The sequence below is a fragment of the Sphingosinicellaceae bacterium genome (assembly GCA_019285715.1).
GTDB lineage: Bacteria > Pseudomonadota > Alphaproteobacteria > Sphingomonadales > Sphingomonadaceae > Glacieibacterium.
Genome location: CP079108.1, coordinates 3,009,679 through 3,125,021 on the forward strand (window position 1 = coordinate 3,009,679; position 115,343 = coordinate 3,125,021).

The following is a 115,343-nucleotide window of genomic DNA, read 5'->3' on the forward strand; positions in this document are numbered from 1 at the left end:
CCCCTGGCACGACCTTCCAGAAGGTGTTCGACGGTTTCCACAAGGACTTCATTCCCGGTGCCGACGCCAACGACCTGATCCTCCAGATGCGAACATGGGAGGTGCACGATGTCGGCACGACCCCGGGCTTCGGCGGTGATGTCAAGCGTGCGCTCGCGTCGATCAAGGTGCCGCTACTGTATATGCCGTCGGAGACCGACCTATATTTCCCGGTCGGCGATGCGCGCTACGAAGCACAGTTCATCCCGCATGTGACCCTGACGCCGATCCCGTCATTGTGGGGTCATACCGCCGGTGCCGCCAGCAACCCAGCCGACGCCAAGTTTCTCAACGACACCATCGGTGCCTTCCTCAACGGGCCCCGATGAACCGGTCAACCGTGGAGACAGTCTTGCAGCCGACCCTTCCCCTCGTCGCCGCCATCGCGCTGATCGCCGCCGGCCCGGCGCCGAAGTACGATATCGTCGAGAAGTCCATTCCCGAACTCCAGGCCGATCTCGCCGCTGGCAGGACGACATCGGCGGCGCTGGTGAGGTTGTACGGGGCGCGGATCGCGGCGCTTAATCCGAAGTTACATGCGGTTATCGTCCTGAACCCGGCAGCCCCTGCCGCAGCCGCAGCCGCCGATGCGGCGCGGCGGGCTGGACGGCCCGGGGGACCGCTCGCCGGTATTCCAATCCTGCTCAAGGACAACATCGAGAGCCTCGATCCCATAGCAACCACCGCTGGCTCCCTGGCACTGGCGAAGAATATCGGCGGCCGCGACGCACCGCTGGTGGCACGCCTGCGCGCGGCAGGTGCGATCATTCTTGGCAAGACCAACCTGTCGGAATGGGCAAACATCCGTTCGTCGCACTCGATCAGTGGATGGAGCGCGGTCGGCGGCCAGGCGCGCAATCCCTACGCGTTCGACCGCAATACGTGCGGATCGAGCGCTGGATCAGGCGCAGCCGCTGCCGCCAGTTTCGCGGCGGCGACGATCGGCACCGAAACCGACGGCTCGGTCACCTGTCCGGCGGCGATCAACGGGCTGGTAGGGCTGAAGCCAACCGTCGGCCTGGTCTCGCGCACCTTCATCGTACCGATCAGCCATAGCCAGGATACTGCCGGTCCGATGACGCGGAGCGTGCGCGATGCGGCGCTGGTGCTCGATGCGATGGCGGGCAGCGATCCGGCCGACCCGGCAACGAAGGCCGCCAATTCGATGGGACATGATTTCGCTGCGGCCCTCAAGCCGGGGGCGCTCAAGGGTGTCCGCGTCGGCGTGCTGCGCTTCGCCGCCGATTTCCACCCCGAAACCGAGGTGGTATTCAAGAAGTCGCTGGCCGTCCTCCAGGCAGCGGGCGCGACGCTGGTCGACATCGCCAAGTTTCCGGGAGACGCCAAGCTCGGAGAGCTTGAGCAGGCCGTGCTGATGACCGAGCTCAAGGCCGACCTGAATGGCTATCTCGCCTCGACCAATCCCGAGCGCGTCCGGACCCGCTCGCTGGCTGACCTGATCGCCTTCGACAAGGCGCATGCGGCTCAGGAGATGCCGTTGTTCGGACAGGAGCTGTTCGAAACCGCAGAGAAAACCAAAGGTCTGGCCGACCCGGCCTATCTCAAGGCCGTGGCCGACGCCCATCGGCTTGCCGGACCTGAGGGCATCGACAAACTCCTCGCCGATAACAAAGTCAGCGTGCTGGTCGCACCGACACTCGGACCATCGTGGCTGATCGATCCGGTCCTCAAGGACAATTTTGCCGGTGGTGGTGCCGGGCAGGCACCAGCGGTGGCAGGCTATCCGCACCTGACCGTGCCGATGGGGCTGGTCGACGGCCTGCCAGTCGGGCTGTCGTTCATCGGTGCTGCGTGGAGCGACCGCACTTTGCTCGCCTACGGTTACGCCTTCGAGCAGGCAGCGCAGGCACGTCGCCCACCTCGCTATCTACCGACGGTCGAGATCAAGTCGCTGGCGGCGGCGAACGCGGGCATTCGCTGAAGTGAGCGAGCTGCACAATTGGGGACTGTCATGATCAAGATGGCTCGACACCTGCTGGCAGCGATGCTGCTGGCGACGGCTGGCGTCTCGCACGCCGAGGACATCGTCATCCATGCCGGGCACCTAATCGACGCGGTCCAGGGTGTCGATCGTCATTCATGATAACCGCATCGTCGGGGTCCAGCCGGGCTTCGTCGCCCCGCCCGGCGCGCGGGTCATCGACCTGTCGAACGCCACGGTGCTGCCCGGCCTGATCGACTGCCACGTCCATATAACCACGCAATTCGATGGCGGCGATCCGATCCGCGAGGCGGTGACGCGCTCGGCCCTCGACGCGGCGTTTCTCTCGACCCGCTACGTAAAGGCGACGCTTGACGCCGGTTTTACGACGGTGCGCGATGTCGGCTCCGACACCGACCTCGTCGTTGCCCTGAAGCGCGCGATTGCCACCGGCACGATCCCCGGCCCGAGGATGTTTGTCGCCGGCGCTGCCCTCGGGCCCACCGGTGGCCACGGCGACCCCGCCAACGGGCTCGACCCGGCGCTGTCACACCCCGGCTGGAGCGACGTGACGATCGACGGCGCCGACGCCGCACGGCGCACGGTCCGCAACTTCAAGCGGCGCGGCGTCGACCTGATCAAGATCATGCCGTCCGGCGGCGTGCTGTCGATCGGTGACGATCCCAACCTGCAACTGATGTCGGACGACGAGATCAAGGCCGTCGTCGACACTGCCCACGCGCTACACATGAAGGTCGCGGCGCACGTCCACGGCACGCAGGCGATCAATCACGCCATCATGATGGGTGTCGACTCGATCGAGCATGGCTCGTTTGCCGATGCCGAGTCGCACAAGCTGTTCAAGGCGCACGGCACTTATCTCGTGCCAACGCTACTGATCGGCGAGCGCGTCCTCGAGATCGCGCGTAGCCACCCCGAGCAACTGCCGCCGAGCGCGGCTGCCAAGGCCATCGCAGTCGTGCCGGTCATGCAGGCCAACTTCGGCAAGGCCTATCGGGCCGGGGTCAAGATCGCGTTCGGTACTGACGAGAGCCTGGTGCCGCACGGGCAAAACGCGCGAGAGTTCGAACTTATGGTCAAGGGTGGCATGACGCCGATCGACGCGATCTGGGCCGCTACGGCGAACGCTGCCGACTTGATCGGCGATGCCGAGGATATCGGCTCGGTTCAAGCCGGCCGCTACGCCGACCTCGTCGCGGTCAGCGGCGACCCGTTGAAGGACATCACGGAGCTTCAGAGGGTGATGTTCGTGATGAAGAATGGTGTGACAATTCGTTGACCGAGCCACCGCACACGCGGCGGAAGCGGCAACAGGATCGTTATCGGGCGGTACATTCTGCGATTATGGCAGCGCCTAAGTTACGGGAAACTCTCGATGAAAAAAGCGGCGGTGATATTGGCGGGCGTACTCTCGGTGGGGGCTTCGGCGCAGTTGCCGCCAGACCCCTATATCTGGCTTGAGGACGTATCCTCGCCGCGTTCTCTGGCGTGGGTAGATGCCGAAAACGCGCAGACCGTGGCCCTGTTCGAGAAGGATCGGCGCTATCCGGCACTGTTCGCCGACGCGCTCAAGATCGCAGAAGCCACCGACCGCATCCCGATGCCCGAACTGATCGGCGGCAACGTCACCAACTTCTGGCAGGACAAGACCCACGTCCGCGGCATCTGGCGAACGACGACGCTCGCCGACTACCGGAGCGCCGCGCCACACTGGAGGACCTTGCTTGACCTCGACGCGCTGTCGGCCGCCGACAAGGCCAATTACGTCTGGAAGGGCGCAAACTGCGAGCCGGTTGCCGAGCGACGCTGCATGATCGCCCTGTCGGATGGCGGCGAGGATGCGACCGTGCTGCGCGAGTTCGATCTAGGCACTGGTCACCTGGTCGACGGCGGTTTCAACCTGCCAACCAGCAAGCAGAATGTTGTGTGGGAGGATCCCGATACATTGCTGGTCGCGCGCGACTGGGGGCCGGGCACAATGACGGCGGCGGGCTATGCCTTCGTGGTCAAGCGCCTCCATCGTGGCCAACCGCTGAGCGCCGCGCATGAGGTCTACCGCGGCACTCCCCAGGACGGCGGATACGGAGTCTACCCGTTCGCGCTGATCGACGGCCAGGGTCACCGCGCCACCGGTATCGTCCGAACCGTGACCACTTTCGAAAGTGAAATCCACCTGTTCGGCACGTCGGGAATGATCAAGGTCGACGCGCCTCCGAAGCTCGAACTGTCCGGGCTGGTCGACGGCAAGCTGATCTTCAACCTCGCGAGTCCCTGGCCGGTGGCGGGGAAGCCGGCAATCCCGGCAGGTGCGGTCGTCGCGGTCGATGCTGCGGCTGCCGCGACCGGCAAGCCGCTGTCGCCCGAGACCGTGTTCATGCCGAATGCGCGCCAATCCGTCGACGGCGTCGAGGTCACTAGGTCCGCCGTGATCGCCACGATCTACGACAACGTTCGTGGCCGCGCTTATAGCTTCAAACCGGTATCGGGCGGGTGGCAAGCGACGCGACTCGCGCTGCCAGACAATGCCTCTGTCGACCTTGTCGCCAGCGACCCGCACAGCGACGACGCGTTCTTCAGCGTCGCCAGCTTTCTGACCCCGACAACGCTGTGGCAGGGCGAGATCGGGACCTCGAAAATTGCGCAGATCAAGGCTGTGCCGGCGCGCTTCGACGCGTCGAACTTTGTCACCGAGCAGTTCGAGGCGACATCGAAGGACGGTACGAAAATCCCTTATTTCGTCACGCACCGAAAAGGCGTGAAGCTCGACGGCACGACGCCGACCATCCTGACGGCCTATGGAGGCTTCCAGGTGTCGGAGACGCCTTCCTACCGCGCCGTCACCGGCAAATTGTGGATGGAACGCGGCGGGGCCTACGCAGTCGCCAATATCCGCGGCGGCGGCGAGTTCGGACCGGCGTGGCACGAGGCGGCGTTGAAAACCAAACGTCAGAACGCCTACGATGACTTTGCTGCGGTCGGCGAGGACCTGATCGCGCGCAAGCTCACCAGCCCGCGCCGGCTCGGCATCAGCGGTGGCTCCAACGGCGGACTGCTGATGGGTGTCGAGATGACCCAGCGACCGGATCTGTGGCACGCGGTCGAGATCGACGTACCGCTGCTCGACATGCTGCGCATCGAGAAGATCGCCGCGGGCGCATCGTGGGTCGGCGAATATGGCAGCGTCGCCAACCCCGACGAGCTGGCGTTCTGGCAGAAGGTGTCGCCCTACCAGCAGCTTAGGAAAGGTGTCGCATACCCGACGCCGTACATCTTCACGACTACCAAGGATGACCGCGTCGGTCCGGTACACGCCCGGAAATTCGCGGCGCGGATGAAGGAGCTGGCGCTGCCCTATTACTACTACGAGAACACTGAAGGCGGACACGGCGCTGGTGCGAATTTAAAGCAAGTGGCGCGCACGACCACCTTGGGCATGATCTATTTCACGCGGATGCTGATGGATTAGGAACCGCTCCCAAGCAGGCGCCGCGCGCCCGTAACCCGTTTGCAACACATCATCATCCGAAGACGAGCTGCGTCAAGTTGTCGTGATCACAGCCAAGGCTCAAGTGTTAGCGTCGGCTTTCCAGACCACAAACGCGGGTGAGCAGCGTGCAAACAAGCAATTCCAAGAAACTATTTTTGCGCAGTGCGGCTACTGCGCTTGGTTTGGTTGCGGTTGCGGCACAATCCCAGACGACTTCAGCAAGCTCGGCAGGAATTGCTGCCACAAGCTCGTCGTCCGATGCGGGTGTTGATGAAATTATCGTTACGGGATCACGATTGAAGCGCGTCATCACAGATACGGTCGAGCCAACTTTCATCGTGGACGCCAAACAGATCGAGACGCGCGGCTATACGAATGTCGCTGACGCCTTGCGTGAGCTGCCTGAGTTTGGGCCAGGGTTAAACGGTGTTGGCAACGGGCAGTCGGGCTTTGGCCCGGGGCAGTCGTTCGCCGACTTTTTTAACCTCGGTTCACAGCGGACGCTGGTGCTTATCGACGGGGTGCGAGTCGTCCCCAATATTACCGCCTCAAACTTCGGACCAGGAGCCGGATCCGGGGGCAGCCAGGTCGACCTTAATACGATACCGATCGGTCTGCTCGAGCGGGTCGAGACCGTGGCGGTCGGCGGTGCGCCGATCTACGGATCCGATGCAATCGCCGGCACGGTCAATTTTATCCTTAAAAAGAATTACCAGGGCATTGAATTCACCGGCGAGTCCGGCATTTCCAACGAGGCCGATGCGGCAAGCTATCGGCTTGGCGTAATTGCCGGCAAGAACTTCGCGGACGGACGCGGCAACATCACCGGGTCGTTCGAGTATGATCGAAGCGAAGGTCTGGTCTACAATGATCGTGCCAGCACGGCGTCCGGCTTGTTTTTCACGACCGCACCCGCGGGTTCGCAATACCAGCAGGTACTTTATCCCAGCCAGCGTTTGCCCAGCCTGTCTGAGCAGGGCATCCCTTACACCACTGACGATTTCCAGCCAAATGTGCTGAACGGTGCGGGCCAGCCGGTCCGCTTCTCGCCGGGTGGCAACCTGATCCCGATCGATTTCGGCACGCCGACCGGAAACTTCCTAAATTACAGTGGCGGCAATGGTCTCAATCTGGCCGACGTCAGCAACCTTCAAACGCCGTCCGATCGCTACCTCGGCACCATACTCGCGAACTTCGAGTTCAGCGACCACATCAAGGCGTTCGCCCAGGGATGGTTCAGCCAGTCCAAGACGAAGAACCTTGTCGCCCAAGGCTATTACAACACCGCCTTGTTTGCCGGTGCCGGGGAAATCAACGGCAATTTCATCATCCCGATCACAAATCCGTTCCTGACGCCGCAGGCGCGCTCGATCATCCAGAGCAACCTGCCTGCCGGACAAGACTTCTTTTATCTCGGTCGCGCCAATGAGGATATCGAACCAAGCAGCGCTACTGGCGATCAGCGGACGTATCGGTTCGTTGCCGGCCTCAGCGGTGACTTCGGCGTGCTCGGACACAACCTCAACTGGAGCGTAACCGGAACATATGGAAAAAATCGTTCGATCAACCTGTCGCCGCAGGTGGTCACCCAGAACTTCAACAATGCGGTAAATGCGGTCGCAAACCCCGACGGCACGATCGCCTGCGCGCCCGGCTATACCAATGCGGCCATCGCCACCATCAGTTCGACCTGCTCGCCGTTAAATCTGTTCGGTAACGGCAGCCCAAGCCAGTCCGCGCTCGACTATATCACCGCAATCGCCCGCTCGGTTAGCACGAACGAGCTCGTCGATGTCGTCGCCAGCGTGAGCGATGACTCGCTGATCAAGCTGCCAGGCGGTGATGCAGGATTCGTCGTCGGCTACGAACACCGCGATGAACGCGCGCGCTTCGACCCTGGCACGTTCTATCTTGGCCAGCCGAACGGTGACGGGACCTTCACGCAATACGGAAATTCGATCCCGATCAACCCCGTCGCTGGCGGTTTCCATACAAATGAAGGCTTTGCCGAGATCAACCTGCCTTTCATTGCACCAAAGAACAACTTGAAGTTTCTAGATCTTCTCGAGGTCAAGGCGGCGGCGCGATATGTTTCTCATTCGTCGGCAGGAGGCGACTTCACGTGGACCGGCGGCGGCCGGCTGGCGATCATTCCGGATATCGTCTTCACCGGCAACTTCACAAGGTCCATCCGGTCGCCGTCGATCACCGAACTCTTCGCACCAGTCGGCCAGGCGTTTTTCCTGGCGAACGATCCATGCGACTCGCGCTACATCACCTCAGGCCCGAACCCTGCCAATCGCGCGAAAAACTGTGCAGCGGCAGGCATCGCTCAACCATTTTCTTCCAATATTGTCGATTTCACCGCGCGGGGAACCTCAGGTGGTAACCCGAATTTGAAGAACGAGATTGCCAACAGCTGGACTGCGGGCGTACAGGTTCGGCCGCGCTTTGCGCCGCGATTAGCGCTCAACGTCAACTGGGTGAATATCAGCCTGAAGCAAGCGATCGTATCGTTGTCAGCGACTGACGTACTCAATGGTTGCTACGACGCAACAAGCTATCCGGGCCCGACGTGCAGCAACTTCACACGCACGGACGGCCAGGTCACTTTCATCCAGACTGGAAACTTGAACGCTGCATCGTACGAATTTGGCGGATTGTCCGCGTCGGTTTCATATACGTTGCCAGCACCTTATATAGGCGCAACGGGAAACCTGTCGCTAAATGGAAATTACCTCTACACCGACCGTCTGCAATATCGTGTCGGCAGCGGCGACCTAACCAAGGAAACGAACAGCATCGCGACGGCTAATGTCACCGAGCCCGGCAGCCGCCACCAGGCGACGGTGAACCTTAACTACGACAGCGACACTATCGGTTTTCAGTTGCAAGCCCGATATTTTGGCTCAGCGGTTTTTAACGCCGACGACACGGCAAACACCCGCAACATTAAAGGTGTCCCTCAGGTCGTCTTCCTGAATAGCACGCTGTCATTCAATGTCGACAAGACATATACGTTGCGACTGACGGTTGATAATATCCTTAATCAGGGATCTCCGTACCCCGCGATAGCACAAGACACATCGATATATTATGCAGCAATACTGGGACGCTATTATCGCGTTTCAGTTCGTGCAAGATTCTAGCATGCGAAGATACAGTTCGTTGCGATTGATCGCGTGCAAAGAGTCGGTTTTAAGACGCCAGTAAGGTGTTAGGTATGCTGGATGACTGGATGCCAGATTTTAGTATTGCTGCCTGAGCCTGAGAGCAGAATTAGTCCGGTGCGTATTTTATATACCGGATTTGTCGAACGAATGACGGGAATGCGTGCGCTGCTTATTCAGCGGCCTTTCCGGTTTCCACTGATACTGACGGTCGTCCCTCAGCCGACTCATCATGCGCAAACTGCGGCCTTGTGGTCGTGCAGAAGTTCTTCGGGCGGATCACTTCGTGGCGCCGAGCGCCACCGCCACAGCTCACCTTACACGCGGAAACCTGCGCGGCTGTCGGGGATTGGAGCGGCGGCTTCGGCAAGCCGCGAGTTTATTCATATGACGCCGGAGGCCGCCCAGACCACCGGGGCGAGCCTGGACGCGCAGATTAGAGCAAGCTACCCCGGGGTAGAACGAAAAATCGGGCCTTACGACCGATGATATTATTTAACGGTCGTAACGAACTTCACGATTTCAGGAGAGTCGGGGCCAAGCGCCATGGGACATGTGACCTGGGGCAGCACCTCCACGTCGTACAGCTCACTGACAGCGCCATCGATCCTGAACCATTCGACGCATCGACCGGTTTTTGTGTCGATGACCTGGACGCCGCACCACGGCTCGCTGTCCGCGTCACGCAGGCGCTGGTCGAGGGCGAGGCCTTCGAAGCGCTCGTATCGGGGCTTGGACAAGCCGACAAAAGCGAGATCGCCATGAAAGCTCAATCCGCGCAAAAATCCGGGGCAGAAAGCCTTGGGCACGAATTTTCCTGTGCCGCTCGCAGCGTTTTCGATGACCCCCAGTTCGCCCGTGCCTGAGTTCAGTATCCAGAGTTCATCGCCATGCATGCGTGGTGAATGCGGCATCGAAAGGCCGGTGCAGACAATGCGGTTATTGTCGACATCGATTACGACGCCACCATCGGAACGGCGGTCGCGCCAGCCGTCGACAGTGTTGGAACGACTGACCGCACTGACATAGCTTGGGCGGCCATCGCGCATTGCCAGTCCATTCAAGTGACACCGGTCCTCGTCGATCAGTTCGCTGATAAACGGCGGCATCCAGAGTTTTCGGAAACTGTTTCGCTCATCGACCGTGGCAAGGCAGTTGAAGCGTGTGTTGACGAACACGATGCTGTCGTCTTCGGCCAGACCGATGTCATGCGCATCGAGTTGCCCGGTGACATGGATGGTACGCGGGACGTAACAGGCATCGAACAGGTTGTTGACGCGCTCGTCGGGGCCAATAGCGTTGGTGCAGCGCAGAATCTGATAGCCGGCCGAGATCAGCAGCCCGCCGCTTCGATCGCGCGCCAGCCCCATCGGCTTAGCGACAGGAGTCTGATGCAGATGTGCGCCCGCTGCATTGCGACCGAGCATGTAAAGAATGCCCGACTGGTAGGAAGTGAAGGCAACCGAAATATTCAGCTTGGCGAACAGCGCGACCAGACCGCCCGACTGGCTGTACTTGACCATCGTCGATGCAACAGCGACCGCGACCGGCTTGGCCTGGACGGACTCCGCTACGGCAGGCGGGGCCTCGGATACGTTCATCGGTGGAGCATCCCGTCGGAAATTGCAGATTGGCCAATGTCTAACGCTGACCGACCTCGAGGCCAACACAGTCGAGCCCCCGCCAGCCATGGCGGCTGACGGGGGGAATCGTCAGGCTAGAACCGCATCCGGAAGCCCGCGTGGCCGGTGATGGCGCTGGTGCCCTTTTGTGACACGCCGAACTGGGCGGCAGCATCGATGAACAGGTCAGCCTTCGCTGACAGGCTGTACGTCGTGCCACCACCGACATCGACCCAGGTCTTGCCATAATTGACGACACCCGGTTCCGATCCCGTAACGGTCAATTTGGTGTCGCCTCCACTCAAGCGCGACCAGACATTAGCCTTGATGTAGGGAGTCCACAGGCCAGCGGCGCTATTGGAGTCATAGTCCCATGTGCGCTTCAGTCGGAAGCCCAGCCGGCCGGTCGTGCTGTCCTTCACGTCGAAGTGGTTGAGAATGAGACTGCTATCGGCGCTGTCGTTCAGATCGGTCGAACCGTAGATCACCTGCGCTTCCGGCTCGAAGACGAAGTTCGACCCGATATTCAACGGTGCACCCAGTTCGAGCGACGCCATCCAGCTATGGCCCTTCGTCCTGAGCGTCGTGCCCTCGTTGTCATTGGCCCGCAGCTTCAGGAAAGTGCGCTGCACCGCGACATCGGCATACCAGCCCTTGCCGTAATGAGTGGCATAGCCGCCCGCGATCCAGCCATCGGTCTTTGTACCGCCGGCGTAAGGCGTCGCCGTCCCGCGGGCGTATTCGGTGCTGCCGCCCCAAACGTGACCACCGTAGACACCGATGTGGGTCTGCGAGTCACCCGCGATGCTGCGGTACAGATCGAGGCCCATCTGCAGACCACCGATGTCGCCAGTCGAGCGACCATTGCCGAACGTGCTCGAGCGCGACCGATCGGTGTAATCCTTGCCGATCATCCGGCCCCACATTCCAGTCAGTATGCCGCTGGTAGCACCCTGCGCCGACAGGTTCTCCTGCTCGCCGACGCGGTCATGCAGCGTGCCGAGCATCGTCATCGCTACATCCTGCGCGATACGGGCCAGCGCAATCGTGGGTTGGACGATCGAGCGTATCTGCGAACGCAGGTAGAAGTCCTGATCGTTCGGATCGGTGACGCCACCTTCGTAGATCTGATAGCCCAGGGCGCCTGCATTGACCGGGCCGGCCAGAACGAAGGCGCCGGCGCTCGACGTGCCGTCCACCTGAACGATGCGAATGCCGTCGCCCGTTGTCTTGACGCCGAGGCCGCCGATATTGTTGATCGTGGTCAACGTCCTGCCGGTTGCATTGCCACCGATGACCAGCAAATCGGTCGCCGCCCCCCCACCGAGTACCGTGTTGAGAACCAGCTTGCCTTCCATACCCGTATAGTTGCCCCCAACCGTAAGGGTGTTGCCGACGTTTGCACCGGCAAGCAGCACTGTTCCCGCGTTGCGGAAATTGCCTGGCACGGTCGGACTGTTGCGGGAGTCGAACGTGCCGCCAACCACGTTGAGCGAGCCCGCCGTGATCGTCCTGTCGGCGAGGCTCACCGTGCCGCCGTTGATGTTGATGTTTTCAAAATTCTGGATGTCGGCACTCACCAGCGCGCCCGACCAGTTGTTAAGGTTGAGCTGGTCGTTATCGCCCGCGGTCCCGATCGCATCGCCACCGCCGTTCAGCACGACGCCGCTCAGATTGAACGTGCTGGCAACATTGACCGTGTCCGACCCCGTGCCGCCAAGCACGTTGCCGACCGCGCCCGACGTCAGGTTGATCGTATCGTCGCCCGCACCGCCATCGACGAGCTCAACCGTTCCGGTTGTAGCGATTGTGATGACATCGCCCGCATCGCTTGCGGCGCTACCGTCGGCACCCGGGTTGCCGCCATATACCGACCCGACGTTGGCAGCGCCCAGGACGCTGATCGTATCGGAACCCCCCGCACCCTCAATCGAGCCGATGCTGGCATTGTCGGTGACTGTGATCGCGTCGTTCGAAGCGCAGCCAAGCACGCTGGTGACGACAGAACCGGCACCGAGCGTTCCGCCCGGTGCGCCGCAGACGGCGACTTCCGGCCGGACGAGATCCTGGATTACCGAGTCACCCGTGAGCACCAGCTGCTCGAAGTTCTGGATCAGGCCGGGCGCAATTGCCTGGTTCACGCCGTTGAGCGTCAGCGTATCGACCCAGCCATCGCCAGCCGACGCATCGTCGCCGCCGTCGACCAGCGTTACTCCGGCCAGTGCATTTGCGCCTGCAAAAGTGATGCTGTCGCTGCCATTGCCCAGCAGCACCTGGCCATTGATGACCGCGCCGGCGGCTTCAACGGTGTTGCTGTCACCCTCGTTGTTGATGATCGCGATGCCCGATTGAGCGCCAACGACCGCCGTCGAAGCAAGGTTGATCACCGTCAGGTTGCCGGCAGGCGTCAGCGCGGAGATACCCACACCGGTCCCGCCCATCACGGTGCCGGACGCGTTAATTGTCAGCAAGCCGGTGCCGTTGTTCACTGCCGAGATGCCGTTGACGCCGCCGATGCTGTTGTTTGCCGTAATCGTCAGGTCGGCACCCGGCACGACGGCAGCAGAGACGACGGCAGCAGACACAAGGCTGAGGCGACGGCTGATGTCGAGCACGGGCGTGTTGGCGTCGAGACGCGCCGTGATGCCGTCGCCACTTGTCCCGGTCGCCGTGCCCGTCGAGGTTATCGTTAGCGAGCCGGTTCCGGCATTGATCGCGACGATGCCGTCGACGCCGCCGGTGCTGTTGTTGGCCGTGATCGCCAGGTCGGTGCCGTTCGACGAGTTGAAAGCGTCGATGCCGTTACCAGTGGTTCCGGTCGCCGTGCCTGTCGAGACTATCGTTAGCGCGCCGGTACCAGCGTTGCTCGCGGCGATGCCATTTGCATAGCCGGTGCTGTTGTTGGCATCGACCGTCAGGTTCTCGCCGCGGTTGTAGGCATAGATGCCGTCGCCGGTCCCACCTGTCGCGGTACCGGTCGAGGTTATCGTCAGGGCGCCGGTTCCGAAGTTATCTGCATTGATGCCATTCCGTGCACCGATGCTGTCGTTGGCCCTGACCGCCAGCTCGGTACCGTTCGTCGAGTTGTAAGCCTCGATGCCGTTGAAGTTTGTCCCCGTGGCCGTGCCGGCGGAAGTCACCGACAGCGCTCCGCTGCCATAGTTCAATGCATAGATGCCAGCGCCACCGGTGCTGTTGTTGGCAACGACTGTTAGGTCCGTGCCGTTATAATTTTGCGCCACAATACCGCTGCCATCAGGTCCGCCGGTGGCCGTGCCCGTGGACGTTACCGAAAGCGCGCCGCTGCCATTGTTTGTCGCATAAACCCCATTCGCTCCGCCATTACTGTTGTTGGCTGTAACCGTCAGATCTGTGCCGCTCGCGGAGTTCTCGGCATCGATGCCATCACCGTATACCCCTCCCGTAGCGGTGCCTGTCGAGGTTACCGTCAGCGCCCCGATCCCATCGTTCCTGGCAAGAATGCCATATTCGCCGCCAGTGCTGTCATGGGCAACGATGGTCAGGTCCGTGCCGTCCGTAGAGTTTGACGCATGGATGCCGTCCTCGGCGCCGACAGCCGCACCGGTTGAGGTAAGCGTCAGCGCGCCGGTGCCGTAGTTGTTTGCATTGATGCCGTTCGCACCTCCTGTGGTGTCGTTGGCCGTAATTGTCAGGTCCGTACCGTTGGACGAGTTTTCGGCAAAAATGCCGTCGCCGCTGGTCCCGATCGCCGTGCCGGAGGTTATCGACAGCACGCCAGTACCAGCATTGATGGCGTAGATACCGTTATTGCCACCGATACTCGTGGCAGCGATAACCGTCAGGTCAGTCCCATACGCTCCGACGCCATAAGGTGCCAATATGCTGGGCCTTGCGACAAGCGGTAAATACTGAGCCTGGTTACGCGCCGTTATGCCGTTGCCGCTGGTCCCGGTCGCTGTGCCCGTCGAGATCACGGTCAGCGCGCCGTTCCCGGCATTGGTCGCGGCGATGCCGTCGACGCCGCCCGTGCTGCTGTTGGCCTTGATCATCAGATCCGTGCCGCTCGTCGCGTTGGAAGCGCTGATACCGTCGCCAACAGTTCCGGTCGCCGTGCCCGTTGAGACCACCGTCAGCGCGCCGGTACCAATGTTTGTCGCAAGGATGCCGTTATCGCCGCCGGTGCTGTCGTTGGCATCGACCGTCAGGCTCGTGCCGGCGTTATAGGCGTAGATACCGTTCCTGCTCGTCCCCGTCGCAGCACCGGTCGAGGTCAACATCAGCGCGCCGGTTCCGTAGTTCGTTGCCTGGACGCCATTCCTGTAACCGGTGCTATCGCTGGCCTTGACCGTCAGATCCGTGCCGTTGGCCGAGTTGTAGGCATAGATGCCATTCCGACTCGTTCCCGTCGCAGTACCGGTCGAAGTCACCGTTATCGCGCCGGTTCCGTAGTTATCGGCATCGATGCCATTCCGGGCACCGGCCGTGTTGTTGGCTGTAACCGTCAGAGTCGTTCCGCTCGACGCGTTTTCGACATCGATGCCATCGCCATAGAACGCTCCTGTCGCGGTACCGGTCGAGCTTATGGTCAGTGCCCCGATGCCGTCGTTTCGGGCATAAATGCCATACTCGCCGCCGGTGCTGTCATGGGCAGCAATGGTCAGGTCGGTGCCGCTCGCAGAGTTCGACGCTTGGATGCCATACTCGTTGCCGGCGGCCGCACCGGTGGAGGTTATTGTCAGCGCGCCGGTTCCATAGTTGCTCGCATGGATGCCATTCACACCGCCGGTGGTGTCGTTGGCCGTAATCGTCAGGTCCGTTCCGTTCGACGAGTTTTCAGCGAAAATGCCGTCGCCGCTGGTCCCGGTCGCCGTGCCGGAGGTTATCGACAGGACGCCGGTACCCGCATTTCTCGCGTAGATACCATCGTTGCCGCCGATACTCGTGGCAGCGATAACCGTAAGATCGGCTCCCAACGCGCCGGCACCATAGCCTATGGCACGCGTTAAATTCAGAGTTTCGTTACGCGCCGTAATGCCGTTGCCACTGGTTCCGTTTGCCGTTCCTGTCGAGATCACGGTCAGCGCGCCGTTCCCGGCGTTGATCGCGGCGATGCCGTCGACGCCGCCCGTGCTGTTGTTCGCCGTGACCATCAGATCCGTGCCGCTCGATGCATTCGAAGCGTTGATACCGTCGCCATAGGTTCCGGTCGCGGTGCCCGTCGAGACCACCGTTAACGAACCGGTCCCGGCATTGTTCGCGGCGATACCATTGGTATAGCCAGTGCTGTTGTTAGCATCGACTGCTAGGTTCGTGCCGGCATTATAGGCCTTGATGCCGTTGCTGGCCGTGCCCGTCGCTGTACCGGTCGAGGTTACCGTCAGGGCACCGGTGCCGTAGTTCTCGGCATCGATACCATTCTGGTAACCGGCACTATCGCTTGCCCTGACCGTCAGGTCTGTGCCGCTCGCAGAGTTAAAAGCATAAATGCCGTTTCGGGTCGCTCCCGTCGCGGTACCGGTCGAGGTCAACGTCAAAGCGCCGGTGCCGTTGTTCTCGACATCGAGGCCACTAGCGCCGCCAGCGCTGTTACTAGCAGAGACGGTCAGACTGGTGCCGGCGTTATAGGCGTAGATGCCATTTGCTGACGTCCCCGTCGCGGTACCGGTCGAGGTCACCGTCAGCGCGCCGGTGCCGTAGTTATTCGTGTAGATGCCATTCGTACCGCCGACGGTGTCGTTGGCCGTAATCGTCAGGTCCGTACCGTTGGACGAGTTTTCGGCATAGATGCCGTCGCCGTTGGTCCCGGTAGCGGTGCCCGTCGAGGTTATCGACAGCGCGCCGGTGCCGTGATTCTCGATATTGAGCCCATTAACGCCGCCGGAGCTGGTGCCGGCAGCGACCGTCAGGCTCATGCCGAGGTTATAGGCATAAATGCCATCGCTAGCTGCGCCCGTCGCGGCACCGGTCGAATTTACAACTAGTGCGCCGGATCCGTAATTGTTTGCATTGATGCCATGAACACCGCCGGTGGAGTCGTTGGCCGTAATCGTCAGGTCCGTGCCGTTGGCCAAGTTTCTGGCAAAAATGCCATCGCCGTTGGTTCCGGTGGCCGTGCCGGAGGTTATCGAAACCACGCCGGTCCCAGCACTGCTCGCGTAGATACCATCGTTGCCGCCGATACTCGTGGCAGCAACAATTGTCAGATCAGTTCCAGACGCTCCGCCACCATAGCCTCCGAGTATACTGTTACTCGAAACACGCGTTAGATCCTGGGCGTAGTTGCGCGCCGTGATGCCGTCGCCATTGATCCCGGTTGCCGTGCCCGTCGAGATCACCGTCAGCGCGCCGGTCCCGGCGTTGGTCGCGGCGATGCCATCGCTGCCGCCCGTGCTGTTGACGGCCGTGATCATCAGGTCCGTGCCGTTCGACGAGTTGGAAGCATTTATACCGTCGCCACTCGTTCCGGTCGCCGTGCCTGTCGAGATCACGGTCAGCGCGCCGGATCCATAGTTTCTCGCGTGGATACCATCTTCGCTGCCATTGCTGTCGTTAGCATCGACCGTCAGGCTCGTGCCGGCGTTAGAGGCATAAATGCCGTTCCTGCTCGTGCCCGTCGCGGTGCCAGTCGAGGTTACTGTCAGCGCACCCGAACCATAACTTCTTGCCTCCACGCCATTCTGACCGCCAGTGGTATCCCGGGACGTAACCGTCAGATCGGTACCATACGACGCGTTCGAAGCAAAAATTCCGTCATTCTCGGCCCCGGTCGCCGCACCTGTCGAGGTCACCGAGAGCACGCCGGTTCCACTGCTCCTCGCGTTGATACCGTTCACACCGCCAACACTGTTGTTCGCGGTCACCGTCAGGTCGGTGCCCGATGCGGCCGAAACACCGTTTAGCACCACGGCGCGGCCGTAGCCGTAATAGGGATCTGGGACAGTCGCGTAGGAACGCGCATAGATGCCGTCGCCACCGGATCCCGTGGCTGTGCCAGTAGAGGTCACTGTGAGCGCGCCAGTGCCATTATTCTGTGCTCGGATACCGGTCGTGGCACCGGTGGTGTCAACAGCGTTGACCGCCAGATCGGTGCCGTAAAAGTTCTGGGCGGTGATCCCCTCATTCGCGCGCCCGACAACAGTTCCGGTCGCGGTCACCGTCGAGGCACCCGACCCGTAATGAAAGACAGCGACACCTCTATTGTTGCCGTCGACGTCCACGACAGAGACTGTTGCGGTAGAACCATTATTGCGGGCAAAAAGACCGTCGCCCGATCCACCAATATTGTTAGGCGACGTTAACGTTCCTGTGGCAGCGATGTTCATCGCGCCCGAGCCGTTATTGATAGCTACGATTGCGCCGTCGCCCCCACTGACGTCTACAGCGTTGATAGTCAAGTCCGTAGCGGTTCCGGTGTTGCCAGTGTTCAAGACAAAAAGGCCCGCGCTGCCGCCGGCACTTGTTATCGATCCAGTTGAGGACACCGATACTGCGCCGGCGTCGGAATTGATAACTGAGAGGCCTCCTGCCACGGCCTCGATAGACGAATTATAGTTGTCGGTAAAAACGGTTCCGCCGCTACCATTGACGGTAATTCCGCTGCCAACTGGAACCGACAAGCCGAATCCAGGTGTCGTCGTGACGTTGAGATTGCTGCCGCTGATTGTCTGCGCTGTATCCGTCGCCGGATTGGCCGCACCAGAGCACACCGAGGTTGGCCCGACCGAACACGTTCCGGCCAACACTGGTGTAATCGCAAGTGCGCTGCCGAATAACAGCCCGGTTGCCAGAGCAGCGCTGGATACGGGGCCGCTCACCACGCCGAGGTGCGGCGCGAAGCTCGCAACGCGCCCCTTGAATTTGGTTAGCCGCCCACCCTTGAGGATGAGCGCCATGAAGCTATTGCGCGTGGTTCCGGTAAATAACGTCATAAAATGCCCCCACTAGTTAATCATCTGAGAACTATTGCATCGACTATTACGCAACCGTATTAGTACAAAGCAAGTGTACGATGATCTTGCGCCTCTTTAAGATTTGGACTGTAAATTAAGCGTGAACAGGCGACCATTATTTATCGGCCACGGTGAAATCGGCATTCTGAGCGACTGACTTGCAACAAGGGATCACCGAGTGATGATATTGCGGTTAACTTGTGATTGATGGAAGGACTGGACCGGCGGCATTTTATGATGAGACGAGACGACTCAAGGCAGAGCGGCTCTGATCAGCGATATCAGCCTCCCACGTGGCTGGGGACTGCGATACTAAGCCAGAGTGTTGCAGCCGCCGGGCGATGCGTCCGCAGCGCTGGCGCGGCAGCCAACGAGTTCTGGCTCGACCCGGCGTCAACGCCGGCCGCCCTTGCCTATATCAAAGTCCGGCATCACCATCTTGTTAACTGGCGGCGATATGCCGGGACCAGTCGACAGGCTTCGACGGGTGCGCAGTACGTTCCCGCACTGGCCGTGAGTCAGAGAACATTCAGCGCGACGAGATCGTGGCACCCGCCTGAATTGGCACCTGCTTGGCCGCGCCCCCCGCAACATTGCCCGGCGCCACAGCAAAGCGTGTTTCGATCGCGCGAGGTTTGATGAGCCACTCCGGCCGATCATGATGGACAAGCCGCTCTCCGAGCTCGACGGTAAAGTTCAGGCAAGTTTGCTCGGCAAAGTTGCGGCGCTACTCGCGAAAATCGAGATCTCCGTCTTCTATGTCACCGGCCTGATCGAAGCCTGACATCTGGCACGACGCGCGAGCCGCACGGCGGCAAGTTGCGTCAAAACTATCGAGTTGTAGCGGCTCCGGCAGCACGCGCCCCTTGCTCCCGGAGAATGCTGTTTGGGAACGAGCCCGGGCGAGGCGGAACTGGACTTCCGGGCCCAAGAGACTCAGCCTGATCCGGCCCATCCAATGCCGGGCCTGACCATCTAGCTATTAGGGACGGTGAAACCGAAGACAGTGCCGCAATGCTCTCCGGGCCTGGCCCAGATATGGCCACCGTGGGCTTCGACGATCGACCGGCTGATCGACAGGCCGATGCCCTGGCCTCCCGGTTTCGAACTATTGAAGGGGTTGAACAACTCCGCCGCCATCTCCGGAGCGATACCATGGCCGGTGTCGGAAACGGTGATCTCGCAAAACGCGCCCGGGAGACCGTACGCGACGAGGCTAAGATTCCGACAGTGTGTATTGGCCATCGCTTCGAGCGCGTTGCGTATCAGATTGATCAGCACCTGCTGAATCTGGACACGGTCGACATAGATGTCGGCAACGGTATCGTCGACATCGATGCGGGGATAGATGCCCGGCCATCGGCCGCCATCGGTGGCCAGGGCGACCGCCTCACGGATGAGCGCCGCGACGGGCTCCAGGCGTCGTGCGGCACTGCCGCCATGGATGAGATCACGGGCGCGCCGCACGATCTCGCCGGCTCGAACGGCGGAATGGTCTGCGGCGACAAGCGCGTCGATGACCGGCGCGATAGGTGCGGCCGTCTCCAGCATGCGGCGGCTACCGCGGACGTAACCGGTAATTGCGGTCAGCGGCTGGTTGAGCTCGTGGGCGAGGATCGAGGCCATTGCTCCCATCGCGCTGAGGCGAGAAGCCTCGACCAGTTCCTGTTGCATCTGATCGAGGCGCATTTCGGCAGTCTTGTGGTCGTCGATATCCTCCATCGTGCCGTACCATCGCGGCACTCCGCGGTCGGCAAGCAGGCTGCGCGCGCCACGCGAGCGATACCACCGGTAACCCCCGCCGACGGCCGGCAGCCGGAACGTGCTTTCGTATTCCGCTGAATCGGCAGCAGCGTACCAGACCGAAAGCGCCGTTTCGCGGTCGTCTGGATGAAGAATTGCGAGCAGACCGTACCCGCGCAGGGCGGCGTGGGGCATGCCGGTGCGCGCCACCAGCCCTTCCCCGATCGCAAGCAGCCGACCCTGGGCATTCGAAACCCAGGGGATTTGCCCGCTTAGTTCGATCGTCAGGCGATAGAGCTCCTCGCTATCTCTCAACTTGCTCTGCGTTTGCGCTTGTTCCTCAAGTGCGCTTCGCAACTCGCCGGTGCGCGTCAGTTCGCGCGCTTCGAGTGTCGTCGCCAACGCACGGACTTTGTCTTCAGCTTGCTGGCGCGCGAGTAGATCTGCTTCGGCCGCCCGCTGCCGGGCTCGCGCCCGCAGCGCCGAGCGGGTTGCGCTGATCAACGCATCCGTACTGAGGGGGCGCTCCAGTATCGTGACATTGCCGAACAGTTCGGTCGCGCGTGAAATGCCGAAGCCCCGGAAATTCTTTCGGGTAAGCAGCAGGAAGGGATGATCCGACCACGACGGCTGAAGCGCTAGCGCTGACCTGATCGCGGTGTGATCGAAGCTTATCAAGCCCTCGTCGGCGATGATCGCGGCCGCGAGCGTGCCCGCACGGATCTCCGCGACGATCGCATCGGATTCCTCGATGTGTGCGGGTATCCCAGCCGCGGCGAGCTGGGCCCTGATGACTCCCGCAGCGCGGCCCTGGGTCGCTAGGATCAGTAGGCGGTCCAAACCGATCAAATGTGACGGTCACTAAGCAGGACTTCTGAACCGGTGTAGAGCGCGAGGTTAAATCCGACATTCCTGGAATGGGACAGCAGCGGTTCGAGCACGGCCAGTATCGGTTTTGCCGCAATGAGTGCGGCTATGACCGCCTGGACATACGGTTCGAGCTCAAGCTGCGAAGCGTGCGTCATCGAATGATTATTGTCGGCGTTGAAGCAAGTCTCGGGCACACAATCGACCAGTTCGATGCCGTCGAGGCTCAACCCAGCCGTCTTGGCCACCTGACGCAGCTCGGCCGGGCTTTCGGAGATCGTGATGAACAGGCATTTCTCGCCTCGCGCATGTTCCGCGGTCAGGAACTGCATGGGGAGGGTGTTTTTAGCCAAGCCAGGCTGACCTTCGACAACGTAGGCAGCGATTGTAAGCGTAGCCCCCGCTGAGGGTCGCATGGAGGCTGGGCAGCCCGGTCGTGACGATATCGCCGCTCTGCAGCCCCGGTGGTTTTAGCGCGCGCGCCAATTGCCCGCCGTGCATAGGCCAATTCCTCATTAGGCGGCGCAATTGCTGGCGGTATCCGTGGTGACAGTTTCGGCACCGCAATCGAAGGCAATCCGCAGCGCTTCCGCAAGGCTGCGCACGCCGAGCCTGTCCATCATGCTTGCGCGGTGCATTTCGACGGTCCGGACACTGATCCCAAGATCGTAGGCGAGCACCTTGTTCGAGTGCCCGGCCATCAATCCCTGCAGAACCTCGAGTTCGCGCTCACTCAAGGACGTCATGCGGGTGAGTGCCTCCGTCCGACGGTCGTGATCGCGAACGCGATGGCCATGGAAGGCAAACACCCGCGCCAGGATATCGAGGAGCATCTTTTCGTCGAAGGGCTTCTCGAGAAAGTCGAGGGCCCCCGCCTGCATTGCCCTGACCGCGCTGGCGATATCGCCATGCCCGGACATTATTACGATCGGTAGCCGGGCCCGATGGGCCGAAAGTGCCGCGATAACTGCGAAGCCGTCCATTCCCGGCATCCGCACATCAAGCAGGACGCATCCCGCAAGATAAGCGGCATCGGCAACCAACTCGCGGCCACCCGCATACGCGCGGACTTCGAACCCCGAGGCAGACAGGAAAAAGGCCAACGAAGATCGCACCGATTCATCGTCATCGACGATATAGACTTGTTTCATCTTGAACCGCTCTTCCCGTGCATCCGTCGGCCCGACTAGCGACGTTTATGCCCGTATAACGAGAGACTTACAAGATACCGCCAATCTTCAACCATCGAATAGCATTTATTTGCTTCAATTTAATCGCATTATGAGACTATTTAAACTCCACTACAAGGCAAGCTTATCAATATTATGTCACTTTCCACAATATCAGTCGTCCGCTTACTACCTTGGTAACATAAAGGCATCGCTCCCGATCAAGTTATGGACAACATTTGTTGCTAATTGGTGCTTTTCGATACGGATGCCGGAAAACGAGCGCGGGCGGTAGGGGAGCGAGAACCCGATAGCCAAGCCTATCGATAATGATCGCATACGCCCCCTCCGGCACCGGAAGACGTTCCCACCTAGGCGGCAACCGTCGTCACCCGCCGCGACCCGCGACGCATTGTCGACCCGATGATGCCGAAGCCGGTCAGCATCAACGTCCAGGCGGCCGGCTCGGGGACGAACGAACCGAGCGACTCGCCGTTTTCGATGGTGCTGGGCAACTGGACTCCCGACGGAACCGCGTAGATATCGTCCAGCGCGATGAAGTCGATCAAACCGGGGGCGAGGTCGGAAAGCGGTCCGTAGCCCGACTTCGTTCCGGTAGGATCGTTGGTCATATCGGTGCAGCTGCCCGAGTTTGCGTTGGCTTTGGTCGTGTCCGCATGGGTCAGGCCGAGCACGTGGCCGAGTTCATGGCAACTGGTGTTGGTGTACCAGTTTACGTTGTCATAAAAGGCGCTGGTGTCCGGATAGTAATCGTTATACTTTACCGTCGCCATGACGACGTGACCGCCGCTGGTATAAACGTTGGTCAGACCGAGCCAGCCAGTCTTTCCGTAGTCGCCGCTACACACTTCAACCACGCCATAGGATGGCGCGCAGACCAAAGGGTCGACTTCCGGACCGGAAACCACTTCATAGTCGATATTATTCGCTGCCGACCATTCGGTTGCTGCAGTCAACAGATAGGGTGTCCATAGAGCGCTGGTGTTGTTCACCAACTGGATCGTGAGATTGTCGGCTCGAGCCCAGCTGTAGCCATTCCAATTCCGCGCGTTGGTGGCATCGGCTGCAGTCGTTACACTGCAGATTGCACCCGCACTGAGACAAAGGACGGCCGCTCGTGCCAGAAGCACGTTTGAAATAGTCATCTGATTGTTCCCCCGAGAGTTCTAGCCTGTGATAGCCATCAGACATTCTTCTAGATAAGAAATTCTAGCAATACAGGAATAATACTGCTCGAGTGGACGATGCTGTTTTTTTGTATATTTAATCTCGATTGAAAAATATGGAAGAGCTACCGATTATCATGGTGATCCTATCGAGCATCTGAACTCAAATAGCGAACAGCTAACATCACGAAGCTTTCGGAAGCCTAAACATGTACTAGATTCATAAACTCAATTCCGGGTCCTAATGTATTCGGGCTAGTGGCTTGTTGGCACCATTTCCGTAACGCGCTCCACGCTATCATGCGCCGGCGGCTATTTTGAGCTGCATCGCGCATCGATGTCGACGAACTGAGCCCTCCGTAGTGCCTTAAGGAGGGGTCAACGCGCACCGGGTGCCGAGGCGTCCCGCTCGGCTAGGGCCACTGACTAGTCGAACTAGATCGGATCGATACTCAGGATTCCCAGTGGGCATGATGTCAGATGTGTGAGCCACCTCCTTGAGACGGGGCGACCTATCGGAATCAAGCCCTACACGCTGGACGGGGCAAAGCGGGTGAGGAGCAGAAGGCCGCTTCCGGGCAAGACAAGCGAGCTTAGCCGCACGTGAGGTGGGTTCGCCGTGGACGATCTTGGCGCTTTGCGATGAAATGGGCGTTGTGCGTCTCCGATACCAGGCTGGCGAACAAGATGGTAATGGCGTCGACAAGCCGACGGCCAAGACGTTCCCACGCAACGCCTGAACGTGCCGAGCTTAGTATGATCCTCGGATCGGCACCGGCCTGCCCCACACCGCGGAAACCGTCGCCTTCGCTATGAATGTGTGCGCGATTTCAAGCCCGGGCTGCGCGCCTTTCACCCCTGAGTAAATCGTGACGTTCTTGCTTGCGGCATCGAGGATCCCGCCGTCCATACGAGAACCGGGAACTCGCCGCACGAGTACGTTGCTCAGGACCGCGAGCACGCTCAATGGTTCAGTGGACGTGATTTTTGCAGGACTTCGCTCACCGGCTGGAAGATAATTGGACTGGTAGAAAAACAGGCCTTCGACTTCCTCGAAATAGATCCTGACGCGTGAGCTGTCATGCGTCGCGACGCCGAGCACTGCCTCCGCGCGATCCGACACCTCGTGAAGTCCAGCAAAACGATCCGACCAACACACGGTAGTGCCAGCATGCCCCATCAGAGGCCAACCCGCCAGAACGGCGACGGCAGCCATTTTGGACATTGTCGTACCCGGCGAATGTGCGAGCTTCCGTGCAAGTGCTCGTAGAGAGGCCCGCATCATCGTCAGCCTGTTCGGCATCACTGCACCCCAAGAAATGGACTACCAGAGCCAACAGACGCGATCGTCGTGGCTTCGGATAGCGTTAGCTGGTTTAACTGCCCACAGTGTACGATCTAGTTAACGGCTCACCGATTTTCGCAAACGAAATAAATATTCGTTAACACGCCCATTGAACAGGACGGATGACCTCACCGGTATGTCGGCAGTCTTTACAGTTAATATGTATTGATGAGTTGAAAACAGCGTGATTCCGCGCTTTTGTGGTCTGGCACGGAAATTGCTTACTACTGATCAGTGTTTACGCTGGGTCAGTACAGGTAGCTTTATGTTTAAAGTGTTGCCATTTCGAAACCAATTTTCTCCAAGATCGCCATCTGCGTCTGTGCTGCCGGCACCGGCGCGGCTATCGTCCCGGCGGCTCATGTCGCACAAAAGCATTTCGCACCGCCTCGTGCACTTCATCGCATCGCCAAGGGACCGCTGCTCGCCGCTGCGGTTCGTCCAGATTGCCTGCCGGTCGCCACGACGTCCGACGACAGCCAGTTCGACGCTGGTGGCGGATTGCTAACTTCGTTCAACGCCGCACCGACACCCGCTGTCGGCAAGCTTGGCGACGCCACTTAAAATCAGACCGATTGATCGCAGCCACAAGGTGGTGATGCGGCGGTGCATGTCGAGCCGTGTCGTCCGGTCAGCGGACTGCGCCGGATCACCATAGGCGTGAAATTCGCAGACTTCACCTTGACCGCGGATGTCACAAACCAGCGTATGACCGCCATCACCGGTGCGCTCTATCGGCTGAGTATGCATCAGCGTGCGGCGAATAATTTCTCGCGCACCTTGGCGACGCCGAATTTGAACGCTTGTTCGAGCTTGATGTGCGGCATGGCCGGAATCTCGTCCGGATTGACGACAGCGTGCAGGATTGCCGGCCCGGGGGTTGCCATGAACTCGCGCATCGTCGCCGACAGCGTGCCGGGATCACGCGCCGTGAAGCCGGCGACCCCGCAAGCCCGGGCAAATGCGGCGAAGTCCATGTTGGGGAAGTTCGCGCCCCTGGATGCCGGATTGCCGGCGCCTTCCTGCTCAAAATGCACCAGGCCCCAGCCACCATTGTCGTAGACGATGACTTTCAACGCGAGGCCGTGTTCGACACTCGTCATGAATTCGCCGAGCAGCATGGTGAAGCCGCCGTCGCCGACGTGCAGCACGACCTGACGGTCACGGTCGAGCAATTGGACGCCGTTCGCGATGCCGAGACTGGTGCCGACTGCGGCGTTGTTGAATGACCCGGTGATCCTCTGTGTCCCGCACGGCCTGATCCAGTTACCGGCCCACAAAGTGACCTCGCCGGTATCGGTAACGAACACCGCGTCGTCATCGGCCAAATCGCTAGCCAGCCGCGCCACCGCCTGCGGATGGATCAGGTCCTGACTGCGCCCCGGATCAGCCTTCTCATCGAGCATTTTGGCCCAGTCGCGCCGGGACGCGTTAGCCCGATCGAGAAACGCAGTATCGTCTCGCTGCGGCAGGTCCTCGAGAAGCATCGCGACAGCCGGCCGCACCGATCCGACGATCCCGAGCTGTACGGGGGTGCGGCGGCCCAGCGCAAAGGCGCGCTCGTCGATCTGGACGACACGGCCGTGCTTGGGAAGATATTCGACATAAGGGTAGTCGCTGCCGAGCATCAGCAGCAGATCGGCGTCCATGACCGCATCGGTCCCTGCCCGCCCACCGATCAGGCCGAGGCCGCCAATCCAGTTGGGATGGTCGAAAGGCAGCAGGTCGAGGGCGCGATAGGTGTGCACCAGCGGCGCGTGCAGCCGCCGCGACAGTACCTCGAGTTCCGCCGCCGCACCGTGCGCACCGTTTCCGCAGAGCAGGGTCACGGTCTTCGCTGAACCGATCAGTGCGTGCAGCGCGACAATATCGGACGGCTCCGGCGCAACGTCCGGTCGCGGACGCAACGTTGCCATGCTCGGGACCTTGCCGGATGCTCGCGCGCCAAAGACATCGGGCGGGATGCTGATGTGCGCAACGCCGCGCTGACCATAGGCCTCGGCGATCGCCTGATGGAAGACGGCCGGGGCTTGCGATGCAGCAGCAAGGGTCTGGGTATAGACCGCGACGTCGCGGAACAGCAGGTCGGGCGTATCTTCCTGCAGATAATCCGTGCCACGCAATTCGGTCGGCACGCCGCCGGAGATCGCCAGCACAGGCGCATGATCCTTACGCGCTTCGTAGAGCCCGGCGACGAGGTGATTCCCGCCCGGCCCGGTGGTGCCACAGCACACACCGAGCCTTCCAGTCAGCTTCGCCTGCCCCGCCGCGGCCAGTGCTGCCCCCTCCTCGTGGCGGACGCCGATCCATTCGATAACCTTCTGCCGCCGGATCGCGTCGGTGAATGGGTTAAGCGCATCGCCGACCACTCCGAAAACCTGACGCACGCCGAGTTCCGCTAGGGTCTCGACAAGCAGTTCGGCGACAGTGGTCATCAGCGCAGGCTCCAGCAGCTAAGCTCGGATAACGCGCGGCGCGGAGAAGGCGGTTCCACGCGCGCCGGTTCCGCCGATCGGGCTACTACGCGCCGTAGCGTTATTGGAACCGTCGCATCGATTGGCAGCCAAATCTGCGGCGTCGCTCGGAGTAGCGCAGCAAGGCTCTCGCCTTTGCAGCGATCGGCATCGCATCCCCGCTTCAGCGGGGGATGATCGCGTGGAAACTGGGCTGATCATGATTGGCGTGGGTTGCATCATTGGCGCCATTGTCGGCGGCGGGGTCAAATTCGTGCAACTCGAATTTGCACAGGCCGCATCGCTTAAACGGCAGGTGATGCTGGATATCTTCGGCGTCATCCTAGTCGCGGCGGGTCTCGCTACGGGAGGCGATCCACCGGCCTTCGGGAACTGTGGAACCACGCAAACCAAAGCGGCGGCTCAGCCCGACCGCGCCAGGACTCCGATGTGCCTGACGGGCTTTGTTCGGCGCGAAGCGTTTCCCGGCGACACCCGTTGCGTCACGCCCGACGTCCGGGACGCGGCGGCGCAGGACAACGTCCTGGGCCGCTCTCGTCGCACTGCTGACGGTGGCCCGTACGACAACGTCACCTGCCGCAGTGGTTTCGTCTGGCGCGAGGCATCGCCTACGGATCATGTCTGTGTAAGCCCGGAGCGACGCCAGCAAACAGCGCTCGACAATGCTGCCGCCGCGCCGAGAGCGGCCCCGCAATAAATATGCGGCTTGGATGTGCGTGCCGGGTGCGCAATGGATGGCCGGACGATCCGCGCCTAAGTGCAGTGATCGGCCGGGCGCTTCGGCTAACTTGGCCGCGCACAGATCGGGTCGGTCTCACCGTCCCAGTCGTCGTGTGCACGCGTTCCCCCGACAGGCCAGGTCAAGCCGCGGGGGTCCTCGTCAACGCCCCCTAGCTTCTCAGCCGGTAGCCGGTGCGCCAAATCCACGCGATGATGCCGGTGCAGACCAGCATGAAAGCCACGGTCAGCCCGGCACTGATGCGGATATCGATGTCCGAGACACCGTAGAAGGTCCAACGCAGGCCGCTGACCAGATAGGCGATCGGATTGAACATGGTCAGCGTCCGCCAAGGCTCGGGCAGCATGCTCAGCGAGTAGAAGGTGCCGCCGAGGAAGGTCAACGGCGTGACCACCATCAGCGGCACGATCTGCAGTTTCTCGAAGCCGTCGGCCCATAGCCCGAGGATGAAGCCGAACAGGCAGAAGGTCACGGCGATCACCACCAGCAGGCCGACCGCCCAGAATGGATGGACGATGTGGTAAGGCACGAACAGACGTGCCGTCGCCATGATCACGAGTCCGAGGATCACCGACTTGGTCGCTGCCGCGCCGACATAGCCGAGCAAGGTCTCCGCGACCCCGACCGGAGCTGTCAGCAACTCATAGACCGTGCCGGTGAACCGCGGCAGATAGATGCCGAACGATGCGTTCGAAATGCTCTCAGACAGGATCGTCAGGAGCAGCAGCCCGGGGATGATGAAGGCGCCGTAGCTGACGCCGCCGACGGTCTGCATCCGGCTGCCGATCGCCGAGCCGAAGACGATGAAGTACAGCGAGGTGGTCAGCACCGGAGTGAACAGACTCTGGAATAGCGTCCGGCGGGTGCGCGCCAGTTCGAACATATAGATCGCGCGGACGGCATGGAAGTTCATGCCCGCCCCTCGACCAGATCGACGAAGATGTCCTCGAGCGAGCTGCGGTGGACGTCGAGGTTGCGGTAATCGATGCCGAGCTCGTCGAGACGGCGGACCATGGCCGCGAGGCCGCGCGCCGCCGCTTCCTCGCTGCTGATCATGTAGACCAGCGTGTCGCCTTCGTCCGCCAGCGCCACCGGCCAGCCCGACAGGCTATCTGGAAGTCTGGGCAAAGCCGCAACGAGCCGAAAGCTCGCCTCGGTCCGTCCGAGTTTCGCGAGCAGCACCCTTTTATCCTCGACCAGCACGATCTCGCCCTTGGCGATGATGCCGATGCGGTCGGCCATCTCCTCGGCTTCCTCGATGTAGTGCGTCGTCAGGATGATCGTTACGCCCTGGTCGCGCAGACCGCCGATCAGCTTCCACATGTCGCGGCGCAACTCGACGTCGACGCCGGCGGTCGGCTCGTCGAGGAACAATATGTCAGGCTCATGCGACAGCGCCTTGGCGATCAGGACGCGGCGCTTCATGCCGCCAGACAACGCCATGATTTTCGAATCGCGCTTGTCCCATAGCGACAGCGAGCGCAGCACCCGTTCGATCGCGGCAGGATCGCGCGGCTTGCCGAACAGTCCACGCGAAAAGGCGACCGTGTCGCCGACCTTCTCGAACATGTCGGTCGCGAGTTCCTGCGGCACCAGTCCGATCCGCTTCCGAGCGGCCCGGGGGTCCTTGGCGATATCGATGCCATCGACTTTGATCGTCCCGGCTGTCGAGCGGACCAACCCGCAGACCGCGCCAATCAGGGTCGTCTTGCCGGCGCCGTTGGGCCCGAGCAGCGCAAAGATTTCCCCGCGCTGGATTTCGAGGTCGACCGACCTCAGCGCCTCGAAACCGCTCGCGTAGGTTTTGGTCAAGCCGGAGATGACGAGGATCGGTTCCACCGCGCCCTCATGCGGCGAACCGCGGCATCCGTCTACCGCGCGCCGGCCAAAAGTGGAGCGTTGCGAGGGCGAGAGCGAGGCAAAGTGGCGGTTGACGCAAGGCGCGGAGCAGACGAAACTTCAGGAGACAGGCATCGTGCCGGAGAAGCGGAATGACGGCGACATCGTTCATCGTGCTGAGCTTTGCGGTTACTCACGGCGTCCCTATCGCACTCGCGGTCCGGGAACTGCTGCTGCTTCGAAAGCCAGGCAAGCCAGGTGGCGATGAACCACCCCCGTCGCCCGACTACCTGCCGAAGCCGCTGCCGGATTGCCTTCTGCCCCGGGCGGTCGTGAAGGTGTCGGTTCGCCACCTTGAGGACGCTTGACAGGTCGGCCGCGCGCTCGGTTCCGTGCTCTGTCTTCAAAATACGCGAGTATCATCGCCAGCGCGATGGCAAGCCTCGCAACGCAGTATCGCCGAGGCGCTGGCGCATGACCCTCAAGTTCGCATCCGCATCGCAGCAGACGGATTGGCAAGTGATCTCCAGGTGGGTGGGCGCGCCCTTTACAAAGACCTCGGTCTTCGAACGATCGCCGAGTGGCAGGAACTTGGTGCGGGTGTGACGTGACATGATTGGGCGATTGCAGCGAATACTGCACACGGCCCGGCCGCCGTTAGACGGTTGGGAGCCAAGCGCCATGAATGCCAGGCGGAATGCGATGCGGAAGTCGGATCGACGCGACCGGCGGTTGCTCGATCTGGCGAGCGTCGATGATCTGGAGTGTGCTTGACGCCGCATCGGCACCGATCACCAGCCCGACCAGCCAGCCATCGTCCTCCGCGGCATTAGCGCTGCGCGGTACGAACACGAATTCACCCGGCACTGCGCCTGCGCCGAAGGTGTGCGCCTGGCGGGCACCAGTCTCGAGATCGTGCTTGAACAGTGGCGCCTCGCCGACCAGCGTCGGCCCGATGTGCTTTGGCAAGCCCATTGCATAGGCAAAGCGGTAGGGTCGGCCAGTGTGCCGCTCGTCGATGCGCGGCAGTTCCTGCGGCGTGACGTCGATGATGGCGCGATCGACGATGCCGGCGGAAGGGTCGATTGTCCAGCGCTCGAAGGCGCGCGGCAACGTGTCGGGCCCGGAATTTTCGCCGTCGAACATGCTCTCATAGGCGATCACGTCGAGCACTAGCCGGCCGTCCGGCAAATCGTGCGCGTTGGCGGTGTGAAAGACGAAGCACGGATCGATGGGTAGCCAGATGATATCGGCGGCACCGCCGGCGCGTGGCAGCAGCCCGATGCGCGCGGGATGTTTCGCATTCCAGCGGTACGGAAAGCCATGGCCGGCCATGACCGTCTTCAGCGACAGGGTCAGCGGCAGGTCGAGGATCAAGATGTACCGCGCCGTGATGGCGCAGTCGTGGATGAGCGGCCCGTGCTCGACCGGAATAACCACCGACCGCCGGACGCGTCCGTCGACGTCCACGACATTGTAGCGGATCCGTTTGGGATCGTTCGCCTCATAGCAGATCGCATGGAGTTCGCTGGTGTCCGGATCCCGGCGGGGATGCGCGGTGAACGAACCCGGAAGCGTGCCGCCGAAGTCGTCGTAGCTTTGCCCTTCGAGTTCCTCGCCGAACCGGACCGGCGTACTCCCGGCCTCGACAAGCGCAAAGGCCGCGCCACCGTGTCCCAGGATACTGGTGTTGACCGTGTCGAAGATGTGGCGCGGACCGGGCGCGGCCGCAATCTTGCGGACCTTCGCCACCTCCGTCGACCGGATCCAGCGGTTGCGATACCAGCAGGCCCGGCCATCGGCGATACGGATGCCGTGTAGCATCCCGTCGCCGGCAAAGAAGTGATAGCTACGCGGGTCGGGGGCAACCGGGTTCGGACCGATGCGGATGTAGCGACCGTCCAGTTCGGGCGGGATGACCCCGTCGAACGCAAGGTCTGTGAGCGTCAGTTCCTCGGTCATCGGCTGGTGGATACCGGTCAGCAGTGGGTGCGGTGCGTCGAGCACGGGCAACCGCCAACGATTGAACGACGCGATGCCGGAAATGATCGGCGAGGTCACTGCCCTGACCATACCCTCGATGAAGCCTGCGGCCGTTCCGGTCGTCGTCATGCTTAAACCACGCCCATCATCGGCTGCCTTTGCATCCGTGCCAAGGCAACCTCGCTGCAGCCCTGCGCGACAACGAACGGCACCGCCAAATGACGGCACGCGCTACGGATTTCGCCATGATCGTGGCCATTATTGTGGCCGTGATCATGGTTGTGTAGCAGCCGCTTCGATATCCGCTAAGGTCCGCGCGACGCACGGCACGCCAGGAGTGTAGCCGGTTTCCTCTAGCCGACCAGCATCAACGTCCGCTCGGCAGGTGCAATCATGACCTGCCGCCCCCACTCGAACGGCAGGAAGTCGTGCTCGATGCCGTCGGCGAAAATCACGCCGCCGTCGTTCATGCGCGACGTCACGGCGATCGCGCCCCCCGTGATCTTGCCCGAACGCAACCCGGTACCGGTGGCGACGCTGGGAAAAGGTTCGCGGACGAACCAGCCAACCGCCCGCTCGGCCGGCACGAGATCGATCTGCTGACCCGTTGCCGCCATGATCGAGCGGGCCCAGCCTGTCGCACCGGTGCCCGAGGCCACGATGAGCCCGCTCGACGACTGGTCCTCCGATGTGCCGTCGATGCTGAGCCGGTAGCGCGCCGACTGGTGGCTGCGGTGTCCGACGAACACCTCGTTGAGCGAAAGCAGCCGCTCGCCGCTGTCGAGGGTGGCCGCTACCATCGTCCGCTCCTCGGTCGCGGCGTCGCCATGCAGGCTCGCAATCAGCGTCGTGCCGAGGCGGCCGGCCGGCACGCGGACGAGAACGCCGTCGTACAAATCCGGCGCGGGATTGACGCCGAGCACGGGTTGGCCGTCGAGGTATTTGGCGACGTTGGCGACCAAACCGTCCTGACCGACCGCGACGATGATGTCCTCGGGGCCGAACAGGAAGCGGTCGAAGTCGGCGCGGCGGACGAGTGTCTGCCGCCAGTCGGGGGCAACGGCAGCCCGGGCTGCCTTCAGCGTCGCTTCGAACTGCAGATGGCGATTTTCGACGTCGGCAAGGCGCTGGCCCCGCGTGTCGAGAAAGAACCGAGCCTGCTCGCGCGTCGCGTGGCGCGCGAGCAACTGTTCATAGTCGGTTTCACGGGTGACGAACACCGCACGCGGACTGTTCGTCGTCACCGATCACTCGCGTCCACGAGCACCGGCGGTGCCTTGCGGAACTCGCCCAGCACGCTCGCGAGCAGGTCGGGGGTGACGTTCAGATGCTCGATGGTATCGAGCTTGCCAGCCAGCTCGCGTGCCGCCAGTCCCAGCAGGACGGCGGGCGGCAGGTCGCGGTAGATGCTGATCCTCGCCCGCTCGGCTTCGGCATTGGCGCTTTCGAGAGTGCGCGTACGCTCGGCCGCGGCTGCAGCTTCGATCTGCTGCGCTTCGGCGAGACCGGTGGCACGCTCGCGTGCATTGCCGGTTTCCTCCGCGATCAACAGTTTCTCGCGCCGCGCCAGCTCGATCCGATTGCCGAGTTCGTTCTCGGCGATGGCGCGTTCCTTGTCGACGGCGAGCGCCCGGCGCTCGAACATCGCCTGGTCGGCCTTTTGCTGCAGCGCTTCGAACGTCGGCGTCTGCAGGGCGCGCTCCAGCTCACTCGACGGCGCGATGCTCGTCAGGCGCACGGCGACCACCGCGACGCCGATCTCCGCCAGCGAGGGATCGCTGGCTAGCGCCGCCTCCAGTCGCAGCCTGAGCGGATCGAGACCGGCGTCGAGCAAGGCGCGGACGGGAGCCTCGGCAAGATACTGCGAGGTCGCCTGGTTGAGCAGGCCCGCGAGCCGGGTTTCGAGGCGCTCGATCGGCTCGCCCTGATGGCGCCCGGTGAACAACCCGATGCTGAAGTCGACGCGCCCCGCCAGCTGCTCGGGATCGGCAACCCGCCATGCCAGCGTGCCCTGCACCGCGACGGTCTGGAAATCCTGGCTGCGGCCCTTCACGAACAGCGTCATCTCGCGGTCGTCCATCGGCAGTTCGGCAATGCTCGTCGTCTCGGGGCGGAACCAGAAGACGAGCCCGCGACCGCTCTGCCGAACCCGGCCGTTGCGATAGCGAATGACATGGTTCGAGGCGTCGCTGCGGAGCTGGGCGAGAAAACCGAAGTTTTTGATATAGGCCATGTCAGGCTCCTTTTGTCGGACGGTAGAGATAGAGTTCAGCGGGGCGGAACGAGGTGCCGGCCTCGCGCTCGCCGGTCGCCTGCAGCCAGCCCTTGTCGAGCATGCGGCGGCGAAAGGCGGGCTTGTTCAGGCGAACCCCGAGGATCGCCTCGTGGACGTCCTGGAGCTGGCGCAGGGTGAAGCGCTCGGGCAGGAGCGCGAACCCAACGGCGGAATAGTCGAGCTTGCCGCGCAGGCGCAGCATGGCCTGACCGAGAACATGATCGTCGCCATCGGCGAGCTCCAGCGGGCATTGCTCGGGGTCGTGGACTTGAACGGGGCCGCCGGTTTCGTCGGCCCATGGGACCACTACATCGGCGACCGTCAGGCCCTTGCCGCTTCTCAGCGACCGGGCGAGGCTATCGCCCGCAAGCAGCGCCAGATAGGCGATCGTGACGACGCGCGGACCGGGTGCGCGGATAACGTCCTCGAACGTGTAGAGCTGTTCGGCATAGATTTGATCGATACCCGCCTGCGCTTGCAGGATCCGCTGTGCGGCGTCGTCGAGCGCCTCGCCAGTTTGCAGGCCGTCACCAGGGAGCGAACAGACTCCGCCATTGCCATTGGTCAGAAGGACAGCGATGCCGCCGTCGACCAGGGCCAGGGCAATCAGCTTGACCCTGATCTCGACCAGAGCCGCATCCTTCGACTCCACATTGTCCACGGCATCACCTTATACGCTCTACACGCATTAGTTAGTCGTAGAACAAATATATGTCAATCGGGCCACGCGTAATATGCGCGGTACTAGCCATGGTCTCGAGCTGGCCGCCGTCCGTAATGCGGGCGCGCGGCAGACGAAGTGCCGATTTCGTCGGTCCGCGTTCGAGCCGGCCAAGTAGTGGATGCTCCGGCTAACACGCAGTCGGTCAGCGGACTCGCCGTCTGCGTTGGCCTCAGCGCGCTGATCGACGTGCGCAACGTCTGAATCGGCCTAGGCATGTCTCGCGGCTCGGCGATCAGTGGCTGTACTGATGTAAGCGTCGGCGTTACCCACTCCATTGTCTCGGGAACTTCACTGACCAACGGGCACTGCGCGCTTGTGCAGTGGGTGCACCCGAAAGATTCACGCGACAGCCTCGTGCTCTCAATTTTGCAGTGTCGTGTCGAGTTCCCTGCTAATATCTGGAGCTGCGTTCTTCGAACCGCGGCGCCGGAGGCCGTCGCGCCAGCGAGATCTTGGCGCGCGGCGTGGTGCGAGAGCCGCCCGATAAAGGCGAACGACGAGATCGCCGGCCGCCGGCACGGTGACCTGCTCGGGTCCAAGGAATGCGAGCTCTCCCCCGGTTCTTACGATAGCGATTGGCCAGCCGTCGTCCGCGACACGCTCTTTCTCGGCTTCAGTCCCGTTGCATGGCTCGACTACAAATGCCGCTCCTGCTTCCATGAGCTCGCCCAGTCGCTGTTGGGTCATGGTCGCCTCTATCGCAATCTTGCCGCGCCACTCGCGGGACGCCTGATGCCGGGTGCCAGCTTCGTCGGTGGCAAGCTGGTGAACCCGTTCGCGTCCAAGCTCCGGGGCGAAGCGCGTACAGACCAAGGCATTATAGGCGTCATCGGGGGTCGCGGCGAGGACCTGCTCGACATCTCGCAGATCGACAACCTCCTCGCCGATAACGGACAGCACTTCGACCCGCAGCGTCGGCAACCCGGCAAGGCGCGCTGCCTTGAGGGCGAGTGCGGAGCGGTCCACGATAATGATGGGAATACCCAAACCCTGAAGCGTCTCGCCCAATCCGACTGTCCATCGCGACGCACCGACGATCAGGAGCCCGCCATGGCCACCCGAAGCGAGCCCGAGCCGTCGTGCCAACGGGGCGAGCGAGAGGCCGTGCAACAACACTGTCGAGGCAATGACGGCGAATACCAGCGGCAGAACGAGACGCGCGTCAGCATAGCCCGCCCGTGCCAACTGCTCGCCGGCAACCCCGGCGATTGCTGCCGCGACGACGCCACGCGGCCCGATCCAGCCGACCAGCAATCTCTCGCGCCAGCTGACCTTCGCGCCGATCGTGGCGAGCGAAATGGCCAGTGGTCGCACGATAAACAGGATCACCAGCGTCGTTGCAGCAATCGGCCAACTGAGCATCGTAACGGTCTGCCGATCGATGTTGGCGGTTAGCAGGATGAACAGTCCGGATACCAAGAACACAGTCAGTGATTCCTTGAACCGGCGAAGCTCCTGCAAGCCTGTCACCTCGATGTTGGCAAGGACGACGCCGAACAATGTGGCTCCGACCAGACCTGTTTCGGGCTGTATCGCCTCGCCGGCGGCGTAAACTGCAAGCGCGCCCGCAAGCAGGATCGGCGTCTTGAGATATTCCGGGGCGAGATCGCGGCTGAAGAGCGCGCGGATGCCGAACGGCACGACGAGGCCCAGGGCGGCGGCGATACCGGCACCGAGCGCCGTATGCCAGGCCAAGTGTACGATCGCCGCGCCGCCGCTCATCGTCGTCGACAACGTCAGGTAGCTCAGCACGAGCAGGGTCAGCGTCGCCCCGATCGGATCGTTGACGATTGCCTCCCACCGCAGAAATGCCGCAGCGCGCGGCTCCAGCTTGGCCTGGCGCAGCAGCGGCATGATGACGGTTGGACCGGTGACAACGAGGATTGCGCCGACGAGGACCGCCACTGGCCAGGACAAACCGCCAACCCAGTGTCCGGCAAGCGTGCCCATCAGCCAGTTCAAGGGAAGTGCAACCGCCACCAAACGCAGCACGCCCGAACCCGCGGAGCGCAGCTCCCGCAAGTTGAGGTTGAGGCCGCCTTCAAAAACGATGATCGCTACCGCCATGCCAATCGCGGGGCGCATGACGTCGCCCAATGCTGCCGACGGACGTACGAGCCCGCCGATGGGCCCGAGTATCGCACCAATGACCAGGAGCGGGATGATCGCCGTTACGCGAAACTTCCAGCCCAACCACTGGCCGAATACCCCAGCGACGGCCACGCCGACGACGAGCAGAAGGATCGTGTCTTCCACGAGGCGTTCCTGAAAAAGTGGGTGTGTCGAAGAACGCTTACCGAATGTGGCGGGGGCCCACCGACAGACAAGAATGTCATTCGTGACCGTCGCCGGGCACGAGCCCGATGGCATGATGAGCTCGGGCAAGGAGCGCTAGCCGTTCCCGAGACAGCGACTGCGGCTTGTCCCTGACGCTTCGAGCGCCTCGCCTTATCGGGCGTTCATTATCAGATGCGAGAAAGGCGCTAGAAACTCATATCCGGACTCTAGGAGCGCTTCGCGGTCTCCTGACTCCGCTCGTCCATTCAGTTTCCGGACCTTCAATCGGCCTGCCGGTCTACCGGCATAGGTTGGCGGTAAGCTACCGCTTAATCCGCGGCATACCCATGAAATCTCGCTTGCCGAGCTTCACACCTTGCGCTCGCAGGATCGCGTACGCAGTTGTGGCATGGAAATAGAAGTTAGGCTGCGCGAACGAGAGCAGGAAATTCGCGCCCGTGAAAGGCAGTCGGCTCTCTCCAAACGCGAACTGCGTGTCGCTCTCCGCAAGTGCGTCGAAAGTCGTCCGTTCGATTGCCTCTAGACTCGCAACCGCCGTCTGCAGGACGCCATGCAAACCGGCAAAGTCGGTCGGCCACGGCGTTAGGTCGGGGGAAAAGGTTCCGGCCCGCACGCCTTCGATACCGCCGATGGAATGCACTGCGCACGACTTCACCTGATAACCGAACGGCAACATGTCGGGCGCCAAGCGCGCATCGATCAGATCGGCCTCCGTCCGTCCATGCTCGGAGCAAAACGCTGCCGCCTTGTCGAGCAAAGCATCCACCGCCCCCAGGATCTGGAGGTTGGACGGTACCACGGCGTCATAGAGTGAAAAGGTCATCGTACGGCTCCAATCCGAGATCCCGCCGTATGCAGAGTCTTAACGCCCTCGTCCACGTGGGTTCGCAACAGATTATTCAAACGGCTGCCCGCCGCATATTGATTCAGAATCGGACGTCTATTGGCGCTCAGTCGTTCCTAAAACCGTACAACAACGGCCGCTCAAGTATGCCTGCGCACGACTCCTTAAGAGCAATCAGCCATAACGTGGGCCGGATGAGACGTCCGCCCAGCGCCTTCGGAAGACGTGAGACGGCTTGGCGGCCCCTGGCGCCTTTCGCAGCGCTCTTCGTCCTACTTATTCTGTTTGCAGTCGGGGGTATGCTTGTCATCGCCTATGAAGCAGACCGCAGCGATGCCGTTCGCGCGCGCGAGGCGGTCGCCCGCACGTTCACAGGAATGCTAACGCGCCTTGATTCTGCTGTAGCCATGAACGCCGGTACGCCGCAGATTGCCGGCTCCCTGTCCGGTCAGCGTGCAAAACCGGATTCTGCATATGGATATTTCAATTTCACGCTCAGCGAAGCGCTTGGATATTACGGTACCATCGTTCTAAATCAGGATGGATCGGCCTTTGCGGGCACACATCTTGGCTTGCCGTGGACCGGACCGGCACTTGTAGAAGCCGCTCGGATTGTCGCGCCCATCGCAGCAAGGCTCCCGATGCGAGGCGCGAGTACAGTGCACGCGCTCGTTCGCGATAAGTCGGGTCAGGTATTGGCAATTGCAGTTGCTAATGTTGCTTCGAGCAGTAGCGAGGCGGCCAGCGGGGCCGTTGCACCGCCGCGACGATTGGCGATTATTGCGCCTGTCGGTTTGCAAGTCATGCCGAAAATGCTGCCCAGTCTCGATGTTGAGGACTTTAGGATCGCCGCTGCCGGCCGGGATGGCAACGCTGTGACGATCCCGGTCGAGAACGGGCCGCCGATCGTGTTTACGTGGCGCCCGAGGACCCCCGGTCGTGCCGCCATTGGTCGGTGGGCTCCCGCTATTGGGATACTGCTTCTAGCCGCGCTTATCATGCTGACGCTTGCCGGTCGGATGAGCATGGCGGCTACCCGAGCTCTCGAACGATTGGCGCACCATGATTCTTTGACGGGGCTCGCCAATCGCGCGGCTTTCCGAGATGAGCTCGACCGCAGGCTTGGACACGGGGAGGCGGTCGCCCTCGGCCTGATCGATCTCAACGGCTTTAAATCGGTTAACGATCAATATGGGCATCCGGTCGGCGACGGTTTGCTTCAAGCCGTTGCGGCCGAGCTTGCTGGGTCGGCCAACCCAGGTGACTTCGTCGCCCGGCTCGGCGGCGACGAGTTCGCCTGGCTGTGCAGTTCACACACCGCGGCTCTGCGGCTTTCTGAGGCTTTTGCTGATCGTATCGCGCGCCCGTTTTCCGTCGATGGGATCTCTCTGCAGATAGGTGCCGCAGTGGGGATCGCAGTGGCACATGCCGGCTTGACGGCAACTGCACTCATGGCGGTCGCAGATGCTCGTCTTTACGAGAGCAAGCCTATTTCCCGGCACGCAGGAGTCGCGGGCAGTGATTCACTAAGGCCTGTTGAAATATAAGGCCTCCGCCAACATTAAGAAGAGCTTTTGACAGCGGTCGCCATCGTGCTCGCCCCTCAGCGGTAATACGAGCAGGCCCAACCGGCCCTATCAATGGGCTTGGCGGCGTGGTCGTGCCAAGTAAGGACCGGAAGGCGGTCGCCTCCTGGTGCCGGGGGGACTCGGCATTCGCCTCGAACTCTGGGGAGAGGCGAGTGCTGAGACCTGGTCTAGGCAGCGACTACGGTCCGGCGCCGTCTGATAAAACCAACAAGCCCGAATCCAGCGACCATCAAAGTCCAGCTGGCCGGCTCGGGAACCGCGGCGAACGCGCGCGCATCGAACACAGACCGGCTGACGTCTGAACCGATCACGAGACTCGCATCGGTGTCGAACCGCCAATGCACACCGCCCCAGACGCGGGCATTTGCAAACTCGGTGGTGGCGTCGGCGAGACTATTCCAACAACGCGTCGTCGGCCCATCCAGGCAGAAATGGTAACTGTTGCCCAACAGCCCCTCGAGAACTCCGTCGACCGCACCAGCCGTGCCGGTTGCAGCCGACGAATAAGACGGGAATGGCGGGGTGAAGACCAGGGCATGCCAATTCGGATCGGCAATGGTGTCAGGATTGCCATCAGTGTCGGCGGCCCTGATGCCGGTGACCGGCCGCCAGTAGTCGTAATAATATTTGGCTTCGAAGACGGATGTCACGGCGTCGGCGTAGGCGACCGAGGTCATGGCAAACATTCGCGCGCTTTCAAGGCTCGACAAGCCACGGGTTTCTGCGGCGTCCAGCGCGATGCGCTCGAACGGCGAGTTGACGTTCGCGATGAACTGCGCAGCCTCCGTCTGATCGGTCGTGCGCGTCGTGCTGGTTGCCGAGCCGAGTGACTTCACCTCGTTGAATGCCGCAGTATATTCTGCACTACCGATCGTCGGCGGCGGGCCGGGACGAAAGCTTGCGGCGCTGGAGATCACCCACGGAGCGGTGCTGCCAAGATACTTGAACTGCGCTGGTATCATCTCGTCGGGCGTCGGCGCCCAGCGGCCGGGCAATCCCGTAGGTGCGTATGTGTACGGCGCCCCGTAGCCATCGCCAGCGCGCTCGGCCAGGACCGCGGCGGCGACCGTTGCGCCGGTTGCGATGCCAGCGGTCTTGGCGGCACTATTCGGGATCAGCGCCAGGCTGGCGGTAAGCGCAGCGTCATAGCCAGCGCTGCCGCTTGGATTGACCTGCATCAAGACGTCGTGCGCGGCCTGCGGCGCCGCCGCGCGCGTATCCCCCCCACCGGTCGCCAGACCGCCGAGATAACCGTGATAGCGCTTCCCGGATGTTTGATTCACTGCGTCAAACATTGCGACATCGACCATGGCATAGGGATGTCCGGCGACATCCGGCGGCAAGGCGATGCTGTTGATCATAACGTCCTGCCAATAGCGCACCGGATCTCCCGCGACCGGGATGCTAGCGCTGGCCGTGCTTGCCGAACCTGCCATGAGAGTCACGGCTACCGTTGCAAGAAGCTCGAGTCGCATCTTAAGTCCCCAATTTAACAGTGAATCAACCGTGCAAGGCATGGTGCCATTATTGCTGTTAGAGAAAGCCAGATGACTGCTTATAACTCGGTCCACGACGGAGCTTAGGGGCTCGATTGGCCATGAATACTCCCCCCGGGGGGAGTATTGTACGCAAACCTCGGGAAGCGCAGATCATGAACCTCTCAGCACGCCAGCGGATACTCGAGGAGATCCGACTGCTATGTCAGTGCGGTGTCGGCCTCGAAGCAATTGCATCGCCACTGTGCGACGCGACACGTCGGCTAACCGGAGCCGATGCAGCAGCGCTGTTCTGGCATGATGAACAAGGGTCGATCCTTGGCTTCTGCCACGACCTCGCGCCTGACGAGATAAAAGAGCTGTTCATCATGCGTTTCGACGAACTCTTCGCGCCACCGGGGGGTAATCGGATCAACGAGTGGCTTTTGAAATCACCGACGACGATTGGCACAGCACTTGATTTACCGCCCGAATACTTTGAAAGTGCAAACTTCAAACTTTTGATCCAGCCGAGCGGGCATCACTGGACGTTCGATTGCCGAGTGGACATCGACGGCGTGCCTCGAGCAACGATGCTGCTCTACAATTCGGTCGAGCGGCCATTTGATCGATCCTATATACCGCCCTTACGGACGCTTCAGTCGCTGATGCGGCGCGCGATCGAGGTTCAGAAAACCAGTCCGCAATGGCAGCCGGAGCCTCAAGCGCGAGGTTCTTTGTTGGCCGATAAGTCTGGGAGAAAGCTGCTCGCGATTTCACAATCGGCACGCTCGCTGTTCTCGCGGTGTCAGATGATGCTCTATGACAAGACGATCGTCGGTTCCACGTCGCGCGCGCCGACCTTCGTCATGCAACTTGCGCTCATGCTGACCGATGCCACACCAGCAAATCTGCACTTTGGGGTAGTTGGGGGGCGGCTCGCTGCAACCGCGACGCGGCTATCTGCGATCGGAGCCGGCGATGCCGATGTCATCTCCGTCGATATCGCTTTCGAGCGAGCGGTCGAGGTTATCACTGTCGAGAGCATACTTGCTCTGACGCTCAGCCCGCTCCAACGCGAGATAGCGCTCTACGCCATGCTGGGCGGCTCGCGCGGCGCCTGTTCCGACGAATTCGGTGTAACCGAGGAGGCGTTGAAAAAGCATCTCAAAGCCATATACCGTGTTACGCAAGCGGCGAACTGGAGCAGCCTTGCCACGTCCACGTGGAGGGAGCGGCCGTAAATGCTAAGCTGACTCTTGAGAGGACATGTTGGCCCATTGGGCGTGTGTTCCGACTTCCTTTTGGTCACGGCGATTAGGTGTCAGCTATCACCAAATAGGAACATCGTTTCACATCATCCGCGCTAGGTGCGGCTGCCAACCGGCACGTTCAAGTCAGCCAGACCCCTTTTCAGACATTAATGCTCGCCTTCTGCCTTCCCGGAACCGGATGTTTGTTCAAGTCCAGATCCCGCCAGCCCAAACCTGCACTTCCGCTTCTGTCTGCTGAGCGAGCAGGAGCTGGTGTCGGTCTACATCACGCAACGGGCTGATCGAAGAACATGTAGAGTGCGGTGATCTTGCCGTCGCGGACGATTACGAAGTCGGTACCCGCATAGGCGGGTGGGTCGCCCGGCTTTCCCGACGCCCAGCGCACGCGCCCCGCGGTGTCGTGCACCTCTTCCGGGACGCCGAGCTCAGTGTAGCGGAACTCGGGATGCGTCGCGCGGACCATGCCGGCATTTCGCTCGATCGCGTCGTGGCCGCGATGAACTCCGTCGGGGGCATAGAACGCGCCGTCCTCGGCCCAAAGATCCTCGATCGCGACGCGGCGACGCCGAGGATCGTCCTCGCCGAAAACCTCCTGGAGGTTCCGGCTCATGATGGTCGAGATGCTGTGCGACATGATATGTCTCCTCGTTTGCGGATGGAGCGGCAGCCGGAGAGATTAATTAGGTCCGGCCGAGCGGCTGGAGTTGGTCCAAATTAGGCGTTCGCGACAATCGATGAACTGTATTCCTTGACTATGCTTCCGATCCGCCGGCTGGCCGACCGCATTTCGTCATGCCTGTCAGACCAGTGCGCCGTCTTATGCCAGGTTTGCCATCGGTAACCGAGAGGCTCAGCCCGGGACCTTCGCAGCAGCGACGACCATCGAACTCGGCCTGCCGGTAGGGAGTGCCGTCGGTGTGGAGCACCTCATGGAACCGGATCGCGGGCTCATCATAGGTGTTAGGCTTCTTCCAGCTGTTCCACGGCAGCCGGGTCTGCGACTTGCCATCGACTAAGCCCCAGCTGATCGGCACCGGCACGCGGGGCCTCTTGCCGAGCGTGCCTCTGCTTTACCATGGACCAAGTTGTTTGGTCAGGCGGCCAGCAACTCGTCGGCCGGACCAAAGAACTCGTAATGGACGCGGTCCGCATGAATGCCGGCGCGCGACAGACCGCCGACGAATGCTCGTAGAAAGAGCTTTGGACCGCATAGGTAGATGTCCGCGTCGTCGAGTGGGACGTTATTCTGCAGCCAGTCTATCGACGGCATGCCTGTCACGTCGTGCGTCCGACCGATCTCATCGCCTGCAACCGGATCGCTGTAGAAAGTTATCACCTTCATCGCAGCGTGCTCCGAAGCCAGGGTCCGGACACGCTCCGCCATAGCATGCGTTGCGCTATTCATCGTGCCATGAACGTAATAGCATTCCAGGCCCTTGTGCCGCGTCGCAATCGTTTCCGCCATGCTCACCATTGGCGTCAGGCCGACACCGCCTGACAACAGCACGACTGACCGCGGCGGCTGATCGGCAAGGAAAAAGTCTCCCGCCGGCGGTGTCGTCTCGAACTCAAAACCGATGTTGGCATGCTGGTGAAGGTCGAGCGAACCGCCTCGGCCGTTGTCCTCGCGCTTGATGGAAATCCGGTAACAGGAGCCGTTTGGTGCGCACGAGATCGAGTAGTTGCGCTTGGTACAGGCATTGCCCGGCATGGCAAAGCGCAGCGTAAGATATTGGCCCGGCTTGTGCGTGATTACCGCCTTGCCGTCCGAGGGATGTAGCACGAAGGTGGTGACCTGATCGCTCTCGCGGATTCGGTCGCTGATCCGAAACCGCCGCCACCCGGTCCAGCCCCCGTCGGTTGCCTCCATTGCACGGCGGAGGCGGCTTTCGCGGTCCTTGAGAATGTCGGCGAGCACCCAGAATGCCTCGCCCCACGCCGCGAGTATGTCGGGCGTAGCCACCGCGCCAAGAACGTCGGCGATTGCCGCAAGCAGCGCTTTCGCAACATAGGGATAGTGCTCCGGCAGGATGTGGAAGCCGATGTGTTTCTGCGCGATCCGCTCGACCACCGGGCCGAGGGCACCGAGGTTATCGATGTTCCGGGCGTAGCCCAGCACCGCCCCGGCGAGAGCATGGGCCTGTGCGCCGCCTTTGCCCTGGTTCGCGAGGTTGAACAGCGCGGCGATGTGCTCATCCTCGAACAGGCGTGCGTACATCGCAGCGGTGATTTCATCGCCGTGCGCGGTGAGCGCCGGAACGGTCGCCTTGACGCGCGCGATCACGTCCGCAGAAAGCGGATTTTTCATCTTTGTTCTCCTTCAGCTCAGGCTGGTTCAGACGGGTCGGGGATCGTGGTCGTAGAAATCGACCTGCATCCGCATCGCGCCGACGGGTTCGACGCGATGCAGTTGTTGCGGGCTGATATATCCCGGCACGCCGGGCGTCAGGATCTCGGTCAGGTCGCTGTCCTCGAGACAGTAGCGGACGGTGCCTTCGACGACACGGATTACCCCCCACACACCTGCCTTGGTCAAATGGGCGCGCTGCAGGCCCTTAGGCAGGCTGGCGGTGTCGAAGACTGGCGTCGAACGATAGGGCTGTCCGACCGCTGGCGGCGCTGGCGTCTTTCGCCGCGGCCCGAGCAAGTCGGCGATGCCTTCCGGCGTCCGAAGCTTGAGCGCCAGTTGCAGGCTCTCCGAAATCCGGTTCGCCTTGGCCTGCATCGTTGTCGCTACGGCGGCCGGGAGCATCGCGTCGGTTGTCTCCTGCCACAACGCGAGCCACCGTTCGAACAGCGGCCTGGTCAGACTGTCCGCGTGCTTGATGTGCTGGGCCATCGGGTTGCCCTTGTACCGCCCCGTGGTGAGCATGACCGACGACCAGAAGTCAGCCAGTCGCATTAGATGCGAGGGCCAGTCGTCGACTGCGCCGGCGAAAATCGGACCGAGGTCGGCATCCTGTCGAACACGCCTGTAAAATGCCTCCAACAGCGGGGGCAGCGTCGCCTCATCTAGGGTGGTCTCCACGACTCATCTCCATAGCTGTACTACAAATACATCTATTCGACCGAATCAAAAGATGCAACGGCTTTACACCTTTAATATGCGAAGCTAGACAGCCGCATGCGTCTGAGCCGTTACACCGACTATGCGTTGCGCGTGCTGATGCATGTCGCGGTCAAGGAAGACCGGCCGTCGTCGATCCCGGAAATCGCACGGGCCTATGCAATCTCAAGCGACCATCTCGGCAAGATCGTCCACGATCTTGGCAAGGCGGGCTACATCACGACACGTCGTGGTCGTGGTGGCGGCATTCGGTTGGCGCGAACGCCCGCCCATATCAATCTGGGCGACGTCGTCCGGCACACCGAGGATGGCTTCAACTTGGTGCCCTGCCCAGAATGCGTGATCGTTAGCGCGTGCACCTTGCCGCGTATCCTCGACGAGGCGGTCGGCGCGTTTCTCGCGTGCCTCGACAAGTACACCCTTGCCGACCTGCTTGTCCGTCGGGAGATACTGGGCGATCTGCTCGCGATCAGTGGACCTCTGCAAGATGACAGCGTCCGAATGACTTGAACGCTGATGAGTAGTCACCAGAGCTCGTAAGATTGGCGTCGGCGGCCGCGAACGTTCCTACCAGAGAGCTTTAGGGCCGAAAGCGTTGGGATGGGGTTGCGTGAAGCACCGGCTGCGATGATCGTGCAATGGCCCTTCGAGCTTGGAGACATAACGGATGACCAATGTTGCAGTGATCGTCGGCAGTGCCCGCACCGGTTCGATCACACGCAAGGTCGCGGACGCGATGATCAACTTGGCACCGCAAGATCTCAACTGTCAGATTGTCCCGATCGCGCAGTTACCCATGTACAACCAGGACCTCGACGGGAGTCCGCCCGTCGAGTGGGTCGCCTTCCGCGACCTCATACGGGGATTCGATGCGGTGCTGTTCGCTACGCCGGAATACAACCGGTCGATGCCGGCACTCCTCAAGAACGCCATCGACATCGGCTCGCGGCCGTATGGCCACAGCGTATGGAGCAAGAAACCAGCAGCGGTGGTCAGCGTGACCCGGGGTGCGCCGGGAGGCTTCGGCGCAAACCACGCGGTCCGCCAATGTCTGGTATTTCTCGACATGCCGATCCTGCAGCAGCCCGAGGCCTATATTGGCAACGCGCCCAACTTGTTTAACGAGGACGGGAGCGTCATCGACGCATCGAAAAGCTTCCTCGCTGGGATCATGACAGCTTTCGCCTTCTGGATCAGTCGAACGGCAGTCTAGGCTAGACGCCCGGGTTACGATGATCCGGGAGGCGTCGCTGAAGTGCTGCCCCTTACGGCCCGCCGAAGGGTGCTGCTTCATAACCAAATTTCACCGACTCAATGACCGCGTATACTACACGCTAAATGCGGCGTGCGGAGCGGCTCGTGTCTCAGCGTGCAACAAGCAATCTCGACATGGCGTACTTCGAGGCGCCGGAGACGCGCACGGTCACGGCCAGCACGCTCGATCGCGGCGTGGTCAGCTTCTCCCGCGTCCGTGCCGGGGAAGCGCTGGGTTATATTGCGACGCCAGTCCGCGAAGACGCCATCATGCTCGGCTTCCAGCATCGCGATCTGCAGGCCGATCTGTTTTTGGACGATCGCAAAGTCGATGTGCAGGGCCCGAACTTCGGCGCTTTCACGCTATACGATTATCGGCGAGAATGGGCCTGCTCGATTAACACCGGCTTCGAGGCAACAAACCTCTATGTACCCCGGGCCGTCCTCGACGCCGCATCGGAGGACAGCCGATCCGGGGACCTGATCATCAATGCCGGCATCTGCGTCGTCGATCCTGTAATCGCTGGGCTGGTGATGGCGCTGGGGGCGGTCTTCGACGGCCGCAGCCGGCCGACAACCTTGTTTCTGGACCACATCGGCTGGGCGCTGGCCGCGCATTGCACGACTAACTTTCTTGCCGCGCGCAGCTCTTTCAAACCGATTCCAGGGCAACTTGCTCCATGGCAGTTGCGGCTGGCCAAGGATCTGATGGCGTCACGGCTCGACGGAGAGATACGGCTAAGCGAGATCGCGACAGCCTGCGGCCTGTCGGTCAAGCATTTCGCGCGCGCGTTCCAGCGGTCGACGGCGGCTCCCCCGCACCGCTGGCTGATGCAGCGCCGAATCGAGCGCGCGCAGAGCCTGCTGCTTTCAACGTCGGACCCGATCGCCGCGATCGCACTCGAGTGCGGCTTTACCGACCAGAGCCATTTCACAACCGTGTTTCGGCGCATCGTTGGCGTGCCGCCCGGCGCTTGGCGCCACATCAAACGAAACTGATACACAGCGCGGATTTCTTGCAAGTCGTGCGCCTTTCTTGAAAGATCGAGCTCCTCCGCTGACCTAGCGTGCTTGGCATGCAACCACGTTCAATCCGCTCTGCAGAACAGCGGTTGACGATGGCGGCGCGAGGATTTCGGTCATGAGAATCCCAGTTTTCCGTCGAGAGCCGGGCGCGCCCGTCTCCGCGATGGCGCGCGCCCTGGTTGCCCTGCCGGCAAGTGTGTCGGCCGTCCTCGTACTGCTAGCGGCCGGCCAGATCGCGCCGCGCGAGGAGAGAGTAACGCCCCTCGCCGCGCACGCGTTGCCTGGTGGCTCGGGCAAGCGCTTCACCGCAGTCGAAGTCCTTTTCCCGCCCGGCGCGCGCGCCGCTCCGCACCGGCACGGCAGCGCATTCCTTTACGCCTACGTCCTTGAGGGCGAAGTGCGGAGCCAGATCGAGGGTGAGCGGCTGCAGACCTATCACACCGGAGAAAGCTGGATCGAACAACCGGGCGCCCATCACCTGTTGACCGAGAATAACAGCGCCGACCGCCCGGCCCGGCTTCTGGTGACGTTCGTCTCGCAGGGCAGCGAGCCGCTCAAGATACCCGACGCGCCACCGAGGGGCGACGCCAGGTGACCGCTCGCAAAGAAGAGGCGTTCACGACTACCGACGGGATCCGGATCGCCTTCCGAAGCTGGCGGCCGGAGGGCACCGCCCGTGGCATCGTCGTTATCGTTCCGGGCTTCAATTCCCACAGCGGCTATTATGGCTGGGTTGCCGAACAACTGAACCGCGACGCTCTGCTGGTCTTTGCGATCGACCTGCGCGGTCGCGGCCGATCAGAGGGCGAGCGCTTCACGGTCACGTCGTTCGCCGACTATGCGGGAGACGTGGCTCAGTTGATCGCGCTCGCCAAGGCGCACGTCCCGGGACTGCCGCTGTTCCTGCTCGGTCATTCGGCGGGGGGCGTGGTCGCAGGGCTCTACGCCATCGACCGGCAGGACGAGCTGCGAGGGCTGATCATTGAAAGCTTCGCGTTCGAGCTTCCCGCCCCCGACTTCGCGTTGGCGATCATCAAGGGCGTGAGCCACGTTGCGCCCCACGCGCATGTCCTCAGGCTCAAAAACGAGGATTTCTCGCGCGACCCCGCCATCGTCGCGGCGATGAATTCCGACCCGCTGATCGCCGACGAGGCCCAGCCGGCCGAGACGCTTGCTGCGCTGGTGCGGGCGGACCAGCAACTGCGGCAGGGGTTCAGCCGGCTCGTCCTGCCGCTCCTGATCCTGCACGGAACAGAGGACAAGGCCGCCAGGCCAAACGGCAGCCAGCACTTCTACGAGGCAGCCGGCGCTGCCGACAAGACTCTCAAGCTTTATGCCGGACGCTTCCACGACCCGCTTAACGACGTCGGTCGCGACGAGGTCATCGCAGACATCTCGAACTGGATCGATCTTCACCTTTAACGAGGACGGTTCGGAGATCCACGGAGGAAACAATGACGGCCAGACTGGACTACAACGGCGCCAGCCCGCTTGGAATGAAGGCGCTGGGACACGTCTACCGACACGTCCGGCAATCCGGCCTCGATGCCGGGCTTATCGATCTCGTCTACCTCCGTGTCAGCCTGATTAACGGCTGCGCCTACTGCATTGACGCGCACACGCGCGACCTGCTGAAACGCGGCGTCGCTGCCGACAAGCTGCCGCTGCTCCCCGTCTGGCGCGAGGCGGCCGCCCTGTTCAGCGCCGAGGAGCAGGCCGCGGTCGCCTGGGCTGAGACCGTCACACGCGTAGCTGACACCGGCATTCCCGACGCGGATTACGAAACGGCTCGCGGCGTCTTCGATGCCCAGCAGCTGACCGACCTGACCATCGCGATCGGATTGATCAATGCATACAACCGCCTCGGGGTTGGCTTCCGGGCTGTGCCGGCGGCCGTCCAGCACGCCGCCGGCTGATCGCACCAATGAGACGCGCCCGCCTCTTGCATAGGGCTTCGGTCCTCTGGGCGATCGCAAGAACTTACGAACCAGCGAACATTCTTTGTCAGTCCCTCGAAGATGGAGCTCAACGATGACGCAAGTACCGCAACGACCCCTTGTCCCGGACAACACCTTGATAACAAGGACGCCTGAGGACGGGAGAGCCTTAGCGATCATGCTCGCTAGAAACTCGATCCATGCGATGCAGGGCGAGTTGGAAACTTTGAAAACCGGCCGCCCCCAGTACGCACATGATCCGTACGGCCTGATAGCGGCGAGCCACGTCATCGCGGTCGAATTCGCGACGATCGCTGCAGCTAACAACTACTGGCGGCAGCAGACGCCTGCATGAATGGCGCGCGAACCAAACCGTGTGAGGCCGCTCACCGACTGTTGCACCGGAATGCCTTGTCACCGACTGGCGATCCGTGCGCGGCGCCACGCAGTCGATCCCGAAGCAACCGGTGCGAAATTTCGTCGTCATCGGCTGGTCGCGTGAGCGCCGCAGCGATACCCGACGCGCGATAGGTCGTTGGCACCACTCTCGATACACACGGCACGCAGTCCCGGCGCTGTGTCGGCGGTAATGACGATCACCGGCATATCCGCCTTGGTACAAGATGCGCATAAGTCCCCTGCACGATCGATCCTCCGCGCCTCGCGGACGATCGCCTTGACATTGCCGAACTAGCGTAACCTTGTGCTGACCAACGGTTCACCAAGCGGCGTACCATGAACACCGACAGACGGCATTCCTGGCAGTATCCACGCAGATTTAGACCACTTCGTCAGGCTGAAGGCAGGCGGGGCAAATGCGATCCGCAGTGCGGTCGACGTGGCTGTCACTTTGCGGCGACGCTCGGGTAGAGGCCGCCGCGATGCGATCCCGACCAGCGCGTTTCGCGCGATAAAGCGCCCTGTCAGCGCTCCGGACCAGCGTTTGTAGATCCTCGCTACCGACAAGAGATGCCACCCCAGCGCTGAATCTGACCGGCACGGGCCCAGCAGCCGTAGGGATTGTTGTGGCCAGTGCAGCTCGCAAGCGCTCGAGCGATTCGACGGCTTTGTCTTCTGAAGTGTGCGGAAAGATGATGAGGAACTCCTCGCCACCCCACCGCGCAATCACATCGCTGGTGCGGAGAGTGCTGCGCATCAATCCGGCAAATGCGACAAGAACCTCGTCGCCGGCACTATGGCCATGTGTGTCGTTAATGCGTTTGAAGTGGTCCATATCGATAACCGACATGGCAAGCGGCGCGCCTGCCTTCACATAGCTTCGGATCAGGGTGCTCTCGTGTTCGATCACGAAGCGACGATTGTGCAGGCCGGTGAGGGGATCGGAGTAGGCGATGCGGGTCAGCTTGCGGCGATGAAAGATGCCCATCGCCATGATGACCAACAGCAATATGGCGCCGAACGCTGCGGACACCGCCAGCACGGTGTACCGCTGCGCCTGCGCTCGCTCCCGCTCGTTCGAGAACTCGAGCCGCTGGCGCAACTCGCGGTTCCGCGCGGCGGTACGATCTGCGTCGAAGCTGGCACGAAGCACGGCACTCTGCCGCGCTTGCTGCGATGTCCTCTGTTGCTCGGTCCCGCGCACATAAACATCGAGGTCACGGTAGGCGTCGCGCATCCGGCCCAGTCTCCGGTTGGCATCGGAGCGCAACCGGTACGCCTGGGGTGCAGAGGCAAAGGACGAGAGTACGTCGGCCTTGGCCAGCAAGCGGTCGAGAATCGCAAGAGTCAGCCCCGGCTTGCCTTGCGCGAAGGCAATCCTCGCCAGAAGAAACTGGGTCTGCCCGGCTGCATCCACGTCGTAGCGACTGAAGATCGCGCTAGCGCGCTGGCACAGCAATGTTGCTTGGCGAAACGCGCGCAGCTCGATCAAGGTGGCGCACGTCTGAAGATCGAGAAACGCCGAGCCCACCGGATCAAGACCGGCCGGTGCAAGCGCATGTGACCGCTCGAAGTCGGCGAGCGCCGCTTGGTAGGCTCCGCGACCAAGGTTAAACGATCCGCGAAAATAGAGATCTGTCGACAAGGCCACCGTCCGGCCACGCGCCCAATCCCAATCGATCACCTCTTCGATCAGCGAGATGGCCTGCAGGTGGTCCCCCGCCCAGTCTATGACGCGCGCAAGCTTCTCGGTCGCAAGAACATGTTGCTGCGCCATGCGGGGATTGGAGGTGACCCGGTACGCCTCGGCAAGGTCAACGACAGCGCGTTCTGGCGTGCCCCGCATACGCTGCATCTCGCCAAGCGTTATCTGCAGGCACGCATCTGCAGCGGATCCGCGCACCTGACGCCGCATTGCAGTTTTGACGGCAGGAAGCGCCTCGTCGATTTCTTCAGGGCGGAACCCGTTCATGGCGTACCGCGCGAGAAGTTCGACCTGAAGCGGGGTTCCCAAGACCGGGCCTTGCTTCATCACAACCAGTGCGGTGCGCCGCGCATCTGCAGGACGCGACAGCGTATCGTACGCCTCGGCCCGCGCCGCCTGCCGCCAACCAGACCGCAGAGAGGCCCCTGGCTCCGCCTTATCCCGCTGGGTTTCTGTCAGCACGGCAGTCGGGTTTTGACCCGCAAGCTCAGCCAAGCTTCGCAACTCGTGCGTCGGAGCGGACATGCAGCCTGCCCGCGCGATTGCCGTCATGGCCAGTGTAGAGGTGACCGATCCCCTGAGGGCGATCGCTACGCAGCGGCGAACGACGGCACCGTTAACCAAACGCGGGGTCGCTCGCATTCGGGTTCCTTGTGGAAAAGCGGCGAGTTAGCATCGTAACACATAAGCTTAGGTAAACGCCGCTTGTCTCCGCCCTGCACAAACACGCCGATATTTTGGTCTGACCTTGACGTGTTTGAAGCCGGCGCGGCTTCAATGCCGCTTCCCATGATAAAATGTCTGTGACGATAATGGCTGCAGGCGTCCGCTTTGTCGAAGAGCGTCACCAGCTTGTCAGCATCGTCGATCTGTCGCGCAAGAACGTGTTCGACATCGGTCAGACGAGGCGCACGAATCCATCGCCGCTCCAGCGTTCGCTGCTGATGCCGTGTTGCGCGCGACAACACGCGATACGACAGTATGAAAACCGCTCCGCCGTCGAACCGCCCTGCGCGGAGATCGAAAGGCTAAACGTCAAGTTTGCGTAAAGGCCGAGCTATGAGAGTCTGATCCGCATGTCGAGTTCCGGGTTTCAGCTCGACCGTCAACCTTGAAGAAGAACTGATCCAGATTTGTTTCGCAACTCAAAAGGGTGTCGGATTAATTTACAATTTGCTAACGTTGGCAGAGAAGAACGGCGCAAAAGCGCCATTTTAGGGTTTGGTATGGAACTTGCTGCCGCTACACCGACGCGACGTTAGCGTCTTGTAAGCGAAGGTATGTATATGCTTAAGATAATCCTTGGGGTAGCGACTGCATTTGGTCTCGTTTCAGCGGCCAGTGCGATGACCATCGTCGCGTCCACGAATGGTCCCGACAGCGGCATTCCCGCCGGCCAGCACCTGATCACCGACTTCAACACAGCCGCTGGCCTGTCGGGCACGTACCAGCTCGAGACCGGCTCGGTGTCGGGTCAGTTTGCTGCTCCGTACCAGGACACCACCCAGTACCTGACTGTGCTTGGCGGTCACTCGGCAACGCTAGCAATCTCGCCGGCGCTGAAGGCATTGAGCTTCTACTGGGGCTCGATCGACGACTACAACACCGTGTCGTTCTTCTCCGGAAGCACGCTCGTTGCCTCGTACACCGGATTGCAAATCCCGGCCGCGCCAGCCGACGGCAGCCAGGGCGATCCGTCCAACAATCGCCGTGTCAGCTTCAACTTCGGCGGCGTCCCGATTACCAGTGTCAACTTCGCCTCGAGCCAGAACTCGTTCGAGCTCGATACCGTCAGCGGCGCGGTTCCCGAGCCGGCGAGCTGGGCGCTGCTGATCGTCGGCATGGGCATGACGGGGGCCACGATGCGCCGCCGTCGCGGGGCCACTGTCGTCGCAGCGTAAGTGGACTTGGCCGCGGTCCAGTGTGGACCGCGGCCAGCTTTCCTTGGGGTACTGCGATAATCAATCCAATGCCGAGTGACGCCAACGTCGAGACTTGGTTCGCCCGCCACGCTGACGGTGCCACCGTCGTTGCCGATCATGTCCTGCTGCCGCTCGCGCCGTGGATCCCTATCATCGGCATTCCGGCGAACGATCGCTGATTGCCGCGTGTGGCAATCGACTGGTCGCCAAAACAGTCGTCAACGCGAATGTTGGAACGCTTCGGCCGACAACCGATCCATCGGCCTCGGAAGCGGAGCAGCGCGAGAGCAAGCGTCGAACGAAAGCGCTGCTCTAACGCTTTTTGTGACCACTTCTTAATATCTTGTTTACTATTTCAAATACTACCTTACGATAAGGTCAGTTTAGTTGTTTATGGTATCGGGCATATGCCTCAGACAGACCAAGCCAAAGGCATTATCTCGAACATCGAGCAGGCTCGCTCAATGCGGGCATCTGGATTATCATATCGTGCGATCCGAGTAGAACTCGGCGTCGGCGCGAGTCAGCTGCGCAATATTCGCCGTGGGTTAAGGCGAGAAAAGGCGGGTTACTCAATTTTGAAATTGCGAGCGGCAGATGCGTCAAATCGCGATCTTCCGGTCAAATGCTCGGTCCTACCCGCTGGCCTGCGCAAAGCTCTGCTGACCTCCAAAATATGTCATACGCTGGGGGATTTGGCAGACCGTCTCGCCGATCCAAAATTCCCAGGATTAGAGACGCTGCCAGGGATCGGGCCGCACAGGTCGGCTCTTGTCAAGCGATTACTCAACGAACTCTGTGTGAGGCCGGCCTGTTTTGACTTGAGGGATGAAGTCGAATTGACTTTCCCGGAGCTTTTTTGCCCCATTTGATCACAGCAGCCGACGAGCCACCACTGACCATTCAGCTCGTGATGACCCGTTTTGAGAGAAACACAATCGATAAGCTTTTGAGTCTATGGCCTCAACAATCTCGCAGATCGTGATGGGCGAAGATATTTTCGGTCCCACTGTAGCTGTGGCTTTTTTGCATTTAGCAATATCTTAAGGCAGCCTCTCAGGATCGCGACACACCAAGCTAGACAACCCAGTATCTGGTGACCTTCGTCAGACTGGCCTTTACTCAACCTGCAGATGGCTCAACGTTGCCACTCCGAGATGGCGCTTGCCGGACCACCCTACGCGCTTTAAAAACCGAAATACTAACCAAAGCTTAACTCGGGTGCGTTTGTGATGAGTGACGATGCGTTAAATTATCGGCGCCACGCCGAAAAAATACGTCGGCTTATCGGTGGAGTGAGCGGGCATGCGGCGACAGCAGGCCTCCTGCTGGCCGACGAGTATGAAGCACGCGCTGATCAATTAGAAGGCACGCCTTTAGCGGCTGCGTACATCGGAAATATCGATCGCGTCGGCGCGAAGATTGCGGATGAGCGTGAGTTGATATCGACGCTTGTGATGACGGAGACGCAGCTCGCCTCACAGATCGCGGCGGTCCGTCAGAAACGCCTACTGGCGGAAGCTCGCGTCGAAGCAATACTCAATACGGTTTTGCTCTTTGACGTACCGCCTCCGCTTCGCCGCCGCTCCATCGTTCCTCCCTTCGAAGAGGCGATGACAGAGGCAGCCTAGGCGTGCCCGCGTGATCTGTCTCAGGCGACCGACTTCGCACTCCTGTGCTGGCCATCTCAGGATCGCGCAGCGCGTGGCCGCGGCCCTACACTCTGAGAATTTGCATGGGGTGAGCAGGCATCGACCAACCGACTGCCTGACGATGGCTCAACCACCGCGACGCATGCGTGGCGCGACCTACCTCTGCGTTCCGATCCTCCGATCTTGTCAAGTTCGTCGAGCACGAGCACGCGGCTGGCCAGCTGAGTGCGCCATCACGATAACTGACCACGCCGGCTCGGTATTCGACCAAGCGTGCGCCTGCACCATCGAACTGACGCCATGATCGTCGGCATGTGGACAATCGCTGCCGTTAATCGGTTTCGCTCCCGGTCTCGAAGAAGCACTATTGTCAATGCGCCGCGCCGGCCTCGATGACCCGCGTCGGACGCGGCGCGAGCCAGATTATCATCGCGGCGAAGACGAAGATGAACGTGGCGAGCAGCGAAATATGGCCCATCGCCACGGTCGAACTTTCCTGGCTGACGAACTGTTCGATGAATCCTCGCGCCTGATCGAGCGAGAAGCCTGCCCCTTGCAGCGCTGCGCTTGTGGGGGCGCTCGACAGGCTGGTGACAATCTCGCTACGGGCAAGCACGGAGCCGTTGCTCAATAAAGTCGTCGACACGGACGTGCCGATTGCGCCGCCCATGGTTCGCAGAAAACTCATGACGCCGGCTGCGGACGCCGTCTCCTCAGGTTCGACCGCCCCCAGAGCGATATTTGTGAGCGGTATGAAGAAGAACGGCATGCCGATCCCCTGCAGCATCTGTGGCCATGCCAGCGTCCAAAAATCGGCGTCACTGGTCCAGTAGAACCGCAGGTAGGAGGTAAATCCCAACCACAGGATACCGAAGCAAACCAATGTGCGCGGATCGGACTTTTCGCTCAGTTTGGTGACGACCGGAGCGAACGCCACCGCCGCCACGCCGGAGAAGGCGGTGACATAGCCGGCGTAGGTCGCGGTGTAGCCCATGGTTGATTGCAGCCACATCGGAATGAGGACCGCGCCCGAAAAGAAGGTTGCGAAGGCCGCCGACAAGCAGATGACGGAGACCGTGAAGCCGCGATGGCGGAACACCTTGAGATCGACGATCGGGTGCGCCTCCGTCATCTCCCAGACAACGAAGACGGCAAGGCCGATCACAGCGACGACGGCGAGCGCGACGATCAGATTATCGCCGAACCAGTCGTGTTCGCGGCCCAAATCTAGCATTATCTGCAATGCCCCGACCCAAATCACCAGCAAGGCGAGTCCGATCTTGTCGACGCCGAGTCGATCGGTCCGGGTCTCGGCGGACCCGAGCAGGCGATAGGCGGCGAAGGCGCACAGTGCCGCCACCGGGATGTTGATGAAGAAGATCCAGTGCCACGACCAGCTGTCACTGATGGTGCCGCCCAGAATCGGCCCGAGTATCGGCGCGACCAGCGTGGTCATCGCCCACAGTCCCATTGCCGCGCCTTGTTTTTCCTTGGGAAAGATCCGCAGTAACAGGGTCTGGGACAGGGGCATCAAGGGGCCGCCGCACAGCCCCTGACCGATCCGGCAGACGATGAGCATCGGCAGACTGAGCGACAACCCGCACAGCAGCGAGAAGAGGCCAAACCCGATGATGCCAAACAGGAACGTCTTGACCGAGCCGAAGCGTGAGGCGAGCCAGCCCGTCAACGGTACACAGATCGCCTCGGCGACAGCGTAGGAAGTGATGACCCACGTCCCTTGCGTCGACGAAATGCCGAGTGAGCCCGCAATGTGCGCGACCGAGACATTCGCGATGGTCGTATCGAGCACCACCATGAAGTTGGTGAGTGCGAGTACCCCACCGGCAAGGAGCAGCTTGCGACCGGTAAACGGTTTGAAATCTTCGATGCTGGCCATGGCCTGCCCTCTCCTGCCCGGTCAGCGCGCCGCGGTGTCGATCTCGACGTTCATCGACAGTCCGACGCGCAACGGATGCTCGGCGAGCTGCCGCGGATCGAGCGTCACGCGCACCGGCAGGCGCTGGACAACCTTGATCCAGTTGCCGGTCGCATTCTGGGCCGGGATCAGCGCGAAGGCCGATCCGGTGCCGCCCGAGAAGCCAGCGACACGGCCTTTGTATTCGACATCGCTGCCATAAAGGTCGGACGTCAGCTTGACCGCCTGGCCGGGCTTGACCTTGGTCAGCTGGCCTTCCTTGAAGTTCGCATCGACATAGGCCGCCTGCACCGGCACGATCCGCATCACCGTGGTGCCGGCCGCGATCCGTTGGCCGACCTGGATCGTGCGGTTGGTGACGACCCCGTCGATCGGCGCGCGGACGACGGTACGATCGAGATCAAGTTGCGCCTGTCGCACGCGCGCCTGTGCCGTCAGCACGTCGGGCGCGCTGCCCACCGTGGTGCCCCGGATCAGCGCATCGTTGGCCGCGAGATTGCCCGATGCGGCGCCGCGCTGCGAGCTGGCCTGGGCGACGGCGGCACGGGCTTGTTCGACCATCGCGCGGGCGTTGGCGAGCGCATTGGTGGCCGAGGTCAGCTCATCACCGGAAACCGCCCCATTGGGTGCGAGCTTCTGGCGGCGGTCGTAATCGACCTTCGCTTTGTCGAAGGCTGCGGAGGTCGCGGTCAACTGGGCGCGGGCGCTGACAATGTCCGCGGCCCGCGCCTGAACCTGCGCCGTTAGCGCGGTGCTGGTCGCGGCGCTCTGCCCGAACTGCCGGCGTGCCTTGGCCAAACCGGCGTCGGCGGATGCCAATGCGATAACCGCGTCGCTGTCGTCAAGGCGGATCAGCACGTCCCCACGCTTCACCATATCGGTGTCGGACGTCAGGACCCCGATCACCTGCCCCGCGACCATCGGGGTCACCTGCGCGGTGTCGGCTCCGACATAGGCATTGTCGGTCTCGACGTAGTGGCTGCCGACGAGCACGCTCCAGCCGCCATAGCCGACGCCCGCCAGCACGACGACGGCGGCAATGCCGATCAGGCCTTTCTTGCGGGAACTGGCGACCGATCGAGCCACCGGCTCGAGGGTCACTTCATGGGCGACGGGAGGGGAGAATTCGGCATCAGCCACGGTGATTGTCCTTGCTGGTCGGGTTGGCGCCGTTGGCGGCGGGCGCGGCGAAACCACCGCCCAGCGCGCGCACGAGAGCGATATCGAGGGTGAAGGCACGAGCCTGCAGATCGGCAACGGCGCGCTTCGCCTGCAGCGCGCGATCCTGCGCGGTCAGCACATCGACGAACCTAGACAGACCACCTTCGTAGCGCTGCCGGGCAACGGAATAAGCGGCCTGGGAGTCGACGAGCGACTGCTGCGATTCCGCCAGCCGCACGCCGAGCGCTCGCTGGCTGACGACCGCGTCCGCGACCGCGTGGTAAGCGTCGGCGACGGCGCGATCGTAATTCGCCACGGCCTCGTCATAGGTTGCGCGAGCGCCGCGATATTTGCCCTGCAGCTCGCCACCGTGAAAGATCGGCAGGCTGATCGCCGGGCCGGCACTGCCGAAGCTCGAGCCGCCGAGCAGCAGGTTCGACAGCCCGAGCGACTGAAAGCCGAATACCGCGCTGAGGCTCACCGCCGGGTAGAAACCGGCGCGCGCCACCTTGATGCGGCTGGCCTCGGCCTCCACCCTGGTCCGCGCCGCGACGATATCAGGCCGGCGGCCGATCAGGTCGGTGGTAACGTCGGCCGGTATTTCCCGCGTGGCGATGCTGACGGTTGGCGGTACGAGGTCGAGCCCACGATCCGGCCCCTTGCCAAGCAGCGCAGCGATCCGGTTACGGGTCAGCGCAATCTGCTCGTCGGTCGCCGCCAGATCGGCACGGGCGGAGGGCACGGCGGCCTGCGCCTGGCGCAGTTCGGCCTGGGTATCAAGACCGGAGTTGACACGGTCCTGGGTCAGACCTGCAGTCTGCTGGCGGATCTCCAGCGCGGTGACCTGCACCGAGCGCTGGGCGAAAAGCTGGGCGAAGTCGGCGTAGGCGTCGGCGATATTGGTGGAGAGCGTCAGCGTCGCCTGTGCGTAATCCAGGCCCGCCGCATCGGCATCCGACTGAGCCGCGGCAAAGGCGGCCTTGTTCTTGCCCCACAGATCCAAGTCGAATCCAAGATCGACGGCAACCCGACCAGTGTTGTTCCAGCCCCTCGGCACGAAGGCTGGGGGAACGCCGTTGTTATAGCTTTGCTTGGTGCCGCCGGCGCTTCCCGAGCCATCGATCGTCGGCAGCCGCGCCGCGCCCGCCTCCTGGGCGTAGGCATCGGCCCGGCGCACGCGCGCCACGGCGGCGGCGAGATCGGGCGCCCCGCGGAGGCCTTCGGCGACTAAGCCATCGAGCTGCGGGTCGCGATAGCCCTGCCACCAGTTTGATCCGGGCCAATCCGACGATGCGAACGCGGCGAAGCTGCGATCTGCAGCAAACGACGCGGGAGTTGCCATCTTCGGCGCGACACCGAGCTTTGGGATCGAAGCGCAGCCAGACAGGAGCAGCACCGCAAGCGGCGCTATGGGACGGATCAGGTCGATGGACTTCAATCGCTTCATGTTTGAAACCGTACTAGTGGGTACGGTTTTCAAATGACGACCAGGAATGCCCTTGTCAAGATAAAACTGTACTCTATAGTTCAGTAATAATGATAATTGTCCAACCCCCTGCCGCTGGACGCCGCGAGTTGCGCAAGCGCGACCGCCGCCAGACGATCGTCGATGCCGCACGAAAATCGTTCCTCGAGGACGGTTATGCCGCGACGTCGATGTCCGGCCTGCTCACGACGCTTGGCGGCTCCAAGGCGACGCTGTGGAGCTACTTCCACTCCAAGGAGGAGCTTTTTGCCGCCGTGATCGAGGACGTCACGACGTCATTCCGGACTGAACTGCAGGAGGGCCTGGCGCTGACGGAGGATCTGGAGGCCACGCTGATAAGTTTCTGTCGCGGCTTCATGAGCAAGATTTGCGCGCCCGAAGCTGTCGCGACCTGGCGACTGGTGGTTGCCGAAAGTGGTCGATTCCCGGAGATCGGTGAAATCTTCTTCGAGCGTGCCGTGCGGCCGACACAGGCGGCACTGGCGAGATTTCTGGCGCATCACGTCGCCCTCGGAGCTTTGGTTCCCAAGGATGCCGCGACGATGGCAGAGATGCTGACAAGCCAGTGCGTGGGGCAACAGAGCCGCCAGCTATGGGGCATCGCGAGTCCCAACAGTGCCGAGCTGGAGCAGCGCGCGGTCGAATTCACGTGGTGCTTTCTTCGTGCATACCGGGCCGAACGACGAACTTAATCGACCGCGCCAGCAGCGAAGACGCGCGCCAGCACGAAAACCATCAACGGCGTGCCCAGGTACGAGGCAGGAGGCGACCCGGCGATGACCGAGCCCAACCAGACCCTTGCCGATGTTCGACGTGCGGTCAGATTCGTGCCCGAAGGTGATGGCGCCTGCTCTTGCACGTCGGGTAGGGGATGGTGGACGCGTCGCGACGATTGCAGTCGAGCCTGAACCGAGACTGTTGCTCTTATTTGGCGGGTCCCAGGTTCGACCCCTGGCGAGCGTCGCTCGGCTACCGATCGCTTTGTTGTAGCGCGCGCCCTAGCTCATCCCGCCGAGCGCCATCGCGCCCTGCGCCGCACCGTTCTCCGGCACGACCTCGCCGGTGCGGTCGCTGATTTCCTCGAAGCGGGCGGCGATCGTCTCGGGGGTCATGTCCTCCGGCGCGACGTGGATGCCGCGGGTCAGGGTGACGTAGGCGCGCTCGAAGCCGCCGGCGCCGGCGTTGATCACGGCGTTGGTTGGGGCGTCGTCGCTGACCAGGTAGATCGCGGCGGGGGATACCGTCTCGGGGCCCATCTTGGCGAGCATCTCGGGCGGCATCAGGTCCTCGGTCATGCGGGTCGCGGCGACCGGCGCGATGGTGTTGACCCGGACGTTGTACTTGCCGCCCTCCAACGCGAGCGTCTTCATCAGTCCGACGAGGCCGAGTTTCGCGGCACCGTAGTTCGCTTGCCCGAAATTACCGTACAGGCCGGTCGAGCTGGTCGTCATCAGGATACGGCCATAGGCGGCCCCGCGCATCGTTTCCCACACCGCCTTGGTGCAGATCACCGACCCCATCAGGTGGACGTCGACGACCTGCTTGAAGTCATCGAGGCTCATCTTGACGAAGGTCTTGTCGCGCAGGATGCCGGCGTTGTTGATCAGGATGTCGACCCGGCCCCAGCGCTCCTTGACCATCGCCACCATCTTCTCGACCGCGGCCGCGTCGGTGACGCTGGCACCGTTGGCCATCGCCTCGCCGCCCGCCGCGACGATCTCGTCGACGACGGTCTGCGCGGCGGACAGCGAGCTGCCCGACCCGTCGCGCGCGCCGCCGAGGTCGTTGACGAGCACCTTGCAGCCGCGCTTGGCGAGCTCGAGCGCATAGGCCCGGCCAAGGCCGCCGCCGGCGCCGGTGACGATCGCGACGCGGTTTTCGAAGGTGATGGTCATGGTCGTCCCTGTAGAGGCGGCAGGCCTGTCGATGCAGTTGGGCGATTTAGAGCAGCGCGCAAGCGGGGGAAAGGGGTAGCTCGGAACGGACACGCGCCCGAACCCACCCCCGGCCCCTCCCTTCCACGGAGAGGGTCCCGCCTGCCCATATTACTCCCCACCGGCTTATCGGAGGGGTCGAGGGTGGGCGTGCGCAGCGCGTCCCGAGTCAGCCCGGCACCGGCTCCAGGTCGAGCGAATAGCCGGCCGAGCGCACGGTGCGGATGACGTCGGGAAAATTGTCGCCGTTGACCGCCTTGCGGAGCCGCCGGATGTGAACGTCGACGGTCCGCTGCTCTACATAGACATCGCGGCCCCAGACTGCGTCGAGCAGCTGTTCGCGGCTGAAGACGCGACCGGGATGCTCGAGGAAATGCCGGAGCAGGCGGAATTCGGTCGGCCCGAGCTGAACCTGGGTGCCGTCGCGGGTGACGCGGTGCGCCGAGGTGTCCATGACTATGCCGGCATAGTCGAGCGCCCCGCCCGACAGCGCCGGGCGCAGGCGGCGCAGCACGGCGCGGACCCGCGCGACGAGCTCACGGGGGGAGAACGGCTTGGTGATGTAGTCGTCGGCGCCGGTCTCGAGGCCGCGGATGCGGTCGGCCTCCTCGGCGCGCGCGGTCAGCATGACGATCGGCAGCGAGGCGGTGGCGGGGGCACGACGCAGCCGGCGGCAGACCTCGATGCCCGACAGGTTGGCGATCATCCAGTCGAGGATGATCAGGTCGGGCCGGGTCTCCTCGGCGAGCACCAGCGCTTCCTCGCCGTCGTGCGTCGTGATGACCTCGAACCCCTCCTTGTCGAGGTTGTAGGTGACCAGTTCGACGAGGTTGGCATCGTCCTCGACCAGCAGGATCTTGGGTTTCATGCCGGTCACGCTGCCTGGGTCGCGAAGGCGGTGTCGTCGCCGCGCGGCCGCTCGGTGATCTGCTTGCCGGTGGCGCTGTAGTAGACCATCTCGGCGACGTTGGTGGCGTGGTCGCCGATGCGCTCCAGGTTCTTGGCGATGAACAGCAGGTGCGCCGACGGCGTGATCGCCTGCGGATTCTCCATCATGTAGGTCAGCAGCGAGCGGAACAGGCTCGAGTAGAAATTGTCGACGGTGGCGTCGCGCTGGCAGACCGCGAGCGCCTTGTCGGCATCGCGGTCAACGAAGGCGTCGAGCACGTCGCGGACCATCTGCGCCACGACCCGCGCCATCTCCGGCACGATGACGATCGGCTCGATCGGGGCGGCCTGGGCCAGCACCGAGGCGCGCTTGGCGATGTTCTTGGCGTAGTCGCCGATCCGCTCCAGCACCGAACTGATCTTCAGGCAGGCGACGATCTCGCGCAGGTCGTCGGCCATCGGGGCCCTGAGCGCGATGATGCGGATCGCCAGCGCCTCGGCCTCGGTCTCGAGCGCGTCGATGCGCGCGTCGGTGGCTACCACGAGCAGCGCCGCATCGGGGTCACGCCTGGTCAGCGCGTCGACCGCGGCAAGGATCTGCGCTTCGCACAGGCCCCCCATCTGGGTGATCAGCGAACGCAGCTGATGGATGTCGTTGTCGTACGACTTGACGGTATGCTCGGCCACGGATGCGAACTCCTGCTTTTGCTCAGCCGTAGCGGCCGGTGATGTAGTCTTTTGTGCGCGGTTGCACCGGGTTGGTGAAGATCGTCGAGGTGTCGCCGTACTCAACCATCGTGCCGAGGTGGAAGAACGCGGTCTTCTGGCTGACGCGGGCCGCCTGCTGCATGTTGTGGGTGACGATGACGATCGCGTATTTACCCCGCAGCTCGTCGATCAGTTCCTCGATCTTGGCGGTTGCGATCGGGTCGAGCGCCGAGCACGGCTCGTCCATCAGGATGACCTCCGGGTCGACGGCGATGGCGCGGGCGATGCATAGCCGCTGCTGCTGCCCGCCCGACATCGCGGTGCCGCTCTCGGTCAGGCGATCCTTCGCTTCTTCCCACAGGCCGGCGCGGCGCAGCGAGCTTTCGACAATGCCGTCGAGGTCGGCCTTGGAGCCGCCGAGGCCGTGGATGCGCGGGCCGTAGGCAACGTTGTCGTAGATCGACTTCGGGAACGGGTTGGGCTTCTGGAAGACCATGCCGACGCGGGCGCGGAGCTGGACCACGTCCATCCCGGACTTGTAGATGTCCTCGCCGTCGAGCTTGATCTCGCCCTCGACCCGGGCCGAGGCGACGGTGTCGTTCATGCGATTCATGCAGCGCAGGAAGGTCGACTTGCCGCAGCCCGACGGGCCGATGAAGGCAGTAACGTTCTCCAGGCTGACGTCGATCGAGACGTCCTTCAGCGCCTGCTTGGCCCCGTAGTAGACGTTGACGTTGCGCGCCGTCATCTTGGTCGTCAGGCGACCGTGGTCAGCCTGATGGTCGACGTGCGGCACGTTGGCGGACATGTCCATGGCTGACTACCAGCGCCTTTCGAAGCGATTTCGGAGATAAATGGCGACGCTGTTCATCAGCATCAGGAAGACCAGCAGGACGATGATCGCGGCGCTGGTTTTCTCGACGAAGCCGCGCTGGACATCGTCGGACCACAGGAAGACCTGCACCGGCAGGACCGTCGCGGGATTGCTGAGGCCCTGCGGCGTGTCGGTGACGAAGGCGCGCATGCCGATCAGCAGCAGCGGCGCGGTTTCGCCCAGCGCCCGGCTCATGCCGATGATGGTGCCGGTCAGGATGCCCGGCAGCGCCAGCGGGAAAACGTGCTGGAACACCACCTGGACCCGCGACGCGCCGACGCCCAGCGCTGCGTCGCGGATCGACGGCGGCACCGCCTTGATTGCGACCCGGCCGGCGATGACGATGACCGGGAAGGTCATCAGCGCCAGCGTCAGGCCACCGACGATCGGGGCAGAGCGCGGCATGTTGAAGAAGTTCAGGAACACCGCGAGGCCGAGCAGGCCGAAGATGATCGACGGCACCGCCGCCAGGTTGTTGATGCTGACCTCGACGAGGTCGGTCCAGCGGTTCTTGGGCGCGAACTCCTCGAGGTAGATCGCCGCCAGCACGCCGATCGGGAAGCTCAGCCCGAGCGTCACCGCCAGCGTCAGCAGCGAGCCCTTGGTCGCGCCCCAGATGCCGGCAAGCTCGGGGTCGTTCGAGTCCGCGGCCTGCAGGAAGGTCGGGTTGAAGCCGGTGCGGATCAGGCCGCGCTTGATCAGCGCGTTGTAGTTGGCGACCTCGGCGTCGCCGATACCGCGCGTCGCGGCAGGCTCCTTGAGGTCGTACTTGCCCTTCGCCAGCTGGTCGACGTCGCTCTTGACCGGTACCCACACGGCGACGGTCTTGCCGAGCAGCGAGGGGTCGTCGACGACGGCATCGCGCAATGCCACCCAGGCCCCGGCGCTGACCAGGTCGGCGCCCTGCCCGAGCGATTTCGATGCGGTCGTCAGCAGGCCCTGGAAGTCGCCCGCCTGGATCGCCTTCTTGCCGTCCGGGCCGCGCGCCGCCGCGAGGTCGATGCCGAGCACGGTTGGATCGTAGGTCACCGAGACCTTGACCTCGGTGCCCATGAAGCCGGCCGCACCCTTGCCGACGACGGTCCACAGCAGGAACACCAGGAACAGCCCGGCAAGCAGCAGCGCACCCATACCGAGGTGCTTGAAGATCCATTCGGAGCGGTAGCGCGCCGCGATGCGGCGGCGCATCTCGGGCGTCGCCCATTCGGTTGGGACGATGGCCTGGAGGGGCGGTGGCCCGGCGGGCAAGGCTTCGGCAATGACGCTACTCATAAGCCTCCCGGTAGCGCTTCACGACGGACAGCGCGTAGATGTTGAGGCATAAGGTGATGACGAACAGCACGAGGCCGAGCGCGAACGCCGACAGGGTCTTGGCGCTGTCGAACTCCTGGTCGCCGGTTAGCAGCTGGACGATCTGGGCGGTCACCGTGGTGACGCTCTGGAACGGGTTCGCGGTCAGGTTGGCGGCGAGACCGGCGGCCATGACGACGATCATGGTCTCGCCGATGGCGCGACTGACCGCGAGCAGCACGCCGCCGACGATGCCCGGCAGCGCGGCGGGCACGAGCACGCGGCGGATGGTCTCGCTGGTCGTCGCGCCCATCGCCAGGCTGCCGTCGCGCATCGCCTGCGGGACTGCGGTCAACGCGTCATCGGCCATCGAGGACACGAACGGGATGATCATGACGCCCATCACCGCACCGGCGGCGAGCGCGCTTTCCGAACTCGCGCTGGAGATGCCGATCGACAGCGCGAAGTCCCGGACGGCCGGGGCAACGGTCAGCGCAGCGAAGAAACCGTAGACCACGGTCGGCACACCGGCGAGGATTTCGAGCAGCGGCTTCAGCCACTTGCGGACCCGCGGGTCGGCGTACTGGGTGAGGTAGACCGCCGTCATCAGGCCGAGCGGGATGGCGACGATCATGGCGATGATCGCGCCGATGAAGATCGTGCCCCAGAACAGCGGCACCGCGCCGAACGCTCCGGACGAACCGACCTGGTCGGCGCGGAGCGCGGTCTGCGGCGACCACACGGTGCCGGTGACGAACTCGAGGAAGCTGACCTTCTGGAAGAAGCGCACGCTCTCGAAGATCAGCGACAGCACGATCCCGAGTGTCGTCAGCACCGCGACCAGCGAGGCGATGATGAGCAGCCCCATGACCACGACCTCGACGCGGTTGCGCGCCCGGAACTGCGGCGTGACCTTGGACAGGGCCCATATTGCGCCGATGGCGGCGAGCGCGGCGGCGATGCCGCCGGCGATGAGGTTGTAGGTGCCGACGGTGTCGGCGTAGACCTTGGCAGCGGGGCCGGTGGCGGGGTTGAAGCCGCCCTCCTGGTCGCCGCTGGCGATGCCCTTGACCTCCGACATGAACGCCGAGACGTCGAGCGCCGTCGTCGGGCGCTCGGCGGCGGCAACGCTGGCCAGCACTTCGCCGGTAACCAGCCGGTCGCCGGCGATGCTCCACGCCAGCATGAGCAGCAGCGCCGGGGTCAGCGCGCACAGGCCGACAAAGGCGGCATGGTAATTGGGCCGCGAGTGGACCCGCCCGATCTCAATGCCGCCGTGATGCACGGCACCGGCAAATGCACCCCGGCTGCGCCCCACCATGAAGGCGACGAGCCCGAGGCCGATCAGCAGCATGGTGATGAAAGTCAGCGACATTGCGGCTCCATCACGAGCGTTGCCGGCGAGGCTGCCCCCGCCGGCATACGCAGCTTACTTGATCGACGCGAGGTCGAGCGGAGTCAGGTTGGCGACGATCGCAGCGTTCTTGGTGCGAACCGCGTCGGGCGAGGCGACCAGGCCGCGCTGGGCGAGATAGCCGCCCTTGCCCCAGGTGCTGTCCTTGGCGTACTCGGCCAGGAACTCGCGCATGCCGCGGATCGCGCGGACGTGCTGGAGCTTGACGTAGACGTACAGCGGGCGCGACGCCGGGTACTTGAAGCTGGCGATGTTGTCGTAGGTCGCCGGCAGGCCCTGCAGAGGCACGTCCTTGATCTTGTCGCGGTTCTCTTCGAGATAGCTGTAGCCGAAGATGCCGAGCGCGTTCGGGTTGGCGGCGAGCTTTTGGACGATGAGGTTGTCGTTCTCGCCGGCTTCGACGTAGGCACCGTCCTCGCGGAGCTTGGTGCAGACGTTCTTGTACTTGTTCTCGTCCGACTTCTTGAGCGCGACCATCGCGGCGTTGGCTTCGCAGCCCTTGGTCATGATCAGCTCGCCGAAGGCATCGCGCGTGCCCGACGTCGGCGGCGGCCCGAGGACCTCGATCTTGGTTGCCGGAAGCTTGGTATTGACGTCCTTCCAGGTCTTGGTCTTGTTCGGCTTGCCGTACGGATTGGCAGCGAGCGCCTTGTAGATGTCGACTTCGCTCAGCGTGTAGTCGGCGGCGCTGCGGGCGTGGGCGAGCGCGATGCCGTCGAGGCCGACCTGGACTTCGGCAATCTGCGTGACGCCGGCGGCCTTGCACGAGGCGACTTCGCTGGCCTTGATGCGGCGCGACGCGTTGGCCATGTCGGGGAACTGCTCGCCGACGCCGCTGCAGAACAATTTGATGCCGCCGCCAGTGCCGGTCGATTCGACGACGGGCGCCTGGAACTGCGGGAACTTGCGCTTGAACTGCTCGGCAACCGCGGTCGTGAACGGATAGACCGTCGACGAACCGACGATGCGAATCTGGGTGCGGGCCTCGGCGGCGGTGGCTCCGGCCACCAGCGCGACGACCGCGCCCGCGGTCATCATGGCTTTGATCGACAAGACTATTCTCCCTGTGGGGTCGCTGACTGAGCGGGCGTGAGGCACCGATCCGCAATTTGGACCAGACTGCTGCCCCCAACCGTCAACGGAGCGCCTAGCCGCCGGTCATGTACTCTCTATGACAACCACGTTGCAGTTTTGTGACGACCGGAGCGCGCCTTAACTCGCCGGTAACGTGAACGACACCTGGGTGCCCTCGCCGAGCTTGCTGGTGATGACCAGTTCGCCGCGGTGGCGCTCGACGATGTGCTTGGCGATGGCGAGGCCGAGGCCGGTGCCGCCGAGTGTCCGCGAGCGGCTAGTGTCGACGCGGTAAAAGCGCTCGGTCAGCCGCGGCAGGTGGATCGGCGCGATGCCGTCGCCCTCGTCGCTGACGGTGATCCGTACCGTCCGGCCGACGACCTCGGCGCGCAGGGTGATCGGCGTCCCGGTGCGTCCGTATTTGAGTGCGTTCGAGACAAGGTTGTGGAGCACCTGGAGGATCTGGTCGCGGTCGGCGATGACATCGGGGAGTTCCGGCAGCGGTGCGATGATCAGCTGGCGCTCGTCGGATTCGAGGCGCATCGCGAGCGTCCGGGCAACGTCGGCGATCACCGGCGGCAGCGCCATCGCGAGCTGCGGCCGCACGTATTTGTCGAGCTCGATGCGGCTCAGCGACAGCAGGTCCTCGATCAGTCGCGACATCCGCGCCGACTCCCGCGCCATGATCTCGAGGAAGCGCTCGCGCGCCGGAGCGTCCTTGACCGCGGGGCCCTGGAGCGTCTCGATGAACCCGGCCAGCGTCGCCAGCGGCGTGCGCAACTCGTGGCTCGCGTTGGCGACGAAATCGACCCGCATGCGCTCGGTCAGCCGCGCTTGGGTGATGTCGGTGAAGCTGAGCAGCACCCGCGTGCCATCGACCGGCGCGGCTCGGACCCGGAAGGCGTTGTCGTGGGCGCCCAGCCCGGCAACCTCGCGGACGGCGGCGTTATTGTCGGCGAAGGCCTCGCGCACGGTGTCGAGGACGGCGGGGTGGCGCAGCACCAGCCGCAGGTCCTGGCCGAGCAGCCGGTCACCGAACAGCGTCCGCGCCGGGGCATTGTCGGACAATACGCGGAAGCCCGGCCCGATCAGCAACGCCGGATCGGCGAGGACTTCGACACCGAAGCTGTCGCGGTTGGTGCCGGGGCTGATCATGGCGCGTCGCAAGCGCGGATTTTCGCCAGCGGTCAAGCGCCGATGCGGCCGCAACCCGTGACCGCCCCGCGCATCGTGCTTCGAGCCGGCCACCACACGCGGCCGCGGTGTGCCGTTACGGCGCGTCGGGCCAAGCTGGGCGGCCGGGCGAAAAACCCTGCCGACAGTCCAGTCGTCAAAGTGCGTCGAAGCGGGCTTTCGCGGCGTCGGTGAGGCGGACGTGCAGCAGCGCGCCATCCTCGTCGTCGGTGCGGTCGACGACTTCGCCGTGCTCGTGGAGCCAGGCGCCCTTACGGCCATCGGCGAAATTGAGTCGGACGGTGTGCAGCTTCGACGCCGACTGGAGCAGGTCGGCAACCTTCTGCAGCAGCGTGTCGACGCCGGTGCCGTCGAGCGCCGAGATCGCCACTTCGGTGTCGCTGTCGCGGCCCTGCGCCGCCTCGCGCGCGTCGGGTTCGAGCAGGTCGATCTTGTTGAGCGCGGTGATGATCGGGATCGCGCCGCGACCATCGACGGTGGGCTCGCCGTCGACCACGCCCAGGTCCCGCAGCACCGCCAGCACGTCGCCAGCCTGCGCGCTCGAATCCGGGTGTGACAGGTCGCGGACGTGGACGATGACGTCCGCCTCGAGCACCTCCTCCAGCGTCGCGCGGAAGGCCGCGACCAGCTGCGTCGGCAGCGCCGAGACGAAGCCGACGGTGTCCGACAGGATCACCTTGTCGATGCCCGGCAGCTCGATGCTCCGCATCGTCGGGTCGAGCGTCGCGAACAACAGATCCTCGGCCATGACGGTCGCGCCGGTCAGCCGGTTGAACAATGTCGACTTGCCAGCATTGGTGTAGCCGACCAGCGCGACCACCGGATACGGCGCCTTCTGGCGGCGCGAGCGGTGCAGGCCGCGGGTCCGCTTGACGCCCTCGAGGTCGCCCTTGAGCTTGGCCATGCGGTCGCGGATCTGGCGGCGGTCGGCCTCGATCTGGGTCTCGCCGGGACCGCCGAGGAAGCCGAAGCCGCCGCGCTGGCGCTCGAGATGGGTCCACGACCGGACGAGGCGGCTGGCCTGGTAGCTGAGGTGCGCAAGCTCGACCTGCAGCGCGCCTTCGGCAGTGCAGGCGCGCTCGCCGAAGATCTCGAGGATCAGCCCGGTCCGGTCGATGACCTTGACCTTCAGCTCCTTCTCGAGATTGCGCTGCTGGATCGGCGAGACGGTGCCGTCGATGACGATCAGCTCCGCCTCGGTGGCGGCGATCGTCGCCGCCATGCGCTCGACCTGGCCCTTGCCGAACAGCGTCGCCACCGCCGCCTGGCGGATGCGGATGACCTCGCCGTGGACGACGTCGAGGTAGATCGCGCGCGCCAGCCCCTCGGCCTCGGCGAGGCGCGATTCAGGATCACGCGCCTCACGCGGGCCGGTGCGCACCTGTCCGTCCTTGAACGGCAGCACGACAACAGTTTTTGCGCCGAACCTCAGGCCCCGCTGGGCGTCGAAGCCCGGCTGCGGGGCATGGTCTTGCTGGGTCAAGCGGCGTCCACCTCGTCGTCGATCTTCTCGGCCTCGAACAGCTGCACGGGACTGGCGGGCATGACCGTCGAGATCGCGTGCTTGTAGACCAGCTGCGAGTGCCCGTCGCGGCGGAGGAGAACGGAGAAATTGTCGAACCAGGTGATCACGCCCTGCAGCTTGACGCCGTTGACCAGGAACATCGTCACCGGGGTCTTGGTCTTGCGGACGGTATTCAGGAATACATCCTGCAGCGAGTTAGCCTTGTCAGCCATGTTGTGGCCCTTCGTTTATTGGCGAGCCGATTGTGACCCGCATGCTCTCGCCGTTGCCCGGCGGGGCGTGCCCGTTGGTACGGGCGTTACGAAGCTAGTGCGGTGGTCGCGACGGAACAAGGTGCGTCTTGCGGGTATCGGGGACGGCCAGAAAAGTATTCTCGCGAGCTTCCTGCCTCCCCGCCCCCTTTATTCCGCCGCCTCAGCTTCCTCGTCGCCGTCGCCTACTCCGAGCGCCTTCAGCTTCCGGTGCAACGCCGACCGCTCCATCCCGATGAACGCTGCCGTCTTCGAGATATTGCCTGAGAACCGCCGGATCTGCGCCCGCAGGTACTCGCGCTCGAACGCCTCGCGCGCTTCCCGCAGCGGCGTCCCCATGATCGAGCGCACCGCCTGCCCCGGGACCAGCTTCGAGGGCTCGTTGGTCACCTCCGACGGCAGCATGTCGATGTCGATGCGCCCGGTCCGGTCCGGCGGCGCGAGGATCAGCGTGCGCTCGACGACGTTCCTGAGCTGGCGGACGTTGCCCGGCCAGTTGTAGGTCTGCAGCGCCGCGACCGCGTCCTCGCTCAACGCCGGTGTCGCAACCCGGCGCTCGGCGGCATAGCGCGCCAGGAAATAACGGACCAGTTCGGCAATGTCCTCGCGGCGCTCGGTCAGCGACGGCAGGCGTACCGGCACGACGTTGAGGCGGTAATAAAGGTCTTCGCGGAAACGCCCCTCCGCGATCTCGACCGCGAGGTCGCGTGAGGTCGCGCTGATGACGCGGACGTCGACCTTGACCCAGCGCGAGCCGCCGATGCGCTGGAAGTTCTGCTCGGTCAGGACGCGCAGAATCTTGGCCTGGGTCGGCATCGGCATGTCGGCGACGTCGTCGAGAAACAGCGTGCCCCCATGCGCCTGCTCGAACAGGCCGGAGCGCACCAGATGCCCGCCCTCCTCGTGGCCGAACAGTTCCTCCTCGACCCGCTCGGGGGTCATGCGCGCGGCGCTAACGACGACGAACGGCGCGTTGGCGCGGGGTGACCACTGGTGCAGCAAGCGCGCCGCGATCTCCTTGCCCGATCCCGCCGCACCGGTGATCAGCACCCGGCTGCCGGTCGCGGCAACGCGCTTGATGGTCGCGCGGACATTGTTGATGACCGCCGACGAGCCGGTCAGCTCGGTCTCGACCCCGGCACGCTCGCGCAGTTCCTCGTTCTCGCGGCGCAGGCGCTCGGTCTGCGTGGCGCGGTCGACGACGATCAGCAACTGGTCGGCGCGGAACGGCTTTTCGATGAAGTCGTACGCCCCGCGCTTGATCGCCGCGACCGCAGTCTCGATGTTACCGTGGCCCGAGATGACGATGACCGGCAGCGTCACGTCGCGGCGCTTGACCTCCTCGAGGAGTTCGATGCCGTCGAGGCGCGAGCCTTGCAGCCAGATATCGAGGATCAGCAGCGACGGCCGCCGCTCGGTGATCGCGGTCAGCGCGGAGTCGCTGTCATGCGCCGTCCGCGTGCCATAGCCCTCGTCGTCGAGGACGCCGGCGATCAGGTCGCGGATGTCGGCTTCGTCGTCGACGATGAGGATATCGAGCGCCATTCCTACCCCTGTCCCGCGTGCCGTGCGTGATCGCCGGCATCATCTTCGAGCAAATGCGTATTCCCCAGCACGAAGCCGAGCCGGGCCATCGCGCCGCCACCGGGAGCATCGCCAAGGTCAAGCGTGCCGCCGTGCTCCTCGACGATCTTCTTGACGATCGCGAGGCCGAGCCCGGTGCCGCGGGTGCGGGTCGTGACGTATGGCTCGGTGAGCCGATCGCGCGCCTCGACCGGCAGGCCGCAGCCGTTGTCGGTTACCTCAATCGTGACGTGCGTGTCGGTGGCGCGAACCGTCAGGCTGATCAGCCCGCCCTCGGTTTTGCCGCACGCGGCAATGGCTTCCGCAGCGTTCTTCAGTAGATTGATGAGTGCCTGGCTGATCTGGCGGCGGTCGCAGATGAGGTCGGGCAGCGACGCTGGCACGACCAGCCCGAAGCGCACGTTCGGGTAGGCGACCTCCTGCAGGAACACCGCCTGCTTGGCGATCTCGGCGATGGATTCGAGCTGGAACACCGGCTTGGGCATCCGCGCGAAGCTGCTGAACTCGTCGACCATGCGCCGGAGATCGCCGACCTGACGGACGATGGTGCTGGTCAGCGAGGCGAAGGTCTCGGGATCGTCGATGATCTGCCTGGCATATTTGCGCTGCAGGCGTTCGGCGGACAGCTGAATCGGCGTCAGCGGGTTCTTGATCTCGTGCGCTATGCGCCGCGCGACATCGGCCCAGGCGGCGCGGCGCTGGTCGGCAAGCTGGTCCGAAATGTCGTCGAAGGTCAGCACATAGCTGCGCGCGCCACCGCTTTCGGCCGCGATCCGCACACTCAGGGTCTGGGTGTCGGCGCCACGTGCAATGATCACCTGCCCGGCTGCACCGCCCTGGGCCGACGCTTCATCCAGGAGCGCCGCAAGTTCGGGTACCGCTTCCGCCAGCGGGCGCCCGGCCAGCGCCCGCGCGGTCGACTGGAGCAATTCGGCGGCGCTGTGGTTGGCGAGGCGGATGATGCCCTTCGCGTCGATCGACAGCACGCCCGCCGAGACGCCGGTCAGCACCGCTTCGGTGAACTGGCGGCGCTCGTCGGCCTGCGCGTTGGCGGTGACCAGGGCGTTCTGCTGCGCCTTCAATTGCCCGGTCATGCGGTTGAAGGCGCGCTCCAGGGTGCCGATCTCGTCTGGCGAGTTCCGAACCTTGACCCGCGCGTCGAGGTCGCCGGCACCGACGCGCTCGGCAGCATCGGCCAACCGCGCGATCGGCGACGCCAGGCGGTTCGCCAGCCACAAGGCAAACCAGATCGCCGCCGCCAAGATGAGCAGCGACACCACCATCAGCATGACGTTGAAACGCCACTTTAGGTCGCGGCTGCGGTCGGTCAACGCCTTGTATTCGCTCAGCGCGGTTCGGGTCCGCGCCACCGAGTTCAGCACCAGCGGGTCGACCTTGCGGCTGACGTAGACGTAGCGCTCGAGCACCGGGTCGATGCGCACCACGGCCTCGACGCGGTCGCCGGCGGAGGCGATGACGCGGACCTCGCCCGCCCGCGCCCGCGCCAGATCGAGCGACTTGATCCGCGCCGACAGCGGTCGCGCGTCCATGTTGACGCCGGCGTAGATGACCACCCCGGCGCGCCCCGCGGTGAACACCGCCGCCTCGGTCAGGTTGCGGGTCTTGACCTGGAAAACCAACCCCTCGCGGAAGGTCGGCGAGTCGATGCCGAAGTCGCGGGCATAGTTGTTGACGTCGCCGGCCATCGCCTCGATGTCGTCGAAGACGCGCTGCTTGTTCTCGGCCACATACGCCTGGGCAACCTGATCGGCGTTGTCGAGCACGGTCTTGGCGCGGTCGGAGAACCAGAACTGCGTCCCGAACTGGAACAGCAGCGACGCGAAAATCACCACCAGCAGCGTCGGCACTGCAGCAATCGTCGCGAACAACGCCACCAGCCGGACATGGAGGTGCGCCCCCGCCGTGCCACGCCGGCGGTTGCTCAGCAGGATCGCCAGCCGCCGTGCGATCAGCACGAAAAGCGCCATCAGCGGTACAAGGTTGACCACCAGCAGTGCGGTCACCAGCGACGGCGAGAAGCCGGCGGCGGGGGCGCGGGTGCTCGTCAAAACCTCGTAGCTGGCGATGCCGAGCACCACGACCAGCACTGCAACCGCCACCTCGAGCCGCGGATACAGGTCGACCCGGTTGATCCAGCGCGCCAGACGCCGCCCAAGGCGTCGGTCGCGCGGCAGCCCGGGAGGCGCTGGCATGGTCGATTCCATTGACTAAGGCTTTACCGCACTAGCGTGGCAAAAGGAACACAGTCGTTGCGCGCACGCGACGTTCGTTGCGGCAAACCGTGGTGCGGGAAGGTTGTTCGCGGGCTAGCGGCGTGAGTCGGCAGCGTCGAGACGATGGTCGGAGAGCTTTTTCCGCAGCGTATTGCGATTGATCCCGAGCAGCTTCGCCGCCCGTATCTGGTTGCCGCGCGTTGCCGCCAGCGCCTGCGTCAGCAGTGGCCGCTCGACCTCGGCAAGGATGCGGTCGTACAGTCCGTCGGGGGGCAGGTCCTCGTCGAAGGTGCCGAAATAGTCGGCGAGGTGGAGTGCCACCGAGGCCGCCAGCCCGCCGCTCGGGGCTGCCGTCGGACCCGCTCCCATCCCTGGGCCGCGGAGCCCCGCGACGACCGCGGCCTCGTCGATGCGCTCGCCGCTGGTCAAGGCCGCGAGCCGGCGCATGAGGTTCTCGAGCTCGCGGACGTTGCCCGGCCACGCGTGCCCGGCGAGGACTTCGATCGCGCTGCTGTCGAGCGCTTTGCGCGGCAAGCCGTCGCGCGCGGCACGGTCGAGGAAGTGCCGGGCCAGCACGGCGATGTCGCCGCTGCGTTCACGCAATGGCGGAAGCTGGAGCGGTACGACGTTCAAACGATAGAACAAGTCTTCGCGAAATTGCCCGCTGGCGATGCGCCGCGGGAGGTCCTGGTTGGTTGCCGAGATGATCCGCACGTCGGCACGGATGGTGCGGTTGCCGCCCACGGTGGTGAAGTCACCGGATTGCAGGACGCGGAGCAGGCGCGTCTGCGCGTCGGCGGGCATGTCGCCGATCTCGTCGAGGAACAGTGTGCCGCCCTGCGCCTGCTCGAAGCGACCGGTGGCGCGTGCGGCGGCGCCGGTGAAGGCACCGCGCTCATGGCCGAACAGCTCGGTCTCGATGAGCTCGCGCGGGATCGCGGCCATGTTGATCGCCACGAACGGCCCGTCGCGGCGGGCGCCGAGGTCATGCAGGGCGCGTGCAGCAAGCTCCTTGCCGGTGCCGGATTCGCCAAGGATCAGCACGCTGAGGTCGGTCGCGACGACGCGCGCGATGGTGCGGTAGACCTCCTGCATCGCCGCCGAGCGCCCGATCAGCGGCAGGTCGTCGCCCGCCGCAGCCAGCGGTTCCGGGACATGGCCACTGGCGGCAAGTGCGCTCGCCACGGCGCGGGCGAGCGCGTCGATGTCGAACGGCTTGGGCAAATAGTCGAACGCGCCCTGCTCCGTCGCGCGAACTGCGGTCGACAAGGTGTTCTGCGCGCTCATGACGATGACCGGCAGGCCAGGGCGCCGGGCGAGCAATCGCGGGATCGCGGTCAGGCCGTCGCCGTCGGGCAGCACGACGTCGGTGACCACGACATCGCCCTCCCCGGCGTCGATCAGCTTCCACAGCGCGGCGTTGCTGTCGACGGTCTTGACCTCGTGGCCGGCGCGGGTGAGCGCCTGCCGGACGACGGTGCGGATTGCGGCATCGTCGTCGGCAACGAGGACTAGGGTCACAGAGTCTCCATCAGGCGGTCGCAAGCAGGACGCGGAAGATCGTACGCTGGCCGTCGCGCTCGTACTCGACGACGCCGCCGTGATCGCTGACCAGCTTCGCCACCAACGCCAGACCAAGGCCGCGGCCGCCCGCCTTGGTGGTCACGAACGGGTCGAACAGATGGTCGGCGAGCTCGGTCGGAGCGCCCGGGCCGTTGTCGATTATGCAGACCTCGATCGGCAGCGCGATGCGCTTGTGGCGGCTGGGCGCGGCGAGGCGGAGGCCCTGGCGATAGGCCGTGTGGATCGACAATTCGCATGCCTCCCCCGCGGCTTCGACAGCGTTCTTGATCAAGTTCAGGAACACCTGGACGAGCGCGTCGCGGTTGCCGAGCACCGGCGGCAGCGACGGGTCGTACTGCTCGCGGACCTTGATCCCGCGGGCGAACCCCTGCCCCGCGAGCTTGCGGACATGGCCAAGAACGGCGTGGATATTCTCCGGCCCGAGCGCCAGCGGCCTGGTGTCGGTGAAGTCCTCCATACGGTCGACGAGGGTCCGGATGCGGTCGACCTCGTCGCGGATCAGGGTCGTCAGCTCGCTGGTGTCGGCGTCGCCCGCCGTCCGCGCGGTCTGCTCGATCAACTGCGCCGCGCCGCGGATGCCCGACAACGGGTTCTTGATCTCGTGCGCCAGCATCGCCGCGACGCCGACCGCCGAGCGCGCTGCACCGCGATTTACCAGCTGGCGCTCGACCAGCGATGCCACCGCCCGCGCCTGCAGCGTCATCACCAGCCAGCCGGGCGCATCGACCAACGGGGATATCAGCACGTCGGCGCGGACCATGCGCGCACCCTCATAGCCAAGCTCGACATCGTAGCTGGCATAGCCGCCGCCCTGGGTCCGTGCGGCCGCGATGACTTCGGCGATCGGCCGTCCGTCGACCAGCAGGCCGACCAACCCACGCTCGGCAAGCACGCCCGCGCTATGGTTGAGCAATGTCTCCGCGGCCTGATTGACCAGGCACGGCCGATCGTCGGCATCGAGCGCGACGACGGGCACCGGCAGCACGGTCATCAGGTCGGGCAGCGCGGGCGGCGTCTTGGCCCGGCGCAGCGGCAATATGCTCATGCCGCGAGGTCGAGGCGCTCGTCGCCTTCGATGAGCGGCGCGTAGAAACGCTCGAGCATGTCGAGCACGACGGCGGGAGATGCCTGCTGGTTGACCGCGTTGCGGAATTCGGCCGAGCCGATCAGGCCCTTGGTGTACCAGCCGAGGTGCTTGCGCGCGAGATTGACGCCGACCTCGTTGCCATACAGCTCCAGCATCGCCCGGTAGTGCTCGACGATCACGGCAAATTGTTCGGCGAGTTCAGGGGCCGCCAAGCGGTGGCCGTGGACCAGCCACGCGATCGCCTGGCCGAGCAGCCACGGCTTGCCGTAGGCCCCGCGCCCGATCATGACGCCGTCCGCGCCCGACTGCGCCAGCGCGGTATCGACGTCGTCGAGCGACAGGATATCGCCATTGACGATAACTGGCAGCGCCACCGCCTGCTTAACGCGCGACACGAAGTTCCAGTCCGCAGCACCCTTGTAAAGCTGGCAGCGGGTGCGGCCGTGGACGGCAATCAGCTGGATGCCGAGGTCCTCGGCGATATGTGCAAGCTCGGGAGCGTTGAGGCTGGAGTGGTCCCAGCCCATGCGCATCTTAAGCGTCACCGGCAGTTCGACCGCCTTGACCGTCGCTGCGATCAGGCGGGCGGCGAGCGGCAGGTCGCGCATCAACGCCGAGCCCGCGTCGCCGTTGACGACCTTCTTCACCGGGCAGCCCATGTTGATGTCGATGATCGCCGCACCGCGGTCGGCGTTAAGCTTGGCGGCCTCGGCCATGATCTCGGGATCGCAGCCCGCAAGCTGCATCGACACCGGCTCCTCGCTCGGATCCCACGCGCACTTCTGGATCGACTGGCGGGTCTCGCGGACCATCGCCTGGCTTGCGATCATCTCGGTAACAGTCAGCCCGGCGCCGTAGCGCTTGACGATGCGGCGGAACGGCAGGTCAGTGACACCGGTCATCGGTGCCAGGATGACCGGCTGGTCGACGACAAGCTTGCCGATACGGATGGGCGAAAGACGGGCCACGGAAAAACTGCCTAAAAAGCGGGCAGAACCCCTAACGTCATTCCCCCTGTTCGGCAAGGCGCGGGCGGGATAGAGCGGAGCGATGCGCGGGCAAACCCACGGACTGATCGTTGCCGCCGGCCGGGGTCACCGCGCTGGCGAGGGCCTGCCCAAGCAATACCGCCGCGTCGCCGGCAAGACTGTCCTGAGGCATGCCGTCGAAGGGTTGGCCGGCAGCGTCGACACGGTCTCGGTGGTCATCCATCCCGACGATGCGGAGCTGTATGCCGAGAGCGTCGCCGGATTGAGCCTCGGTCCTCCCATCCACGGCGGCGCGACCCGGCAGGAGTCGGTGCGCCTCGGGCTTGCGGCTCTCGCAGACGCGGCACCTGCCAAGGTCCTGATCCACGACGCCGCGCGGGCGTTCGTCCCGACCGCGGTGATCGACCGGGTTCTCGCCGCGCTCGACCACGAAGACGGTGCAACCCCTGCCCTGTCCGTGGCCGACTCGCTCCGCACCGGCGGGACCCACGTCGAGGGCGAGATCGCGCGCGACAGCGTTCACCGCGTCCAGACCCCCCAGGGCTTCCGCTTCGACGCGATCCTCGCTGCCCACCAGGCCGCCGCCGCCGGAGCCACCGACGACGTTGCCGTAGCGCTTGCGGCCGGGCTGCGCGTCGCCTTCGTCGAGGGTGACGAGCGCGGCTTCAAGCTGACCACCCCCGCCGATTTCGAGCGCGCCGAGGCGCTGTTCGCCCGCGCCCTGACCTCGCGCGTCGCCAGCGGCTACGACGTCCACCGCTTCGGCCCCGGCGACCACATCTGGCTGTGCGGCCTGCGCATCCCTCACACCCACGGCCTGATCGGCCATAGCGACGCCGACGCCGGACTCCATGCGCTGACCGACGCGCTGCTCGGCACGATCGGCGCGGGCGATATCGGCCAGCATTTCCCGCCCAGCGACCCGCAGTGGCGCGGCGCGTCGTCGGACCAGTTCCTCGCCCACGCCGCCTCGCTGATCACGGCGCGTGGGGGGATCATCGACCATGTCGACCTCACGATCATCGCCGAGGCTCCCAAGGTCGGACCGCACCGGACCGCGATGCGCGTGCGGATCGCGGAGTTGCTCGGACTCAAGCTCGAGGCGGTCAGCGTCAAGGCGACGACCACCGAGGGGCTCGGCTTCACCGGCCGCCGCGAGGGGCTGGCAGCCCAGGCGATGGCGAGCGTTCGGGTGCCCGCCTGATGTTCGACCCCGAACTCCTGGCGATGGCGCGCAAGGTCATCGAGGCCAACCTCGCGATCGGGCGCACCGTCGCGCTGGCGGAATCGTGCACCGGCGGGCTGGTCGCCGCCGCGCTGACCGAGATCCCGGGCTCGTCCCAGGTCTTCGAACGCGGCTTCGTGACCTATTCGAACGAGTCCAAGATGGAGTCGATCGGTGTCAACCAGGACATCCTCGAGACGTTCGGCGCGGTCTCCGTCGCGGTTGCCTGGGCGATGGCGCAGGGCGCGCTGACGCACAGCCTGGCCGACACCGCGGTCGCGATCACCGGCATCGCCGGCCCCGACGGCGGCTCGCTCAAGAAACCCGTCGGCACCGTCGTCTTCGCCTGCGCGACGCGGGACGGCGACCCCGACAAGGTCGTCGCGGACACCCAGCACTTCGGCGACCTCGGGCGTCACGAGATCCGGCGGCAGGCGGCGCTGGTGGCGCTGTCGCTGCTGATGCCGGATTAGCCGGTCAACGAACTCGCGCCCCGCTGACTAGCGCCAGGCCGACCCGGCAAGAGGTAAAATGCTCGCACCAACCACCGACGAGGACATCCCGGCCATCGTTGCGCTGGTCAACCGGGCCTATCGCGGCTCCGGCTCGACGGCCGCTTGGAACACGGAAGCCGGGTACATCTCCGGCGACCGGACGACGCGCGACCTGCTCCGCGCCGACGTGCTCGCCAAGCCGGAGGCGTCGCTGCTCAAGTGGGTTGGTGCATCGACCGGCGGATTGCTCGGCTGCGTCTGGCTGGAGCCCCTGGGCGACGGGAAATGGTATCTCGGGTCACTGGCGACCGACCCGGACCGGCAGAACACCGGTCTTGGCAGGGACGTGCTGACGGCGGCGGAACTGTGGGTCCACGAGCACGGCGGCACGCGGGTCCGGATGACCGTCGTGAACGTCCGGGAGACCCTGATCGCCTGGTACCTGCGCCGCGGCTACCACCTCACAGGGGAGACGGAGGCGTTCCCGTATGACGACAACCGGTTCGGCACACCGCTGCGTGATGACCTGAAATTTGTCGTGCTGGAGAAAGTTCTGCGCCCGGACGATGCGTCAGTAGCTGGATTGTCGGCGATCCAGGGTGCCCGGTCGAACGGCCGCTAGCGCTCAGAAATTGCCATAGAGCAGCGATTGGCAGCGCCCCGAAACCGGACCTTCCGTGACATCCCCGAGTGCCCCATCCAGGGAGTGGTCGCGCAATCTGACTCATGGAAACAATTGGCTGAGCACCTCGGCATCGTCGCAGTCGCACCGGTTGAACTTGACTTAATAGGCTAACGCTTGTCGTTCGCCGCTCTGCTTCCATAGTTTGGTTGACGCGCGGGTCTTCTCGCTGACCCTTTATATGAGTTCATTGAGCCTCCAGTAGATACGCCCGTGCTGACCAGGGCGACCCGGTGACGACCCGCACGCAATACAGCAGGTTGGTGCGCGGACCGTCGTCGCCGTCGGTATTGGCGAACTGCGCGCCGTTGGCGAGGTCGATTGGCAGCGTCGGTGCCGACAAGCCCATCAGACAAGCGGTTGTTGCCGCCGCCAAGATGCAGGTCGCCGATTACCGAGCCGGTGTTGGTGATGCTCTCATTGCCGGCACCGCCGACGATCGCGAGGGTCGATACCGCCGAAGCCGAACCGGCGACCAGCAGCGTGTTGTCGGCACCGCCGTCGATGACGATCGCCGCGCCCGAGCCGCTGCCGCTGCGGATCTGCTGGTTCGTGGTGATGGCGATAGTGCCGGCGCCGGTGCCGCCAAGGCTTTGCGCGAAGATCGCGGTGCCGTTGGTGTTGGAGGCGTCGACCGCGCCATCGAGCGACGTTGATGATGTAGCTCTTGTTGTTCTTGGAAGAGCTTGGCGCGCCGCCGAGTTCGTCGCTGATCGACGAGGCCGCCGCCGATCGACTGGGCAAGCACGCCGCAAGGCGGTCGATCTGATGCAGCGCCAGGCCGATGTCGCGGTCACCATGGTTCAGCCCACCCAGCAAGCGCTGAGTACGCGAAAGGTGGCCCCGATCACGGTCGGCCGTCATGCTCATCCCGGGTATCCGGCGCGGCGCAGCACCCCGGCTGCGTTACCCGACTGGGCGAGCCACGAGGTCATTGGCTTTGACACCGAAACACCCGCTATCCGGGGCGACGATCCCAGCCTAAAACTTCACGAAGGCCAGGTCCTGAAAATCGAAACTGAAGTCGGTTGCCGGCGAGATAGCCTGCAATGTCATGCCCTTGATCGCGCCGTCGAAACCCTGCTCGAAGCGAACGAAGGCGTCGGCGTGGATGCTCCGGTCGACCCAGCGGGCGACGAAGACATTGCCGCTATAGGGCTGCAGCATCGCCTCGAGCGAGGTCGTCCGGCCGATCTTCAACACCAGCTTGTCGCCTTCCCGGCGGACGACGGCATCACCCCGCCACGGATCGCGGAAATTGCCGGCATAGGCATCGATGGGCAGCGTCGGCGGCAGGGGTTTGGCGAGCCGTGCCGCGACATCCTTTTCCACCACGTTGGCCTCTGTGGTCTTTCCCGCGGCATAGGCCGAGGCAATATCGATCCAGTCCCGCTTCGGCGCGCCGACATAGGCATCGAGGATCTGGTTGTTCACCGCCTGCATCGCTGCGCCCGACTCTTGATTCGTGAAGACCAACACGCCGAGCCTAAGCTCCGGGATCATGGCGACCGAGGTGACGGTGCCGATGACGCCGCCCGTGTGTGCGACGCGCTTGAAGCCGAAGTTGTCGCTGACCTCCCAGCCGAGCGCATAGCCCGAGAAGTGGCTGCGGAGCAGGCCGCCGAGCGCCGGACTTTCCGGGGTTATGGTGTTCATCGTCCACATTTCGGCGCTGCGCTCCGGCGAGAACAGCGGCTGGCCTCCGGGGATCGCTCCCTGGCCGAGCTGGACCGTCAGCCATTTCGCCATATCGGTGACGCTGCAATTGATCGTGCCGGCGGGGCCGACGACGTCGATGCTCATCGCCGGAACCGGCTTTGCCTTGCCCTCGACGACGTGGGGCGACGCGACATCATCGCGACCGGCCACGCCCGCCAGGTTTGCGGAACAGCGCTTCATGCCCAGCGGCTTAAGGATCCGGGCCTCGACGAACTGCTCCCAAGGCTGCCCCGACACCGAGGCGACGACCTCGCCGGCAACGATGTAGAGGAGATTGTCGTAATCATAGTGCGACCGGAAGCTCGAGACCGGGCGCAGATGCCGAAGCCCCTTCATGATTTCGGCGCGAGACATGTCGGTCGCCGGCACGAACATCAGGTCGCCCGCACCGAGCCCCAGTCCGCTGCGATGGGTCAGCAGGTCGCGGATAGTGAACTCGCGCGTGACATACGGGTCGTACATCCTGAAGTCGGGGAGGTGATCGATGACCTTGTCGTCCCACTTCAGCTTGCCCTCGTCGACGAGGATCGCAAGCGCCGCCGCAGTGAAGGCCTTGGTGTTCGATCCGATCTGAAAGATCGTGTCGGGCGTTACCGGGGCCGGCTGGCCTGCCGTGCGCACGCCGTATCCCTTGGCGAAGACGACCTTGCCGTCTTTCACGATCGCCACGGCGATGCCCGGAACGTCGAACGTCGCCATCGCGCGCTTTACCACTGCGTCGATCCTGGTCGGATCGAGGGACATTGCCGCGCCCTCCGGTCGAGCCTCATGGTCTTTGGCAAGCGTTGCCGACATCGGACCCGCCAAGGCCGTAGCGACGGCGAACAGAGTCATGAGCGCTGGCCTGTTAATCATGCAAGTTTCCCCTCCCGACAGATGTCTTTCGCACCCGAGGCTGGATCGCGCGCAGTCTCCCGCTCGCGGTCCCTCACGGCGCCGTCGAAGAGCTTAAGGAGCAGCGCCGAAGTCACCCCGATTGCACCGGCGACCGCGAAGAACGGGCCGATGCCCAGAGGCTGCCAAAGCGTTCCGATCCAGCCCGCGAAAAGATTGCCGAAGAAGCCCGCAGAATACCAAAGGGCGATCGTCGTGGCGGCAAGGTTAGCCGGCGCAAGCCGTGCAAAGAGACCGATGCCGACAGGGAGGATGTGAAGCTCACCGACCGTTAGGAACGCCATGAAAAATGCGAGCCAGAGCCATGACACGGGCGCGTCGCCGGCCGTGGAGGCCACGGCAGACAGCAGCAGGAACGACAGCCCGACAAGCGCTGCGCCGACGGTCATCTTGCTGATCGTCGAGAGTTCGCGACCGACTTCGGCCGCTCGCGTCCAGCGTCGGACGAGCCAGGGCGACAGACCGATCACGATGAGCGAGTTCAGCGCCAGAAACCAGGTCACTGGAATGACGCGGTTGCCGACCGAGCGGTCGACCTGTCCATCGGCCCACAGCGTCATCGTGTTGCCGATCTGCTCATAGGCGCCGCGGAAAATCACGATCACGGCGGCGATTCCCGCCAGCAGGACAAGCTGCGATGCCAAACTCCGGGCGGCGGGTGCGGCGACGCTTGGGGCGTCGCCCGTACGCATTTGCGCGCGCCCCTCCGGCCGCAGGTAACGGCCACCGATTGCATAGACCGCCATTCCCACCAGCATGCCGACTGCCGCGATGGCAAATCCCCAATGAAAACCATAAAGTTCGCCAAACGTGCCGATAACCAACGGTGCGGCGAAGGCCCCGACGTTGATGCCCATGTAGTAGATGCTGTAGGCCGATTTTCGGCGCGGATCGTCCGCCGCATACAGGCCATCGATCTGGGCCGGCAGTCCCGGCAGAAAGAGCCCGTTGCCCAGCGCGATCGTGGCGAGCGCGACGATGAACAGGCTCTCGAAGGCCATGAAGACGTGGCCCAGGGCCATGATCAGTCCGCCGATCATCACCGCCTTGCGACGACCGAGCCAGCGGTCTGAAGCGATGCCGCCGAACACCGGTGTGATGTAGACGGCCGCAGCATAGACGCCGTACATCCACGAGGCGTCAGCCTGGGCGAAGTTGAGATGCTTGGTGGCATACAGCACCAGCAGCGCGCGCATCCCGAAGAACGAGAACTGGCTCCACATCTCGGTCAGGAACAAGATGGTCAGGCCACGCGGTTGCCCGAACCAGTCGCCGCCGGTGCTGCCAACCGCGGTCGCGGCTTGTGAGCGGGTCACGCCGACCAGCCCCACACGTCCGGGGGTATCTCGAGCCGCCCTTGCCGATAGATTGCGGCCGGGCTGCGATCGCTTTCGAGATGCACCGGGCCATCGAGATCGACAAAATCGCATCCCTGGCCGGTGAGAAACGCCGGGGCCATCGCGAGCGAGGTGCCGCCCATGCTCCCGACCATGACGCCGAAACCGCGTGCGCGGGCCGCCACGGCCATTGCCAGCGCCGCGGTCAATCCGCCGCATTTGTCGAGTTTTATGTTGATGACATCGAACAGGCCACGGAGGCGTTCGAGGTCGTCTTCAGTCTGGGCCGATTCATCCGCAGCCATTGGGATCGGACTGGCGAAGCCCCGAAATGCCTCTTCGGCGCCGACGAGGCCGGGCTGTTCGACAAGAGAAACGCGGGCCCGGACAAGAACCGGCATCAGGTCGGACAGGCGGTCTGGATCGAGCCCCTGGTTGGCATCGACGCCGATCCAGACATCGGGCCGCGCCGCCCGCAACGCGCGCACCCGTTCGCCATCCTCGCCGTCGCCGTTCAGCTTGAGCTTGATCGCGTGCGCGTCTCGACACGCGTCCTTGGCCCGCGCGGCGATCGAAGCCGGGTCATCGGCACCGATCGTGATGGTGGTCAGCAGCGGGCGAGGCGGGGCCAATCCGGCAATTTGCCAGACCGGGAGCTCGGCAAGACGCGATTCAAGGTCCCAGAGCGCGCAATCGACAGCGTTTCGAGCGCCGCCCGGAGGCAAGAGCCGGGCAATCTCAGGCCGATCAGCACCGTTCTCGATCGCTCCTCGAGCTGTCTCGATCGCCGCGGCGAGGCTCCGTGACGTGTCATCGTGATAATAGACCCCCGCCGCTTCGCCGCGTCCAGCGACGCCGTTCTGGCGCACTGTCACCTCGACGACGTCGATGCGCGACATGACAAGTCCGTTAATCGCCACCGGATAGGCCATCGGCCAAAATTGGCAGGCAAGCTCGAGGTCTCTCGGCGCGCAAATGCCCACCGCTAGAAGCGCGTGTCGAGCGACAAGCCGACGGTGCGTGGCTGGACCGGCACAAGCAATGTGGAGGATCCCGCATCGGGATCGAAGAAGGTCGTATAAGCGCGCTCGTTGATCAGGTTCCGGATGAAGACGCGGCCGGTAACCGATCCTATCGTCAAACCGAGGTTTGCGTCGACGATGGACTGCGCCGGGATCCGGATCGTGCTGCCGATGCTCTCCAGGCCTGTGAGGGACGAACCGCGAAAGCGGTAGCTCGCCGCCGCCGTGAGGGTCTTGGAGCCACCGAGCGGAAAGCGGTATTCTGCCGAAAGCGACGCCGTCCAGCGCGCCGCGTCGGGCAGGCGGTCGCCGTCGCGGGCACCGAGCGCCGGTACATCCCCGTCCAGATGAGCGTCGGTGTAGGATGCCGTCGCGGCAACCCGAAGGCCATCGGATGGACGCGCCTGGATCGTCGCCTCGAACCCGCGGCTGCTCGCCTTGCCGCCATTGGCAGTCGAGCTGCCGGTCGGGAGTGTGATCGGTACCTGAATGTCCGACCAGTCGACGTAGAAGGCCGAGAAGTCGAAATCGACCAGGCCGTCCAGGACCGCACCCTTGTAGCCAACCTCGTAGTTGGTGAGCGTGTCCGCAACGTAGGACGCCGGTGCTCCAATGAGCGGAGCGTTCGGTCCGCCGGGGCGATAGCCGCTGGCGACGCGCGCATAGAAGGTCGATCGCGCGTCGGGACGGAAGCGCGCGCTCGCGGACCAGGTCGTGACATCGTCGCTCGACTTCAGCGCAGTCCGGCTGAAGCCGCCGAACACCGGTCCATCGATATCCTGAACGTAGTCCTGGCTGTTGTGGCTGAACCGAATACCCCCGGTAACATCAAAAACGGGGCTGAACTTGTAGGTGGCGTTGCCGAACGCTGCATATTCCCGGTAGCTCGTGGGCCAGTAGACCGTCGCGAACGGATCAAGCGAAGCGATCGGAGTGCGGTCGGCATTCTGTGCACTGAGCGCCTGCCGGTTCAGCACATTCTCGTTTGTGTAAAAGCCGCCGACGAGCCATTCGAAGTGGTCGCTGGTGGACGATGCGATACGCAACTCCTGCGTGAACTTGTTCAGCTTCACATCCAGCGTGAAGGCCGACAGCCCGCCAGCCGGCGCGGCCGGATCGAAAAGTGGAAAGAGCGGCCCGTACAATGCCGACTCATCGACGATCGAGATATTGCGCGAGCGCGACCAGCTGCTGGCGCTGGTGACCGTCGCGAAATCTACATCCCAGTCCGCGGTCACGGAATAGAAGCGCAGCTTCTGGTCGTACGGCTCGGCCAGGACGTGGGCGCGACTATACCTGCCGATCGTTGGCTGAAGCGTCCCGGCATCGAGCTGGACCGCAGCGTTGCCGTCGGACCGAATGTCTTGCAGCAAGGCTGAAGCCTTGATGGCGAGGCGGTCGGAGGCTCGCCAGAAGAGCGCGGCACGAGCCCCCTTCTGCACCGAACTATTCTCGTTCCGAATGCCGCGCGCCGGGTTGTCGATCCATCCCGCATTGTCCTGGTAGAACCCGCTGACCCGAACGGCGAGCGTGTCGGCGACGATCGGCACGTTGATCATCGCACGCGCACCCCAGCCCGGTCGGCCGGAGCTGGCAACACTCTCGATCCCGCCGCCGGCACGGGCCTCGAGCGCGCTCGGGTCGGCGGCGCGCAGCACGTACTTGAGCAGACCGCCCATCGTACTGGCGCCGTAAAGTGTGCCTTGCGGTCCGCGCAGAACTTCGAGCCGCTCGATGTCGTAAGGTAGCAGGTCGAGCTGGAAGGACGATCCGCGCGCAAAGCCGGAGCTCGTGCCGAGAGGCGTCTCGTCGATGTAGGTGCCGACCAGCGCGCCGCCCGATCCTGTCGATATGCCGCGCAGGACGATCGAGGTTTTCCCCGGTGTGCCGCCACTGTTGACCGCCAGGCCGGGGATGTAGGTAGCGAAATCGGCGAGGCTGCGCGCTCCGGTTGCCTCGAGCATGTCACCGCTCAGGACGCTGATCGAAGCCGGGACGTCGCGCAGCCGCTCCGTTCGCTTTTGCGCGCTGACGACGATTTCATCGCCGGCCGGGTTGTCTACGGCAATCCCTTGCGCAACGGCGGACTGTGCCGTCAGCGCGGCGGCACCGATAACGACGTGAATGCCGAGGGTTTTGCGCCTGCCCATATTTCTGTACCTCGTTGCAATCCGTACGAGGCAAGATATGATTTCAGAAATGGAACCGCGCAACATAATTATTCAAAAATGTAATATTTTGTATTCGGCTGTGATAAATGATTAGGACCAGCCCGAGGGCAGAGGTCGACCCTGCCGGGCCTGGCACGCAGCTTCGCGCCTTGAGGACGGAGCGGTCGCTGACGATGGGGCAGTTGGCGGCCAAGACCGGTATCCCGCAGTCGACCCTCTCGAAACTCGAGAACGGCAAGATGCGGATGACCTACGAAAAGCTCGTCCGGCTGGGTGCCGGCCTCGAGGTCGATATTGGCCGCCTCATCCAGAAAGCGGGATCCGATGCGCCATCGGCGAAACCCGGGCCGGGGCGGCGCAGCGTCGTTCGCGCGGGCGAGGCGTCCGGCGTTCATTTCATGAAACAGCATCACAGCTATATCGCTGCCGAATATCTCGGTAAGACGATGATGCCGATCCTGATCCAGGTCGTCGCGCGTCATATCGACGAGCTGAACGGCATGCTGGCGCACCGCGGCGAGGAATATCTCTATGTGCTGGAAGGCAGCATGGAACTGCACAGCGAGTTCTACGCGCCGCTCCGGCTGGACGCGGGCGATTCCATCTATTTCGACAGCGGCATGGCCCATGCCTATCTGCACGTCGGCGATGCGCCTTGCCGCGTGCTGTCGGTATGTTCAGGGGCCGACGCGGAAATGATCTCGCATGCTGCACGAATTGGCGGTGACAGCGGCCAGCGGACGTGATGCTCCCCGCAGGGGTCGACTAGTCACTGTCCGCTGCCCGAGAATCTATCGGCCGCCCTTTAGATACGGAGCGACATTCGCGCACAGCGTCGCCCATTCGGCGTCTGACAACGCGAGCTTGCGGCGCATCAGTTCGTAATAAGGCGCAATCGGGCCGATCGCCGGCCAGTCACTGCCGATGACAAACCGGTCCAGTCCAATACGCCGCATGTCGGCGACGAAGAGCGCGAGTTGAGCGTCGCTGCTGCCGAGCGCCGTTGCAGCCGGTTCGGGCATGACGACGCCTGACAGATCGAATACCAGGTTGCGGGTGCCCGGCGCCTTGCGCGCTATCGCTGCACCGAAGGCTTCGAGCGAGTCGATCGTCGCCGGGTCGGCACCGGCATAACCGCCGCCATGTGCGATCTGGACCGGCAGGTCGCCCGCCTTGGCGAGGACCTTGTCGATGAAAACATTGACGTCAGCCTTGGTAAACGGACCACCGCCGCGAAGATGGACTACAATCGGTAGCTTCGTTTGCCGGGCCAGCGCGAAGATCGCGGCGAGTTGCTTCACCTGCTTGGGTGAGCGAGCGGAGAAGTTGGCAGCACCGAGATGCAGCTTGAGCCCGCTGACCCCGGGCTTGCCGGCCCAGTACAGCAGTTCCTCCTTCGCATTCGGCGCGAGCGGATTGACCGAGATGAAGGTGATGAGGCGGCCCTTGGAGGCCAGCCCGGCATCGACATTCCACCGGTTTTCCGCCCGCACCAGGCGCGCCGCCTCTGGGTCGGCCACCGAACCGGGCAACATGAACCAATAGGCCGTCGAGAGCAGGACGGCCCGCTTGACGCCGGCCGCGTCGAGATTGCGCATCGCGTCGGCTGGCGAAGGCCGCTTGAAAATGTCTTCCGACAAGAATTCGAATGATTTTGGATCAAGCTTGTGCATCACATCCATCTGGCGTCCGAGTTCGTCGCTCCCGAGGTGGATGTGATGATCAACCAGAGGCGTTGGGGTCGCCGGCGCATCCGTTGTGGATGCGGCATAGGTCGGAACCGCGAATGCGATCAGGGCAGCGCCGAGTGCTGCGAAGCGCCCGAGTTCTCGCAACCACAAACCTCGCGGCCGCGTTCCCATGCTCGCAACATCGATGCGGTCCATTGTCGTTATCCTTCAAAAAGTGATGGAATAGTTGCCTTGTTCGTCAGAAACCGACGTCGAGCGTCGCCCCGACGGTTCGCGGCCGGACGAGATATTGCTGCAGCGGCGGCAGGAGGCTGCTGTTCGTGACGCCCCGGCGGTCGCCGATATTCTCGACGAATAACGTCAGGCCCGCCGGCCCGAACTTGCCACCGATCCGCGCATCGAAGAGATGATAACCGCCCTGGCGCGACGTCGCCTCGAGGTCGCTCGGTGCGCGCGAGATATAACGATGCGAGAGGACGATCACCGGCGACGCCTTGCTCCACGAGATCTGGTAGCTCAGGCTATTCGTGAACTGCCACATCGAAGCCCCTGGCAGCCGGGTTCCCGAGGGGATGACCGGGTTGCTGGCGTCGACCTGATCGGGATCGAAGTCCTTGGATAAAGTCGCGTGCAGCCAGGTCAGGTTGCTGCTGAGCTCGAGGCCCTGCGCGGGACGCAGTACGAGGCTTGCCTCGATCCCGTAGATTTCCGCCTTGCCGGCGTTCTGCGCAAAGTTGACCCCGCTCAGCTGGCGCTTCAGCTGGATGTTGCTCCAGTCGATATAGAAGCCCGTGACATCGACAAGCAGTTTGCGGTCCAACAGATCGGCTCGCGTCCCGATCTCATAGTTCCAGAGCGAGTCGCTATCATAGGACGACGGAATTCCGGGAAGGACCGCGAGGTTGGACCCGCCGAAGCGAAAGCCCTTAGACGCCAGCGTATAGATCATCAGGTCTTCGCTGGGCTTCCAGGTAATCGAGGCCTTGGGGCTGAAGCCGCTCCATTTGCGCGAGCCCGAGATCGACTGCTCATACTCCCCGGCATTGAGCAGCACGTAGAGACCGAACGCATTGGACCCATTGACGAGGCGCTGCTGGAACAGGCGACCGCCGACTGTCGCCTTGATCCGGTCGCTGAAATTATAGGTCAGCTCCCCAAACAGTGCCATTTCCTTCGCCGTGGCCGGGAGTGCGGCATCCACGAGCAGGTCACCGGGGGCCAGCGCCTGGCCGCTATCCGCCGGAAGACCGATGAGCGGACCTGCGGCATCGATGAAATCGGCGAGACCCGCGGCATAGATCACCTGGCGCTGCCGCATCTTTGTACGGTCATACATCGCGCCGACGAGGTATTCGAACTTTGAGCCGGCCGGCGAGGCGATCCGGATTTCGAACGTGTTGCCCTTGCTGCTGCCCGGACTGAACGACGAGATCGGTGCAAGGCCGAACAAGGCATCGCTCAGCCCGCCGGTCAGGTCGGTGAGGCCATCGGTCTTCTTTTCGTGGCGCGTCGCGGTTGCCGTGATTGTCCCGATCCCGGTTTCCTGGTCGAGGCGCAGCTGGTGGACGAGGGTGGTGAAGGTCGAGAACTCAGGCTCGGCCGTGCTTTTGCGGAGCGCGCCGCCAAGCCCCGGCTGCTGGTAGCCCGCGTCGTCGGTGCGTTGCCGCTGCTCGAGGTAGAAATAGTTGAAGGTCGTGGTGTCGGTAGGAGCCCAGGTCGCCAGAATGCGGCCGCTCTTGGTGACCGTGCGGTTTACGTCGGTTTCGCCGGTGCCGAGATTGTCGATATAGCCTGCGTCCTCGCGGTAGACGAAGACGCCGCGGATCCCGAGCTTCCCGGTGACGATGGGGGCGTTCAGCATGACCTTGCCGGCCCCGCCAGTGCCGCCGTGTCGCGTCGCGCGCACGCTGCCCTGGAAACGCGCTGCGATGTCGTCGAGGTCGGGGTGCGCCGCTTGGTAGTTGATCGCGCCGCCGAGCGACGAGGATCCGAACAACGTCCCTTGGGGACCACGCAGGATCGCGACATTGTCGACATCGAAGGTGTCGATGTCTGGCGTGCCGATCGACAGCGAGGGGTCGGTCAGCGGCACCTCGTTGATGAAGATGCCGGTCGTCGCCTGGCCTATATCCTGGCCGGTCGTGGTGCCGACGCCGCGGATGGTGATCGTACCGGAGCCGGGCGTCGTGGCGTTGAAGACGACGCCGGGGGTGCGGGTCAAATAGTCGGAGAAACCCTGCGCGCCCAGCTTGTCGAGCTCCGCACCGGTCTGAACCGTAATGGCACCGGCAATTTCGCGAACCGGCTCGGCGCGCTTGGTCGCCGTAATCACGAGGTCGTCCGGCAGCGCAGATAGGTCGCGGCCAGCCGGAATGATTTGTGCCGAGGCGGCAACCGGACTGGCGGCGGTGGCCGCGAGAAGCAGATGGCGAAAAATCGGATACCGCATGTCAGCCCCTCCTTTGCCCCGTAGATCGCGCTTGAAATCCGCGCGTTTTGTCGTCCCGCGACGAGCACGGCCGCAGGCTCATCCAGTCTTCGCGGCCGGCACTCGGCCGAGTTCACATGCGGACTGCTGCGCGATCACTTCGACAGGCAGACCCTCGGCCCGCCTGACGATGTCGGCTGGCCGCTGACCGACGATCGCCGCCGCTTTATTCGACAGGGCCCGCGACTGGCTGAGTGCCTCGTCGATCGCTACGGCGGCCGACAGGCAGCGCTTGAACCGCGTACCGCCCGCAGCCTTCCCGAGCGCGGTCAAACGCACCGCGACGCTCGCCCCCAACACCGTCGGCGCGCCATCGAACAGGCAAACCTGTTTGTGCGCGTCGAATCCCTGCGAATTCCAAATCTGCATATTTGCTCCCCCGACAAGCAAGCGGATTTATCGACGGACTGCAATCAAAATATTCCAGAACAGAACAATATATTTCAATATCGCATTACCGTCGGCAGACGATCGATTGACGGTCGCTTTTGCACCGGGTCATCCGCACGCGCGGGCGGCTTGAGCGCTGTTCCAGTTCTTCGCGGGACACCGACCATGCCGACATTTCGGGGTGCAGGCCGACGCCCGCGAAACCCGGTTGTCGCCGCGGCGTTACGATCACGATGTGGCTCGCACGTGATCATCCAACGCTGCCCAACTTGCCGGCCGGGCAGCGCCGTCCGGTGGCCGTAGGCGTTCCCGCCCACAACGAAGCGGGCCAAATCGCCAGTTGCCTGGCCGCGCTCGATCTTGCCACTCAGCGCGCCGGCGTTCCGGTAACGGTCATCGTCGGGGCCAACAACTGCGTTGACGATACCGCGGAAAGGGCGCGGGCGTTCGCGTCGCGCGCGGCACAGGTCCTGGTCGCTGAGATCGTCCTGCCTGCCGAGCGAGCCCATGCCGGCGGCGCGCGCCGGCATGTCATGGACCTTGCCGCCGATTGCGCCGGGCCCGGCGGTGTCGTCATGACGACCGACGCCGACAGCGCGGTGGACGTCGACTGGATCGTTGCCAATCTCGGCGAGATCGCCAGCGGCGCGGATGCGGTGGCCGGGGTCATCACCTTTGACGCTGCCGCGCGCCAGACGCTGCCCGACCTTGGTCACCGTGCGGGAGAATGGCGGTTGGCCGCGCTCCATGCCCGGTTGGAAGACCTGATCGACCCGCGCGCGCACGACCCCTGGCCGCGTCACATCTGGGCGTGGGGCGCGAGCCTGGCGTTGACCGTCGAGACCTATCGCGCCGTCGGCGGCGTGCCGGTGGTCGCGCTTGCCGAAGACCGGGCGCTCGCCGACGCGGTGGACCGTGCCGGGCTTCGATTGCGCCGCAGCCACGCGCCGCTGGTGTACACCTCGGCGCGGCACATCGGCCGAGCCCCCGGTGGGTTTGCCGACCTGCTTGCCAGTCATGCCTCGACCACGTCACCGTGCGACGCGGCGCTCGAGCCGACGCGGGTGCTGCTACGGCGACTGGTCCTCCGCGCGCAGTTGCGGCTGGAAGCCGGCGCCCGGTTTCCGGTGCTCTGGGCGACTGTGGAGGCGACAACCCCGCGGCTGAAGCGACGTCGGCTCCTTCCGGCGGATCTGGCCCGTGAGGTCTGGCAGGCCGAGCGGGTTATTGCGGCGCTGGAACGGCGCGCAAGACATCGAGGCGATAGTCCTGCCGTCGCGCTTGCTGCGTAACCCGGGTCCAGCCTGCGACAGCCGCCAAGAACGTCGCGACCGCCGCGTCGCCGTTCAGCGGATAATCCGGCGTCGGCCCGAGCCAGTGCACAAGGATCAGGTCGGAACCGGGCGCGGCGACTACGCGGAGCCGGTCCGCAAGCCGGGCCAGTGTCGCCGGGTCGAAGTAGTAGAGCACCTCCGACAGCACGATGAGGTCGAAACTTTGCTCCGGCATTTCGTCGGGTATTCGGATCCGGGCGAATTGGACATGGGGCAGTGCGGCACAGCGCGCGGCGGCACGGTCGAGTGCCGCCTGCGCGACGTCGATGCCGAGGACGGTGTCGGCGTGCGCCGCGAGCTGCTCGGTCAGTACGCCGATCGAACACCCGAACTCGACCGCGGCGGCATAATGCTGCCGAGGCAGGGCGGCGACGGTGTCGGCGTATTTCTTGGCCTCATAGTCGCTGGTCTCGAAACGCCAGGGGTCGGCGTCGGCGGCGTAGAGCGCGTCGAAATAGCCGGGATCGCGGGCGTCGCCGGTCATGAGAGGAAACGCCCGCCGCGCTCTGCCAGCCATCTGGCGGCATGGTCGCGCGACGCATCGAGGAAGGGCTGGCGCAGGTAGGTTTCAAGATCACGCAGGCACCGGTCGAGCGGGTCGGGCGCGATGAACGTCGACAGGCCGACATTGCGGCGGGTCGCCTCGATCACGGTCAAGGCCGCCGTTTCGAAAGTGCCGCGGGCGAGATCGACGTAGGCGTCGATCGCCTCCGGGTCGACGTCGATCCGTTCCGCCCGCCGCGCGGCTTCGGCGACCAGCAGTCGCGCCGCTTCATGAGCGCCCGCAGCCACCGCGAACCGCGCTCGTGCCACTGGATCATCGCGCCGCAGCCGTTCGGCGTGCAGCGCCATGATGCGGTCGAGGCCGCCAAGCTGGACGGCGATCACCCGCCACGCCCCGCCCGAAAACCACGGGCTCCGGTAATAGTCGCCGGGGCCGCCGATCACCGCCGCGTCGGGCACCTCGACACCGTCGAAATCGACGCTCCCGGTCGTCGTCCCACGCATGCCCGAGGCGCGCCACACCGTGAGGTCGATCCTGACGGCCAGATCGCGGAGGTCGGGCAGCAGCATGAGTGTCTCGCCGTCGACGCGGGCGGTCACCACCGGCCGCCGGACACTCCCCGCCCCGGAACAGTGCACCTTGCTGCCGGACAGGAGGTAGCCGCCCGCGACCCGCGTGGCCGTGACGCCGCCGCCACGCTCTGCGTTCCAGACGCCGGAAATCCGACCGGCTGCGACCTCGTGTTCAAGGATTGCTGCCGCTTGCCCCCCGCCGTAGCGGTCGACCAGCTTGACCGCGTTGAGGTGGCCCTCGAACAGCCGTCCGACCGTCAGGCTCGCGCCGCCGATCGCTGCGAGTACCGGCAGCGCCCTCGCGTCGAGCAGGTCGACACACGCCAGGACGAATCCGGCCTCCACGAGGTCGACAATATCATACGCCGGGAATGCGGCGGCCGCATCGACTCCTTCGGCACGCCGCCAGATTCGGGCGGTGACCGCTGGCAGCGTCCCGTCATCGTCAGGAACGATTGGAAGCAGTTGGGCATTGCGCATCCGTGACGAACCCCCGCCGACCCGCTGCGTTCCGCCGAATTTTGGCAGGTGCGGTCTTGCGCATGACTGCAGGCCGCCGCCTCGTCGTGATTGCGCCGCATCCCGATGACGAGACACTCGGCTGTGGCAGCCTGATCGTGAGCGCGGTCCGTCTCGGCATACCGGTCGGCATCATTGCGCTGACCAACGGCGACGCCTCGCACCCGTCGTCGCGGCGCTGGCCCCCGGCGGCATTGGGCCGCCTGCGTAGCGGCGAGCAGCGCAGGGCCTTGGCGCGGCTGGGAGCGGGCGACGCGAAGGTCCGCCGTCTCGGCTGGGGCGATGGCCGGGTCGCGGGCGATGCGGATGGGCGTCGCTTGAGCCGAGCCTTGATCGCCCTGCGTGCCGGGGTCGTGCTGGTCACCTCGGACGCCGACCATCACCCCGATCACCAGGCGGCAGCGCGATTGGCGCGGGGAGCGGCGGGTCGCCTCGGTTTGCCGCTGGTGATCTACGCCGTGTGGTCGCGAGTGGACACCGTGCGACGCGGGTTCCGCCGCGATCGTGCCCGGAAAAGCTGGGCGATGGCTGCGCACCGAAGCCAGGTGGCTGGCTATATCGCGGACGATCCTGACGGCTTTCGACTATCGCCCGCTGCGCTGGCCAGCCTGATCGCCGGCCCTGAGCAATTCGGCATTTGAAACCGTACCGACTGGGAGTCACGCGGTGAAGACAGGCCGGAGTGGGTCACAGGATGATCCGAACAGTCATTCGGCGGGGCTACTCGAACCGCCGAGATTTGCTATACAATCCGCCACCCCAGCCCCATTGGGACGAGACCGTGAGTAGATTGTACAGCGACGTGACCGCGGTCCAGCAAATCGCGGCCGTACCGACGATCCTTGGCATTGCCTGCCGCACGACCGGCATGGGGTTGTCGATCATTGCGCGGGTGACCGACGAGAGCTGGACCGCTTGTGCCGTGCATGACTGCCTCGATGCAGATGTGAAGCCCGGAGACGAACTCGATGTCATGACGACGCTCTGCGGCCGGGTCGGATCGGATCGCGCCCCGGTCGTTATCAAGCATCTGGCCCCGGATGCGCCGATCCGCGATCAATTGTCCCCCGCGTTTCGTCGCTACCAGAGCTACATCGCGATGCCGATCATCCTTGGCGACGGCGAAGTCTTCGGGACATTGTGCGCGTTCGATGACCGGCCGATGGGCTCGTGCGACCCGACCGTTCTCGACACGTTTCGCCTGTTCGCCGAGTTGATCGCGTTCCATCTCGAAAGCAGTCGGCGCCTGGATGTCAGCGAAGCCGCCCTGCTCGATGCGAACGAGACCTCCCGGCTGCGTGACCAGTTTATCGCGGTACTCGGACACGACTTGCGCAACCCGGTCGCCGCCATCGAGAGCGGTACCCGATTGCTGGAAAAGAAGCCGCTCGATGTCCAGGCACTGCGCATCGTCGGCTTGATGCGGGACAGCGCCCGCCGCATGTCGCATCTGATCAATGACGTTCTCGATCTCGCCCGCGGCCAGCTCGGCGGGGGGCTGACGCTCAATCGTGCGAGCGAGCCGGCGCTTGGGCCGTTGCTGGATCACGTTATCGCCGAAATTCGCATCGTGTCGCCGACAAGGTCGATCATATCCGACATCTCGCTTGGTGAACCCGTCGCGTGCGACACGGCAAGGATCGGACAATTGCTCTCGAACCTGCTGGCGAATGCCATTGCGCACGGCGACAGCGAGGGCCCGATCGTCGCGCGCGCTCACACGTCCGACGGCGTCTTCACGCTGAGCGTCACCAACAGCGGCCCGCCGATCCCGCCCGGAATCGTGCCGATGCTGTTCAAGCCGTTCAGCCGCGGCGGTGACGGGTCGCCGCAAATGGGCCTCGGCCTGGGTCTCTACATCGTCGCTGAGATCGCCAAGGCGCATGGCGGCTTCATGAACGTCCAGTCGACCGATGCTAAGACGACCTTCAGCCTGACCATGCCCTGCGCGATGGCTTCGAGCTCGGGCATAGCCTGAGGCGGATCCCGTCTAGTGCTCTGCCCACGTCGCAGCAAAAGCCGGCGAGGCGTGGAAGCTGGACGGCTCCGGTGAGACCGGCGGCGGATCGAGGATGCCTTCTTCGAGGTAGCGCATCGCGGTGATCATCCCCGCGCGGCTGAACGGCTTGGCGACGACACCGTGCGCGCCGGCGAAACCCTCGGGTATCTTCCTGACATTGGCGGTGACGAACACGATGATCGCATCGGGCCAGTGTGCCTTGATATGCGCCGAGACCTCGAGGCCCGTCGATCCTTCGGCAAGATGCATGTCGACGAAGGCGAGGCTCGGCTCGATCGAGTCCGGAAGGTCCTGCACCTCACGCAGGCAAACCGCCGATGCGACGACCCGGTGGCCGACATCCTCGACGATGGATTCGAGATCCATCGCCAGCAGCGCCTCATCCTCGACGATCAGAACATTCAGGGGCATGTGCGAGGTCATCCCTATGCTGCCAAGGGGAAGCGGACCGAAACCCGGGTGCCGGTCGGTGCCGGGTGCCAGACCGTCGTCGCCTTTATCTGCCGCGACAGGCGATCGACCAGCGAACGGCCGATCGAGTCCGGGCGCGGCGCATCGACATCGAACCCCGGACCGTCGTCGTGCAGATCGATCAGCGCATGGCCATCGACGGCGCGGACCGTCAGGCTGAGCTCGCCGGCGCGACCGTCGGCATAGCCATGCTTGACAGCATTGGTGATCAGCTCGTTCAGCACCAGCCCGACTGCCGCCGCCTTGCCGGCGCCGATCTCGACCTTGTCGACCGTCGTCTTCAGCTTGATGTTCGATCGACCACTGGCACCGATAACATCATTGGCAAGGTTGCTGGCGAAGGCTCCGACGTCGAACCGGGTGATATCTTCGGACTGATACAGCCGCCGGTGCACCGTCGACAGCGCGTCGACCCGCTCGAGCATATTCTCGAGCGTTTGCTGTAGCTTGGGGTCCGGCAACGAGCGCGATTGCAGCCTGAGCAGCGACCCGATCATGTTGAGGTTGTTCTTGACCCTGTGATCCACCTCATGGAGCAAAGTCGTCTTGGCCTCGAGCGCCGCTTCGAGGTCAGCGGTCCGGGCATGGACGATAGCCTCTACCCGGACTTTCTGTTCGACCATCTTGTGCTGGGCATCGACCCGTTCGCTGACATCAAGCTGCGAGGCGAAAAAATACTGAACCGCGCCGTCGTCACCGCGCACCGGACTGACGTAGAGCGCATTCCAGAACGTCGAACCATCCTTGCGATAGTTGAGCAGATCGACGTTGATCGACTCCTCGGCCTGGATCGCAGCCCGGACTTTGGCGACGCCGGCAGGGTCGGTGTTCTCGCCCTGCAGAAAGCGGCAGTTGCGTCCGATAATCTCGGACCGGTCGTAACCGGTCAGGGTCTGGAACGCTTCGTTGGCGAATACAATTGGATGATCCGGCTTCCGCGGATCGGTAATCACCATCGGCATGCGGGTGCCGCGGATCGCTGCGGCGAATGGATCGCCGCGTCCGGGTTCGTGCCGAATGATTTCCGTCAGACGCCAGTCTTCGCGTTCGTCCACGCCGCCATACTCTCGCTATCCGGCGAGCCTGATCTGCCGCCGAGGTGCTGATTGTCGAGCTAAACACAGCCTTGGCGTGGCTCGTTCCGACTTGATCGAATTAAGCTGCTGCGCTCCCGGGAAGCGGGCAGGCACGACCCACCGTTCAGCGCCGGGTCTTCTCAGTTGATCTCGATTGATCGGCGCGAGCGCGATCGATCTGGAAGTCATATGGTCGGTACCGACTAATCGGCGGCAACGGCCACCATAGATTGCGCGCAATCACTGGCCGGTCAGTGCAGGACGGATCTGGCGCGCATCAGGTGAGTGACTGTCGAGCCCGTCAGCCGAGGCCCAGCCCACGGACCGCCGACAGGAATAGCGCGTAGAGCAATCCGGCAAGCACCATCGCTGCCGGCAGCGTCGTCACCCATGCCATGGCGATGTTGCGTACGGTGCTCTTCTGCAGCCCGGCACCATCGGCGACCATCGTGCCGGCGACACCGCTCGACAGGATGTGCGTCGTCGACACCGGCATGCCCTTGACCTGCGCCAGCAGAATCGTGCTCGCGGCAATCAGTTCGGCGGCGGCGCCCATGCCGTAGGTCAGGTGGGTCTTGCCGATCTTCTCGCCGACGGTAACGACGATGCGTTTCCAGCCGATCATCGTACCGAGCCCGAGCGCCAGCGCCACTGATACCTTCACCCAGATCGGGATGTAGCGAGTGCCGTCCTCGAGCAGCTTGCCATAGCTCTTGAGCTTCTTGTCGCCGCCGCCGGGATAGGCGCTTTTCGCCTTGTCCTCGTCCTTGGTCAGCAGCCGCAGCGTATCGTAGACGACGTACATCTCGTTGCGCAGGTTCTTGGTCGCTGCCGCCGGGACGTGCTTGATCGAGCCATAATTCTTCAGTTCGGCGACGATGTCGGACGAGACGCTATCGAGCGCGGCATAGACCTGCGGCGTGTCGGTCTCATGCTTGCGCAAGGCATCGCGCAAGGTTTCGCGGGCGGCGTCGACATCGGGCGTGGCGCCGCCGGACCGGGTTCGGAACACTGTCTGCGCCGCTGCCGACGCTTCGATGAACGCTGGTGTCGAGCTGTCGGGCATCGTGCCGGTGCCAACGATCGTGCCACGCGACAAGATCGTCCGCGACGCCAACTCCGGCACTTTCTATTCCTCGATGAGCAACATCGATGTCGAGATCGGCGCCCGCAATCCGGCCGCCGCCGCGGTCCGCTTCCGCATGGCGCAGCACGCTTTCCTCAGCCATATGGACTTCCGGCTAGGGTCCGGCTTCGCCGGTGTCTACCAGGCCGGCAACGTCATGAAGGACGTGCATTTCCATGGTGGCCGCTACGGCATCGTGTCTGAAAAGACCTCGCCCGCGTGGCAGTTCACGCTGATCGACGCGACCTTCGATGGGCAGCGCGACGCCGCCATCCGCGAGCACGAAGTCGACCTGACATTGGTCAACGTTTCGATCCGCGATACCCCGGTCGGGATCGACATCGACCGGGGCTACAGCGACTCGCTGTGGGGCAAGAACATCCGCTTCGAGAACGTCTCGCGCGCCGCCGTCGTCATCTCGAACGAGAACCGCGTCTTCACCCAAATCGGCTTCGACAACGCGCTGGCGTCGAATACTCCGGTGTTCGCGCGCTTCCGGGACAGCGGCAAGACGGTCCCGGGTAAGGGGCGCACCTACCGCGTCGCGGCGTTCAGCTACGGGCTGACCGTGCCGGCGCTCGGACAGGTCGGCACCTACCAGACCGACGCGCAGATCGTCGCACTGCCCGCCCTCCCCGCGCCGCTGCAGGCTGCGGTCCGCTCGACCCCGCCGATGGGCGAATGGACCAACGTCCGCACGCTCGGCGCGAAGGGCGACGGCAAGGCCGACGACACCGCGGTGATCCAGGGCGCGATCGACGCACATCGCGTGCTGTATTTCCCGGCCGGATTCTACGTCGTGACGGGTTCGCTGACGTTGCGGCCCGACACCGTGCTGATGGGCCTTCATCCGGCAATGGCGCAGCTCGTCGTTCCCGACAACGATCCCCGCCATGCCGGCGTTGGCCCGATAATCCCGATACTCCAGACCCCGCGCGGCGGCGACAACATCGTCTCCGGCCTCGGGCTGTTCACCGGGCGGGTCAACCCGCGCGCCTCGGCGCTGCTGTGGCGATCGGGCGCCAACAGCCTCGTCGAGGACGTCAAGATCATGGGCGGCGGCGGCACGCCGACTGCTGACGGCAAGCCGCTCGGCTCGCTCTCCAGCCGCGGCGGCGATCCGGTCGCTGAAAACCGCCTCGACGGCCAGTACCCGAGCATCTGGGTGACCGACGGCGGCGGCGGCACTTTCACCGACGTGTGGAGCCCGAACAGCTTCGCCTCGGCGGGCTTCTACGCCTCGGACACCAGCACGCCCGCGCACATCTACGAGATGTCGGTCGAGCATCATGTCCGCAACGAGATCGTCCTCGAGAACGTCCACAACTGGGAATTCCTCGCGCCCCAGACCGAGCAGGAAGTCGCCGACGGGCCTGATACGATCGCGCTCGAAATCCGCAATTCGAGCAACCTCCTGTTCGCCAATTACCACGCCTACCGCGTCACCCGGAGCTATCACCCGGCACGCGACACGGTGAAGCTGTTCAACTCGACCGACCTCCATTTCCGCAACCTCCACGTCAACGGCGAGAGCGGCTTCGCGACCTGCGAGGACCAGGGCTGCGGCACCTTCCTGCGGGCCGGCAAGTTCCCGTTCGAGAACAGCATCACCGACGTCACCAGCAAGCTGGAAGTCCGCGAGCGCGAGTTCGCCAGGCTCGACATCCTCGGCAAGCCTGCCGCAGTCGAGCCCGCCTGGCTCCCCGGCGGCGGCAAGGTCCGCAAGCTGGAGGACGGTTTCTTCTCGATCTCGGGCGCCACGGTCGGCCCGGACGGGACACTCTATTTCGTCGAGCACCGTTTCCAGCGCATCTGGAAGTGGACTGAGGCGGGCGGGCTGGAGATCGTCCGAGACCTCTCGCTCGATCCGGTCAACCTTGCCATCGACCGCTCGGGCAAATTGCTCGTGCTGTCGTCGCTGGCGCGCGAGGGTGCGGTCTATTCGGTCGACCCGGCTGGGCCGAAGGACCAGCTTACGCTGATCCCGCCGACCCCTGTCCATGCGCACCTGGAGGCGCAGACACTTCTCCCGGTCAACTGGTGGAGCAACGGCGAATTCCGTGACCAGTTGAACCACGACACCTATCAGTTCGCCACGCTCGCCGAGATGTTCGCCAGCGAGGCGGGCACTGCCAAGGCGCAGGAGTATGTGTCGCCCGACGGCAGCCTTGCTTTGCCGGCATTCCGCACTTGGCTGCAGGGACCGCTCGATCATGTCGGCTGGCGCTGGTCGAACTCGCTGGACGCCTACGGCCTGATCGGGGGCAAGCCCGGGCAGCGCGTGTTCGTCACCAACGGCTCGGAGAACGTCACTTACACCGGCACGGTCGGTGAAGGCGGCGCGCTCCGCGCCTTGAAACCCTTTGCCAACCGCGGCGGCGAGAGTGTCGCGGTCGATGCCAGCGGGCGCGTCTTCGTCGCCAACGGGCAGGTCTTCGTCTACGGCGCGGACGGTCGCGAAGCGGGCCGCATCGACGTACCCGAGCGGCCCCTGCAGCTGATCTTTGGTGGTGCCGACGAGGCCACGTTGTTCATCCTGACGCACCACGCACTCTACGCGGTCCGGCCATGAAAAGCGGACCCATCACTACGCCGATCCCGGGAACACGGGACGGCCGCCGACGGAACATCGGCAAGCGCTTCTAACAAGCACGACAGGGGAGATTGACATGGGCACGACGACACCGACCAACCGGAACCAGCGCCTCCACATCCGCCGCACCACGAGCCTCGCCGCGATCGCAATAGCGGCGCTTGCCGGCCCGGCCTTCGCGCAGTCCCCGCCCGCTTCGCCGGCAGGCGATGTGCCGGCTTCGACCCAGAGCGCCGACCCCGCCGCCCCGCCGGCGCTCACCGGCTCCACCGGCACGGCGCGCGAGACTCCTGCCCCCGAAAGCGACATCGTCGTCACCGGCTCGCGCATCATCTCGAGCGGCTACACCGCGCCGACCCCGACCACGGTGATCGGCGAAGCGCAGATCAACGCCAACGCGCAACCCAATATCTTCAACACCATCGCTCAGCTGCCGTCCCTGCAGGGCTCGACCGGCGCCGCGACCGGCACGTTCAGCACGTCGAGCGGCACGCAGGGCCTCAGCTCGTTCTCGCTCCGCGGTCTCGGCCCGATCCGCACGCTCACCCTGCTCGATGGCCAGCGCGTCGTCGGTGCGAACGTGACCGGCGTGCCCGACATCAGCATGTTCCCGCAGTTGCTGATCAAGCGCGTCGACGTGGTGACCGGCGGTGCCTCCGCCTCTTATGGTTCTGATGCCGTCGGCGGCGTCGTCAACTTCATCACCGACACCCGCTTCGAGGGCTTCAAGGGCAATATCCAGGGCGGCATCACCACCTACGGCGACAATGCCCAAGGCCTCGTGCAGGCGGCCTACGGCAAGGCGTTTTTCGACAACCGGCTGCACGTGATCGTCAGCGGCGAATACGACCACGAAGACGGTGTCGGTGCGGGTGATTTCGGCACGGACCTCGCAAAGGGCCGCGATTGGTACCGTGCCACGACGCTGGTCAACACCGGGCAGACCAACAACGGGTTGCCGCAATTCAACTACCGCGACTATGCGCAGCCGTATCAGTACGCCCGGTACGGCCTGATCAACAACGGCCCGCTGCAGGGCATCGCGTTCGACAAGAGCGGCACGCCATACAACTTCAACTACGGATCGGGCGGGCAGCCGCTCGGCAATGGGCGGGTCAGTGGCTGCTATCCCGGCAACAGCTTCTGCGTCGGCGGCGACCTGACCGGAGCCCCCGGGTCCGGGGCATCGCTCCAATCCGCGCTGGAGCGCATCGACGGGTTCGGCCGGATCGGCTATGATTTTGCCGACAAGAACGAGGTCTACCTGACCGTCAACATCGCGCAGGTGAAGACCTCCAACCAGCCGAGCCCGGGCTACAACCGGCCGAACCTGACCGTTCAGTGCGCCAATCCGTTCTTGCCGCAGTCGATCCGGGACCGCTGCGTCACGGCCGGCATCACCGCGTTCAACTTCGGGACCAGCAACGGCAATTTCCCGGACCCGAAGGTCTCGACCGACCGGCGTCAGTACCGCTTCGTCGGCGGCCTCAAGGGCGAGTTCGACCTGATCGGCTCCGACTGGAGGTACGACGCCTACTACGAGCATGGCACCACGCTGTCGGACATCAACGTCGACGATATCGTGCTGCAGAACCGTTATGTGGCGGCGACCAACGCGATCACCCTCAACGGTGCGATCGTTTGCGCCGATGCGGGCGCACGCGCCGCGGGTTGCCAGCCGATCAACATTTTCGGCGGTGCGGCCCCGTCGTCGGCGGCGTTGGCTTACGTGACGCCCGCGAATGGACCATTCCAGCACACCAAGCTGACCCAGGACGTCGCCAGCCTCAACATCTCGGGCGAGCCGCTGCAACTGTGGGCGGGCCCGCTCGCGGTGGCCTTCGGCGGGGAGTATCGCCGCGAAGCCTATCATGTGAACGGCGATCCGTACGGCGCGGGTGTATCGGATATCAGCCCGAACAGCGCCGACTACCCGGCGGACCCGCTGCTCAACTCGACGTTGGGGAGCAACTGGGCGGCCGGCAACTACAAGAACGGCCACGGCAAATACGACGTGTACGAGGGCTTCCTGGAGCTTAACCTGCCGCTGGTCGACAGTGAAGCGCTGGGCCGCGCGAATCTGAATGGTGCGGGTCGCGTCACCCACTACAGCACCTCGGGCACCGTCTGGGCGTGGAAGATCGGCGGGACTTGGGACACGCCGGTCGACGGCATCCGTTTGCGGGCCGTAACCTCACGCGACGTCCGCGCACCGAACCTGTCGGAGCTGTTCGCGGCGCCGACCGTGACGACGCTGCCGAACTTCAGCAACCCGTTCCAGAACGTCGCGGTGCAGGCGTTTCAAAACACTGTCGGCAATCCCAATTTGAAGCCGGAGATTGCCAGAAATACCGAGGCCGGGATCGTGCTGTCACGTCCGTCGTGGCTGCCGGGCCTGAGCCTGTCGTTCGACTATTACAACATCAAGCTGAGCGGCGTGGTCTCGACGTTGTCGGCCGACCAGATCGTCCGCTTCTGCTTCGAGGGCAACCAGGCATTTTGCGGTGGCTTCGTGCTCGACAGTCCGCAACAGGGTGGCAATTTCATCAACGTCCAGCCGTTCAACCTCGCCTCCTGGAAGACCAGCGGCTTCGACATCGAGGCAAGCTACCAGTGGGACAAGCCGTTAGGGCTGCCGGGCAGCTTCAGCGTTCGCGCCCTTGCCACGCACGTCAGCAAGTTCCTGGTCAATGCAGGGATCAAGGGCGTGGCCACGGTCGACCAGGCCGGCGCCAACAACGGCAACACGCCGGACTGGAAAGGACTGGTCATCCAGAGCTACAGCAACGACGATTTCAGCCTGACGCTGCAGGAGCGCTGGTTCAGCAGCGGAACCTTCGGCAACCAGTATGTCGTCTGCCAGACCGGTTGCCCGGCATCGACTGCCAATAACCCGACCGTCGACTACAACAAGATGAAGGGCGCGCTCTACGTCGACGTCGGCGGATCCTACAACATCCGCCCGCAGGTCACCGCCTATTTCAAGGTCGACAACGTCTTCGACCACGACCCGGCAGCTGCGCCGCAAACCAACACCGGTCTCGACGTCAATCCGGCGCTGTACGACACCCTCGGCCGGACGTTCCGTGCCGGCGTCCGGTTCAAGTTCTGACCGGCTCCCGGCCCGGCGGGGGAGTGTCGGCGTGAAGCAGTGGCTAGCGGGCTGGTCGGCGGCACTGCTCGTCACGTCGCAAGCGGGTGCGAGCCCGTCGGCGCTGACGGCGATCCCCGCCGACGCACGCGCGGTCGTCGTCAGCGGTGTCGGCAACGGCATCGCCGACGATGCGCCGGCGATCCAGCGGGCGATCGACGCCGCTGCCGATCGTGGCGGCGGCGGCATCGTGTTCCTGCCCTCGGGCAACTACCGGCTCGGCCAAACTCTCTTCCTGTGGCCGGGCGTGCGCCTGTTCGGGGCTGGTGCAAAGCGTCCCGTACTCAGCTTGAAGGCTAACAGCCCGGGCTTCCAGCGCGGCATCGCCAACATGGTGATCTTCGCCGGGGCCCGGCGTGATCCGGCGCGGCCGGTGCCATTTCCGCCGCCCGGCAGCATGCCCTTCGACAAGACCATCGCCGACGCCAATCCGGGCACCTTCTACTCGGCCTTGAGCAACATCGATTTCCGCATCGGCGCGGGTAACCCGGCAGCGACCGCGATCCGCTTCCACGCCGCCCAGCACGCCTTCGTCAGCCACGTCGACTTCGACATCGGCTCGGGGCTGGCCGGTCTCTATCAGGTCGCCAACGTCGGCGAAGACCTGCACTTCAAGGGCGGCTGCTACGGTATCCTGGCTGAGAAAACCTCCCCCGCCTGGCCGTTCTCGCTGATCGATTCGACCTTCGAAGGACAGCGCGACGCCGCAATTCGCGAGCACGAGGCCGGGCTGACACTCGTCAACGTCGCCATCCGCGACGTTCCTGTCGGCATCGAGATCGACCGCGGCTACGGCGACTGGCTGTGGGGCCAGGACGTTCGCTTCGACAATGTCCGCAAGGCCGGCGTCGTCATCTCGAACGAGGGCAACGTCTACACCCAGGTCGGATTCCAGAACGTCGCCGCGACCGGCACGCCAGTGTTTGCCCGCTTCCGCGACACTGGCCGCACCGTTCCCGGCATAGGATCGAGCTACACGGTCGCCGCCTTCAACTACGGCCTGACGCTGCCCAGTGTCGGCCAGATGGGCCGCTACGCGACGCGCTTCGATGCCGCTCCGGGCACGGTGCCCGTCGTCCCGCGCATCGTCCGCCCGCTGCCACCGGTCGCCGACTGGTTCGACGTCCGTACCCTCGGTGCCAAGGGTGACGACCGCACCGACGACACCGCCGCCCTCCAGCAAGCGATCGACGGTCACCGCGTCGTCTATCTGCCGGCGGGCTTCTACCGGGTCAGCGATACGCTGCGGCTGCGGCCCGACACGGTCCTGATCGGCCTTCACCCGGGCCTGACGCGGATCGTACTGCCCGACAACACCCCCGGCTATCAGGGGGTCGGAGCCCCCAAGGCACTTGTCGCCTCCGCCGCTGGTGGCGATGCCGTCGTCACGGGCATCGGCCTCGACACCGGCGGCATCAACCCGCGCGCCACCGCCTTGCTGTGGACCGCGGGCGCACAATCGCAGGTCACCGATGTCAAGTTCCAGGGTGGCCACGGCACCGACCGCTTCGATGGCACCCGCGAGACACCCTACAACGCCAATGGGACCGGGGACGCCGACCCGGCCAAGCGCTGGGACGCGCAATATGCCAGCCTGTGGATCACCGCCGGCGGGGGCGGCACGTTCGTCAACCTGTGGAGCCCCAGCAGTTTCGCCAACCCCGGTATCCTGGTCTCGGACACGCAGACTCCAGGCCGCATCATCCAGGCCTCGGTCGAGCATCACGGCCGCACCGAGATCGCCCTCAACCGCGTCGCCAACTGGGAGCTGATTGCCCCCCAGACCGAGGAAGAAGCCGGCGAGAGCGGCGACGCGGTCGCGCTCGAGATCCGCGACTCCCGCAACATCCTGGTCGCCAACTTCCACGCCTACCGCGTCACCCGCTCGCGCAAGCCCGCAGCGGCGGCGGTAACGCTGTACAATTCCAAGGACATTCGCTTCCGGAACCTCCACGTGAATGCCGAGAGCGGCCTCGGCACCTGCGACGAAAACGGCTGCGCTACGTTTCTGCGGCTCAGCAAATACCCCTTCGAGAATGCGATCCGCGACGTCACCCACGGCCTCGACGTGCGTGAGCGCGAGTTCGCCGTGCTGGATATCCCCGCCAACCCCGCTCCCGTGTCTCCCGCGGTGTTTGGCGGCCGGGTCGAAAAGCTCGCCGACGGTTTCTTCTCGATCGGCGGTGGCGTGGTCGACGCGCAGGGCGTGCTCTACTTCGTCGATCGCCGCCAGCAGCGCATCTACAGCTGGTCGTTAGAGCGTCGGCTGGAGATCGTCCGCGACGCCGCGCTGGACGCGGTGAACCTTGCGGTCGACCGGAGCGGCAATCTGCTCGTGCTGTCGTCCGACGGCCGCAACGGCACGGTCTACAGCTTCAAGCCCGGCAGTCCCGACGCCGAACTCCGTGTCATCCTTCCTACCCCCGTCGCCGACCACGGCGCCGCTGCCACCGTCATACCGGTCAACTGGTGGACCAACGGAGAATTCCAGGACCAGATCGACCCGCACACCTACCAGTTCACGACGCTGGCCGAGATGTTCGCGCACTACATCGCGGTGCCGAAGCCTCAGGAATATCTGTCCCCCGACGGTAGCCTCGTGCTTCCAGCCTTCCGGGTCTTCCAGCAAGGCCCAGCCGACTTCCGGGGCGCGCGTTTCTCCGACACGCTCGATAGCTACGGCTTCATCACCGCCCGGCCCGGCGAACGCGTGTTCGTGACCAATGGCTCGGAGAACCGGACCTACAGCGGCAAGGTTGGCGCGGGCGGCGGCATCACCGGGCTGCGCGCCTTCGCCGATCGCGGCGGGGAGAGCGTCACCACGGACGGCGAAGGCCGCGTCTACGTCGCCAACGGTCAGGTCTTCGTCTACGGCAAGGACGGCGCGGAGGTCGGACGCATCGATGTACCGGAACGTCCGCTCCAGCTGCTGTTTGGCGGCCCTGCCAGGGACACGCTGTATATCCTGACGCATCACGCCCTCTACGCCTGGACGCCGAAGTGACGACCGCGCCGCCGCCGGGTGCATCGATGAAGAAATCACCAGATCTAGAGCGATGTGTTTTCAAGAAAACGCGAAACCTCAAAACACCATCAACGATGAGTTAAGTTGTTTCCGGCTAAGATACGACAAGATCACGAAATCCTGGCTTCTAAATGAGAGAGCCCCTTTGAGAAAGGGGGTCGCGCTAAGCGTCGCCGAAACGGACTCGATCCGGATAACGGTGCCTGATCGCGCGAGAATGGGGTTTCGCGATGTGTTCGATTTCAAGCGGAGGCGTTGGTGCGGGCGATTGAAGCTGACTGGATCTGCAAATCCTTGCTTGCGCTGGGGCCTGAAAAAGCCTCGCCGGTGGCAAATCTCGGTTCCTCGACCGGGTGGTTCCGATCGGTAAAAAAGCCGCATATCGAACAGCGTCTGCTGAAGCCGCTCCGGGACGCCGGCTTCGAAATCCTTCATGTCGATCTCAAGGAAGCCGAGGGCGTCGACCTGGCGGGCGATCTTTATGATGAGACTGTAAGGACGATGCTCCAGAGCCGAGGATTCCGCTCGGCGATTTTTTCGAACGTGCTCGAACATGTCCCCGACCCAGCGACACTCGCGGCCATGACGGAGGAAATCGTGGCGCCAGGGGGATATCTGCTGGTGACGGTCCCGCGGGCGTACCCCTATCATCCCGACCCGATCGATACGCTGTTCCGTCCGACGCCTGACGAACTCGTTGCACTTTATCGCCACTGCGACGCACTCGAGACGGTAGTCCTTACCGATGGTACGCCCTTTGATGACGAGCGAGCGCTCGGCCTTGCACACGTGGCCTTGATGCCGGTGCGGTGGGCGTGGCTGATCGGGAGCGGGCTGTGGCGACCGCAGATCGCACGGGCGTGCATAGCGCGCATCATGCACATGCTCCGGCCGGTGGCGGTGACGTGCGCGTTGCTGCATCGACATCGCCCCGCCTGACGGAGGCTGCTTCGCTCCACGGCATGCCATCGTGGCGACCTTTACGGCGGGCCAGAAGACGGTTTCCCGACTGGCCGCCACAGAGTCTGAAAGTCGTCACAATACGAGAATGGCCATATGGCGAAAGTCTTAACATCGGTACTTTTTGTTAGTACTATGACGCAACGATTTGAAAAGCTGCTGGACTAGTATTTATTTATCGTCAGATGGTGATCATCTCGTCTCTCTTAACAGATAGGTAATCGACCCGCGCTATTTCCAGTCTGGGCACAGAGTGGAAGAGTCGGCATGGCGGGCCAGAGCTACGTACGCGATCAAGTTGAAGCGTGCGTCACGACAGAAATGATATGGCGGCTGCATTGATTATTGATGCAACGCTAATCCGCAGCCGTGGCGCACTTCGCCACGCACCGCGTATTGCTTTAGATGCGTCGCGGATTGCTCTAAGTGAATTAATACTGGCGTATCTGATCGCAGTCTCAAACGATGCAAACAACCAGCGGCGACTGCGATCAACTTCGGACTCCGGCCGCATTGTAAACAATGTCAGTAATCGTGACGGCTAACACGAGCGGCCAGAATACGATCGCCCGCGGCGCGTCGCATAGCGTGGCGGGCATCGTCGCTCGCGGCGGTAGTTGGATGATCGGCGCGCGCCTGATCAGAACGCTTGTCACGATACTGGGCATGATCGGCCTGGCACGGCTTCTGACACCCGCGGATTTCGGAATTGTCGCTATCACGTCGACCGTGACGGTCCTGTCGCTCGTCGTCATCGAAGGCGCGATCGACTACCCTGCCCTGCGCCACGACGGCCTCACACGCGATGACGTTCAGAGCATGATCTGGGCCGCGCTGACGATCATCGTGCCATTCGCCGCACTCCTTTACTTCCTCGCCCCCGTGATCGAGGCGACCCTGCATTTTCCGCAGCTCGCCGGTGCACTGCGCGGTGTCATCCCGGTCATCCTCCTGCAGGTCTTCTTCGTCACCGGCAGCGCCCTGCTTCGTCGCCAGCACCAGTTCAGGACCGCCGCTTTGGTCTCGGTTGGGTCGGTAGCGATCTACATGGCGCTCGCCGTCGTCCTGGCCGCGCTCGGCCACGGCCTGTGGAGCATCATAATCGCGCAGAACATCTCGATGGTGGCGGCAGCCTTCTTCCTGATGCGGCGAACCGAGATTGGCCTGCGCTGGCCAGGCCGCTTCTCGCTGGCCGCCATCGGCCAGGTCGGTGCCTACGGCGTCGCGACGCGGATTCTGGCTTGGCTGTGGACGTCGATCGATACGATTGCTGTCGCCGGGATGCTCGGGCCGGGGGCGGCGGGCCTGTATACGCGTGCCTATAATATCAGTGTCCAGCTCAAGGAACCGTTCAGCGCTCTCGATGTGCCGACCCGGCAGGCGCTGATCGCCGTCCGCAACCGCGACGGGCAGGTCGCCGCCCAAGCGCTCCTGATGCTGCGCCTGGTCACGTTTGGCACGGCCGGGACCGCGGCTCTGTGCGCGGTGCTGCGCGAGCCGATCGTGCTCATTCTTCTGGGCGGCCAATGGCGGGCGTCGGCGTCGGTCCTCGGGATCCTGATCATCGGGCTACCGGCCCGGGTCGCGCTGATGTTTTTCGACGGGCTTGCCACCGTCGCCGGTTCGATGCCGAACATGTTGCTGCGCCACGGTGTGCTGTGCATCGCAATCGGCGGTGGCGTCTTCTTCGCCGCACCCTACGGCATCAACGCGGTCGCCTTGCTCGTTTGCGCAGCCGCCTATTTCGCGCTGACCCTGCCCGCCCGCGAAAGTGAGCGCGCTCTCACCGGCGGCCGGCTGGCACTGCTTGGCGCCATGCTCCCCGGTCTCGCGTCCGGTGGCGCGCTGCTGGCCCTCGGCGAATTCGTCCTGGTCCCGCTCGCCGGCGGCAACCGCTGGGCAGCACTTGCCATAATGCTTCCTGCCGGTGCGCTGTTTGCCCTGCTGGTCGCCGCCGCGCTGCCGGCACACTGGCTGCCCTACGCGCTTTGCAAACGGCGCCAGGCGCTGTTCGGCCTTCGCTGGCGCGCTAAGCAGGCCCCGATCTTCAAACCTGCCGCGACAGAACCGACGGCTGGCATTCCGTGATGCCAGTCGGCCAAGCCCTGCCTGAACCCCGAGGAGCGATTATGCCCGACTACCACGCTGCTCCAAACGCTGCCGATCAAGAGATCGTGCTGGTGACGCGGCTGCATACCAAGAATCAAGGCAACCAGGCGCTGTCCGTCGTCTGGCGTGACCTTCTTGGCAGTTGCTTCCCGACCCACGCGGTGCGGCCCATCGAGCGCAGTCCTGCCTATTTGAAACGCTTCCGGGTCGGAAGATTCGCCTCTGTCGCCGACCCCGTGGCGGCGTTCGATGCGGTCGCCCGCGGGTTGGTGGCCGAACTCCCGGCCGGCGCTCGCGAACGGCCGCCGATCGATCCGGCGATCCGCCACGACACCCGCATGGGCCAGACCGTGCGTTTCCGCGCCTTGCGGCAGGCGCTGGCGTTGCGGAGCCGGCTCTCGACCCTCGGGCTTGCCAAGACGGCCTATCTGGAACGACTTGCACTGTTTCAGGGTGCTGCGCTGGTCGTCGTGAATCCGGCGGGCGAATTCATGGCCGAGGCGACCGACACGCCGATCGGATACCTGCTCGACATCCGCTGCGCCCAGTTGCTCGGCATACCGACCGCCGTCGTCAACCTGAGTTTCGAGGTCACGGATCCAACGGTGCGCCGCCTCTCGGCGCATGTCTTCGATCACTGCGACCTCGTCGAGCTGCGCGACAAAGAAAGCCAGCATGAGTACGCCGCCGCCGGGGGCAGCGGCGTGCCGGTCGTGCTGCCGGATGCCGCCTTGTTGACGAAGCCACCTTCCAATCCCGGATTCCGCGCGACCAAAGGCTCGGTAGCGCTGGCGATCAATGGAATGCAGCTGCACGATGCCAGGCTCGAGCCCGAGTGGGAGGCCTTCCTGGAGCGCTTGCTCGACCGCGGCGTGACACCGACGCTGACCAGTAACGAGTGGTCCACCGATGCGCCACTGTGGGCTCCTGTGCTCGCCAGGCAGAAGATCACCGCGGTCGGTCAGAACAAGGACTACCGCGCCTACATGGAGATGCTGGGGGGTTTCGAAATTGTCGTCAGCAGCCGCCTGCACAGCTGCGTCCTGGCCATGCTGGCCGGCGCGGTCGTCGTGCCCCTCGAACTCGGAACGTTCAAGCTGACCGGATTTTTCAAGGAGGCCGGTTTCAGCGACCTGCCGATCCGCCTTGGCAGCCCGGGCTGGGAGGACGCTGTCCTCGCGCGGATCGCCACGATCCAGGCTGACCCGGAGGCCGCGCGCGCGGCCCAGTCGACCCGCCGTGACGCGGCTCGGCGGGCTCTGCACGAGAATCTCAGCGACGCCCTCCGCAGGCTCGAGATTGCGCCTATTCCTGCGGCGCGAGCAGCGTGACGGCGGCAGTCTATCGACCGCTTTCGAAGAGGTAGGCGCCCAAGTGTGCAGAGCTCTCAGAGGCGCAGTACCCCTCAGTCCGCCGCCACCGGCCCGCTCGGCGGCCGTGGCCGGCGCACGAGCCAGACCAGTCCGACCAGCACCAGTGCCACCCATGCGCTGAGCCGCGAGATGTCGTTCATCGCGAGCAGGTAGGCCTGGTTGACCATCAGGCGGGTCACCGCCGCCGCGCCCTGGGTCGCGCTCGTGCCGAGGTGGGACAGGCCTTCGAGGACGCTGTTGTAGCCGGGCGCATAAGCGGTCATGCCCTCCGACAGGCGGCTCTGGTGGAGGGCCTCGCGGCGGTCCCAGCCGGTCGTCACCAGCGACGCCGCGAAGCTGCCCGAGGTGATGCGCGCGAAGTTCGAGATGCCCGATGCCGACGGCAGGCGCTCCGGCGGGATGCCGTCGAGCTGGATGTTGAGCATCGCCAGGAAGAAGGTGCTCATCGCAACGCCCTGCACGAGCAACGGGATGACCAGTGTCCAGAAGCTGGCATAGGTCGTGAACTCCGAGCGCAGGTAATAGGACAGCGCGAACGCGCCGAAGGCGACGCTGGCGAGGATGCGCGCGTCGATCTTGCTGCTCAGCCTTGCCACGAATGGCGTCAGCAACACTGCGACGATGCCGCTCGGGGCGGCGACCAGCCCGGCCCAGGTCGCGGTGTAGCTGAGCTGGGTCTGCAGCCACAGCGGCATCAGCAGCGTGTTGCCGAAGAACATCGCGTAGCCGAGGCTGAACGCAATCGTGCCGAGCGCGAAGTTGCGCGACTTGAACAGGCTGAGGTCGATCGCGGGATGCTCCTCGGTAAGCTCCCAGATCAGCCATGCGACGAAGGCGACGACCGCGGTGATGGCGCTGATCGTGACCGTCGTCGAATTGAACCAGTCGTGATTCTTGCCAAGGTCGAGCATGACTTGCAGCGCACCGACCCAGACCACGAGCAGCCCGAGGCCGACGGTGTCGATCGGCAGCTGGCGGGTCGGGGTCTCACGGGTGCGGAGCGAGCGCCAGCTGAAGAACGCCGCGAAGATCCCGACGGGCACGTTGATCAGGAAGATCCAGCTCCAGTGGTAATTGTCGGAAATATAGCCGCCGAGCACCGGCCCCATGATCGGGCCGACGAGGGTCGTGATCGACCACACCCCGAGCGCGGTGGAGCGCTTGTCCGCGGGGAAGATCGAGATCAGCAACGCCTGGCTGCCGGGAATCATCGGGCCCGAAACCGCACCCTGTAGAATGCGGAAGGCGACCAGCGAGCCGAGGCTCCACGCGATGCCGCACAGGAACGACGCGACGGTGAACAGCAGCACCGACACCGTGAACGTGCGGACGACCCCGTAGCGGCCCATCAACCAGCCGGTGAGCGGCACCGCGACGCCGTTGGAGACCGCGAACGAGGTGATCACCCAGGTGCTGCTATCCGAGCTGACGCCGAGGTTGCCGGCGATGGTCGGTAGCGAGACGTTGGCGATGGTCGTGTCGAGCACCTGCATGAAGGTGCCGAGCGCCAGCGCGAACGCGGTCAGCCCGAGAGCCGCGCCGGTCAGCGGCGGCATCGGTGCACGACTGCTCATGCGCTATGTCCGAGCCGCCGCCCGCTCATCCGCTGTGCCGCGCTGAGTTCGCCGCGACGATGCGCCGGATTTCAGCCTCGACAGCGGGGCTGGTGCCCTGGCTCTCCTGGCTCTGGAACTTGCCGACGGCGGGGCGCGCGAGCAGATTGCCCGAGACGTCCGCGGTGTCGACCGTGACGTCGACCGAAAGCCCGATGCGCAGCGGCTTGCGGTCGAGCTCGCGCGGGTCGAGGGCGACGCGGACCGGCAGGCGCTGCACGATCTTGATCCAGTTACCGGAGGCGTTCTGCGGCGGCAGCAGCGCGAACGCGTTGCCGCTACCCGCGCCGAGCCCGATGACATGGCCGTGATAGACGGTCTTGCCGCCGTACATGTCGCTGGTGATCGTCGCCTTCTGGCCGATGCGGATGTCGCCGAGCTGGGTCTCGCGGAAGTTGGCGTCGACCCAGACCTTGCGGAGGGGCACGACGGCCATCAGGGGCGTCCCGGCCGCGACCTGCTGGCCGAGCTGCACGGTGCGCTGGGCGACGACGCCGTCGACCGGCGCCGTGATGTGCATGTGGCCTCGGGCGATGGCGGCGTTCCGGTAGCGCGCGATAGCCGCCAGCAC

87 protein-coding genes and 2 pseudogenes (2 of these 89 only partly in view) are annotated in these 115,343 nt (G+C 63.9%); 34 read left to right on the plus strand and 55 right to left on the minus strand.

Features of this window, described 5'->3' with window-relative positions; translation table 11 throughout:
* The 5 genes and pseudogenes from KX816_13840 to KX816_13860 form a co-directional block, all read left to right on the plus strand.
* A protein-coding gene (locus KX816_13840; GenBank protein ID QXQ05329.1) for an alpha/beta fold hydrolase crosses the window boundary here: on the plus strand, window positions 1-368 show its end. The gene continues 718 nt to the left of window position 1, outside the view; the window shows 368 of its 1,086 coding nt (coding positions 719-1,086); its start codon lies beyond the left edge, outside the window; the stop codon is at window positions 366-368.
* The gene (locus tag KX816_13845) at window positions 365-1,981 is read left to right on the plus strand and encodes an amidase (protein ID QXQ05330.1); all 1,617 of its coding nucleotides are present in this window, start codon (window positions 365-367) and stop codon (window positions 1,979-1,981) included. The genes KX816_13840 and KX816_13845 overlap by 4 nt, the downstream gene beginning before the upstream one ends.
* Window positions 1,982-2,011: 30 nt before the next feature.
* Window positions 2,012-3,281 (plus strand): annotated as a pseudogene (locus tag KX816_13850) (amidohydrolase family protein).
* 96 nt (window positions 3,282-3,377) lie between these two features.
* Window positions 3,378-5,468 carry a prolyl oligopeptidase family serine peptidase gene (locus KX816_13855; protein QXQ05331.1) on the plus strand — a complete coding sequence of 697 codons (2,091 nt, stop codon included), beginning with the start codon at window positions 3,378-3,380 and terminating at the stop codon, window positions 5,466-5,468.
* Between the two features lie 137 nt (window positions 5,469-5,605).
* Complete coding sequence (locus tag KX816_13860) at window positions 5,606-8,638, plus strand: TonB-dependent receptor (protein QXQ05332.1); 3,033 nt, start codon at window positions 5,606-5,608, stop codon at window positions 8,636-8,638.
* A 512-nt stretch (window positions 8,639-9,150) separates the two neighbouring features.
* Here the strand turns inward: KX816_13860 and KX816_13865 are convergent.
* The 8 genes from KX816_13865 to KX816_13900 form a co-directional block, all read right to left on the minus strand.
* The gene (locus tag KX816_13865) at window positions 9,151-10,260 is read right to left on the minus strand and encodes a TIGR03032 family protein (protein ID QXQ05333.1); all 1,110 of its coding nucleotides are present in this window, start codon (window positions 10,258-10,260) and stop codon (window positions 9,151-9,153) included.
* Between the two features lie 116 nt (window positions 10,261-10,376).
* Window positions 10,377-18,191, minus strand: coding sequence for a hypothetical protein (locus tag KX816_13870; protein QXQ05334.1), 7,815 nt, complete (start codon window positions 18,189-18,191; stop codon window positions 10,377-10,379).
* A gap of 996 nt (window positions 18,192-19,187) precedes the next feature.
* Complete coding sequence (locus tag KX816_13875) at window positions 19,188-20,795, minus strand: PAS domain S-box protein (GenBank protein ID QXQ05335.1); 1,608 nt, start codon at window positions 20,793-20,795, stop codon at window positions 19,188-19,190.
* Window positions 20,796-20,800: 5 nt separating this feature from the next.
* Window positions 20,801-21,175: a hypothetical protein gene (locus KX816_13880; protein ID QXQ05336.1), complete on the minus strand. Its 375-nt coding sequence runs from the start codon at window positions 21,173-21,175 to the stop codon at window positions 20,801-20,803.
* Window positions 21,176-21,337: 162 nt separating this feature from the next.
* Window positions 21,338-21,973 (minus strand): response regulator, encoded by a 636-nt coding sequence (locus tag KX816_13885; protein ID QXQ05337.1) that lies wholly within the window; start codon window positions 21,971-21,973, stop codon window positions 21,338-21,340.
* 389 nt (window positions 21,974-22,362) lie between these two features.
* The gene (locus tag KX816_13890; GenBank protein ID QXQ08579.1) at window positions 22,363-22,785 is read right to left on the minus strand and encodes a PEPxxWA-CTERM sorting domain-containing protein; all 423 of its coding nucleotides are present in this window, start codon (window positions 22,783-22,785) and stop codon (window positions 22,363-22,365) included.
* 1,144 nt (window positions 22,786-23,929) lie between these two features.
* Window positions 23,930-24,394 carry a hypothetical protein gene (locus KX816_13895; protein ID QXQ05338.1) on the minus strand — a complete coding sequence of 155 codons (465 nt, stop codon included), beginning with the start codon at window positions 24,392-24,394 and terminating at the stop codon, window positions 23,930-23,932.
* A gap of 878 nt (window positions 24,395-25,272) precedes the next feature.
* Window positions 25,273-26,961 (minus strand): pyruvate dehydrogenase, encoded by a 1,689-nt coding sequence (locus KX816_13900; GenBank protein QXQ08580.1) that lies wholly within the window; start codon window positions 26,959-26,961, stop codon window positions 25,273-25,275.
* 217 nt (window positions 26,962-27,178) lie between these two features.
* On the opposite strand from KX816_13900, the gene KX816_13905 reads away from it, so the two are divergent.
* Window positions 27,179-27,694, plus strand: coding sequence for a hypothetical protein (locus KX816_13905; GenBank protein ID QXQ05339.1), 516 nt, complete (start codon window positions 27,179-27,181; stop codon window positions 27,692-27,694).
* 193 nt (window positions 27,695-27,887) lie between these two features.
* Here the strand turns inward: KX816_13905 and KX816_13910 are convergent, their stop codons facing one another.
* Complete coding sequence (locus KX816_13910; GenBank protein QXQ05340.1) at window positions 27,888-28,649, minus strand: ABC transporter permease; 762 nt, start codon at window positions 28,647-28,649, stop codon at window positions 27,888-27,890.
* On the minus strand, window positions 28,646-29,575 hold the full coding sequence (locus tag KX816_13915) for an ABC transporter ATP-binding protein (GenBank protein ID QXQ05341.1): 930 nt from the start codon (window positions 29,573-29,575) through the stop codon (window positions 28,646-28,648). The genes KX816_13910 and KX816_13915 overlap by 4 nt, the downstream gene beginning before the upstream one ends.
* A gap of 152 nt (window positions 29,576-29,727) precedes the next feature.
* On the opposite strand from KX816_13915, the gene KX816_13920 reads away from it, so the two are divergent.
* Window positions 29,728-29,943, plus strand: coding sequence for a hypothetical protein (locus KX816_13920; protein ID QXQ05342.1), 216 nt, complete (start codon window positions 29,728-29,730; stop codon window positions 29,941-29,943).
* A gap of 289 nt (window positions 29,944-30,232) precedes the next feature.
* On the opposite strand, the gene KX816_13925 is transcribed toward KX816_13920, so the two are convergent.
* The 6 genes from KX816_13925 to KX816_13950 all read right to left on the minus strand — a co-directional run bounded on the left by KX816_13925 (window position 30,233) and on the right by KX816_13950 (window position 37,678).
* Window positions 30,233-31,648: a carotenoid oxygenase family protein gene (locus KX816_13925; protein ID QXQ08581.1), complete on the minus strand. Its 1,416-nt coding sequence runs from the start codon at window positions 31,646-31,648 to the stop codon at window positions 30,233-30,235.
* A 263-nt stretch (window positions 31,649-31,911) separates the two neighbouring features.
* Window positions 31,912-32,802, minus strand: coding sequence for an NAD(+)/NADH kinase (locus KX816_13930; GenBank protein QXQ05343.1), 891 nt, complete (start codon window positions 32,800-32,802; stop codon window positions 31,912-31,914).
* The gene (locus KX816_13935; GenBank protein QXQ05344.1) at window positions 32,799-33,791 is read right to left on the minus strand and encodes an SPFH domain-containing protein; all 993 of its coding nucleotides are present in this window, start codon (window positions 33,789-33,791) and stop codon (window positions 32,799-32,801) included. Before KX816_13935 ends, KX816_13930 begins: the two co-directional genes overlap by 4 nt.
* Window position 33,792: 1 nt before the next feature.
* Window positions 33,793-34,494 (minus strand): NUDIX hydrolase, encoded by a 702-nt coding sequence (locus KX816_13940; GenBank protein QXQ05345.1) that lies wholly within the window; start codon window positions 34,492-34,494, stop codon window positions 33,793-33,795.
* 423 nt (window positions 34,495-34,917) lie between these two features.
* A complete protein-coding gene (locus tag KX816_13945; protein ID QXQ05346.1) occupies window positions 34,918-36,813 on the minus strand; it encodes a sodium:proton antiporter in 1,896 nt (631 codons plus the stop codon).
* A gap of 343 nt (window positions 36,814-37,156) precedes the next feature.
* Window positions 37,157-37,678 (minus strand): DUF1993 domain-containing protein, encoded by a 522-nt coding sequence (locus tag KX816_13950; GenBank protein QXQ05347.1) that lies wholly within the window; start codon window positions 37,676-37,678, stop codon window positions 37,157-37,159.
* Between the two features lie 320 nt (window positions 37,679-37,998).
* Here KX816_13950 and KX816_13955 point away from each other — a divergent pair, with 320 nt between their 5' ends.
* Complete coding sequence (locus KX816_13955; GenBank protein ID QXQ05348.1) at window positions 37,999-39,246, plus strand: GGDEF domain-containing protein; 1,248 nt, start codon at window positions 37,999-38,001, stop codon at window positions 39,244-39,246.
* A gap of 209 nt (window positions 39,247-39,455) precedes the next feature.
* Here KX816_13955 and KX816_13960 read toward each other — a convergent pair whose 3' ends face one another.
* Window positions 39,456-39,632 (minus strand): PEPxxWA-CTERM sorting domain-containing protein, encoded by a 177-nt coding sequence (locus KX816_13960; GenBank protein QXQ08582.1) that lies wholly within the window; start codon window positions 39,630-39,632, stop codon window positions 39,456-39,458.
* 1,307 nt (window positions 39,633-40,939) lie between these two features.
* Between KX816_13960 and KX816_13965 the strand changes: the two genes are divergently transcribed.
* A complete protein-coding gene (locus KX816_13965; GenBank protein QXQ05349.1) occupies window positions 40,940-42,007 on the plus strand; it encodes a hypothetical protein in 1,068 nt (355 codons plus the stop codon).
* A 295-nt stretch (window positions 42,008-42,302) separates the two neighbouring features.
* Here KX816_13965 and KX816_13970 read toward each other — a convergent pair whose 3' ends face one another.
* From KX816_13970 to KX816_13985, 4 genes and pseudogenes are all read right to left on the minus strand, one after another.
* On the minus strand, window positions 42,303-42,671 hold the full coding sequence (locus KX816_13970) for a nuclear transport factor 2 family protein (protein QXQ05350.1): 369 nt from the start codon (window positions 42,669-42,671) through the stop codon (window positions 42,303-42,305).
* Window positions 42,672-42,918: 247 nt separating this feature from the next.
* Window positions 42,919-43,095, minus strand: a pseudogene (locus KX816_13975) (1,4-beta-xylanase).
* A 35-nt stretch (window positions 43,096-43,130) separates the two neighbouring features.
* Window positions 43,131-44,345 carry an NO-inducible flavohemoprotein gene (gene hmpA, locus KX816_13980; GenBank protein ID QXQ05351.1) on the minus strand — a complete coding sequence of 405 codons (1,215 nt, stop codon included), beginning with the start codon at window positions 44,343-44,345 and terminating at the stop codon, window positions 43,131-43,133.
* Window positions 44,346-44,372: 27 nt separating this feature from the next.
* Window positions 44,373-44,762, minus strand: a complete 390-nt coding sequence (locus KX816_13985) for a DUF1971 domain-containing protein (protein QXQ08583.1) — start codon at window positions 44,760-44,762, stop codon at window positions 44,373-44,375.
* Between the two features lie 399 nt (window positions 44,763-45,161).
* Between KX816_13985 and KX816_13990 the strand changes: the two genes are divergently transcribed.
* The 7 genes from KX816_13990 to KX816_14020 all read left to right on the plus strand — a co-directional run bounded on the left by KX816_13990 (window position 45,162) and on the right by KX816_14020 (window position 49,676).
* A complete protein-coding gene (locus KX816_13990; GenBank protein ID QXQ05352.1) occupies window positions 45,162-45,614 on the plus strand; it encodes an Rrf2 family transcriptional regulator in 453 nt (150 codons plus the stop codon).
* Window positions 45,615-45,771: 157 nt separating this feature from the next.
* Window positions 45,772-46,317: an NAD(P)H-dependent oxidoreductase gene (locus KX816_13995; protein QXQ05353.1), complete on the plus strand. Its 546-nt coding sequence runs from the start codon at window positions 45,772-45,774 to the stop codon at window positions 46,315-46,317.
* 176 nt (window positions 46,318-46,493) lie between these two features.
* Window positions 46,494-47,357 carry an AraC family transcriptional regulator gene (locus KX816_14000; GenBank protein QXQ05354.1) on the plus strand — a complete coding sequence of 288 codons (864 nt, stop codon included), beginning with the start codon at window positions 46,494-46,496 and terminating at the stop codon, window positions 47,355-47,357.
* Window positions 47,358-47,499: 142 nt separating this feature from the next.
* Window positions 47,500-47,979, plus strand: a complete 480-nt coding sequence (locus tag KX816_14005; GenBank protein ID QXQ05355.1) for a cupin domain-containing protein — start codon at window positions 47,500-47,502, stop codon at window positions 47,977-47,979.
* Window positions 47,976-48,806, plus strand: a complete 831-nt coding sequence (locus KX816_14010; GenBank protein QXQ05356.1) for a lysophospholipase — start codon at window positions 47,976-47,978, stop codon at window positions 48,804-48,806. The genes KX816_14005 and KX816_14010 overlap by 4 nt, the downstream gene beginning before the upstream one ends.
* Window positions 48,807-48,838: 32 nt before the next feature.
* Window positions 48,839-49,300 carry a carboxymuconolactone decarboxylase family protein gene (locus KX816_14015; GenBank protein ID QXQ05357.1) on the plus strand — a complete coding sequence of 154 codons (462 nt, stop codon included), beginning with the start codon at window positions 48,839-48,841 and terminating at the stop codon, window positions 49,298-49,300.
* 115 nt (window positions 49,301-49,415) lie between these two features.
* Window positions 49,416-49,676, plus strand: a complete 261-nt coding sequence (locus tag KX816_14020) for a hexameric tyrosine-coordinated heme protein (GenBank protein ID QXQ05358.1) — start codon at window positions 49,416-49,418, stop codon at window positions 49,674-49,676.
* A 423-nt stretch (window positions 49,677-50,099) separates the two neighbouring features.
* Here the strand turns inward: KX816_14020 and KX816_14025 are convergent, their stop codons facing one another.
* Window positions 50,100-51,977, minus strand: coding sequence for a GGDEF domain-containing protein (locus KX816_14025; GenBank protein ID QXQ05359.1), 1,878 nt, complete (start codon window positions 51,975-51,977; stop codon window positions 50,100-50,102).
* A 245-nt stretch (window positions 51,978-52,222) separates the two neighbouring features.
* Between KX816_14025 and KX816_14030 the strand changes: the two genes are divergently transcribed.
* From KX816_14030 to KX816_14040, 3 genes are all read left to right on the plus strand, one after another.
* Window positions 52,223-52,474: a hypothetical protein gene (locus KX816_14030; GenBank protein QXQ05360.1), complete on the plus strand. Its 252-nt coding sequence runs from the start codon at window positions 52,223-52,225 to the stop codon at window positions 52,472-52,474.
* A gap of 297 nt (window positions 52,475-52,771) precedes the next feature.
* Complete coding sequence (locus KX816_14035; GenBank protein ID QXQ05361.1) at window positions 52,772-53,326, plus strand: PEPxxWA-CTERM sorting domain-containing protein; 555 nt, start codon at window positions 52,772-52,774, stop codon at window positions 53,324-53,326.
* A gap of 1,253 nt (window positions 53,327-54,579) precedes the next feature.
* Window positions 54,580-54,978 carry a hypothetical protein gene (locus KX816_14040; GenBank protein QXQ05362.1) on the plus strand — a complete coding sequence of 133 codons (399 nt, stop codon included), beginning with the start codon at window positions 54,580-54,582 and terminating at the stop codon, window positions 54,976-54,978.
* 391 nt (window positions 54,979-55,369) lie between these two features.
* Here the strand turns inward: KX816_14040 and KX816_14045 are convergent, their stop codons facing one another.
* The 3 genes from KX816_14045 to KX816_14055 are packed head-to-tail and all read right to left on the minus strand — an operon-like array spanning window position 55,370 to window position 59,543.
* A complete protein-coding gene (locus KX816_14045) occupies window positions 55,370-56,896 on the minus strand; it encodes a DHA2 family efflux MFS transporter permease subunit (GenBank protein ID QXQ05363.1) in 1,527 nt (508 codons plus the stop codon).
* Window positions 56,897-56,917: 21 nt separating this feature from the next.
* A complete protein-coding gene (locus KX816_14050) occupies window positions 56,918-58,075 on the minus strand; it encodes an HlyD family efflux transporter periplasmic adaptor subunit (GenBank protein QXQ05364.1) in 1,158 nt (385 codons plus the stop codon).
* Window positions 58,068-59,543, minus strand: a complete 1,476-nt coding sequence (locus KX816_14055) for an efflux transporter outer membrane subunit (protein QXQ08584.1) — start codon at window positions 59,541-59,543, stop codon at window positions 58,068-58,070. The genes KX816_14050 and KX816_14055 overlap by 8 nt, the downstream gene beginning before the upstream one ends.
* A 128-nt stretch (window positions 59,544-59,671) precedes the next feature.
* Between KX816_14055 and KX816_14060 the strand changes: the two genes are divergently transcribed.
* Window positions 59,672-60,274, plus strand: a complete 603-nt coding sequence (locus KX816_14060) for a TetR/AcrR family transcriptional regulator (protein ID QXQ05365.1) — start codon at window positions 59,672-59,674, stop codon at window positions 60,272-60,274.
* 306 nt (window positions 60,275-60,580) lie between these two features.
* Here KX816_14060 and KX816_14065 read toward each other — a convergent pair whose 3' ends face one another.
* From KX816_14065 to dusB, 15 genes are all read right to left on the minus strand, one after another.
* The gene (locus tag KX816_14065; protein QXQ05366.1) at window positions 60,581-61,477 is read right to left on the minus strand and encodes an SDR family NAD(P)-dependent oxidoreductase; all 897 of its coding nucleotides are present in this window, start codon (window positions 61,475-61,477) and stop codon (window positions 60,581-60,583) included.
* A 208-nt stretch (window positions 61,478-61,685) separates the two neighbouring features.
* On the minus strand, window positions 61,686-62,384 hold the full coding sequence (gene phoB, locus KX816_14070) for a phosphate regulon transcriptional regulator PhoB (GenBank protein ID QXQ08585.1): 699 nt from the start codon (window positions 62,382-62,384) through the stop codon (window positions 61,686-61,688).
* 5 nt (window positions 62,385-62,389) lie between these two features.
* Window positions 62,390-63,091: a phosphate signaling complex protein PhoU gene (gene phoU, locus KX816_14075; protein ID QXQ05367.1), complete on the minus strand. Its 702-nt coding sequence runs from the start codon at window positions 63,089-63,091 to the stop codon at window positions 62,390-62,392.
* 22 nt (window positions 63,092-63,113) lie between these two features.
* Complete coding sequence (pstB, locus tag KX816_14080) at window positions 63,114-63,920, minus strand: phosphate ABC transporter ATP-binding protein PstB (protein QXQ08586.1); 807 nt, start codon at window positions 63,918-63,920, stop codon at window positions 63,114-63,116.
* 12 nt (window positions 63,921-63,932) lie between these two features.
* Window positions 63,933-65,174, minus strand: a complete 1,242-nt coding sequence (gene pstA, locus KX816_14085; protein QXQ08587.1) for a phosphate ABC transporter permease PstA — start codon at window positions 65,172-65,174, stop codon at window positions 63,933-63,935.
* A gap of 76 nt (window positions 65,175-65,250) precedes the next feature.
* Window positions 65,251-66,651, minus strand: coding sequence for a phosphate ABC transporter permease subunit PstC (pstC, locus tag KX816_14090; GenBank protein ID QXQ05368.1), 1,401 nt, complete (start codon window positions 66,649-66,651; stop codon window positions 65,251-65,253).
* 54 nt (window positions 66,652-66,705) lie between these two features.
* Window positions 66,706-67,728 (minus strand): substrate-binding domain-containing protein, encoded by a 1,023-nt coding sequence (locus KX816_14095; protein ID QXQ08588.1) that lies wholly within the window; start codon window positions 67,726-67,728, stop codon window positions 66,706-66,708.
* A gap of 174 nt (window positions 67,729-67,902) precedes the next feature.
* The gene (locus KX816_14100) at window positions 67,903-68,931 is read right to left on the minus strand and encodes an ATPase (protein ID QXQ05369.1); all 1,029 of its coding nucleotides are present in this window, start codon (window positions 68,929-68,931) and stop codon (window positions 67,903-67,905) included.
* A 163-nt stretch (window positions 68,932-69,094) separates the two neighbouring features.
* Window positions 69,095-70,390: a GTPase HflX gene (hflX, locus tag KX816_14105; GenBank protein QXQ08589.1), complete on the minus strand. Its 1,296-nt coding sequence runs from the start codon at window positions 70,388-70,390 to the stop codon at window positions 69,095-69,097.
* A gap of 47 nt (window positions 70,391-70,437) precedes the next feature.
* Window positions 70,438-70,695 carry an RNA chaperone Hfq gene (gene hfq, locus KX816_14110; GenBank protein QXQ05370.1) on the minus strand — a complete coding sequence of 86 codons (258 nt, stop codon included), beginning with the start codon at window positions 70,693-70,695 and terminating at the stop codon, window positions 70,438-70,440.
* Between the two features lie 189 nt (window positions 70,696-70,884).
* On the minus strand, window positions 70,885-72,279 hold the full coding sequence (locus KX816_14115; GenBank protein QXQ05371.1) for a sigma-54 dependent transcriptional regulator: 1,395 nt from the start codon (window positions 72,277-72,279) through the stop codon (window positions 70,885-70,887).
* A gap of 2 nt (window positions 72,280-72,281) precedes the next feature.
* On the minus strand, window positions 72,282-74,531 hold the full coding sequence (locus KX816_14120; protein QXQ05372.1) for a PAS domain-containing sensor histidine kinase: 2,250 nt from the start codon (window positions 74,529-74,531) through the stop codon (window positions 72,282-72,284).
* Window positions 74,532-74,645: 114 nt separating this feature from the next.
* Window positions 74,646-76,073, minus strand: coding sequence for a nitrogen regulation protein NR(I) (ntrC, locus tag KX816_14125; GenBank protein ID QXQ05373.1), 1,428 nt, complete (start codon window positions 76,071-76,073; stop codon window positions 74,646-74,648).
* A 10-nt stretch (window positions 76,074-76,083) separates the two neighbouring features.
* Window positions 76,084-77,181 carry a two-component sensor histidine kinase gene (locus tag KX816_14130; GenBank protein QXQ05374.1) on the minus strand — a complete coding sequence of 366 codons (1,098 nt, stop codon included), beginning with the start codon at window positions 77,179-77,181 and terminating at the stop codon, window positions 76,084-76,086.
* Window positions 77,178-78,191 (minus strand): tRNA dihydrouridine synthase DusB, encoded by a 1,014-nt coding sequence (gene dusB, locus KX816_14135; GenBank protein QXQ05375.1) that lies wholly within the window; start codon window positions 78,189-78,191, stop codon window positions 77,178-77,180. Before dusB ends, KX816_14130 begins: the two co-directional genes overlap by 4 nt.
* Before the next feature lie 82 nt (window positions 78,192-78,273).
* Here dusB and KX816_14140 point away from each other — a divergent pair, with 82 nt between their 5' ends.
* From KX816_14140 to KX816_14150, 3 genes are read left to right on the plus strand one after another with little or no spacing between them, the layout of a single operon-like run.
* A complete protein-coding gene (locus KX816_14140) occupies window positions 78,274-79,416 on the plus strand; it encodes a bifunctional 2-C-methyl-D-erythritol 4-phosphate cytidylyltransferase/2-C-methyl-D-erythritol 2,4-cyclodiphosphate synthase (GenBank protein ID QXQ05376.1) in 1,143 nt (380 codons plus the stop codon).
* On the plus strand, window positions 79,416-79,910 hold the full coding sequence (locus tag KX816_14145; protein QXQ05377.1) for a CinA family protein: 495 nt from the start codon (window positions 79,416-79,418) through the stop codon (window positions 79,908-79,910). The genes KX816_14140 and KX816_14145 overlap by 1 nt, the downstream gene beginning before the upstream one ends.
* 58 nt (window positions 79,911-79,968) lie before the next feature.
* Window positions 79,969-80,553, plus strand: a complete 585-nt coding sequence (locus KX816_14150; GenBank protein QXQ05378.1) for a GNAT family N-acetyltransferase — start codon at window positions 79,969-79,971, stop codon at window positions 80,551-80,553.
* Between the two features lie 170 nt (window positions 80,554-80,723).
* Here the strand turns inward: KX816_14150 and KX816_14155 are convergent, their stop codons facing one another.
* The 5 genes from KX816_14155 to KX816_14175 all read right to left on the minus strand — a co-directional run bounded on the left by KX816_14155 (window position 80,724) and on the right by KX816_14175 (window position 87,735).
* The gene (locus KX816_14155; GenBank protein QXQ05379.1) at window positions 80,724-81,413 is read right to left on the minus strand and encodes a hypothetical protein; all 690 of its coding nucleotides are present in this window, start codon (window positions 81,411-81,413) and stop codon (window positions 80,724-80,726) included.
* Window positions 81,414-81,594: 181 nt separating this feature from the next.
* On the minus strand, window positions 81,595-83,166 hold the full coding sequence (locus tag KX816_14160; GenBank protein QXQ05380.1) for a serine hydrolase: 1,572 nt from the start codon (window positions 83,164-83,166) through the stop codon (window positions 81,595-81,597).
* A 17-nt stretch (window positions 83,167-83,183) separates the two neighbouring features.
* Window positions 83,184-84,656: a peptide MFS transporter gene (locus tag KX816_14165; GenBank protein QXQ05381.1), complete on the minus strand. Its 1,473-nt coding sequence runs from the start codon at window positions 84,654-84,656 to the stop codon at window positions 83,184-83,186.
* Window positions 84,539-85,495 (minus strand): dipeptide epimerase, encoded by a 957-nt coding sequence (locus KX816_14170; protein ID QXQ05382.1) that lies wholly within the window; start codon window positions 85,493-85,495, stop codon window positions 84,539-84,541. Before KX816_14170 ends, KX816_14165 begins: the two co-directional genes overlap by 118 nt.
* 53 nt (window positions 85,496-85,548) lie before the next feature.
* Window positions 85,549-87,735: a TonB-dependent receptor gene (locus KX816_14175; protein ID QXQ05383.1), complete on the minus strand. Its 2,187-nt coding sequence runs from the start codon at window positions 87,733-87,735 to the stop codon at window positions 85,549-85,551.
* 194 nt (window positions 87,736-87,929) lie between these two features.
* On the opposite strand from KX816_14175, the gene KX816_14180 reads away from it, so the two are divergent.
* Complete coding sequence (locus KX816_14180) at window positions 87,930-88,502, plus strand: XRE family transcriptional regulator (GenBank protein QXQ05384.1); 573 nt, start codon at window positions 87,930-87,932, stop codon at window positions 88,500-88,502.
* 45 nt (window positions 88,503-88,547) lie between these two features.
* On the opposite strand, the gene KX816_14185 is transcribed toward KX816_14180, so the two are convergent.
* The 3 genes from KX816_14185 to KX816_14195 all read right to left on the minus strand — a co-directional run bounded on the left by KX816_14185 (window position 88,548) and on the right by KX816_14195 (window position 92,304).
* Entirely contained in the window at window positions 88,548-89,642 is a 1,095-nt protein-coding gene (locus KX816_14185; GenBank protein ID QXQ05385.1) for an amidohydrolase, read from the minus strand.
* 43 nt (window positions 89,643-89,685) lie between these two features.
* The gene (locus KX816_14190; protein QXQ05386.1) at window positions 89,686-91,896 is read right to left on the minus strand and encodes a TonB-dependent receptor; all 2,211 of its coding nucleotides are present in this window, start codon (window positions 91,894-91,896) and stop codon (window positions 89,686-89,688) included.
* A gap of 78 nt (window positions 91,897-91,974) precedes the next feature.
* Window positions 91,975-92,304: a hypothetical protein gene (locus KX816_14195; GenBank protein ID QXQ05387.1), complete on the minus strand. Its 330-nt coding sequence runs from the start codon at window positions 92,302-92,304 to the stop codon at window positions 91,975-91,977.
* 254 nt (window positions 92,305-92,558) lie between these two features.
* Here KX816_14195 and KX816_14200 point away from each other — a divergent pair, with 254 nt between their 5' ends.
* Window positions 92,559-93,617, plus strand: coding sequence for a glycosyltransferase family 2 protein (locus KX816_14200; GenBank protein QXQ05388.1), 1,059 nt, complete (start codon window positions 92,559-92,561; stop codon window positions 93,615-93,617).
* On the opposite strand, the gene KX816_14205 is transcribed toward KX816_14200, so the two are convergent.
* Together KX816_14205 and KX816_14210 are read right to left on the minus strand one after the other, a co-directional pair.
* Window positions 93,550-94,143: a nodulation S family protein gene (locus KX816_14205; protein QXQ05389.1), complete on the minus strand. Its 594-nt coding sequence runs from the start codon at window positions 94,141-94,143 to the stop codon at window positions 93,550-93,552. The genes KX816_14200 and KX816_14205 overlap by 68 nt on opposite strands.
* Window positions 94,140-95,216, minus strand: coding sequence for a hypothetical protein (locus KX816_14210; protein QXQ05390.1), 1,077 nt, complete (start codon window positions 95,214-95,216; stop codon window positions 94,140-94,142). The genes KX816_14205 and KX816_14210 overlap by 4 nt, the downstream gene beginning before the upstream one ends.
* Before the next feature lie 62 nt (window positions 95,217-95,278).
* Between KX816_14210 and KX816_14215 the strand changes: the two genes are divergently transcribed.
* Together KX816_14215 and KX816_14220 are read left to right on the plus strand one after the other, a co-directional pair.
* Entirely contained in the window at window positions 95,279-95,896 is a 618-nt protein-coding gene (locus KX816_14215; GenBank protein QXQ05391.1) for a PIG-L family deacetylase, read from the plus strand.
* Between the two features lie 140 nt (window positions 95,897-96,036).
* Window positions 96,037-97,233: a HAMP domain-containing histidine kinase gene (locus KX816_14220; GenBank protein ID QXQ05392.1), complete on the plus strand. Its 1,197-nt coding sequence runs from the start codon at window positions 96,037-96,039 to the stop codon at window positions 97,231-97,233.
* 12 nt (window positions 97,234-97,245) lie between these two features.
* Here KX816_14220 and KX816_14225 read toward each other — a convergent pair whose 3' ends face one another.
* The 3 genes from KX816_14225 to KX816_14235 all read right to left on the minus strand — a co-directional run bounded on the left by KX816_14225 (window position 97,246) and on the right by KX816_14235 (window position 99,888).
* Window positions 97,246-97,698 carry a response regulator gene (locus tag KX816_14225; GenBank protein ID QXQ05393.1) on the minus strand — a complete coding sequence of 151 codons (453 nt, stop codon included), beginning with the start codon at window positions 97,696-97,698 and terminating at the stop codon, window positions 97,246-97,248.
* Window positions 97,699-97,700: 2 nt separating this feature from the next.
* Window positions 97,701-98,801 carry a PAS domain-containing protein gene (locus KX816_14230; GenBank protein ID QXQ05394.1) on the minus strand — a complete coding sequence of 367 codons (1,101 nt, stop codon included), beginning with the start codon at window positions 98,799-98,801 and terminating at the stop codon, window positions 97,701-97,703.
* Between the two features lie 322 nt (window positions 98,802-99,123).
* Entirely contained in the window at window positions 99,124-99,888 is a 765-nt protein-coding gene (locus tag KX816_14235; GenBank protein ID QXQ05395.1) for an inorganic phosphate transporter, read from the minus strand.
* On the opposite strand from KX816_14235, the gene KX816_14240 reads away from it, so the two are divergent.
* The 7 genes from KX816_14240 (at window position 99,860) to KX816_14270 (ending at window position 113,117) form a co-directional block, all read left to right on the plus strand.
* On the plus strand, window positions 99,860-102,520 hold the full coding sequence (locus tag KX816_14240) for an SMP-30/gluconolactonase/LRE family protein (protein QXQ05396.1): 2,661 nt from the start codon (window positions 99,860-99,862) through the stop codon (window positions 102,518-102,520). The genes KX816_14235 and KX816_14240 overlap by 29 nt on opposite strands.
* A 97-nt stretch (window positions 102,521-102,617) precedes the next feature.
* Window positions 102,618-105,653: a TonB-dependent receptor gene (locus KX816_14245; GenBank protein ID QXQ05397.1), complete on the plus strand. Its 3,036-nt coding sequence runs from the start codon at window positions 102,618-102,620 to the stop codon at window positions 105,651-105,653.
* 31 nt (window positions 105,654-105,684) lie between these two features.
* Window positions 105,685-108,696, plus strand: a complete 3,012-nt coding sequence (locus tag KX816_14250; GenBank protein ID QXQ05398.1) for an SMP-30/gluconolactonase/LRE family protein — start codon at window positions 105,685-105,687, stop codon at window positions 108,694-108,696.
* A gap of 279 nt (window positions 108,697-108,975) precedes the next feature.
* Complete coding sequence (locus KX816_14255; protein ID QXQ05399.1) at window positions 108,976-109,656, plus strand: class I SAM-dependent methyltransferase; 681 nt, start codon at window positions 108,976-108,978, stop codon at window positions 109,654-109,656.
* A 347-nt stretch (window positions 109,657-110,003) separates the two neighbouring features.
* Window positions 110,004-110,222: a hypothetical protein gene (locus KX816_14260; protein QXQ05400.1), complete on the plus strand. Its 219-nt coding sequence runs from the start codon at window positions 110,004-110,006 to the stop codon at window positions 110,220-110,222.
* Window positions 110,212-111,765: an oligosaccharide flippase family protein gene (locus KX816_14265; protein ID QXQ05401.1), complete on the plus strand. Its 1,554-nt coding sequence runs from the start codon at window positions 110,212-110,214 to the stop codon at window positions 111,763-111,765. Before KX816_14260 ends, KX816_14265 begins: the two co-directional genes overlap by 11 nt.
* A 41-nt stretch (window positions 111,766-111,806) precedes the next feature.
* A complete protein-coding gene (locus KX816_14270) occupies window positions 111,807-113,117 on the plus strand; it encodes a polysaccharide pyruvyl transferase family protein (GenBank protein QXQ05402.1) in 1,311 nt (436 codons plus the stop codon).
* Between the two features lie 74 nt (window positions 113,118-113,191).
* On the opposite strand, the gene KX816_14275 is transcribed toward KX816_14270, so the two are convergent.
* Window positions 113,192-114,733 (minus strand): DHA2 family efflux MFS transporter permease subunit, encoded by a 1,542-nt coding sequence (locus KX816_14275; GenBank protein QXQ05403.1) that lies wholly within the window; start codon window positions 114,731-114,733, stop codon window positions 113,192-113,194.
* Window positions 114,734-114,758: 25 nt separating this feature from the next.
* Window positions 114,759-115,343, minus strand: the final stretch of a protein-coding gene (locus KX816_14280; protein QXQ05404.1) for an efflux RND transporter periplasmic adaptor subunit. The gene runs 702 nt beyond the window's last position; the window shows 585 of its 1,287 coding nt (coding positions 703-1,287); its start codon lies off the right edge, out of view; it ends in the stop codon at window positions 114,759-114,761.

Bases quoted from the DNA above. Each gene is read 5' to 3' on its own strand.
- KX816_14065 (QXQ05366.1), bottom strand. From the start codon at position 61,477: ATGACCATCACCTTCGAAAACCGCGTCGCGATCGTCACCGGCGCCGGC.
- KX816_14040 (QXQ05362.1), top strand. From the start codon at position 54,580: ATGAGTGACGATGCGTTAAATTATCGGCGCCACGCCGAAAAAATACGT.
- KX816_14000 (QXQ05354.1), top strand. From the start codon at position 46,494: ATGGCGTACTTCGAGGCGCCGGAGACGCGCACGGTCACGGCCAGCACG.
- KX816_13990 (QXQ05352.1), top strand. From the start codon at position 45,162: ATGCGTCTGAGCCGTTACACCGACTATGCGTTGCGCGTGCTGATGCAT.
- KX816_14205 (QXQ05389.1), bottom strand. From the start codon at position 94,143: ATGACCGGCGACGCCCGCGATCCCGGCTATTTCGACGCGCTCTACGCC.
- KX816_13950 (QXQ05347.1), bottom strand. From the start codon at position 37,678: ATGACCTTTTCACTCTATGACGCCGTGGTACCGTCCAACCTCCAGATC.
- KX816_14025 (QXQ05359.1), bottom strand. From the start codon at position 51,977: ATGACGGCAATCGCGCGGGCAGGCTGCATGTCCGCTCCGACGCACGAG.
- KX816_14195 (QXQ05387.1), bottom strand. From the start codon at position 92,304: ATGCAGATTTGGAATTCGCAGGGATTCGACGCGCACAAACAGGTTTGC.
- KX816_14215 (QXQ05391.1), top strand. From the start codon at position 95,279: ATGACTGCAGGCCGCCGCCTCGTCGTGATTGCGCCGCATCCCGATGAC.
- KX816_14210 (QXQ05390.1), bottom strand. From the start codon at position 95,216: ATGCGCAATGCCCAACTGCTTCCAATCGTTCCTGACGATGACGGGACG.
- KX816_14160 (QXQ05380.1), bottom strand. From the start codon at position 83,166: ATGACTCTGTTCGCCGTCGCTACGGCCTTGGCGGGTCCGATGTCGGCA.
- KX816_13920 (QXQ05342.1), top strand. From the start codon at position 29,728: ATGACGGCGACATCGTTCATCGTGCTGAGCTTTGCGGTTACTCACGGC.
- KX816_14170 (QXQ05382.1), bottom strand. From the start codon at position 85,495: ATGGCCTATCCGGTGGCGATTAACGGACTTGTCATGTCGCGCATCGAC.
- KX816_14245 (QXQ05397.1), top strand. From the start codon at position 102,618: ATGGGCACGACGACACCGACCAACCGGAACCAGCGCCTCCACATCCGC.
- KX816_14240 (QXQ05396.1), top strand. From the start codon at position 99,860: ATGAACGCTGGTGTCGAGCTGTCGGGCATCGTGCCGGTGCCAACGATC.
- hmpA (QXQ05351.1), bottom strand. From the start codon at position 44,345: ATGAAAAATCCGCTTTCTGCGGACGTGATCGCGCGCGTCAAGGCGACC.
- KX816_13910 (QXQ05340.1), bottom strand. From the start codon at position 28,649: ATGAACTTCCATGCCGTCCGCGCGATCTATATGTTCGAACTGGCGCGC.
- KX816_14190 (QXQ05386.1), bottom strand. From the start codon at position 91,896: ATGCGGTATCCGATTTTTCGCCATCTGCTTCTCGCGGCCACCGCCGCC.
- pstA (QXQ08587.1), bottom strand. From the start codon at position 65,174: ATGCGCCGCCGCATCGCGGCGCGCTACCGCTCCGAATGGATCTTCAAG.
- KX816_14140 (QXQ05376.1), top strand. From the start codon at position 78,274: ATGCGCGGGCAAACCCACGGACTGATCGTTGCCGCCGGCCGGGGTCAC.
- KX816_14200 (QXQ05388.1), top strand. From the start codon at position 92,559: ATGTGGCTCGCACGTGATCATCCAACGCTGCCCAACTTGCCGGCCGGG.
- KX816_14225 (QXQ05393.1), bottom strand. From the start codon at position 97,698: ATGACCTCGCACATGCCCCTGAATGTTCTGATCGTCGAGGATGAGGCG.
- KX816_14155 (QXQ05379.1), bottom strand. From the start codon at position 81,413: ATGGTGACCGCGACATCGGCCTGGCGCTGCATCAGATCGACCGCCTTG.
- KX816_14045 (QXQ05363.1), bottom strand. From the start codon at position 56,896: ATGGCCAGCATCGAAGATTTCAAACCGTTTACCGGTCGCAAGCTGCTC.
- KX816_14015 (QXQ05357.1), top strand. From the start codon at position 48,839: ATGACGGCCAGACTGGACTACAACGGCGCCAGCCCGCTTGGAATGAAG.
- KX816_14030 (QXQ05360.1), top strand. From the start codon at position 52,223: ATGTCTGTGACGATAATGGCTGCAGGCGTCCGCTTTGTCGAAGAGCGT.
- phoB (QXQ08585.1), bottom strand. From the start codon at position 62,384: ATGAAACCCAAGATCCTGCTGGTCGAGGACGATGCCAACCTCGTCGAA.
- KX816_14035 (QXQ05361.1), top strand. From the start codon at position 52,772: ATGACCATCGTCGCGTCCACGAATGGTCCCGACAGCGGCATTCCCGCC.
- KX816_13865 (QXQ05333.1), bottom strand. From the start codon at position 10,260: ATGAACGTATCCGAGGCCCCGCCTGCCGTAGCGGAGTCCGTCCAGGCC.
- KX816_14005 (QXQ05355.1), top strand. From the start codon at position 47,500: ATGAGAATCCCAGTTTTCCGTCGAGAGCCGGGCGCGCCCGTCTCCGCG.
- KX816_14120 (QXQ05372.1), bottom strand. From the start codon at position 74,531: ATGCCAGCGCCTCCCGGGCTGCCGCGCGACCGACGCCTTGGGCGGCGT.
- KX816_14185 (QXQ05385.1), bottom strand. From the start codon at position 89,642: ATGGACCGCATCGATGTTGCGAGCATGGGAACGCGGCCGCGAGGTTTG.
- KX816_14055 (QXQ08584.1), bottom strand. From the start codon at position 59,543: ATGAAGCGATTGAAGTCCATCGACCTGATCCGTCCCATAGCGCCGCTT.
- KX816_14095 (QXQ08588.1), bottom strand. From the start codon at position 67,728: ATGATGACCGCGGGCGCGGTCGTCGCGCTGGTGGCCGGAGCCACCGCC.
- KX816_14260 (QXQ05400.1), top strand. From the start codon at position 110,004: ATGGCGGCTGCATTGATTATTGATGCAACGCTAATCCGCAGCCGTGGC.
- KX816_13885 (QXQ05337.1), bottom strand. From the start codon at position 21,973: ATGAAACAAGTCTATATCGTCGATGACGATGAATCGGTGCGATCTTCG.
- KX816_14275 (QXQ05403.1), bottom strand. From the start codon at position 114,733: ATGAGCAGTCGTGCACCGATGCCGCCGCTGACCGGCGCGGCTCTCGGG.
- KX816_13935 (QXQ05344.1), bottom strand. From the start codon at position 33,791: ATGGCCTATATCAAAAACTTCGGTTTTCTCGCCCAGCTCCGCAGCGAC.
- KX816_13965 (QXQ05349.1), top strand. From the start codon at position 40,940: ATGAACCTCTCAGCACGCCAGCGGATACTCGAGGAGATCCGACTGCTA.
- KX816_14165 (QXQ05381.1), bottom strand. From the start codon at position 84,656: ATGCGATTTTGTCGATCTCGATGGCCCGGTGCATCTCGAAAGCGATCG.
- KX816_14150 (QXQ05378.1), top strand. From the start codon at position 79,969: ATGCTCGCACCAACCACCGACGAGGACATCCCGGCCATCGTTGCGCTG.
- KX816_13985 (QXQ08583.1), bottom strand. From the start codon at position 44,762: ATGCAGGCCAAGGCGAACCGGATTTCGGAGAGCCTGCAACTGGCGCTC.
- pstB (QXQ08586.1), bottom strand. From the start codon at position 63,920: ATGTCCGCCAACGTGCCGCACGTCGACCATCAGGCTGACCACGGTCGC.
- KX816_13955 (QXQ05348.1), top strand. From the start codon at position 37,999: ATGCTTGTCATCGCCTATGAAGCAGACCGCAGCGATGCCGTTCGCGCG.
- hfq (QXQ05370.1), bottom strand. From the start codon at position 70,695: ATGGCTGACAAGGCTAACTCGCTGCAGGATGTATTCCTGAATACCGTC.
- KX816_13870 (QXQ05334.1), bottom strand. From the start codon at position 18,191: ATGACGTTATTTACCGGAACCACGCGCAATAGCTTCATGGCGCTCATC.
- KX816_13925 (QXQ08581.1), bottom strand. From the start codon at position 31,648: ATGGTCAGGGCAGTGACCTCGCCGATCATTTCCGGCATCGCGTCGTTC.
- KX816_14145 (QXQ05377.1), top strand. From the start codon at position 79,416: ATGTTCGACCCCGAACTCCTGGCGATGGCGCGCAAGGTCATCGAGGCC.
- KX816_14130 (QXQ05374.1), bottom strand. From the start codon at position 77,181: ATGAGCATATTGCCGCTGCGCCGGGCCAAGACGCCGCCCGCGCTGCCC.
- KX816_14115 (QXQ05371.1), bottom strand. From the start codon at position 72,279: ATGGCGCTCGATATCCTCATCGTCGACGACGAAGCCGACATCCGCGAC.
- KX816_14020 (QXQ05358.1), top strand. From the start codon at position 49,416: ATGACGCAAGTACCGCAACGACCCCTTGTCCCGGACAACACCTTGATA.
- KX816_14270 (QXQ05402.1), top strand. From the start codon at position 111,807: ATGCCCGACTACCACGCTGCTCCAAACGCTGCCGATCAAGAGATCGTG.
- KX816_13995 (QXQ05353.1), top strand. From the start codon at position 45,772: ATGACCAATGTTGCAGTGATCGTCGGCAGTGCCCGCACCGGTTCGATC.
- KX816_14180 (QXQ05384.1), top strand. From the start codon at position 87,930: ATGGGGCAGTTGGCGGCCAAGACCGGTATCCCGCAGTCGACCCTCTCG.
- KX816_13855 (QXQ05331.1), top strand. From the start codon at position 3,378: ATGAAAAAAGCGGCGGTGATATTGGCGGGCGTACTCTCGGTGGGGGCT.
- KX816_14175 (QXQ05383.1), bottom strand. From the start codon at position 87,735: ATGGGCAGGCGCAAAACCCTCGGCATTCACGTCGTTATCGGTGCCGCC.
- KX816_13970 (QXQ05350.1), bottom strand. From the start codon at position 42,671: ATGTCGCACAGCATCTCGACCATCATGAGCCGGAACCTCCAGGAGGTT.
- KX816_14235 (QXQ05395.1), bottom strand. From the start codon at position 99,888: ATGCCCGACAGCTCGACACCAGCGTTCATCGAAGCGTCGGCAGCGGCG.
- KX816_13895 (QXQ05338.1), bottom strand. From the start codon at position 24,394: ATGGCTGCCGTCGCCGTTCTGGCGGGTTGGCCTCTGATGGGGCATGCT.
- KX816_13845 (QXQ05330.1), top strand. From the start codon at position 365: ATGAACCGGTCAACCGTGGAGACAGTCTTGCAGCCGACCCTTCCCCTC.
- pstC (QXQ05368.1), bottom strand. From the start codon at position 66,651: ATGTCGCTGACTTTCATCACCATGCTGCTGATCGGCCTCGGGCTCGTC.
- KX816_13890 (QXQ08579.1), bottom strand. From the start codon at position 22,785: ATGGCGACGGTAAAGTATAACGATTACTATCCGGACACCAGCGCCTTT.